The organism is Arenibacter palladensis (assembly GCF_900129275.1).
Lineage (GTDB): Bacteria > Bacteroidota > Bacteroidia > Flavobacteriales > Flavobacteriaceae > Arenibacter > Arenibacter palladensis.
On the sequence record NZ_FQUX01000007.1, the window covers coordinates 57,672 to 173,014 of the forward strand.

The following is a 115,343-nucleotide window of genomic DNA, read 5'->3' on the forward strand; positions in this document are numbered from 1 at the left end:
GTTTCTTTGGACTTGTTGGGTTTATTTACAAAATGCGAACTATATTGTGTTCATTGATTTGAAAAATAAGTATTGGAATATTTTAGAACAGAAAAATAAAAGAAAAATATATGGAAATCAGGGGGGTAATAAAGGTGTTGTTCATAGGTTTATTGTTCAGTTGTAATGTTTTTGCGCAGGACAGAATAACCGAACTCAATGCCTATTGGAATGTAGTTAAGGAAAAAGTGGAAGCAGGTGATGTTGCCGGATATGGGGCAACATTCCATGAGGATGGGATTTTGGTCTCGGATAGGGGCAAGGTCTGTTATCCTCTAAAAGAGGCTTTGGAAAAATGGAAGGATGGACTTGAAAAAACAAACAAAGGTTTAATCAAGGTAAATTTGGATTTTCGATTTTCAGAACGGACCGGGGACAATACCACTGCTTTTGAAAGGGGCATTTTTAGGCATGATTTACTGGATGAAAATGGTGAACGTGCGGAAAGGTTTATCCATTTCGATGCACTTTTGATAAAAAAGGACGGAAAATGGCTGATAATGCTCGAGCACCAAAAATTACCTGCAACCAAGGAAGAATGGCAGGGCATGGCCAAAATGTGATAATGGATTGATTTCAAAGAATAATATTCCTATCGAAGAAACAATTAACAAGAAATGTAATTTTGCTTTAGGGACCAGAGACTTCATTTTCACAATTTATTAGTGAAATTCAATTTTGAGAAGTCAGTAAGACGCACTGAAAATTGCAAGTTGAACTAATCCCGCCTTTTTCGGCGGGATCTAGGTTCAATACCTCGACCCTAGGGTCGATTCCTAAGATTGGGTTCAGGGCCTGCCTTTGTCGGTAGACAGGCTTGCCCTGAGGTGTAATACCTTTTATTGTCAATGTAAAGGCATTGGGATGTAGTGGTTACCTTGCTGGGGACAACCGATTTTAAGCACTTTAATTATCAATTTCTTCTTTTGCCGTCCAAATTTTATTTCAGTCAACTTTTTAATATATATATTATAAGTTTGTTGCATTAATGAAAATATCCACACATTAGGTTATTTAGGGGTTAAATTAAATTTAACTAGCGCGTATATTGTTTTTACTATTTAAAATCGATATAATCTTTAAAAAATCATAATTGAAAAACCAATTATGAAAGGTATTTTAATATCTTTGGTTTAGATAATCTTCAATGGAATGAAAAAAGAATATGCAAAAATGGATGCAGCCTCTTTGCATCTTGCCAACAAAAAAGTCGTTTTAAAGCTTATTAAACACAATAGTCAGATAAGTCGCTCTGCCCTAGCCAAGGAGTCTGGGCTAACCCCTCCGTCCATAACCCGTATAGTAGATGAGTTGATAAACGTGGACGGCTTGGTTGAAAGTCTGGGAGTGGGTAATTCCAGTGGAGGTAGGCCTCCCATGATTGTCAAGTTTAAGAATGAAAACAATTATATAATAGGTATAGATTTGGGTGCCACCTATATCAGGGGGTGCATGGTTGATCTTAATGCAAATTTTATTTCCGAGATACAGGTTCCTACCGAATTGGAAAAGGGATTTACCAGTATTGTTGATAAGGTGATCAAGATGATCCATAAGCTTCAAAGCAGGAAAGAAGCCTCTGCCAAAATATGGGGAGTTGGGATTGGAGTTGCTGGATTGGTGAACAGTAAAACTGGAATAATTGAATCTTCTCCAGATTTCGGTTGGACAAACATTGATTTAAGGAAAGAGTTGGAAAATCATTTGGATTTGCCATTTTTCTATGATAATTCCACGCGTTTAATGGCTTTGGGCGAGTTGAAAATGGGGGCAAAGGAAAATCAGAAGAATTTTGCGGTGATAAATATTGGATATGGAATTGCTTCCGGGCTTGTTGTTGAAGGGAATCTTTTAAAAGGTTTTTCCGGATTCGCCGGTGAGTTTGGACACATTCCCGTAGATACGGATAGTGATGTTCAGTGTAAATGTGGTATGTATGGTTGTCTTGAGGCGTTGGCTTCAGGTCATAGGATAGCTTCGTTGGGTAAACAGGCCCTTGCCGAAAATAGGTCGGAAATATTGAAGGAACTTTGCATGGGGAATGCAGAGCTTATTACGGCAGAGTTGGTAGCGAGGGCGGCTAAAAAAGGAGATCCTGCATCCATGAAGATATATGATGATGTGGCCGAGTATCTATGTAAGGGTATAGGCACTATTGCAAATTTATTAAATCCGGAAACAGTTTATATCGGAGGAGGTATTTCCTTAAACGGGGATTTGCTCTTTGATTTGATTGATCAAAAAAGGGATAAGTATTTGTTGGCAGGTAATGCAAGGGTAAATATTCAACCTTCAACCTTTGGGGATCAGGCTACATCCATTGGTGCGGTTTCGGTGGTCTTAAATAAAATTTTGAACTTGGAGCTGTCTGGCAATATGGTTGAAATTTAACACAGAACTTATACTTGTGCAACTTCTTGTTTTATTGTGCTGCAGGCACATAAACGATTAAAATGTAAATGACGAAATTCAAATATATTCTTACAGTTCTGGCATTTGGCCAGGTTCTAATTGGTTGTAAGGAGGAAGCTAAAACTGACGTCCCCAAAACCGAAGCTAAGAAACCCAATGTAATACTAATTATGACCGATGACCAGGGGTATGGTGACTTGGGGTCTCTGGGCAGTCCTTATGTGAAGACTCCTAACCTGGATAAATTCCATAATGAAAGTGTGCGATTTACCGATTTTCATGTAGACCCTTCCTGTTCTCCTACCAGATCGGCCCTGTTGACTGGCAATTATTCTGCTAGGGCAGGGGTATGGCATACAATAGGAGGTAGGTCTTTGTTAAAAGAAGGTATGGTCACCATGGCCGATGTATTCAGTGATAATGGGTATAAGACAGCTGTCTTCGGAAAATGGCATCTGGGCGAGAATTATCCCTTTAGGCCAAATGATCGCGGCTTTCAGGAAGCTGTGGTGCACGGAGGTGGTGGTATCGGTCAATCTCCGGATTTTTGGGGCAATGACTATTATGACGATACCTACAAACACAACGGTAAATTTCAGAAATATGATGGCTATTGTAACACGGTATGGTTTACAGAGGCTATTGATTATATAGAGAAAAATAAAGACGAGCCATTTTTTTGCTACATACCTACCAATTTGCCACATGCCCCTTTAAATGTTGATGAAAAATATGTAGAGCCGTTTAAGGGCAAAGTTTCGGAGCGTTTGGCAAAATACTACGGGATGGTAGAGAAAATAGATGAAGATGTTGCTACTTTATTTCGCAAGGTTGCCGAGCTGGGACTGGATGAGAATACCATAATCATTTTTATGACAGATAATGGTCCATGCCCATGGTTTGGAGGGGTTGAGATGGATTTTGAAACCGGTTTTGTGGAGGAAGGATATACTGCAGGAATGCGAGGGGCTAAAATATGGGGTTACGAGAATGCGCATCGGGTTCCGTTTTTTATTCGTTGGCCCAGTGCAGGGATTCAGGGCGGAAAGGACATAGATGCACTTTCGGCACATATAGACGTATTGCCTACACTGATAGAGTTATGCGGATTAAAAGGAGCGGATAGTTTAAAATTTGACGGTAGAAGTCTTAAGCCTCTTTTAAACGGTAAGATGAATCAGTGGGAAGACGATAGAACAATATTTGTCCATAATCAACGTGTGGAATATCCAGTAAAGGATAAAGAATATCAGGTGATAACCAAAGATTGGAGATTGGTAAATAGGGAGGAAAAGGAATTGTACAACATTAAACAAGATGGGGGACAAAAGGTAAATGTGGTGGAAGAAAACCCCGAAGTGGTGGAAGAACTTTACAAAAGATATGAGGATTGGTGGCAGGATGTTTCTGTAGGTTTTGATCAATATGCAACTATGTATGTAGGGTCTGAACATGAAAACCCGGTAACCCTTTATTCGCATGATGCTCATACCAGGAAGGGCGAAAAAATATGGACGGTAAACGTAGCTCGAGATGGCAGGTACGAGGTGGCCGTAAACAGGTGGCCCAATGAGTCGGGTAAAAGTATTGGGGAGAATGGCAAAGGAGATTTGGTAGATAGGATAGTAAGTGCTTCGCTAAAGGTAGGTAACATTGAACAAACGGTACAGGTGGATGGAGAAATGAACTCTGCCAAGTTTGTTGTGGATCTAAAAGCAGGGGTTACCTGCTTTCAGTCGGCCTTTAGATTTAAGGGGAACGATAAGGTTAGTGGAGCAGGCTTTGTTTATGTTGATTATTTAGGTGATGGAGACGCCCAAAAAATAAATGAATATGTACCCTCGGTTCCCGATGAGGTTCTGCGGAAAGGGTATGAGCAGAAAGTAGTGCTTTTTGATTAAAATGAATGTTTAAAATGATTGGAATTTATTATAATAGAATGAAGGATTTATTAAAAGTAGTTGCCGTAGTCTTGCTATTGGTATTTGTGTCGGCCTGTAAGGATGGGGTGCAGAAACAGGAAGAAGTTGTAGGGAAAAAACCTAATATTATTTTTATACTTACCGATGATCAGCGGTGGGACGCCCTTGGATTTGCTGGAAATTCAATAATAAAGACTCCCAATATGGATGAATTGGCCCGTACTGGCCTCTATTTTAAAAATGCCTTTGTAACCACGCCTATCTGCGCCGCTAGTAGAGCTACTATTCTTACTGGTTTATATGAGAGGACCCACGATTTCAATTTCGGGAAACCAAAATTGAACAATGGGTATATGCATGATAGTTATCCCTATTTGCTCAAAAAGGCAGGTTACAGGACCGGACTTATAGGTAAGTTTGGTGTAAAGGTCAATGAGGGTATAGAGGATTCCATTTTCGACACCAGTATCAAGACCTTTTGGCCGTATCTGAAAATGGTAGATGGTAAGGAGAAACATTTGGCAGATATCAACGGGGATCACGCAATCGATTTTATTAAAAGCGATAAGGATAAACCTTTTTGCCTGTCTTTGTCCTTCTGGTCGCCACATGCCGATGACGGTGCGGAAGAACAATATTTCTGGCCAAAATATGCGGATAGTTTGTACCTGAACAATGAAATTCCTACACCTGGAACTGCAGATCCTGCTTTTTTTGAGGCCTTGCCCGAATTTATGAAACATTCCATGAATCGGAAAAGATGGTACTGGCGATATGATACCCCTGAGAAGTTTCAGCGAATGGTCAAGGGTTATTATAGGATGATCAGTACCGTAGATAGTGTTGTAGGTAGGATAAGGGCCACTCTGGAAGAGGAAGGTTTGGCAGACAATACGGTCATAGTATTTATGGGTGATAACGGTTACTATTTGGGTGAACGTGGCTTTGCTGGAAAATGGTTGATGCACGAACAGTCGCTTCGCGTACCCCTAATGATCTATGATCCAAGACAATCCGAATCTGAAAGAGGGAAAACATTTGAAGAGATGGTTTTAAATCTGGATATTGCACCTACAATATTGGATTTGGCCGGAGTGGAAATTCCTAAAACCTATCAAGGGGAAAGTCTTACTCACTTTTATGATGGTGATTCTAAAAATTGGCGATCCTCTGCCTTTTTTGAGCATCAGAGGGAAGGGGAGACCTTGCTTCCCAAGACCGAGTGTTATAGGGATGATACTTGGAAGTATATCAGGTATGAAGCTAATCCGGAATTTATAGAGCTCTACAATCTAAAAGAAGATGTAAACGAGGTCAACAATTTGGCCTATGAGGAGAAATATAAGGATTTGGTAGATCTCTATTCCAAGAAATGTGATTCTGCTGTAGGCAAATTATTGAAACAGCGTAGAATTGATTAGCAACACTATCCTATGTATTATGTAATAGGAAAATGATATGGGTTGGACTTTTATCTAAAGTCTGACCCTTTTTTGGTGCCCGCTGGACCAGGCGGGAGTAGCTTGCAAGGAACTGATTTAGTAAAATGACCTGTTCCTAATAGCTGCGGACCACTTTACGGGACTCCTTTGTGATTAAATAATTATCGAGAACACTTTTTTGGGATCTTTTTGTTTACATATTTTGGTGGCTGCTCTTTTTTATAAAAGTTTAATCCAGTAATGCTGGTCTTAAAACGGTACTTTCAGAAGTTGGAAAATCTGGATCAACATAATTATCTACCACATTCCCGCTTAACCATTGTAAAGCCCTTACCATGGATTGTTGAAATGCGGCACAACGCATATTTGGCGGCCATATTTGATTTTCCCACAAATGGCCATAGGTAGAACAATAAACCTTGCCTTTTCCAAAATTAACTGTCCATTCCATTGGGAAGTTTAACTCCGTTTTTGGGTCTTTGGCATACGATAAAACTTCTAGGTTTTCGGTAGTGCCCCTTCCATAACGGTAAATCTCCACATCGGCAGCTAACCAAGATTTTGGCATGCCAATATGAATGGGATGACCAATTATTCGCGTTACCAAAGCATCTGTTCGTGCACCATGCCCAGTGTTTTCACCTTCTCCTTTTGGAATTATCTCCAGTTCTTCTTTGTCGTTAATGGTTACGGCTTCACCAAAATCCTTATTTCGCCATCCCAAAGCCAGCATTTTATTATATGCGGGCCATTCTTTAAAGGCGTTGGTAGCGCCGTGGTACATGTAAACCCCACCTCCTTCTGCCACATATTTTTCAAAAGCTTGCTTTACATGATCGGGCCATTGCAAACTATCTTCTTTAAAAATATTATTGCAGGTCTGTATCACAACAGGATAGGAATTAAAATCAGGATTCCAGTTTTCCCAGTCCGATTCGTTTTCCTCTTGATTGGGGCATGTACTTACCGATACTGTGAATTTTCCTGTAGATTCAAGTATTTTCTGTAAATATTCAGTGTTCAACTTCCAATTATGATTGCTAAAACCATCAATAATCAATACGGGTATTTTCTTTGGTTCAGTAATATCACTAACCTTTTCAATCTTTATATCGTCATACAAAATTCCACCACCAACTTTTAATGCCGTTGAAAACAACGATAGTGTTATTTCTCCATCGGATGGGGCTATAAAATCGTGGGTTATCCTTTCCCAACGGGGTGCTTTTGCCAATTTGTCCCTGTTTAATCTTAAAACCAATTCATCATCGATAAAGATTTCACCTGTGAGGGGATCTTGTTGATCCCATGATTGATGACGGGAATATAATGCGGACAAACGATATCTATCCCCTGGTGATAGGTGGGTAATGGTTTGTGCTATACCGCCTGGCCCATGACCGCCCAAATCAATTACCCATTTTCCACTCGGGGAACCAAAGCGGTCAATGGCAATAAGATCTATGTTCTCTTGCATGATCAGCCACCCTGGAAGCTGGTCTCCATATAAATGTGGATTTCCACTTTCGCTAATCACTTTCATTTCAAAACCACCATTTGCCAAATGATCATTTACCGGGGGTGATATGGGTGGTCCCTTTTCTATTCTAAGGTTGTCGATTACCAATCCCATGTCCCCTTTTGTGGTGGAAACAAATTCAATAGTGGCCGTTCCTTTGGCTGTTGACTTAAAGCCAAAGCCAATGCCGCCAATATAATTAGGTGCGGGCGATAGGTTTCGGACTGTTGCAACTGTTATTCCGTTAATGATAACATTGGCGGTGGCCAACAGGGTTTGATCATCGCGCTGTCTCCCTTTTTGGTCGGCATATTCAAATTTTAAGGTATAATCAGCAGATTTTTCAAGCCCTTTTATGGTCTGTTCAATACTCCCGGGCTGGTTTCCATTTAAATCCAGTACTTGGTTTCCTTCTACTGCAGAAAATACTTTACCTGTTATTATTTCGACATTGCCGCTGCTGATGTTCCAACCTTTAAGTTTTTTTACTATCTCACTCGTTCCGGTAATTTGATCTTTTTCAAAAGAGGCATTTTTTATTTGGGCCTTTACTATTGATACATTACAGCATAAAATTGAAGCTATAATGACAAATTTCTTATAGATATTATTTCTCATAGTTATTATTATTGTTATCCTCTTTCAATCAAATGTAAGTATTGTGCATTGTCTCCTTAAAAATATACATTACCTATAATACCTGCACTATTTTAAATAAAGTATTAAAACTTTTTTCTCTTTGTAGGACTTCTCGTCGTCCCGATTATAGGACTCTGTTGAAGTGACCAAAAGTCCTACCCTTGCCAGCGGCAGGCTAGACTTCCGCTAAAAGACGGGACAGGACCTCCAATGGGAGAACAAATTCTGTCTTATAAATCATCACTTGCCACCAAGAAAATTTCCATTTTCAAATTGATTCATTAATCCATTGTCGCATTTCCACATCAATTAACCTATTGTCTCTATAGCCATTTCTCAATAATTGTTGGGATTCGCTCTGGAAATTGCAACATAAAGTAACTTATTAAAGATTGTATAATAATTACATGTACATTCTAATTTTTTCATAAATATCAATCAAATTATTATGTTTTTACAATAGGAGCCTATAATTGAGTTCTTTATTTTTGCACCTTATTATTGATTTTATTGACCATTATTATTGGAATTTTGTTTAAATAGTATAGATATCGGTTAATTTTGAGCTTATTAGTGCAGTTTTCAACTATTAACTTTGCAAAATCTAATTATTCACATAAGTATTAAAAATAAGTTTATTAACTTTTTTTTTAAATAAATAGAATTGTAAGAGAGTCATTCTACTATTAGCCTAGCGAATTTTTAATCTAGGATAAAGAAGGATAATTAGAGTAAAGTTCCCTGTTTATGAAAAAATGTTTAGCGTTTGTTTGTTTTTTCTTTATGCTGATTTTTCAAGGCTACTCCCAAAAAGGAGGAGCGGCCTATGAAAAGTGGACGGAAGCTCAAATAGACGGGTTTTTGGAAAAGTCGGAATTAATCCCAATTCAAATAACTGGTGATAAGGATAACAGGATCAATATCGTTATAGTAAACCAGTGGACCTCTAAGGACGAGCAACCTTATAATTCCCCTGATATGAGGGGTGAATTTGTGAAGGATATAGAGGAATCCTTGGTGGCAGCACTTACCTATGGGGATGAAAGGGCACAGACGGCATATTCCCATTATAGGGAGTTTTTTAATGTTTATGGCTTGTGGATGCCCGATACTCCCGAGTGGAAAAAGGGAATTGATTTAGAGGCCATGGATGCTATGCGTGAAAAGTTATTCTTACCATGGGCGAACGAACATAGAGGCTGGGTAACTTTTCTTATAATGCCCAATAGGGAAAATGGTGGTGGTGGAGCCGCTCGTAATTTAGAGAAACGGGTAGGCAATGCAGTTATTGCGGGGAACGGAATAGGGAAAATGTTGCATGAAATTTCCCATACGTGCATGAGTATTGGAGATGAATATACTACGGGTGCTACAGGTACCAGTGCTTTTCCTACTTATTCTGCTGACTTGGAATATGAGAGGGATAAAATCAAATGGAGAAAATGGATAGAGCCTACCACTCCCTTGCCTACGCCTTATGAGGAAGAGTATTTGGATAAAATAGGTGCCTTTGAGGGAAATCAATATCACTTGGTTGATTACTATAGGTCTACCGCCCAGGGATGTATAATGGGGGCAGGGGTATTTGATAATACCGAGGAAATGTGTCCAGTGTGCAACCAAAGGGTTTCAATGAGGGTGTACGATTTGGTAGATATTATAAAAAGCACTACCCCGGAAAATAAATCCATTGAAATAAATGGAAGTAAAAAGATTCGTTTTTCGGTAGATCACATTGTTCCGGAACCCAATACCCAAGTAGTAAGATGGTTTCTGAACGGAAAGATGATTGCATCAGGTTTAGATGAGCTGGAAGTTGAATTTGGAGACATTGCAAAATATGAATTGATCTGTTCCATTACCGATGAAACACCCAATATTGGGCCCGATCCTCCTTTTGCCCAGTTCCCCAAGGTAGAGGTGCAATGGAATGTACTGAATACGGCACCAAAATCCAATGCCAAGCCGTTAGCGGTTAAAACCAACTTTGAGAAAGTAGATAAACAATCGGGGCTTTTTAAGGTAATGCCGGTTGTTTCGGGGGGAGTGCCTCCCTATACCTATGAATGGTCCAATGGAAGCACCTCGGAAACTTTGGAAGAGGTTGGAGTGGGCATTTATGACCTTGTCGTAATGGATAGTGAATTTAGAACCCAGAAAGCACGGGCTTCTATCTATGAAAGTAGTTTGGGGAGTTTTGGTTCGGCTAAAAAATCCAGGAAAAGCAAAAAAAGCAAATCCACAATTGTTGTTGATGCAGATGTAAAAGCCTCAGAAATTAATAAGGATAACGGGGCAATAGCATTGAGTTTTACTGGTGGTCGGGCACCTTATACGGTGCAATGGAAAAATGCAGAATATGAATATGGAAATTATTTGGTCTATGAACCGGAAAATGCAACTATAGTGCTTCCGGAACATCAAATTAAAACATTTTTCAGTGCCAGTAACAATTCCTATTTGGATTGCAAAGGGCATGAAGGTTCTGTTTCTTGGGATGTAGAGGTGGCCAATAGCGGTTTTTATCCCATTGATGTAATCTATGCCGGTATCAACTTAAAAGGGTCGGATGCCCAGATTTCTATCAATGGAAAAATAGAAGCAAAGACCATGCACTTTAATCAGACAAGGCCATTATATACTGGTTGGGATGTAGCAACTATGCAGGTATACCTTAAAGAAGGTGCAGATAAGGTTGCAATTGTTTCCAGCGGACAATCCATTCCCAATATAAATCATATAAGGGTGCCTACTAGTGTCAAAGCAAGAACTGTCATACAGAACCAAAGAATCAATCTTTCTCCAGGGGATTATAGCTATGTTGTAAGTGATGGGGGCGAAAATAAAATAGAGGGGACCATATCTGTTCCAGAAGTATATCCTTTTGAAATTGACAACTTGAAGTTTGAGAATAGGGATGGGACCGTGGCAGTTGTGGATCCACTTCCGGGATACACCTATAAGTGGTACGCTCAGAATGCCAAAACTACAAAAGGTGAGTCTTATGAAACGCCTTTGGCCATTGGCAATTCCTTCGTACCAGAGGGACCTGGGAATTATTATGTGGCGGCACAGAATAATTTGTCAAGGGCGGAAAGCAGTAATAGGATTGGTTTTGGGGTAGATGACTTGGCCAATAAAAGACCTATTGCCATAGATCCTTCAGAATTAGGATATGAAAGTATAAAAATGTGGTTCGATGCCAGTGATATTGATGGCAATGGAAAGGAAGATGATTTTGTTACACCACGTGGTCCCGTGGTTAAGTGGAAGGATAAGGTACGCAGAAGTCCAAACGAGTTGTTTATGAAATATGAGCCCAATCAATTGAACGGGAAAGGTGTTGCTGCCTTCGATCATGTTTGGGTGTCCATAATGCCAAAAGAGGTAAAGGATTATCAGACGGTTATTATGGTGTACAGGGAAAGTAGTATGTCTTTTCCAGGTACAAGTCTCTTTAGAGGTTCCAATGGTTGGATGGGGAAAAGCAAGGAATCTGGGAAGGCCATTTTTGCCAGGGATAATGTTGATGCCTTAACCAAGAATGGCAAGGTTTTCTTGAACGGAACTCAAATAGATCCGTTCACTACACCAAATCCCATGGAGTTCTGTATTCTAACAGTGCAATTGGAATCCAAATCGGATTCCGGATTGGCTAGGACAGAAGGACTTTGGGAAGGTTCCTTGGCAGAGATGATACTTTTGGATAGGGAGTTGGAAGAATGGGAAAGAAAAGGTGTTGAAGAATACCTTAGAAGAAAATGGTTTTCAACGGTGGATTTGGAGTTTTAACAGTTCGCCGAAATTAAAGATACAAATTATATAACATTTAAATTTTCTACATGTCAAACAGAAAATCACCTTTTGCTTTATTTCATATTTGTTTAATCCTGATCGGTTTAATTCTGATAGTTAGTTTTTCGTCCTGTAAGGAGGAGAAGGTAGCCATACCGAACAAAAAACCGAACATTATTTACATTATGACGGATGATCATGGCTATCAGGCTATGAGTGCATATAACGGAGGGTTAAACGAAACCCCGAATATTGATAGAATTGCAAACGACGGAGTGAAGTTTACTAGGAGTTTTGTTACCAATTCTATTTGCTCCCCGAGTAGGGCCGTTATGTTGACAGGTAAATTTTCACATTTAAACGGGCAGCAGATCAATAGTCAAAAATTTGATGGTAGTCAAATGACTTTTCCCAAGTTATTGCAAAAAGAAGGTTATCAAACCGCTATGATCGGAAAATGGCATTTGGGAAGTGATCCAACGGGTTTTGATTATTGGAACATTTTGCCCGGACAGGGAGATTATTATAACCCGGATTTCAATGAAATGGGAGAAAAATCTAGGGTAGAAGGCTATGTAACCGGGCTTATTACCAAGTTTAGTTTGGATTGGCTGAAAAATAGGGATCAGGAAAAGCCCTTTGCCATGTTAATGCACCATAAGGCCCCTCACAGATGTTGGATGCCCGATACCACTTATTTGGAAAAATACAACGATGTTAAGTTTCCTCTCCCCGACAATTTTTATGATGATTACGAGAATAGGACGGCAGCAGCTAGCCAGAAGATGCACATAAAGGATTTCTGTCCGGTGAACGATCTTAAAATGTACGATAAGGAAGGGGAGATAGACGGGCCTCTTCGTAAATATTTTGAAGTACAGATCAATCGTATGAATCCAGAACAACGTGCGGCATGGGATAAGGCATATGATAAGGAAATCGAATATTTTAAGAAAGCCAACCTTAGTGGAAAGGAACTGATGGAATGGAGGTATCAAAGATATCTTGAGGATTACTTAAGATGTATTGCCTCTGTAGATGATAGCGTTGGAGAGATATTGGATTATTTGGAAGAAAATGGTTTGGCGGAAAACACCTTGGTAGTCTACACCTCCGATCAAGGATTTTATTTGGGAGAGCACGGCTGGTTCGATAAAAGATTTATGTATGAAGAATCTTTCCGTACCCCCTTGTTAATGCAATTGCCATCCAGGTTCAAAAAGGGAACCGTAGACCAATTGGTTCAAAATATAGATTACGCACCTACATTTTTGGAATTGGCAGGTGTGGAAGTGCCAGAGGAAATGCAAGGGGAATCTTTGTTGCCAATTTTGGAAGGTAAAGAGATTCCAAAATGGAGAGAGGCGTTGTATTACCATTACTACGAATACCCTGGCCCGCATTCCGTGAAAAGACATTATGGGGTAAGGACAGATAGGTATAAGTTGATTCACTTTTATAACAATATAGACCAATGGGAGCTATATGACCTAAAGGAGGATCCCACAGAGATGCATAATTTATATGGAGAAGAAGGGTATGCTGAAATAACCGAGGATCTTCATGCGAAATTGGAAGGACTAAGGGAGCAATATAAGGATACCGTTGCTCTGGAGACAAATTAATATGATGATAAGAGGGAGGGCAAGTGCCCTGATTCCCTAAGGAAATTATTTAAACATGAGTATAAAAGTTCCCCCTATACTAAAACTCTTATTTTTCCTCACTACAATGAATTGTGTGGGTCAAATAGATGCATCCAGACCGGTCAAGTTGTTTATTCTCGGAGGCCAGTCCAATATGGATGGTACCGGTAAATCCGAAGAACTGCCTGCAGATTATAGTGTGCACCCGGAAAATACTGTAACCTGGGATAACAAAAAGAAAACGTGGGTGCCGTTGGGCACGGACTCCTTCGCCGAAAGGAGAAAGTTTAAGTTCGGTCCTGAGATTGCTTTTTCCCATAAACTTGCCAAAAAATATCCCAACCATACCATAGCTGTTGTGAAGACTTCCGGAGGCGGGACCAAACTTTGGAAGCATTGGCTTCCTGGTAAGCCTATGTACGTTAGGTTTCTGCAAAATATGGAAAATGCCATTGAGGATTTAAAAGAGCAGGGAATTTCTTATGAAGTATCCGGCATGCTCTGGATGCAGGGGGAGTCTGATGCGGAATTCTTGGAATGGGCCAATGCCTATGAGGAGAACTTAAAGATCCTCTATAAGGATGTGAGGTTGCAAACGGGCAAAAAGGACCTGCCCATTGTTATGGGTCGCATTTCAATAGGGCTCTTAAGAAAAACACCTTGGAATTTTGATTTTACCGAGGTGGTCCAAGCTGCCCAGGATAGGGTGGCCAAAGCAGATAAAAACGTCCGTATCATCAATACCGATAAATTGGAAACACTAAAGGATAACACCCATTTTAATTCGGAATCCAACATATGGTTGGGCGAAAAGATGGGGAAATCAATGTTAAAACTCATGAAGTAATATATGGCCCAAACCTAAAAAAGTGGGCCCTTATTAGGCAATACTTTTTAAATCTATTTTAATAATTATTCTAAAATCGACTATAGAAAGTAAAGCTCGAAGGCAGTAGTACTAGTATTAATTTAAACAACCACTCAAATGAAAGTAAAACAGAAATTCAAAAGCAAAATTAGACTTTGCAATGCAGTGCTTTTATTCCTATTTAGTACGATGGGAATAATGGCTCAGACGGTAACTGGTACGGTAACCAGTAACGATGGACCCTTGCCTGGAGCAAGTGTTATTCAAAAAGGAACCTCAAATGGCGCAATCGCCGATTTTGACGGATTGTATGAACTTAGCTTAGTGGCCGGAGAGAAAACATTGGTGTTTTCGTACTTGGGTTATCAAACTTTGGAGGTGGCAGTAGGAAACAACACCGTAGTTGATGGCTTTTTGCAAGAAGATGCCCAAGCACTTGATGAAGCGGTAGTAGTAGGTTACGGAGTACAGAAAAAGGAAAATTTAACTGGATCCGTTTCAATTGTTGGAGAAGATACGTTCAACAATAGACCAGTGGCCAATGCCCAACAAGCTTTGCAAGGAGCTTCTCCGGGTTTGCAGATTTCTACTTCCAGTGCTACAGGTGAGCCGGGAGCTGAAATGAATATGAGCATTAGGGGGTTAACATCATTGGAAGGCGGTAACTCCCCTTTAGTTTTGGTGGATAACATCCCCATGGGAATAAATGACATTGACCCTAGTGATATTGCGTCCATTTCTGTCTTAAAGGATGTGGCCGCCTCCGCTATATATGGAGCAAGGGCAGCCTTTGGGGTTATTTTGATTACTACCAAAAGTGGAAAGAAAAGCGGTGGCGTCAATATTTCGTATTCTACGAATTATGCGGTCACTTCCCCTATGAATATGCCTCAAAATGCAGATGCATTATCTTTTGCCTATACCATGAACCAGGCTAGTGAAAATGCCGGAGGGAGTCCGTATTACAGTGATACTAGATTGGAATGGATAGCTCAGAATTTGGCCAATCCAGGTAGTGCCCCAGAAGTTGAAGAGACCGCAAATGGTTTGGCATGGGACCTTGGTGTAGATGGACTAAATGCTTCGGCAGCTACCGACTGGGAGTCTCTACTTATTAAAGAAACCAGTTCTCGAATTAAGCATAACCTGAGTTTTTCTGGAGGTACTGATAAAACATCCTATTATGTGTCCGGTGGCTATTATGATGAAGAAGGTCTTTTAAAAGTGGGGCAGGATTATTTTACGCGCTATAATATTGATGCCAAAATAAGCACCAAGGCTACCCCTTGGATGGATATTTCACTTTTAACAAAATATAAGTATGAAGAGCAGGAATATCCAGCGCATGCTACTTCTGGATCAGGTAGGTCATTTGTTACCTTGCTAATGACAAGGCTAAAACCTACCAAGCCGGCGTTTTATCCAGGGACAGATGTTTGGACCGGTAGAATTGGCGAGCAGGAATTACAAAAATCCCTTGAGACAAAAAGACAATTGATACTTTCTCCTAGGGTGACCCTTGAACCAATAAAGGATTGGGTAACCAATATTGAGTTTAACTACCGTACTAATGATAATAGTCAGCAATCTAGATTCCCAACAGTACCCAGCGCTGTACCTGATGGTAATGGAGGGTCAATAATAACTTCCTCTAACCAAGAAAGCACCCGCTACTATTCTAGTCTATGGACCAATACTTATTTGTCGCCAAACATTTACTCGGCCTATACCAAAAGTTTTGGGAATCATAATTTTCATGCAATGGCAGGGTATCAGCAGGAAAAGTACAGCTATTCCAATTTGTTCGCACAATCTGCTTATTTGTTGACCGATGCTATTCCTTCCATTAATACCTCAGTTGGAGAAAAGACCATAAGCGATGATAAAGGACATTGGTCTACTCAAGGCGTTTTTGGAAGGTTCAACTATAATTATGCCGAAAAATACTTATTTGAGATGAACGTGAGAAGAGATGGTTCATCAAGGTTCGATTCGGATAACAGGTGGGGTACCTTCCCTTCTGTTTCTGGTGGTTGGGTGCTTTCCAAAGAGAACTTCTACCCTCTAAAGGATCAAATAGAATTTTTGAAATTTAGAGGTTCTTATGGTTCTATTGGAAACCAGAATGTGGCCAATTATTTATACATTCCGTCCTTGCCAATTAGTCAATCTTCATGGTTATTTGGAGGAGAGCAATTGTGGACCGTAGGGATACCTAATCTTTCCAGTGTTAATTTAACATGGGAAAAAGTGAATACGGTCGATTTTGGGTTAGACCTTAGAACCCTGAATAATAGACTTGGTCTTACTTTCGATTGGTACCAATCAAAAATAGATAATCTAGTTGGGCCCGGAGAATCTGTTCCAGATGTTTTGGGTACTAGTGTGCCTAAAATTAACAGTGGTGAAGTAACTACAACAGGATGGGAAGTTGAACTTTCTTGGAGAAATACTTCCAACGGTTTTTCTTATGGACTTAGAGGTGTTTTATCCGATTATAAAAGTGAGATTACTAAATATAACAACCCTACGAAATTATTGAACAATTATTACGAAGGGATGCAACTCAATGAGATCTGGGGAATGGAAACAGCAGGTCTTTTTCAAACTGCTGATGATGTTGCCGGTTGGGAGAACGACCAATCCTTCATTTATTCCGGTGCCTGGTTTCCAGGAGATGTAAAATATATGGATTTGAACGGGGATAATGTTATTGATATAGGGGACAATACTAAGGATAACCCAGGAGACAGAAAGGTAATTGGTAATAGTACTCCGCGTTTTCAATTTGGTTTAAGTGCCGATGCTTCCTGGAAAGGATTTGATGCCTCTTTTGTTATACAGGGTGTAGGTAAAAGGGATTTGGATCTTAGAGGATTGGGAACCTTTAGAGGGCCAGCCAACGGACCACTACATGCCAATGTATATACAGAACATTTGGATTATTTTAGAGCCGAGGACACTACAAACCCGTTGGGACCAAATACCGATGGCTATTTTCCAAATGCATATAACCAATTTACAGGACAGAACAATAAGAACTACCTTTATCCAACTACGAGGTATCTGCAAAATGGAGCCTATATGCGCCTAAAGAATGTACAAGTTGGGTATACAATTCCAAAAGAGATAACCAGCAAGGCTAAAATGTCCAGTGTCAGAATATATGTTTCTGGAGAAAACCTGCTCACATTTACAGATTTAATGATCTATGACCCTGAAGCATTTGATGGTAGGGACGGTCGTATAGGTGACCAATATCCTATAAGTAAAATGGTTTCATTAGGACTAAACATTAACTTCTAAAATTAAAACAATGAAAAGGATAATATATATAATCACAATATTGTTTGCGGGAATGACATTTAATTCCTGTGACAGCGAGTTGTTGGAGAAAACACCGCTAGATCAGATTTCTGATGCAGATTTCTGGAAGACTGAAGGCGATTTACAATTGTACCTAAATCAGCTGTATAACACTTTGCCAGGTTGGCCTAGTGCCGGCGCATCGCCTTCCCTAGATGTTGGAACGGACATTATAGCCCAATCCAGCACTTGGTTTGGGGCATCAAATGCCGGTAGATTGGATGGAACTGTATCTGTACCTGCCTCTGGTGGTGGTTGGAGTTGGACGAATATTCGTAGAGCAAACTATTTTCTTGAAAATGCGTCCCGTGCAGAAACCGGAAATTTGATAGACCATTATGTTGGTGAGGGACATTTCTTTAGGGCTTGGTTTTATTTTGAACTGTTCAAGGATTTTGGTGACCTACCTATTATAACAGAGGTATTGGACTTGGAGGATGAGGCTATATTATATGGAGCGCGTAGTCCTAGAACTGAAGTGGCCAATTTTATCCTTGATGAACTTGATTTGGCAATAGCTAAGCTGGAATATGCATCTGAAGTAGGGCCATCTAGAATAAATAAGGATATCGCCGCACAGTTTAAAGCCAGAGTAGCCCTGTACGAAGGCACATGGGAGAAATATCATCAAGGGACCGCTTTTGCAGGCAGCACTGATGGATCTGGGTTTTTACAAATAGCTGCAGATGCCGCTAAGACCGTAATGGATGCAGGTAATTATTCAATCTCTACCGGGGATGTCGATATGGCCTACTATGATCTATTCGTTCAAACAGATTATAGTGGTAACCCAGAAGTTATGTTGTACAAACATTATGATTACTTAACCTATAATATCCAGAATTCCTTATGGAACCAACCTAATTTGTCGGGTATGACTAGGGAAATGACCAAGTATTACCTTGCATCTGATGGTGACCCAATTTCTGCAAGTGATGCATTTACAGGTGATGCCACCTTGGATGAAATTGAGGTAAATCGTGACCCGAGATTGGCTCAATCAGTAATGGCGCCTGGTGATTTGGATATTGTAGCATTAAATGGCGATGAGTCTTTCTTTACTATACCTGATATGACCCGTAACCCTACAGGTTATTCCATAGAAAAATGGAGATCCAAGGAAATAGTGGAGAACAATCAGAGAACACGCGATATTGGCTATATTTTGTTCAGATATGCGGAGGCGCTTCTAATTTATGCCGAGGCCAAGGCAGAATTGGGAACTATAACCCAAACCGATCTTGACTTATCCATCAATTTGTTGAGGGATAGAGTGGGTATGCCACATTTAATATTGAATGCTATTACAGATGACCCAGAGTGGCCTGATTATGGATACACTTTACCAGATTACGTACAAGAGGTGAGAAGGGAACGTGTAGTGGAGTTATTTGGTGAAGGGAACCGATTGGATGATTTAATGCGTTGGAGGGCACATAATTTATTTGTGGGCACTAGGCCTTTAGGGACCACTTATACCGCCGAGATTGAAGCGGCATATCCTAATTTAACTGTTGATGCGGATGGGTTTTTGGATCCTTATGTGAATTTCTTGAGCGGTGGTGCTTATGGTTTTGACCCTAACAGGGATTACCTACTGCCTTTACCTATTGATGAGTTAACCTTAAATGAGAATTTGACCCAGAATCCAAACTGGTAATAATACAGTATAGTGTTTATTTAAAAAGAGCTGGCTACATCACTGTGCCAGCTTTTTTTTAATATTGTTTATCCAAACTGTGCAAATGACATAGTTGATAAAAGAGCTTTTAAAATTGGGCGTATATGAATTGTTTAAAACATGAAAATATGACAAAGATTGGATTACTGTTAATTGCCTTAGGTTTTTTTGTTGGGCCTATGGGATGCATGGCACAAGAAAGACCAAATATCATCATTATTTATGCCGATGACATGGGGTATGGAGACCTGCATGTCCAAAATCCGGATTCAAAGATTCCAACCCCAAATCTGGATCAATTGGCCTCTGAGGGTATGCGATTTACCGATGCCCACAGCTCTTCTGGGATTTGTTCCCCTAGTAGGTACGCACTACTTACGGGTACCTATCATTGGAGGAGGCAATTCGGAATTGTAGGTGCATTTGGCGAGCCTTTTTTTGATGATAGCGATGTTACCTTGCCCCAAGTACTAAAAAATAATGGATATAAAACCGCGTGTATTGGTAAATGGCATTTGGGATGGAACTGGAAATTTAAAAATGAACCCACTGGGGAAGTAATGCAATGGGGTAGAATGCGAAAATTTTATCAACCAGAGGACGTGGACTGGAGTCAGCCTATTAGTGGTGGACCTTTGGATAGGGGGTTTGATTATTATTTTGGTGATGGGACCATTAATTTCCCTCCCTATGCATGGATGGAAAATGACCGGTTTGTACAATTACCGGAAAGTGTAATGGATGTACACAATGTTGGCTTTGATATAGAGGAAGGGGAATGGGAATTTAGACCTGGTCCCAAAGTGGAAGGATGGAACCCTTATGAGGTTTTGCCCACGCTTACCAAAAAAACAGTGGAATGGATAGGGAAGCAGGATAGCAAAGAGCCATTCTTTTTATATTTCGCCCTTCCGTCCCCTCATGCCCCCATAATTCCCAATGATGAGTTTAAAGGCAAGTCTACCGCGGGACCCTATGGAGATTTTGTTTATCAAACGGATTGGGTGGCCGGTGAAGTGCTCAAAGCATTAAAAGAAAAAGGCATGGAAGAGAATACAATAGTTATTTTCAGTGCCGATAACGGTCCGGAACATTACGCCTTTGAAAGGGCCCAAAAATTTGGACATTTCAGTATGGGAGAATTTAGGGGTCTAAAACGTGATGTCTGGGAAGGAGGGCACCATGTTCCCTTTATTGTAAAATGGCCAAATCATATTAAGGCAGGATCAGTTTCCAAGGAAGTGATATCCCAGATAGATATCATGGCAACATTGGCATCCATTACCAATACTAGCTTACCCAAAAATGCGGCACCGGACAGCTATAATTTAACACCACTTTTAAAGGGCAAGACCTATAGCTCCCCATTGCGAGAAGCTACCGTACAGAACACCAACGAAAAAATATGGGCACTGCGACAAGGAAAATGGCTTTATATAGATGGGCCTTCGGGAGAGCACTCCAAAATGCCTGAAAGTTTTAAGGAACTTAGAGGTTACAAGGATTTTGAAACGGCCGGATTACTATTTGACATGGAAATTGATGCCGAACAGAAAAATAACCTCTATAACGAAAATCCGGAAATTATCAAGGAAATGCAAAAGGTCTTGGAAAGGTATCGTCAGCAAGGCTATTCTGTTAAACGTCCATCTAAATAAATTACGATAAGAAGCACTGTATAAATGTATGATCAATTTACATACGCTTATAATTACACTAAAAATGTGAATTAACTGTTTAAGGACACCTAATTGTAACTCTACTGGCGCCTTAGGGAAGTAGGCTTGGTGCCGATTGTTAAAAATTAGGGTTGGGAAGAGGGATAGGAAGCATTGGATGTGATTTTGTCTTACGTTTTACGAGTGTATTGAACCGGAATAATTAAGGGATTGTCCCAAGCCTAAAGGTTTTCATATTCCTATAATATGAAATTTAGAAAATAGTTAGTTATAGAAATATCAGTTATGAAAGGAACAAGGAGCATAGTAATGTTTTTAATAATCTGCATTGGTGTCTTATCATCTTGCAAAAACAAGAACCCTAAAGAAACGGTTGCCACCAAGGCCAAGAAACCCAATATAGTCTTTGTGTTAGCCGATCAATGGAGGGCTCAGGCCACAGGCTATAACGGTGACCCCAACCTTATAGGCAAGACGCCAAATTTGGACCAATTGGCGGCACAGGGCGTAAACTTTAAAAATGCCATTTCGGTCACACCGGTATGTACCCCTTTTAGAGCTGCATTCCTGACTGGGCAGTATCCTACCACTACAGGTATGATCTTTAATGACCTTCATCTACCGGAGGAGTCGGTAACGCTAGCGGAACTATTTAAAGATTCAGGATATAAGACAGGTTATATAGGGAAATGGCATCTGGATGGCATGGGAAGATTTGACTATACCCCGCCTGAAAGAAGACAAGGTTTTGATTATTGGAAGGCTCTGGAATGTTCCCATGACTACAATAACCTTATTTATTATGAAGGGAACGATAGTGAAAAGAAAAAATGGGAAGGTTATGGTCCGTATGCCGAGACCCAGGATGCCATTTCCTATATCCAGAATAATGCGGGGAATGATGAACCTTTTCTGATGGTTCTCGCATGGGGTGCTCCGCACTTTCCACATGCAACTGCTCCTAAAGAGTTTCAAGAGCAGTTCAATAAAGAGGATATAATCCTCAGAGGGAATGTTGCAGACGATATGAGGGAGGTTGCCAAAAAGGAAGCTGTAGGCTATTATGCCCATATCCTTGCCTTGGATAAGTGTATTGGGGATTTGGAAAAAGCAATAGACGCTGCTGGTATAACTGAAAATACCATTATTGTTTTCACTTCCGATCATGGCGAAATGTTGGGTTCGCATAGTATTAGGCCTAAACAAAAGCAGGTGCCTTGGGCGGAATCGGTACGGATTCCTTTCCTTTTGAAGTATCCAGCACTTTTTGGAAATAAGAAGATTGAAGTGGAAGCCCCTATTAACGCTCCGGATATTTTGCCAACACTTTTGACGCTAGCCGACTTGCCAGTGCCAGAATTTGTTGATGGGGAGAGTATGGTCGATGCAATCACAAACCCCGAACTTAAAAAAGACAAGGCAACACTAGTAATGAATGTTTCCCCCTTTGCGGGCAAGTCGGACGAATACAGGGGTGTGTATACTAGTCGTTATTCCTATGTGAAAACCCTTGATGGTCCGTTGTTCCTGTTCGACAATAAAAAGGATACGCTTCAAATGGACAATCTGGTCAATAAACCTGAATATAAGCAACTGCAAGAGGAAATGGAAGAGGCACTTCAAAATGAATTAAATAAAATAGACGACGAATTTAAGCCAAGGCAGTATTATATTGATAAGTGGAATTATAAATTGAATTCTGCAGGCTATATAGATTATGGCAAAGATTCGAAACCCCAAGGTCCAAAATTGAATAAATAGAAGGGCTTTATTGGACATTAAATATGGATCTATTGAGTATCTAGAAACTAGAGTCTTGGCTCATTGTGACAAATAAATTCCCCTCTTGAGAGGGGTTAGGGGTGTGTTTCTGCCCATGCCCATTGCTCTTGTCCTGATCCTAAGCTTGGGCTTTCAATCCCTTCCGTCTTCGCTTGTGGCGAAGCCACCTTGTCCTCCCGCGGAAAACGCGGGACAGGCTTAACCAAGGGAAGGAGCCCTTGGAGGCATTATTGCGAGCCTACCCAGCCGTCAGGCGGGTGTGGTGCGGCAATCTGCTTCTTACAGTGTCCAATCAATAATTAGCCATAAATAGTTTAAAGTTCAAAGTTTAAAGTTCAAGGTTGCCGATCCAGCCATTTCGAACTAAAGAGAGAAACCGTATGTTCACGAATACCCTTAAAATAATTATGCTATGAGCTAAATCACACAGGAAGCTCCAGCCTAGTATGTGTGAATTCCCTCCCGATAGTTAACGGGAGTCTCAAAATGGGATTCTCTCGAAGAGACAGCCATAGTCGGCAGACCCAGTCGAGAGGTTTTAGATTATTGAATTCAAGTGAAAGCTCTCGGGTTCACCATTTAATCAGCATTATTAAATTTATAGATGTTTAGCTTGATTAAAGTTATTGAATAACCAGAGGTAATTATATGCTCTATTCAAAAATAGCAATGCTTTCCTATGTAAAGGGAAACCCTGCCTGGAGCTTGGAATGGCATTACCTAATCTATTTTGGTCATCACCACATAAAAAGGTTTGATATATTCGGCATTTTTACCGGTTGTGATGGGGGTCAATTTTGTTGCTCCCTTCTGTAGTTGAATATTTTTAATGTCTATTATTCCGTCGGAAAGCTCATTATAGTCTCTTTTTAATTCCAAATCACCCACATATAAATTTAAATGGACTTCCGATACACTTTTCCTGCCCAAATTAATTCTAATATCGTAATTTCCGGCCTCTGCTGCCACTATTTCCCAGCCAGCTATATCTTGGTCCGTAGCTTCATTTCTCTCAAATACGGCATCGTTTAAGTTAAGTACTGAGGGGTTTTCATGAACTGTTCCAACAATAGCTGGTTGTGCATTTACAAAATTGGGGGAACTGGTCATTTCATCAAACCAAATATCCATTTCATTTTTTAATTTTTGGGCCTCCAAAGTGTTGGTGCCAACTATATTATTTTGCTCATAAGGATCATCCAGAATGTTGAATAGTTCAAAGGCCTCTATTCCTGCTGTTTCTTCGCTATTACCAACTAGCTTATATTGCTCTTTTCTTATAGAGATATTATTATACTTTTCCGGACCGCCCCTTACCCAACTGCGTAAAATGGTACGATTGTCCAATGTAGAATTTTCATTGGATAACAACGGGACGAGGCTTTTTCCGTCAATAATTCTATCGGATGGCAATTGACCATTGCATAGATCTGCAAGGGTAGGCAGTACATCATAATGGGCAGCAGGGGTTTTAATATCCCTGTCACCTTTAAACTTGGAAGGAAGCCTCCAGAAACTTGGAACCCTAACCCCACCTTCGTAAACAAACGACTTTCTACCCCGCATGCCTGCAGCATAACGATCATGTTGATGACCATTATCCGTCATAAATATGACCAAGGTATTGTCTTCCAACTTTAAATCTTCCAATTGCTGAAATAGCTTTTTTAGGTTGTCGTCTATATTGCTTACCATGGCATACACCTTTCTGGCATTTTCTTTCATCCGTTCGTCCATTTCCGGAAACGGTCTTCCGTCATTTTCAAAACCGGAGGAAGGATCAATGTCCTTATATCTGTCATAGTACTCCTGGGGTACCTGTAAAGGGGCGTGTGGCGCGTTGTAGGACAGGTATAAGAAAAATGGTTGTTCTTTGTTAGCCTCTACAAAGTCCATGGCTGCCTCTGTAAAAACATCGGTACAATAACCTTTACTTTGGAACATTTCCCCGTTTTTCCAAAGAATGGGGTCAAAATAGCTACGCTGTCCTTTTTTGGTATTGGGCCAGTCGCCTGGCTGGCCTATTCCTCCTGATAAATGTCGCAGGGTGTAATCAAAGCCTTGGTCCTGTGGTCTGGAAGGATAGTTGTCCCCCAAGTGCCATTTGCCTACCATGCCAGTGGTATAACCAGCCTCCTTTAGCATTTCTGCTACGGTTATTTCTTCTGTGGCCATTATGGCTCCTCCTCTATAGGTGTCCCTGACCCCTGTCCTTAAAGAGTATCTACCGGTCATCAATGAGGCACGTGTAGGCGCACAAACCGGGGATACTATAAATTGGTCAAAGCGTACACTTTCTTTTGCAAAACTATCCAGGGTAGGGGTTTGTACGTGTGGATTACCATAATATCCCAAATCGCCAAAACCTTGGTCGTCCGTTACCACAATGATAACATTAGGTCTTTTTGTCTTATTGGAATCTTGTGAGCATCCTATTAAAATTAAATTAGCTAGTAGGACAAAAAGAATTTTTTTCAACTTTTTCATTTGTGTGTGATTGATAGTATTGCTATGAAAAGGTAAAAGATGTCTTTTTTGATCATTTTACGGGGCTACTTTTTATTTAAGGTTATTTTTACCTTTTCCCAAGGATTTGGATAGGCTGTTATCCATAATTCTGGATCAAAATTCAGGTTTTCATTATCGTATCCCATTACAAAAACCTCTATTTCCTTTCCTATCATACTTTCGTCCAATGGGATGTAATAGGTGTAGTTCTTGTCTCGGCGGGAGGTCATAAATTCCCAATTATTGGCAGGGTAGGATGAAGCCCTATCCGGGGAGCCAATATATTTATCACCCATTTTGGCTGCTGCGTAGGCACCTTCTATACCATGTTGACCATTTAAAGCGACGGAGAGATAACTGCCCTCGGTTATTTCATCCAATACTATTTTGGACTTCCATACTTTTTGCGCTTTTTTCGTACTAGGATAGGCAAATAGGTTGGAGGCCTTCCATAAACTTCTATCCAATTTTTGTCCTTTGGCCCAACCTTCTATCTCTACGATTTGCTGGGGGAAAGTTTTAAATCTGAGATAACGTACTTTTTTTCCTATGTTCACTTCGGATTGTTTGGCAGCCAAATATGTTAGTTCTTCCCAGTGTACTAAGTCGGTAGAGATTTCCACAAAATTACCTTCCCCAACAAGTAAGGGCTGTAAGGCAAATTCATTGGGAACAGTGATTACGAGTTTGTCCAAATAGGTGATTTCTCCTAAATCCAATCTTAAAGTACCTCCTTCGATACGTGTATCCAATCGATATTTTTTTTGTGGCCAAAATCCGGTTTCCAAATTGCCATCAAATAAATTTTTGTCCCAAACTCCTCTATTCACAAAAGCCTCTTGATTAAAAAATGCATCGCGGGCAGCTTTCACCTCGGGAATGTTGGTTTCTCCCGATCGCAGCAGGGAGCGTACTTCCAAAGCATTGTTGTCGGCGGCAAATACAGTAGCTTCGTATAGGGTTTCCACATCTTCCGGAATAGCTATTTCTGAGAACGGATTTAGTTTACGATGAAAGTTTTGTTTTAATTCCTTTCCGGGAAATTTCAGTTTTAATTTTTTTCCTTTCAGTAATTGCTGCACACTTTTACCATTGATTTCCGCTGAGGCATATTGTTCCCCATTTAGGAGCTGTATGTTGGCTGTAGTTCCCGGCATTCCTAAAACTTCCATTTCAGTTGGGGCACCGGAAACATTTTTTATGGTTTGAAAGTTTGCCCCAGCTATAAGGGGAGCTTCGTATTCTTCTGTGGTGGCCAAAAACAGTCCAGATCTGAAGGGGAGGACATCTACAAGAATTGATTCGCCTTTGGAAAAAGTACCTATCAATTTTTCGGTAGGATGTAATTGAATCAGGGTTATATTCCCATCAGTATTAAGACCTATCTCTTCATTTAATTTTATGGAATATGTGGCCTTTTCCCAATTTAAATTTCTAAGACTTAATATTTGGGTTTTACCATCCCCCCTTGAAACGGCATTGGGACCATAAGATTCACTTAGTACTTTTCCATCGACCAATATATCCCTGTATTTTTTATGAAGGTTGTAGATATGGGCCAATTTAGAAAATTCATCGTCATTCAATAGCCAAGGATTTCCGTAAATTTCTGGAGAGAGAATTAAACTCCTGTTGAAGGATTGTAATATTAAATCATCTTCCCAATAATCCAAACAGGAGGAGATACAAACACCATGGTCTTCCGTTAGGCGCTGTAAGTCGGGAACAAGCCCTCTGGACATTGCCTGTGCTCTATGGTGTGGCGCTGTCATAGTATTTGCCATATGCACGTCTATATAGGTCTCATTGCCTCCCCATAAAAAAGTAGTGGCATAGGGTTTGGCTTTATCAAGACCCAGACGGTGGTTTAATAAAATTAAATCAGGACTATGCTCACGGGCTTCTTCCATCATAGTAATGAAGGCATCTTCTTTTTCCGGGCGCAAAGGCCCGCAAACTGCATCAAATTTGAACAGGGCAAAATCATAATCCCTACATAGTTTTACCATTTGATCTATTCGAGCCTTTTCTTCCTGCGGTGTATCCCCAAATCCGTCAGGTCCTCCCCAAACCCCTAATCGTATGTCCAAGTTTTTAGCTTGTGCGTAAATAGGGTCAAATCCATCAGGAAATTGCTTTTTAAATCGATCCGAATAAATACTACCATAAAAGTTCTTGCCATCTATGGCCCCTGCATCCAAGGCATAAATGTCCAATTGCATCCCATATTCCTTTTTAAGCCAACCAAAAAATTCAAGATTGATCTTGGTATGTTCCGCCGTGGCACCTTCGTTGGTATTGTTGATCCAACTAAAATATTGTGCCTTTGATGGGGTTCGCTCATCGGCACCCGCAGAGATATTGTTTTGGGCCATTAAGGTAAAAAATGGGAGAAACAATAAGCTGTATACAATGTACTTTTTAATGGAAGTATTATGTAATTTCATGGTAATCATTGGTGTCTTAACTAATGTTAAAATACACTTCTTGGTTTTAAGAATTGTATTAAGGTAATAGCGTATTATGGTTATTATTTTGTTGATACAACTATGGAATAAACCCCTTCATTAAGTTCGAACTTTCCTGTTTCCAGATTTTGTATGCTGTTGTTTTTAAGTGGTTCTCCATTTTTAGTGATACTTATTTCTTTGGATGCAACCTCCCTTAAATTAACCATCCCGATGCTGTTTTTGGGAATAGTCATCTCATAACGGTAGGTGCCCAGGGATTCTTTCATCCAATTGGATACAATGGTTCCGTAGGGCGACTCATATTTTGTATTCACAAACTCTAGGCCGGCAGGGGTAGAGGGGGATAGCACAAATTTTTTGAATCCTGGATTTTCAGGATCCGGTTGTATGCCCCCTAGCCAGCGGTAAAACCATTCGGAAACAGATCCGAACATAGGGTGGCTGTTGGAAAAAACACCATCACTTTCCTTCCAGGTCTCCCAAATGGTGGTAGCTCCATTGTCTACCATAAAGCCCCAACCAGGATATATCTTACTATTCACCACCTTGTACACCTCCTCTGGCGATATGTTTTTGGAAATGGCCTCTAGGGCGTATTTGGTTCCGAAAATTCCAGTATTAAGATGACCATTGGGACCGCTGTACAAAGCTTTTTGTAGGGAGTCCTTGGCTGCTACAAGTTCATTTTTAGGTACAATGTTGTGATATAGCAAGGTGGAAAACAGGGTCTGGCGATTTATCTTCCCGTTTACCGGCTTATCCCAGAATTCATTTTTGATAAGCGTTCTTAAGTGATCTGCAAGTTGGCCATATTTGGATTTGTTTTCTTTATCGTCCATCACTTCGGCAAAGGTTTCCATTATTTCCGCACATTGTAGATAATGCGCAGTACCCGTTAGTTGTACTGGCACGGGTTCTAAGGATTCATGGTCGCTTAGGCCTTTGTTTACCATTCCTTCTGGATGTATTTTGGATACTTTTTCCATCCATTTAATATTCGTATTATAAAGTTCCTTTACAAAATCGGTGTCATTATAATAGAGATATAGATAATATTGTGTGGTAAGATATGCAGACTCCCAGCTAATACCGCAATATTGTACTCCCGCAAATGGGGCAGTATCCACAAAAGAGGAATCTTTCATGGCGTCTAACCAGTCGTATACGGTTTTACGGTAGATTCCTTTCATATCATAATTGTTGATATAGGATTCGCTAGTGGCATTTAAATCTCCCCCATAGCCGAATTTTTCCCTGGCAGCGCAATCGGATTGGACACTAACCAGGTTCGCCAAAAAGGTTCTTTCGGTAATCTCTTGAATTTTATTTAATAGTTCGGAAGAACTTGTAAAATCTCCAGCGTTTTCAACGTTGGTATGTATTGCGAGGCCTTGAATATCTGAAATTTCAGGAGCTTTGTTAAGACCTTTGATTTCCATATATCTATATACATGATAGGTAAATTCAGGTTCGAACCAGGCAGGGCTATCTTTTCCAATTACATATGTGTCCGTTTGCCACGCTATTTCCGGTGCTCCAGGTCCGCCAACGCCTTTTCTTTTTATTTGACCGATTACCGTGGTCATTGGGTTTAGGGTGCCATTCTCATAAATACGCTCCCCAAACCTGAACTTAATGGTGTCTCCTATTTTGCCTGATAGTTTAATTTTATAAGTCCCTGTAAAATTTACTCCCATGTCCACTATATGAACTCCATTTTCTGGAGAAGTAACGGCTACAGGGGTTATGGTCTTGGTAACTTGTACAGGTGGAAAAAATGCCTTTTGTAAGTCACCGCCAGGGCTATTGCCTATAATTGCGGAACTCCAGGAAGTATCTGTAAAACCAGGGAGTTGCCAGCCTTTTATTTCCTGTCTTGCATCATAGACCGTACCCAAATAAACGCTGTTCCTAATTATTGGCCCGTAAGAATATTTCCATGAACTGTCTGTGATAATACTTTGGCTGTCGCCATTTTGGTATTGCAATACAAGATTGGCGATAAACGTTGGCTTGCCTACACTAAGATCTTTCCTTAAATTTCTTCTGCCCCATTTCCTCAAAGGAAGTGGGTTGTAAAATCCGTTTCCTAAACTAACCCCTAGACTGTTGTTGCCTTTCTTGATCTGGGAGGTGATATCGTATTCCGCGTAGTAGGTTCTTTTGCTGTAGTCCGTCCAAGCTGGATCCAGTACGTTTTTACCTATGGGGGCACCATTGATGCTGCCTTTGTAGTAGCCAGCTGAGGTAATATAAAGAGTTGCCTTTTTAATTTTGCCTTGGGCTTTAAATTCCTTTCTAAAAATAGGAGCAGGGTGGTCAAGGTAGAAAAGGGAATCCTTTTTCGGCAGACTACGATTATCCGTAATCCAAAGGGCATTGTCAAAATCCTTCGTGTTTAGTGATAAAAACTCATTTTCCTTAAGTTGGGGGCTGTTTTCGATTTCCTTATAATCCGTTGCAGCCAGCTCTCCACTATGTTCACTGTTTTGGTCGGAGGAATTGTAAAGGCCGAATAAGGCAATATGACAGCCTACCAAGATGGTTATCATTAGGATCAGGTTGTATCTAAGATCCTTGATTTTTGATTTTAGGTTGTTTTTGGTCATAATATATTCAATAATAATTTTAGCTTATAAATTTCTATCTGGAAGGTTTACCATCTAGGTGTACATGTGTTTCTAGTTGTTTATTCGGATATCACCTTGGCATCTCCCCAATTGCCAAATACCTTTTTTCCGGAAAAGTCCAGAAGAATAAAGTCGAGGCCACTTACGTCTATATCAATGTTAACTTTGCCTTTTTTAATATTGCCACTATCAAAAATGACACGGCCTCCAAATTTTTCCTCCACCATAATTTGAAACCTGCCAGAGGCACCTTTTGGCGAGTTTTTGTCTAAGGAGACTACTGCCTGAAAACGTTGTGCTTTTCCGTTAAGCCTGTACATTACTTCCGAATTGCTTTTTACTCCTAGTCCCTTTTCGTATTTCTTGCCACCAACTTTTAAGGGCTTTCCATGAAAATTTTTGTCCTCTACAGGAGCATTTCCTTTTTTTAGCATATAATAAATATCACTCAGGTAAGTAGTCCCTTCTTGGGTTACGGTGTATTTTTCTTCCGCTACGGGTGTTGGGCCGGCAACAGGGGTACTTCCAATAGTTCCTATTTTAAGCAAAAGATGTTCGTGTTTTCCAAGATTCTTTGCGGTAAATGAACCATTAAATTTACCGAGGTCCTTTCCGAGCCAAAGGTCCCTTACATTTTGTGGGCCAGATACCCCAATTTGATCCCACAGCACAGTGATATCCGATCTTTTTTCACCTTTATTGAGCATTAATACGGCAGTAGTTCCATCGGATAATGGCTTGTTGTATATTTCAAGGCTATCCTTGTCATACACTTTAAACCCTTGGTGAGCCCTTGAATCTTGATTCACGGCGATTACTTCAGATGCCAAAAGGATGTTTTTAACCTCATCCGACATGGAGCGTAGATCGTTTCCTGCCATAATGGGAGCGGCCAAAATACTCCATAGACTAAAATGGGCCTTGTCTTCAATAGTGCTTTTTAAATTGCCCACCTGAAGCATGTCCGGGTCGTTCCAACTATCTGGACCTGCAAATTGCCATAAACCTTTAAATGCTGGGTGAATCGCCCCGTTGCCACCAGAGGTTTCCGCACAGCGGTAAACAGATTGTATTCTGGGATAGATATCCATGGAGGTGCGCCAAAGTTGCCCATAATTTTTACCTCCCCAGGCCCAGGCTCCACTACCAAAATCTGAAATACTTAAAACCATAGGTCTTCCTGTTTTAAGGATGGCCTTATGATAAACATCCAAATCTTCCGTTGATAATCTTCCATTTTTTCTAGCGAAACATGCATCCAATTTAATGTAATCTACGCCCCATTCTGCAAAGGAATCCATGTCCGTTTGTTCATGTTCAAAACTTCCTGGTAGGTTCTGACAGGTTAGATCTCCCCTACATTCATAAATACCGTACTTAAGACCTTTGCTGTGTATATAGTCTCCAATAGCCTTCATGCCTCCGGGAAACTTTATGGAATCGGCAACCAATTGTCCCTTTTCGTTTCTTTCCGAAGCCATCCAGGCATCGTCCAAAACCAAATATTTATAACCAGCATCACGCATTCCGGAACTTACCATGATGTCTGCAATTTCCTTTATTTTGTTTTCATCGATCTCCTTTTCAAAGGCATTCCAGCTGTTCCAGCCCATAGGAGGGGTAGGGGTTAAATATTTACTATCATAGCTGGGGACATTTCTTATTTCCTGATGAATATTGGTGGCAGCTTGTTTTTTCTTTAGATCTATCATGGCCTGGCCCAAAGCCTCTCCTATAAGAAGGTAGGATTTTGCATTTCTATTCCAGTGATAAAATTGTTTTGATGGGGAATCTTCGGTCTCAATATAAAAATCCCTTGTATCAACAACCGATACATTATCCTTAAATTCCGGATAGTTCGTCATTGCCATTTGTGCATTCATTAGGGATATTGCCCTTGGGTCCTTGTCTGCCCATCCCTTCATGCCTGTGGTGGCAATTACAAAGGGTAAAGTAGGGGTTCCCAAATCTTTCCTTATGTCCTTTATGAAGTGTACTAAATTCTCTTCATAGTATTTGTTTGCCGTTTTGGTAACCCGATCGTTCCAGCCTTGATGCCAACCAAAGCCTGCAAGTTCATAACCTTCTCCCTGATAATCGGGAACATATTGCTGCAAATTGTCCAATACTTTGTGGACGGTAGATAGCATTTGCACATAATAGTATCCGGTGTCCTTGGGTTGGGAGGGGATACGGCTATATCCCGATTCACCGACTGCAGAGGGTGGACGAAAATCCACGGCCAGACTCTTGCCGCCCCAAGACGTTTTTATAAGGAGTACTTTGTTTTCATAATGGTTTCCTGTAACATGGCCAAAGCCGAGTTCAGGCCCAATAGTGGTATCAAAACCACCATAACCTGCACTTAATTTTCCTGTTTTAATAGTATCGAATTTATCCCATGTAAAGATAAACACGTCATCCCTTTCTGACCATTCCCCATGTTCGTCCACCAAGTGTTGGTATATATCTTCCTTGTCATTGTTGATCAACCACCTCAGGTTGCCTTTAACACCTTTTTCCATCTCTCCGTGACCTTGCATATTGGATTGTCCGGCCAGTATAAAGACCTTAATTGGCTGATGGGCGTTAGATTTTAGGCCTAGGCATAGTGCCAGTATTAGTAGTAGCGGAAGTTTATTGATATAGTTGTTTTTTGATTGATTGATCATTAGGTAATCTTAATATTAAGGGGTTTATTTGTTGATGTAGAAATACCGTATCCTACAAGTGTTGCCAATTCGTTTTGGGTCTTCTTTTTCCGCTATTTTAATCTGTAAAGTGTGTTTTTTGTTTTCCAGCCCACTGGCAAGGGTAAAGAACCAAGGCAGGTGTAGGCTTCTGCTCCAATTGGTCAATAGGTCCAATTTTTGCCATTCTCCTTTGTCTATTCGGTATTCGATTAGTCCAGCATCGGGGCCGGCTGCTACAGCTATTCCTACGGTGTTGCCAACAAATGTAAGGCTTGCTTTTCCCTTATTGGTCCTCTCGCCGATCAGCATGGGTACATTGGTGTAGTTGTTTCTAGTGCCTTTGCCATCTTGGGGTTCCCAGTTAGGCACCAATTTCCAATCTCCGCTTATTTTGGCGTTAGTTATATCAACTAGCGTCCCATTATCATAGTTTAGTTCGTCCAAGGGCTCGGGCAAATTGTAACTTTTTATTTTATCGTCTTCGGCAGCAGGTCCTACCCAAGAATTCTCTAGCAATGCTATCATGGAACGTGCATAAACACCTTGCCCAAAAGGGGATGGGTGTAAGTTTTTAAAATCGTCCTCCCAGGTAAATTCCCCGGCGTCGATGCGTTCCGTTACTTCTTTGGCCAGATTGATAGTGGGAATGCCGTAATGCTGGGCCACTTTTTCATGATTTATAATAACTTTTGGGGTTTGTCCCTGACGGTATAATTTCATTTTACCGGGGTCCACAAAATGCATGAAGACTATATCCGTTGCCGGATTTTGGTATCTAGCATGGCGCACGATACCTTCCATGGCCCTTATTTGTTCTTCATCCGTTCTGCCATTGGTTGCGTCGTTTACGGCGGCTTCTTCAAATAATAGGTCTACTGGCCCATTGCTGAAAAGATCGCGCTCCATACGGAAAGCTCCTGGGGTTGAACCTGTAGAGGGGATACCTGCGGCAATGAACTCGAACTGGGTTTCCGGAAATCTATCTTTTAAATAATTCGTGATACTATCGCGCCATCCACCGTTATAGGTAATGGATCCACCCAAAAAGGCTACCCTACCTTTTTTTTCATGTTCAAATTTAATCTGGCTGTTTTGGAGTCCATTTCTCAGGTTATGGTAGGCCGATGGGTCAAGAGGTGTAGCTTCCGGTTTGCTGTAGTACTTAATGAAATCGGCACCCAATCTCGGCGTCTCAATAGGAAAATGGTGCCCATGAAGGGTTTGTTTTCCCTCGGTACAAGTTACCACTGTGGCGATTCCCCCAAGCTCCAAATATTTGTTTATTAAAGGAAAGGTGTTTTCCTTGGGAGGAACTACAGAATCCGTAAGACTAATCATGTGTAATATTGGAACTTTGGCCTTGGCTAGATCCTCAAGCTTGTCTATGGGGTTGTTGTCGTACTTTTTGGCTTCGGCATCCGATTGAAACCCATATTCTTCCTTTAAGGTTTTCCAGTCCTTTTCCGAGCCTATCCCACTACCAAATCCGCCGGGCCAACTTTTAAAGTCGCATACCGGGGCTTCCGTATAGATGCAACTAACCAATTCAGGATGCATTTTTGCCCAGTTATAGACAAATAAACCTCCTCTACTAACACCTTCTAAAGCTACTTTTTTACTAAAATCATGGGACCTGATAAGGTACTTGTAGAATCTATCCCAAGATTTCATGGCTTTAGGGCTTCCAAATTGGTTGTTGGTGTTCAAATAGGCAAGGTGAAAACCTTCTGAAATTAAAATGCTGTCCATTTCGGTATGCCAACCAGGGAAACGTGCCCTCCATACCCAGGGCTTGCCCGGTATGGCTTTTGTTGGTTCTATAACAAATGCCTTTTTTCCGTCAAATTCGAAGTCGTATTTCGTGAATCCTTTCCATTCGGATTTTTTGCCAGGAAAACGCTGATCTACCAAAACAGCTTTTTTACCACTAAGGTTCTCGTAGATAATTTTTGCAATTTCTCCCGCCCCTTCACCATTGGGATGTATGGCGTCTGGAAACAGTTTACCTTTTCCGAGCATAGGGGTATAGAGGTCAATTAATTTTAGACCCTGCTCTTTGGCAATTTCCCTTATTTTAGGGTTTACCTCATTGGTCACGATTTCGGCACTTATCTTTCTGCCTTTTTCGTAAACGGGAACGGCCAAACATGGATAAATGGTTGGTTTGGATGCTATATTTTGAAAGGATTCAAGGAGCCGAAGATAATCGGCTTTAAACTCATCTTTGTAGACCCAGTTAAAATCCTTGCTGTCATTGGTGCCCAATTTTATGATAACGATGTCAGGATTATAGGCCAGGGCGTCTTTATAGGCTTGGGTTACAATATAGGGGGAGTTGCCTTTGGATAATAGGGTTTTACCACTAATCCCAAAGTTTTTTACTTCATATCCTTCCCCAAGCATACGTGCCAATTGTTCGGGATAGGCGTCCTTGATTCGGTCCTTTATTCCGTAACCAAAGGTGATACTGTTTCCAATACAGGCTACTTTGATCTTTGTGCCTTCTTGCGCATTGGCATTGACAAATGGAAGTAAGAAGAGGAATAGAAGTATAATTTTGAATTGCTTCATTTGAGCTTGAATTTTTCTAAAATTTTAGTGATTTAATTCGTCGGTGCTTTTTTTGAAAATTCCATAGGAAATTTGGCATCTACCTCGTCCCACCAGATATATAATTTCTTGTATAGATGATCCCTTAATTCCGGTAATTCGGAAGCTAAATCGTTCCTTTCCCCTATATCATTTTTAATATTATAAAGTTCCATCCTGTAATCATTGAGGAATACGATCAATTTGTAATCCCCATCCCTTATGGCACTACTGGGACTACCTTTTTGGTTGGATTGGTGGGGATAGTGGAAATAGGTGGCTTCATGAATATTCTGAGTATCTCCTTTTAGTAAGGGGACTAAACTTTTTCCATCCATATGCAAATCCGGTCTTAATGGTTGCCGGGTCATTTCTAAAATGGTAGGGTAAAAGTCGCTACTGGTTATAATGGCATCGGAAACGGTTCCCGGTGCTATAATTCCGGGCCATTTAATTATGGCCGGTTCCCTGATACCCCCTTCATACAACCAACCTTTTCCTGCCCTTAGAGGAGTGTTGGCCGTGGGAATGCCTTCTGAAGTGGAAAGGCCACCGTTGTCCGCAAAGAAAACTACTACAGTATTATCCGCTATGCCTTGATCCTTTATTTTGTCGAGTATTTTTCCTACTGCCATATCCATGGATTCTACCATGGCCGCATAAGTGGGATGATCTTGGGCCTTTCTATAGGTAAATGTTAGGTCTCCTTGGGTTTCTTCCGCAAATCTGTCTGCATCGGTCAGGCCCAATTTTTCTTTCTTTTTATTATATTTCTCAACCCTATCTGCAGGCGCATCAAAAGGAGCGTGTACTGAATACAGAGAAAAGTATAGCAAAAATGGGTCGTCTCCGTTTTGGTCTATGAAATTCACTGCTTCTTTCGCCAAGCGGTCCGTCATATATTCCCCTTTAGGACCATTTTCCAAATTGGGAATGTCCCATGGAGAAAAATATTTGTTCTTAATATATAGGCCGCCCCTAAAATGCCCAGCAACATTAACATCAAATCCTTGTTTATTAGGCCAAAACGTTTCTTCGCCTTCTACATTGTTAAGGTGCCATTTTCCCATAAAGGCGGTTTTATAGCCAGCCTCTTGGAGCAATTCTGGAAACAACACCTCCTCTAAAGGAAGGTTTCTTTTATATTCGGGATTTCCCGGACCTCCTATCCATTGGGTCAAGTCTATTCTTGCTGGATTTTTTCCCGTTAGAATTGAAGCCCTGGTGGGGGAGCAGATGGGCGATGCGGCGTAGGCCTGTGTAAAACGTATTCCTTCTTTGGCCAGTTGGTCTATATTGGGTGTTTCGTAAAAAGAACTGCCATTGGCAGAAATATCCATCCATCCCAGATCATCGACTAGGATAAACACAATATTGGGTTTTTTGTCTTGGGCTTGAATATTCAAGGAGATAAAAATTGCAAACAACAATAATAATCTTCTTATTGATTGGCGTGATATCATGGTTAATGGTGTTGATTTTTTTATAAGTAAGAGGGCTACTTTAATAAATTAGACGAATTTGGAAAGGTCTTACCCTATGTTATTGTTAGGGAAAGTTAAATTTAATGTGAATAAGGCTTTTTTCATTTTAAAGTCATATTATTTTTTTGTCAGTTCAGAGTTTCATACTTAAGAACCTAATTTATGGTTTTAGTAAATTGCCCTAAACTTTCGATAAAGGCAAACAATCTTGTTTATATTTTCCAAGTTCTAATTTGAGCAGCTTCATAATTAAGAGAGGTATAAGAGGCTTTTATTTGAATTGATTTTGTAATTGTTCAGTTAGAATAGCAACTTGCTCCTGAAGATCACCCTCGTCCGCTATATTGACGTTTTCCTGTGGGTCGCTAAAATGGTCGAATAGTTCATGGTCCAAAAATTCACCCTTCTTTTTTGAGGTTTTGTCCCAACTATACCATCTTATGTACCTATACTGATCTGTCCTTATGGAATAGCCCATGCGTTCTTGGTCCCTGGTTTCCTTAGGACCAAATCTTCCGAGTAGAAACTGACTAAAAGCAGCTGTTTTCCACTCTGTTTCTGGTTTGTCCAATAATGGGGTTAGGCTCTTACCTTGTAAATGGGCGGGAATGGGCAGTCCGGCCAATTCGCATAATGTGGGATAAATATCAACCAGTTCTGTAAGTGCCTTGCTTTTTTCGCCCTTGGCTTTAATTTTGGCACCGCCTATAATCATAGGTACATGGGCATCAATATCATAGTTGGACATTTTTCCCCAACCATTGTGTTCCCCCAGTTTCCATCCGTGGTCGCCCCAAAGTACTACAATGGTATTCTTTAAAAGGTCCAATCTCTTTAATTCATCCATAATTCTACCAATTTGCGCATCGGTATAAGATACACTGGCATAGTACCCATGTTTCACTTCCCGTTGCCTATCTATATCCCATGATTGTTCCGAAGGTTTGGGTAGATTGTGGTTATCGTCATAATATCTTAATTCCTGATCTCCATGTACGGTATAATATGGACTTCCCTTGGGTGGGTATTGGTTGTCGGCCAATGGTATGGAATCCCTTTGGTACAGGTCCCAATATTTCTTAGGGGCATTAAACGGCAGATGCGGTTTGTAATAGCCTACCGACATGAAAAACGGTTTTTTTTCTATGGCCAATTCCTGTAACCTATGAATGGCATAGGTAGTTTGTGCTCCGTCATAATAAGCGTCGTCATCTACATCGGCACTCTCAACGGAATTTGCTTTAAGGTACCAATGGCCCAATGGATCCAATCTATTTTTTCCTGCGGCGATCAACTTTTGTTTTTTCGCTTCTTGTATGTCCAAATTTAATTTGGAGGCGTATACCGCATCCGGATCAAAAGGGAACCCCTTTAAATGAGGTCTTTCTGTCCAGCTTATAGAATCTGGTATGTCATTATGGAAGGTCTTTCCCAAGCCGATGGTAGTATAGCCATTTTGTTTAAAATATTGTGGAAGAGTAACCACGTCTGGGAGTATATCCCTAAATTTAGTAGCCAGATCCCAAACTTGTATGGAGTCTGGGCGTAAGCCTGTTAACAAACTGGCTCTGGAAGGATTGCAGACCGCTTGTTGGCAATAGGTCCTAGTGAATACCACTCCTTCTTCCGCCAATCTATCAATATTAGGGGTTTTGATATAAGGGTTGCCATAACATCCCAGTTCCGGCCTTAAGTCGTCTACGGGTATAAAAAGAATATTGGGCGCAGCGTTCCCTGTCGTTACTATTTTTTCTTCACATGCATAAAAGATAGAGCAGAGCGCGGCTAGTCCTATAAGTGTTAAGTGAGTAATATGTTTCATTTCTATGTTGGGTAATTATGAATATTTCTTTTTGAAGAAGCTATAATTGTCCAATTGGCTTAAACGATTCACTTCTTTTTTTGACGATATATAAAATTGGTCTAATGGGCTTTTTAAATACTGTACCATCTTTTTGCCATACTTTATAAAATATGTTTTAAAAGTAGGCTAATATGGTGATTTGACAAATAAAATATGAAATTTTATATAAAATTTTAGAGTTGACCTATAATTAATTTAATTGACAATTAGTTTTAAAATACTGTTAATCAGATATTTATAAATATTGTTTAATTTAGCTTACATTTTAATTTTAGTGTGTTGTATATATTTTTCTATCTTTATAAAATTATTCCATCAAGATGAACTTTTGTATATTTTGATAATATTAATTTAGCATTAATAAGTGTTAAAAATGAGTATTTCGGAATTTACGGTAAGTTTTATTTGATAGTTGTTAAGCTATTGCAAGGTGGAATAGTGGAATATATGTTTCATTTATTGTGTAATTAATTTTAGAGTGAAAATATGGGTTTTAGGAACTCGATTGGTTTATTAACGGCAATGTTGGTCATTGTAGGTTGTTCGGAAGCGAAAAAGGAAATGGGCGATGTTAGTGTCAAACCCAATGTTATACTTATATATGCCGATGATTTGGGAAGGGGTCTACTTTCTGTTGAGGGGCAGCGCATTATTAAGACTCCTAATATAGATGGCTTGGCCAGTGAGGGTATGCGTTTTGAAAATGCTTATGGTGCCATGTTCTGTGCTCCGGCAAGGGCCAGTCTTATTACAGGCTATCACGATGCCCAAAAGGATAAGTGGAAAATAACTGCCGGGGGGTTGTACCTAAATATTTCCCGAGGCACCATGGATCAAGCGGAAATTGCACAGAAGCTGAACGATCAGTTGGGTGAAATTCCGGAAAATGAAGTGTTTTTGGCAGAAGTATTTAAGTCCTCAGGATATGTTACTGGTGAAGTTGGTAAACTGGAATATGGTTTTTCAACTACGGACAAGCAGATGAAAAGACATGGTTGGGATTACTATTACGGATTTTTGGACCATGTGCGTTGTCATGGGTTTTATCCACCTTTCTTGTTTGAGAACGGAAATTTGATCAATATTGAAGGCAATACCTTGGCGAACTGTGGCAAGACTATGGAAAAGGAAACGGAAAAAGCCTATGAAGAAAGATGGAATATGGAAGGAAAAACCACCTATTCCCAAGACCTTTTCTTGGAAAAAATATTGACTTTTATTAGAGGTAATAAGGATAAACCATTTTTTCTTTATCACCCCACCCAGTTGCCCCACGGTCCTGTGGCTATTCCCAAGGTCCACGAAGACTTTGTCAATGATGACAGGTTGACCCAAATAGAAAAGGAGTACGCATCCATGGTGAAAATGTTGGATGATCATGTGGGTATCATTATGAATGAGTTGAAGACTCTTGGGATTGATGATAATACCATGGTAGTCTTTACCTCTGATAATGGACATGAAATATATTATTCAGAGGAAGGCAGAATATTGAAACCGGTAAGGAATATGAAAACCGGGGAGTTTTTTGACGATGTAAATACCAAATATTACAGTGAATTGGCAGGAGATGTGTTTGATGGCAATGATGGTATGGCAGGAATTAAAAGAAGTAATTGGGAAGGTGGGGTTAGAGTGCCCTTAATTGCCAGATGGCCAGGTAAAATAAAACCAGGAACAACTTCGAATGCCTTGGTTTCCAATTATGACTTTATGGCTACTATGGCCGATTTGGTGGATTTTGAAATCCCCGAGAGCAAGGACGGGGTATCTTACCTTCCGGAGTTACTGGGGGAAAAAGGTCAGGAACACGATTATGTGGTGTATTCTTCTTTTTTAGGGCCGGCCATTGTATCCAAAGAAGGTTGGAAGCTACGGTATTTTGCAGCTGATGATATTTTTCAATTATACTATCTACCAGATGATTATAGGGAGGAGAAAAACCTTTATGAGGGTAATATGGAAATGGCTGAAAAGTTGAAAAAAATATTGATAGAAGAATGTGACGGCGATTTGAACAATGGATGGTTTAAAGTAAAAAGTAGTATTTTGCCGTATATAAGGTCTTGATCGTAGCGGTTAGTTTACATGAAGACCGATATAGTTGCTATAGGTTTTGTGCTTGAGGCGTATGGGATGAAGAAATAATTTTTTGTAATGAGATTTAAGGAACAAACCCCCGACGAATTCTTAATATCTGAATTAAAAAATAACAGAGAGGAGGCTTTTGATTGTATTTTTCGAAGGTACTACAAAGGTCTTTGTGCCTATGCCACCAATTATGTTTATGACCTGGACCAGGCACAAAGCCTTGTGCAGGATTGCTTCGTGAAGCTGTGGGCCAACCGCGATAGGGCGGATAGTATAGAAAGTTTACCGGCATATCTTTCACGCATGGTAAGGAATAGATGTATAGATCATATTAGACAGGTTAAGTCGTTGGAGAAGCTGCACGAAAAATTGGAAATGGAGGAGTTCGTAATCAATGCAGAGAATTCTTTGTTGTCCCGTGAGTTCGAGGAACTTCTTGTCAAGGCAATTTCCGCCCTGCCCAAAAAGAGTAAAATGGCCTTCGAGTACAGTAGGTTCGAGAATCTTACCTATAAGGAAATTGGGGTTAAAATGAACATTTCAAGTAAAGCTGTGGAAGCCCTTCTTAGTCGGGCCCTAAAACTGTTACGCAAAGATTTGCAACCTTATATTACTGCAGTTGTACTTGCTATTGTGGTTTGGATGTCAAAATTGTAACCAGATCAACTTACTTGGTTAAAAGTTTAAGATATGGCAGAGTATTGAATTTGTATCCATTTAGTGTTGGTAAATGGCAAAGCTTGTCTCATCTTCTTCCCTTCATAACGGCATTTTCTATCCTTTTTTTTAAATCTTTTCTATCTGTTTTCCTAGTACAATATTTATGTAATTTGAAAAAAAAAGTAGGGTTGGCAACATTTTTTTTTCATTGAGTAATGATGATGTAAATTTCTTGGAAATACGTCTTAAGCCTTGTTTTTATTGGGGTGGAATGGTTGGTGTGTCATTCCTTTCTTGATATTATCACTTCATACACAACATTAATTTAACTTTTTTTTTACATAAACGTAGGGTGTGCTGTGTTATGGCTCGTCATTTAATTGAACCATATCTGTAAAGCAATTGGAAAAGAAAGAAAAAAAGATTGAACGTATCATAGCCAAGTCTTTTAAAGGTGAGCTGGATTCTAAAGAACAGATTTTCTTGGATCAGTGGATTTCCTTGTCGCAAGAGAACAAAAAGAAATTTGGGATTTACGAAAAATTGTGGAAAAGATCTGGAGAGTTGTTGTTGTCCAATACAATAGATGTAGAGGCATCACTCCTAAAAACCAAAAAACGCATACCGGATTTTCGATTTAAAAGAAGAACCAGTTTTGGCAATCTTCGGGTTGCTGCAGCTATGATTCTTGCCATGGGTCTTGGATTCCTGTTCAATTACCTTCTTGGGGCAAACGATTTAATTGATGGTACATCCGGAACAGTTTACCAAGAGGTAAGGGCGTCCTATGGTACCCGTACCAAGATACTTTTGGCGGACGGAACCAATGTTTGGCTTAATTCAGGGAGTACACTTAAGTTCCCTGTTAGTTTTGATGATGCTGAGGAAAGGGTAGTGGAATTGAATGGCGAGGGGTATTTTGATGTGACCAAGAATGAATCAAAGCCATTTATTGTAAATACGTCCGGATTGGATGTAAAAGTGTACGGTACCTCCTTTAATGTTTCCGCTTATGAGGAATACGATTCCATGGAAGTTGCTCTAGTGGAAGGAAAAGTAAGTTTGGTGCAAGGTGCAAAGGGGAGCAGAAAGGAGTATATGGTTTTGAATCCCAATGATGTGGTGGAATGCAGTATAAGCGAGAAAAGATTATCCCGGATCAGTGATTCCAAGATGAGCAAATATACCGCATGGAAAGAAGGAAAAATAGTTTTTTATGGGGATCCAATAGATAAGGTTGTCAGTAGATTGGAAAAATGGTACAACGTGGATATTGAAATAAGTGACAAAGCTTTAGAGAATTACAGGTTTACAGCAACTTTTAATGATGAGTCCTTAGAGCAGGTCCTTAAACTTTTAAGTCTGTCCTCGCCAATGGAATATAAAATTGTTGCATCAGAAAAAATGAAAGATGATAGCTTCAGTAGGAGGCGGGTAATATTGTCGATTAAAAAATAAAAGCATTAACAACAACAACTCTAACAAAAACAACTTAAACTTTCTTGCCTATGATGAGATGATTGAAAAAAAACAGGAAAGTGTTGACGCACTTCCCTGTCTAAAATTTCCCTGAACTGAGAATTCAGGTAGTTAAATAGTATCAATTTAATACCAATCCAAAATTATGAAAAAAAAGTTAATGGTAGGGAAAGCCTTTAAGGTGTTTCCGCCTTCCAAAATGTTCCTCATTATGAAATTATTTGTACTAATTATTTGTTTGTCGTCATTCGCAGCAATTCCTGCCTCCAGTTATTCGCAGGATACAAAGCTTTCACTTAGTGTAGCGAATACTTCCATTAAACAAGTGTTGACGGAAATAGAAGAAAACAGTGAGTTTTACTTCGTGTACAACAATAACTTGGTCAATGTTGAAAGAAAAGTAAGTCTTGACGTAAATAAATGGAAGATTTCTAAAATCCTGGATGCGATTTTTGAAAATGATGAAGTTGTATTTTCCCTTATGGATAGGCAGATCATAATTTCTCCGAAGAGCATGGCAGGTGTAAAGAATGCTGATCAGAATATCGTAGAAGGTGTTGTTGTGGATGAATTTGATGTTCCTTTGCCAGGGGTTTCTGTAGTCGTAAAAGGTACAAGTACAGGAGTGGTCACTGATTTTGATGGAAACTATTCTATTTCTGCTGCTACCAATGACGTCTTGGTTTTCTCATACTTAGGAATGAAAACCCTAGAAGTTACGGTGACAGGAGGCTCTTTGAATGTTAGCATGGAATCGGATATTATTGGTTTGGAAGAATTTGTGGCCATTGGGTATGGTGTTGCCAAGAAAAGTGATCTAACCGGAGCTGTTACTAGTGTTGATGTGGAAAGAATGGCGGAAGTTCCCAATGTTTCTATTTTGTCTGCCATGCAAGGTTCTGTTGCAGGATTGAATATCGGCGCCACAGATGCAGCCGGTGAAGATCCAACTATCTCTATTAGGGGTCAGAATTCGCTTTCTAGCGGTGCCGCAGCAAATCAGCCTCTAATTGTAGTGGATGGAATAATATATAGGGGGAATCTTGTTGATTTGAACAAGGCCGATATTGAATCGGTAGATGTTTTAAAGGATGCCAGTTCTGCTGCCATCTATGGTTCACAGGCGGCCAACGGTGTTATTATTATTACCACTAAAAAAGGTAAGGTTATTAGTAAGCCCAAGATTAATTATTCTGCTAGTTACACGGTTCAAACGCCTACCAATACGGCTTTGGAGCCAATGGGTGCGGCCGAGTTGAAAGAATTTTTACCTGATGCTTATTGGGAAAATGGTTCTAGAACGGCTGAGTCAGGGTATTTGGATTCAGATCCTACATTTGATATTACCAAATTCTTTCCTACAAATGATATGATAGAGGGCTATAATAATGGTACGGATAATAGTATATACGATATACTTACTGGCGATGGCTATATCAATAATCATAATCTTAGTGTTACCGGTAGGTCTGAGAATTTTGGATATTTCTTTTCAGGAGGTTTAACGGATGTTCAGGGTTTTGTAATAAACGATACCTATAAGAAGGTAAATTATCGTATGAACTTGGATGCTACTATCAATGATTGGTTAAAGGTAGGTACTGAAACATTTGTTACCACTAGTGACTATGATGGTGAAACCCCGCGTATAGCTACTGCGTCTTTGGTAATGCCATGGACACCATTGTATGAAGATGATGGGGTTACCCCTAGGCAAATACTTCAGGCTACATGGACCAATCCTTTGTTGGATCTTGAAGCTGATGATGAGGAAAAGCATTTAAACCTTTTTGCCAATATACATGCGGACGTTAAATTGCCGATAGATGGTTTAAACTATAGAATAAACTTTTCGCAAAATTATAGAACGGTTAATCATAACAATTTTGACCCAACAGACGCAAATTTCACGGGTTATGGTTATAAAAATGCGGCAACTTATTATGATTGGACAGTGGATAATATTTTAAGTTACAACAAGACTTTTAATAGGGTGCACAGTATAAGCGCTACTCTTCTTTATGGTGTGGAAGAGCGCAATTACTCTTTTACCAATGTGAATGCACAAAATTTTACCAACGATATATTAGGGTATAATTCCTTAGAGGCCGGTGATGCAAGTTTGTACGGAGTTAATACAGGTGCGGAAAAGGAAACGAGTTTATATACCATGGGACGTTTGCAGTATAACTACGACAGCAAATATTTGTTGACGGGTACCATTAGAAGAGATGGCTTCTCTGGTTTTGGTACTGAGGATAAAATTGGTGTCTTTCCATCCATGGCTTTTGGCTGGGTGGTTAGCGAGGAGAACTTTTTCAATAAAGATTCCAAACTGTTGAATTATTTGAAGCTTAGGGGTTCCTATGGTACTACAGGCCGTAGGGGTGTAGGTAGGTATGATACCCAGGCAGTTGTAAATGCAACGGTAGATGGTAATTATGGTTATGTTTTTGGAGACGGAGGATCAACTACCATTACACAGACAATCTCGTCTTTGGCCAATAATGAATTGGGTTGGGAAACCACGACAGGATTAAATCTTGGTGCCGATTTTGCCTTTTTTAATTCAAGGCTTACCGGTAATGTGGAATATTATAAGAACTCCACAAAGGATATCCTTTATGCCATTGATTTGCCTACTACTTCTGGTTTTAGCAGTATCAATACCAATATTGGTGAAGTTAAAAACTATGGACTTGAATTTTCTTTGACCAGTAAATGGATCAACAATAAGGATTTGAAATGGGAAACTACATTTAATTATTCCAGAAACAGAAATGAAATTGTATCAGTTTTGGGGATAGATAATGATGGTGATGGGATAGAAGATGATCTTACTTCAGATCAGTTGTTCATAGGGGAGCCTACGAATGTTATTTATGATTATGAGATTATGGGAATGTGGCAATTGGCCGATGAAGAGGCTGGGGATATTCCCAATGGTTTCTTTCCTGGTACCTATAAGATTGCCGATTTAAATGATGATGGAGCTTATTCGTCCCTTGATGACAGAAAGATTTTGGGATATAGTGATCCTGGTTACCGTTTTGGTATCGCCAATACGGTTCGTTACAAGAATTTTAGTTTATACGCCTTTATCAATTCCATTCAAGGAGGAAAGGATTACTATTATGGAACCGATGCCTTGATTTTTGGTTCGGCAAACACGGTTCTAGAACGATTCGACTCCCAGAATTTTCCAACAGGAGCTTGGGATTATTGGATGCCAGAGAATCCGGATGCCAGGTTTAGAAGGTTGGATGTTGCCGCATCCTACGAGCCTAACAGATATATGCAGAGAAATTTTGTGCGTATCCAGGATGTTTCCCTATCATATGATGTTGACAAGAAGGTTCTTGAAAAACTTGGGTTTAGTAGCTTAAGACTATTCGTAAGTGGAAAAAACTTGCATACGTTTACAAAATGGCGCGGTTGGGATCCAGAGGTAGGGTCAACCTATACTTGGGGATATAGTCCTGTAATGGCAAATTATTCACTAGGTCTAAATGTTGAATTTTAAAAGAGATAATCATGAAAAAAAATAGATATACAATAGTTTTTATTTTCCTATTCCTTAGTTTCTTTTCTTGTAAGGAAGAAGAATGGTTGGAAGAAGATGTTTTGGACTTTTACAGTGCGGATAATTCTTATCAGACTTTTGATCAGTTCAATCAAGCGGTGGCAAGTTTGTATAATCTGACCGATTTGTATAATGTCTGGGCGGCGTTGTACGGTCCATTTGTTTGGAATTTTTCAACGGATATGGCATATGCGGCCACTGCGGCTACAGCAGGCCTTAACTCGTACTCAGCTTCCCTTACCCCGGAAAACACGTATGTAATAAACATTTGGACGCGTTATTATTCAATCATTTTTAATGCCAATGTTGTTTTGGGAAGAATTGATGGAGAGAACACTCAGTTCGATACAGAAGAGCAACGTACCATACTAAAGGCAGAAGCAAGTTTTCTTAGAGCCTTTTCCTATAGGAATTTGGCTAATTTATATGGAGGTGTGCCCCTTGTATTGGAAGAGACTACCGAAGCTAAAAGAGATTATGTTAGGGCTAGCCTCGATGAGGTGTATGCCCAAATTATAAGTGATTTGGAATATGCCGCTGCAAACTTACCTGATGTTGGTGATTTGTGGGAGGAAGGTAGATTGACCAATGCTGCTGCATACCACCTCTTAACGGAATTATATATCAATACGGGTGAGTATGATAAGGCCATTGCCAGTGCTACTGCGGTTATAGATAACCCGGACTATGCCTTGATGACTTCCCGATTCGGAAGCAAAATAAGTTGGGAAGGTGACGTATATGGTGACCTTTTTAGAAGAGGTAACCAAAACCGTAATTCAGGAAACACCGAAGGTATTTGGGTGGCGCAGTACGAATACAATGTTACCGGTGGTGGCCGTGGTAGTATTTTGACCCAATATCTTTGTCCTGGATATTATAACTTGACTGGATTAGATGGAAAGCCGCTATTTTTTGCTCCTACAAACCAGAATGGGGGTAGGGGAATAGGATGGTTTGTCCCATCAGATTATGTGTTAGAGGAAATATGGGAGAGTGATCCCAATGATATGCGTAATTCTGAATACAATATTATTCGGGACCTGGTGGCCGATAATCCCGAGTCTGCATATTACGGGAAAAATATAGTTGCTGACAATGCATTTGATCAGAGCGGAAATACAATATACAATAGGTATTGGAATGCCATTTTTGCCAAAGCAACCCCTATCAACGATTTTCCAGATGAGGTATTCGTTGATTTCGAAACAGGTGAGGTAACAAGAAATGCATCCCAAACCTTTAGGGATCATTATAACATCCGTTTGGCAGAAACCTATCTTTTAAGGGCGGAAGCCTACCTAAACAAAGGGGACCTGGCCAATGCTGCCTCGGATATTAATGTAATTAGAGCAAGAGCTAATGCCACGCCAGTTGAAGAAGGTGATGTTGATATTGACTATATTCTCGACGAAAGGGCTAGGGAATTAACTTGGGAAGAATCTAGAGTAATGACCTTGAATAGATTGGGATTAATAGATGAAAGAAGAACTTTACATCATCCCTTTAACAATGGTAAGTACGAAAGTTACCCTATCGAGGATTACCATAACCTATGGCCAATACCTAACCGTGAAATCGAAAGAAATACGGGAGCAGTATTGGAGCAGAATCCAGGTTATTAATTTTAGTATAATAAGCTGATAATATTAGTAAATTATTAATAAAAAGGGGTGAGTTCGTTAGAATTTCACCCCTTTTTAAATAAAGGTTACAAATTCTTTTGTTACTAAATAAAGTAGGGATAATTTAGAGCCTTGATCTTTAAGGAGTCAATTAAGAAGTAATATCAAAACGTAGCAAATCTAACGATGAAACAATTTAAACAGAGGAATTTTTTTAAGGACATTTTATTTACTTTAGGTCTGTCCCTATTGGCACTTAATTTTTACAGTTGTAATAGTGCGGATGCCCAGACAAAAGCACCAAGGGAAAAAATTAAGTTCGATTTTGATTGGAAATTTACTAAGGGCGATTTTCCAGAAGCGGCAGAATTAACTTTCAACGATAGTCAATGGGAGTCCGTAGATGTGCCTCATGATTGGAGTATAGCAGGGCCTTTTTTAAAGGAAAATCCAGCAGGGAATGTAGGGGCATATGCTCCTGGAGGCATTGGATGGTATAGAAAAAATTTCACTTTGGACAAATCCGATAAGGATTCCAAGGTCACTATTGAGTTTGGAGGTGTATACATGAACAGTGAGGTATGGATAAATGGAAATTATTTGGGAAAGAGACCTTATGGTTATATTAGTTTTAATTACGACTTGACTCCCTATCTAAATTTCGGGGGAGAAAATGTACTATCCGTAAGGGTGGACAATTCCAAGGAACCCAGTGCAAGATGGTTTACCGGTTCCGGTATCTACAGACATGTTTGGCTGGTGAAAACCAATAAGCTTCATATTGATAGATATGGGGTGTATGTAACAACTTCTTCCATTACCGAGGACAACGCCGCGGTAGAGATAAATACGCAGGTTCTAAATGGATTGGAAGATTCCAAGGAATTTACCTTGGTCAATAAAGTATACGATGCCAATAATCAACTGGTAGCCGAGCACCAATCCCAAGCTAAGGTCTTAGGGAACGAGGAACAGAAAATCCTTCAGAAATTAACGGTAAGCAATCCCAATTTATGGTCCCCGGAGAATCCATATCTATACACTCTAAAAACTGAGGTTAGGCTCAATGATGAGGTAGTGGACGAGGTGTCTACCAATATGGGGATACGCAGTATTAAGTTTACAGCGGATAATGGTTTTTTCCTAAACGGAGAAAATATTAAATTAAAAGGAGTTAACAACCATAGTGATTTGGGGGCCTTAGGTGCCGCAATGAACGATAAGGTTTTGGAAAGAAGACTTAAAATATTAAAGGAAATGGGGTGCAACGCCATCCGCACCGCGCATAACCCTCCTAGTACAGTGTTGTTGGATTTATGTGATAAAATGGGTTTTATGGTTATGGACGAGGCCTTTGATGAATGGATAGAATCCTGGCCGTTCGGAAATAAAAAGAAAGAAGGTAAGGCTGAGTTTGGATATCACCTATATTTTGATGAATGGGCAGAAAAGGACCTTACAGAATTAATTAGAAGGGATCGTAACCACCCGTCCATTGTACTATGGAGTGTGGGGAACGAAATACCCGATGCCTGCTTTGAAGAAGGAACGGAACGTTTGAAGGTACTTATGGATGTGGTTAGGCGTGAAGATGCTACAAGGCCCATCACTTGCGGTATTACACACATGCATTTGGCCAACGAGAGTGGATTTGCCAGTCTTTTGGATGTTACAGGTTACAATGGAGGCGGGGGTTCAGCTTTTATGTATGAAAAAGACAAGGAAACCTACCCTGAAAGAAAATTTGTAGCCACCGAGGTACCACATACTTTCCAGACACGTGGTGTTTACCAAAGTAAATCATGGGTCCGTGGAAAAAATCCATTGGGTGGTATCATGGAAGTTCCAGACCTAACAGAGGAGGAAGTATTTGGTGAAATCAGTAAATATTACAGTTCTTCCTACGATAATTCCATGGTGCGTATTTCTGCTAGGGATTCATGGAGACGTACTAGGGATTTTCCATATATGGCCGGGGAATTTAGATGGACAGGTTTCGATTATTTAGGGGAGTCCATGTTTGGATGGCCTGCGAAACTTTGGAATTTTGGTATAATAGATATGTGTGGATTTCCTAAGGATACCTATTATTTCTATCAAAGTCAATGGACCGAGGAGCCCATGGTACACATTCTTCCCCATTGGAATTGGGAGGGTAAGGAAGGTGTAGAAATTCCTGTTGTGGCCTACTCCAATTGCGATAGTGTTGAATTGATTCTTAATGGCAAGTCGCTTGGCAAAAAGGAAATGGGAGGTCTTATGGATTTAATGTGGAAAGTTCCCTATGAAGCGGGAACCATAATAGCTAAGGGTTTTAAAGATGGTAAGATGGTTTGTGAGAAAGTAATCACTACCGCTGGTGCCCCTGCTAGAATAGAATTGTTGGCAGATACCAAAGTCATTGATGCCAACGGACAGGATGTGGTACATGTAGAGGTGAATATTTTGGACGCCAACAATAATTTTGTTCCGGACGCTTCCAATCAGATCAAATTCACGGTAGAAGGAGAGGCAACCATTTTAGCCGTGGATAACGGAGATCCAAAAAGTGAGGAAAGTTTTGTGGGCGATACTAGAAAGGCCTTTAACGGAAAATGTATCATCATTGTAAAGGCCACAAAAAAGGGTGGACCAATTACCATAACGGCCGAAGGAGAAGGCTTGGAAGGAGCCAAAGTAGTGGCGAAATCAATTTAGTTGCATGTTCACAAAAAAAAGGTTAGATGAAAGAAGCTTTTCAATTTCAAAGTAGAATGAAAAACAGATCAGGTATAAAGAGGAAAAGTACCGCTAATATCAAGGCAATGGCCGTATGCTTTAGTTTAATTTTCTTTTTCCAGTACAACGCTATGGCCCAGACGTCCAATCCGGGAACCGGGAGTGGCGTGGAGGATAACAATAAATTATGGTATCTAGAGCCGGCCTCCGATTGGATGGAAGCACTTCCTATTGGCAACGGCAAAATTGGAGCCATGGTTTTTGGGGGTGTTGAACAGGAAAAACTTCAACTCAATGAGGAGTCGGTTTGGGCCGGTCCACCAATACCCGAAAATAGGGTAGGGGCATATAAGTCCATTGAAAAGGCCAGGGAATTAATTTTTCAGGGCGATTATGCCGAATCGGATAAACTGGTTCAGGACGATGTTATGGGGCCGCGAATAGCCCCTAGAAGCTATCAGCCATTGGGTGATTTGATCCTTGATTTTAAATTGCAAGGTGTTCCTTCAAATTATAGGAGGGAATTGGATATCAATAATGCCATTGCAAAAACAAGTTTTGCGGTAAACGGTGTAAATTATACGAGGGAATATTTTAGTAGTGCCATAGATGATGCCATAGTGGTGGTGTTGACCGCGGACAAGCGTAATTCCATTTCTTTGGAATTGAAAATGCAGCGCGAGGCAGATTTTGAAGTGGCCAACGTAGGTAAGAACAGATTAAAAATGTGGGGACAGGCCAGTCAGAAAGGCAAGCATTTGGGAGTGAAGTATGAAACCCAAATGATGGCTATGCCTAAAGGGGGCGACATAAAATCCGGGAATGGTACTATTTCTATCAGTAATGCCAACTCTGTAGTGCTCTTTATTGCGGCTGCAACGGATTATAATGCAGCAGCGCCTTTTTCCCCATTGACCCAAAATTTAAGTACTGTATGCGCTACTAAATTGAAGAAGGCGGCAAAAAGGTCCCTCAATAAATTGAAAGAAGATCATATTGCCGATTATCAAAAATATTTCAACAGGGTTGCCTTGGATCTAGGGGGCTTGAAGGAATCTGCTAGACCTACCAACGAACGCCTGGAAGCCATTGCCAAAGGGGAAGATGATCCTGCTTTAATGGCCTTGTATTTTCAATATGGCCGTTATTTGCTGATTTCCTCCTCCAGGCCTGGAAGTTTGCCTGCTAATTTGCAAGGTATTTGGAACGATCATTTGGCTGCACCTTGGAATAGTGACTACCACACCAATATAAATATGCAGATGAATTATTGGCCTGCCGAGGTGACCAATCTTTCGGAGTGCCATGAGCCTTTTTTCGATTTTATAGAAAGCTTGGTTCCCGCGGGACAGAAGACAGCCAAGGAGGTATATAACAGTGATGGCTTTGTGGTACATCATACCACAGATGTATGGCATTGGACCTCGCCCATTGGAAAGGTGCAATACGGAATGTGGCCAATGGGCGGTGCCTGGTGTACGCGTCACTTTATGGAGCACTATAATTTTAACGGGGATAGGGCATTTCTAAAAGGTCATGCGTACCCCATTATGAAAGAGTCGGCTAAGTTTCTTTTGGATTGGTTAATTAAGGACCCACGCTCTGGTAAGCTGGTATCAGGTCCTTCCACGTCTCCGGAGAATAAATTCTATACTCCAAAGGAACCAGAAGTATTTGCCAATTTGGACATGGGCAATGCCATGGATCAGGAAATAATCTGGGACAATTTCACCAATGTGCTGGAAGCGGCTGAGATTCTTAAAATAGAGGATGAATTTGTGGCAAGGGTTAAGGAGGCGCTAGCCAATCTTTCCCTGCCAAAAATTGGATCGGACGGTCGTTTAATGGAATGGTCCCAAGAGTTTGAAGAAGTGGACAAGGGACATCGTCATTTGAGTCATTTGTACGGTCTTTATCCGGGAAATCAATTTACAGAGAACAAGACTCCATATTATATAGATGCCATAAACAGGAGTATAGAATACCGTCTTTCCAATGGCGGAGGGCATACTGGATGGAGTAGGGCATGGATCATCAATTTTTATGCACGCCTGGGCAATTCCGAAAAGGCCTATGAAAATATCAAGGCGCTTCTGGCTAAATCTACAGCCAAGAATTTGTTCGATTACCACCCTCCATTTCAGATAGATGGAAATTTTGGCGGAACCGCTGGTATAGCGGAGACTTTGATGCAGAGTCATGAAACCGATGAAAGTGGTGTCACGATCATTAGTCTTTTGCCTGCTTTGCCATCGGAATGGCCAACAGGGAGTGTTTCCGGATTAAAGGCCAGGGGAGGTTTTGAAGTGGATGTGGTATGGAGAAACGGGGCATTGGAGTCCGTATCTATAATGTCCAAAGAAGACAAAAAGTGTAAGTTGCAAATTGCGGATGTTACCATGAGCGTTGAGGTGTCCGCTGGAAGTAAGCAAACAATAACAGAATTTAGATGATATATACTAAAATGAAAGACCAAAAAATTGGTGCGCTCATTGCTGTTTTTCTACTTTTTAGTTTGGTGGGATGCAAGGTGAAGGAAAAAGTGGCTGAAAACAATAAAATGGTTTTGTGGTATCAGTCACCAGCTAAAAAGTGGACAGATGCCTTTCCTTTGGGTAATGGCAAGTTGGGAGCCATGTGTTTTGGAGGTGCCGATGTGGAACGTTTTCAGCTTAACGAAAAAACGCTGTGGGCAGGAATACCCAGCAATCCTTATGCCCAAGATTACAACGCCAAGCTGAAAAAAGTCCAGAGTTTGATTTTGGAAGGAAAGATCAAGGAGGCCAATAAATATGGAGTTGAAAACATGACTGCTGCACCTGCCTCCTTTAGATCCTATGAACCTTTGGCCGATTTATTGATATCCTTTGATAATAGGGATTCTGTACAAAATTATAAGCGGGAATTGGATTTGTCGCAGGGCATACATAGGGTAACCTATAGTGTCATGGGCTCCAAAATAATTAGTGAATCCTTTATTTCTGCGGTGGATAATGCCTTGTACGCACGGATAGCTACTAAGGGTACGGACAAGATTAACTGTAGTATCGGATTGGAACGTGCAAAAGACGCCATCATTAAGGCGCTTCCCAATGGCTTGTTACAGATGGATGGCCAGATAGTGGACATTGAAGCACCAATGGCCAGGGATGAAAATGCTGGTGGATCAGGAGCAGGAGGAGAGCATATGCGTTTTGCTGCACGACTGAAAACTGAAGTCACAGGAGGGAGCATTACAGCCTTGGAAGACAGGTTGGTTGTGAAAGAAGCGGACGAGCTTATAATTAAGTTAACTGCCGCTACTGATTATAATTTGTCCAAATTAAATTTTGACAGCACTATAGACCCAGCGGTTTTGGCCAATGAAAATCTAAATAAGGTTATAGCTACCTCATGGTCGGCATCCAAACAGGCTCATGTGGAAGACCATAGAAATTTGTTTGAGCGGGTGGAACTTGATTTTGGGAATTCTCCAAAAGATTCCCTACCTACAGATCAGCGATTATTGGCGTACAAGCAGGAAGGGCAAGATCCGGGCTTGGAGGCACAATTGTTTCAATTTGGAAGATATCTTTTGATGGGCAGTTCACGTGCCGATGCCGTTCTTCCAGCAAACCTACAAGGGATATGGAGTGAAAGAATGTGGGCACCTTGGGAAGCAGATTACCATTTAAATGTGAATTTACAGATGAATTATTGGCCAGCGGATGTTACCAATATTCCGGAGACATTGGATCCCCTGGTAAATTGGTTTGAGCTGATAGCCGAAACCAGTAAGCCCTTGGCAAAAGAAATGTATGGTTCGGACGGATGGTTTTCACATCATGCCTCAAATCCGTTCGGGCGGGTAACTCCATCTGCTTCTTCCTTCGATTCCCAATTTAACAATGGAGTTTTGGATGCACTTCCCGGGGCTTGGATGACAATGAATTTATGGGATCACTACGAGTTTAGTCAGGACAAGGTGTTTCTAAAGGAAAGGCTTTACCCATTGTTATCTGGAGCTAGCGAATTTATACTGGATGTATTGGTAGCCGATTCCGAAGGGGTGCTACATTTTATGCCGTCCTCCTCTCCGGAAAATCAATATAGGGACATTGCGACTGGGGAAATGATGCGAATTACTTCCACATCTACCTATCACTTGACCATCATCAAAGCGGTTTTTAAAGCGACTTTGGAGGCCGGTTCCATCTTGGGTGTGGGTAACGAACAGCGGGAACGTATTCTTGCAGCTGAAGCTGCCTTGCCGAAAATACCTATTGATTCCAATAACGGTAGGATAATGGAATGGCGTCAGCCATTGGAAGAAAAGGAACCTGGACACAGACATCTTTCCCATTTATTAGGCCTACATCCTTTTACACTGATAACCAATGAAACCCCGGAACTTTACGAGGCGGCCAGTGAGAGTTTGGCATGGAGGGAGAAAAACGGTCATGGAGGAATGGGATGGGCCTATGCCCATGCATTGCTGATGCATGCAAGATTATTGGAAGCGGAGAAAGCACATAAGAGTGTTGTAACCTTGCTTTCCAAGGGCAATAAGTCCAGTTTGATGAATACGATAGGGCCTTTTCAAATAGATGGTAATTTGGGAGCTGTTGCCGGTATTGCCGAAATGTTGATTCAAAGCCATACGAAAGATGAAAATGGCAACTATGTAATTCACCTATTGCCCGCGATTCCCGAAGCTTGGTCCAATGGAAAGGTTTCCGGCTTAAAAGCTAGAGGGAATTTTGAGGTAGATATGGAGTGGAGCAATGGTACATTGACCTCTGTATTGTTGTATTCAAAGAATGGAGGCTCTTGCAGTGTAAAAGCGGGGGATGATTTGATGAAGGTAACATTGAAAGCGGGAGAGAAAAAGGAATTGACCTTCGAAACCATAAGTAATTAGTGGGATGTGTGTTTTAAAAGTCTTGGAAAGGGCTTTCTTAAAAGTGTTTAAACAAAAAAGGGACTGTCCGTAGTGACAGTCCCTTTTTTTATTTTGCTTCTTTTACCTCTAGGTTCAGGGTATTTCCTTCCTCGTCAATGGTCTCGAAGGTAATCTGTGCCATTTTTCCGTTTTCCGGTGGAGCAACCTTCACAAAGATAAAGCCACCTGTAGGCTCTTCCTGAATATAAGGTTGTTTTATTAATCCTAAGGGGTCTGTAGAATTGGGGTCACCAGGTTTTCTTCCAGGTCTGGAGTTCTGTCCATTTATGGAACCCGTGCCAAATTCTTCAAAACCAGCCGGGTGTATGGTATGATATTGCCAATGACGATCACCAGTTATGATATAAAAATTCTTATCTAGATTATTTTTCTTCAGCCAATAGAAAAAGGCATCACGTTCGTTTTGAAAACCACCATAACTAACATGGTTATCGTGTTTGGAGGCATCATCCGGCCCAACAAGTGGGGAGGCCACAATAAACAGCTTAAAGGTAGCCTCGCTAGCCAATAACGACTGCTTTATCCACTCTAGTTGTTCCTTGCCCCAGATAGATTTGTGGGGGCCATCGGGTTTGTCATTGGCATCTCTGTAATCCCTCCCTTCGGGCATCCAGATCTGGAGGTGTTTGTTAACTTGTCGGGTACGGAAAGTAACTGGGTTTTCATCTGCAGGATCAGCAATTGGCGCTTGTTCCAAAAAAGTGGCCCTGGCGGTCTGTGGGGAAGGCGCTATGCCATTCTCTACATTATCGCTATCATTATATCTGTATTCGTGGTCATCCTTCATTAAATAGACGGGTACCTGGCGCAAAAAATGCTCCATACGGGGCATACCCATTTGTCGGTGCCATTTGGATCTCAATTCAGGAAGTGTTTTGGCGATTCCTTTATTAGGGTAATCATAATAGACTGTATCACCTGTTTGTACCCAGAAGGCCGGTTTAAGGCTTTTCATGACCTCCAAGGCAGGATATCCAAGTTTTCTGTCTTCGCCCTCAGCGGCCCTACTCTTACTACCGGCTCTTTGCAAACCTCCTCCCAAGAAGAATTTGCCCAGATTTAGGCATGAAGTAACTACAAAGGAGGTCGGTTTTTCCGAATCCAAGGGCTGGAGGGTACTAAATTCACTTACAGGTCCTTTTTTGGTACGGGAGGTAGTGGGGCCGTAATGTACACGAACATAATATTGGGTATCTGCCTTAAGTCCGTTGATCCGATACTTAATTATAAAATCCCGATCCGGAGTAGCTTGTAGCCATGGTGATACTTCCGAATTCTTGAACTTGGGATTATCGGCTATTTCAAATTTGGCCGTTCCCTCTACACCGGCAATATCGAAGGCCAAAAGCGCCTCTGCAGTATCAAATCCATTTTCGGGCATCTCATTGGTAGTGGTTAATCTAGTCTGCAAAATGGCAGAGGTTTGGGTAACTTCCCCTATCATTTGTGGAAAACTGTAGATTGTGGTTTTGGAATCCATAAATTCCCAGGAGGGCTTAAACGACAAGGCGGTGACTCCAGCCCCTGATAATTTTATAAAATTTCGACGTTGCATTCGTTTTTATTTAATTGGGTGGATGGTATTCCACCAGTAATTTTCTTTTGATTAAAAGGTTGGCCAAGAAGGGGAAACATTTTGGAGCAATGATAAAGGCAACTTAATTCATATTCTCCCAAATGGGACCTTCATCCCTTATTTCAATCCATTGTTTCAACATTAAAGGCCTTATCATATCTACTAATTGCGGTTTTATTGAAGCTAGGTCGTTTCTTTGTTCCGGATCGTTGGACAGGTCGTAAAGTTCAAATTTTACGGGAACGGAAGACTTCATCCAGTCCATTAAAGTCTCATTTTCCAATTTTTCGGGAAACCAACCCAGCAGGGTGTAATCGTTATAACGCATTGCCATATGTGGCATTCTAAAATAGGTGTCCTCGTGGGTGGGAAATACCCATAAATAGGGTTTGTTCCTAGCTGTTTTTTTACCTAAAAACGCCGGTAAGGCATCAGTACCGTCCAAGATATTGTTTTTTGGTGTTTCAAGCTCGGCCAAGGTGGCTATGGTAATCATGAAATCCGTGGCCACGACCAATTCATCACTTGTGGTTCCGGCTGAAATTTTACCAGGAAAACGTACTATACCGGGAACCCTATGGCCTCCTTCATAAGGATATCTTTTCATACCTCTGAAGTTACCCGGGGTTCCAAAACAAAAGTCCCTAGTGGGCGCCTCCCATTCCCCTTTAGACTCCTCAAGGTTTACCGGATGTTCCGGACCGTTGTCACTGGTGAAAATAACCATAGTGTTGTCCTTCAGGTTTTCCTGATCTACCGTTTTCATTAAATTGGCAAAGGCATTATCCAATTGTGAAATGGTACCGTAATACTCCTTTTTGTTTTGACTTATATCGTACTCTGTTCTAGCTATACCTCCGTAATTAATTGCGTGTTCCAAAGAATCAACGGTACTATTGTTATATTTTTCACTGTATTCTTCCGGAGGCGACAAGGGCGCATGTGGCTCGTGTGTAGAGACAATGAGAAGGAAAGGTTTGTTCTTGTCCCTTTTATTGGTGAGCCAGTCTGTAGCCTCCTTGGTTAGTACGTCACAATACCATCCATCAACCTCACCTACCGCGTCTCCGTTTCTAATGAACTTTGTAAAATTTTTAGGTCCCTCATAAGCGTTATGGGTTGAGGCAAACCAATAATCAAAGCCTTGGTCCCCGGGATGGGGTTCTTTGATCTTTTCTGATTTTTCCAATTTTGATAAATGCCATTTTCCCATAAAGGCTGTCTCATATCCTCCGGATTTTAGCATTTCTGCAATGGTGGTTTCGCTATCCCTTAGATGGGCGCCCCTGTAACCCTGTAAGTAATAAATTCCACTTCTATATGGGTGTCTACCTGTTAAAAGCCCTGCTCTGGATGGGGAGCAAACAGTTCCGGCAGAATGGCAATCGGTAAGCAAAACCCCTTCCGAGGCAAACTTATCTATTGCAGGGGTCTGGATTATGGGATTGCCATAGCATCCCAAATCCCCATAACCCATATCATCGGTCAAATAAATAATGATATTGGGTTTTGAAGCTTTTTCTGTAGAAGTATGTTCATTTTTAGATTTGCAACCCATAAGTACGGTTGCACATAGAAATATGCCGCTAATTAATTTTATCCTTTTCATCATCAATTTGTGGGGGTTCTGCATAACGGTTATTCTGTAAACTTTACTTGGACTTTCCCCAATCAGGACCTTCATCCCTTATGTCTTTCCATTGTTCCAATAACAAAGGTTTTAACTGGTTTATTATTTCAGGCTTTGATTCGGCCAAATTGTTTTTTTGTTCGGGATCGGTTGATAGATCATAGAGTGCAAATTTTTCCGGGACGGAGGACTTCATCCATTCAATGAGGTTGCTTCCGTTCTTGTTTTCAGGGAACCATCCTAAAAAGGAATAATCGTTATAGCGCATGGCCATATGCGGCATTCTAAAGTAGGTGTCCTCATGGGTTGGAAAAAGAAACAGGTATGGTTTGTTACGCTCCGTTTTTTTGCCAAGGAATGCAGGAAAGGCATCAATGGCATCCATAGTGATATTACTAGGAGTGTCTACATTGGCAAGTTTGGTAGCGGTAGTGATAAAATCTGTTCCTACAACAAATTCATTACTGCTGGTTCCTGCCGGTATTTTGCCTGGGAATCGTACTATTCCGGGAACCCTGTGCCCACCTTCATAAGGATATCTTTTCATACCCTTAAATATGCCAGGAGTTCCAAAAGACATATCGCGAATGGGGTCTTCCCATTCCCCTTTTGATTCTTCCAAGTTTACGGGATGTTCAGGACCGTTATCACTTGTAAAAATAACCATGGTATTGTTGGCCAAATTTTCTTTATCAACCGTTTTCATTAAATTACCGAACGCCTCATCCAACTGGGACACGGTGCCGTAATACTCCTTTTTGTTTTGGGTAATATCATATTCAGGTCTTGCAACGCCTCCGTAACGAATAGATTTTTCCAGGCTATCCACTTTGGCATTATCGTACATTTTGCTGTATTTTTCCGGAGGAGCAATAGGCGTGTGGGGTTCGTGGGTAGAGACAACAAGTAGAAACGGTTTGGATTTGTCCCTGATGTTGGTAAGCCAGTTTGTGGCTTCTTCGGTTAGTACATCGCAATACCATCCATCCACTTCTCCAACAGCTTCACCGTTCCTTATGAATTTATCAAAATTTTTAGGTCCACCAAAGGCATTGTGGGTAGAGGCAAACCAATAATCAAAGCCTTGGTCTCCAGGGCCGGGTTCATCATGTTTTTCACTTTTTTCCAATCTGGACAAGTGCCATTTTCCCATAAAGGCAGTCTCATATCCTCCAGATTTTAGAAGTTCGGCAATGGTGACTTCATCTTTCTTTAAATAGGCTCCATAGGCCCCCTGAATATAATAAAAACCACTCCTATAAGGGTTTCTCCCCGTTAGCAAACCAGCCCTTGATGGGGAGCATACCGTTCCTGCCGAATGGCAGTCGGTCAATAATACCCCTTCCGAAGCAAATTTATCTATAAAAGGGGTTTTAATAATAGGGCTTCCATAACAACCCAAGTCCCCATACCCAAGATCATCCGTTAGGTAAATAATGATGTTGGGTTTCTTTTCTTCTTCTTTTTGCGGTGCCTTCTCTTTACAGGATGAAAAAAGAACAATCAATGCAAGGGTGAAAACTTGTAATATCTGTAAACTTGATTTTCTCATTAGGGGAACTATTTTAGAAGTATATTTTTGGAACATCAACGTTTTTTTAGAGCTATGGTTTTAGGAACTGTATTTATTAAAAGTGATTATTGAAATATGGTATAAAGGATGATAAGGGTTAATAGTAATGCACCGGCATACAGTCGGACATCCTTTATGCCTTGAAATTCGTTATTGGTTATGAATTGCCAGGGATTGTCCCAGGTATACTGAAGCTGGTCCGTACTTGGTCTAGGTGTTAGATAGCTAATTATAAAGTAAACCACGGAACAAATACAGAAGAGCCACCATGCCTGCATCATAAAGGGTATTCCCCATGTATCCGTAATAATACTTGGTTTTCCATATAGTGTAGGGATAAAATCGGCAGCAAACGCACCAATACCGAGAATAAAACCAAAGATCAACGTAAGCAGGGAGGCTTCCTTGGTGCCCCTTTTACTGAATACTCCAAATAGAAATACCGTGGCGATAGGAGGAGCCAAGGCAGCGGCAATCTTATTGATGGCCTCAAATATACTATTGAATTTGCCTCCTTGGGTCGACCAGGCCATGGCTAATATCATGACTGCCACTGCCACATATTTTCCTATTTGTACTTGTTTTTTATCGGACAGGGATGGTTTCAGCCTTTTGGCTATATCGATGGCTACCAAAGTTGAACAGCTATTAAGGGCAGCTGCAATAGTGCTCATAAGTGCAGAGAGTAGCGCGGCCGCAAAAATACCCTTTATCCCAATGGGCAACAATTCGTTGATTAGTACTGGCAAGGTTTCATTACTGCTGGTTATTTTGTCCTTAAACAAAACGTAGCCAATAACTCCTGGCAATACCATAATAAATACGGGAAGTATTTTTAAAAATCCAGCAAAAATGGGCCCTTTTTGGGCATCGTCCTCACTTTTTGCCGCCAATACACGTTGCACAATGGTTTGGTCCGAACACCAATACCATAGTCCTAAAATTGGATAGCCTAGGAATATAGCGTACCATGAAAGTCCAGAATTTCCGGCGTTCTCACCAGATCTTAGCATGCTCAATTGATCGGGCTTTATTCTATCCTTAAATTCGGCTAGGGTGTGTACTCCAATGTCAGGCAGTGCGTTAATGGCAAATATGGTCAGTATTACAGCACCAATTATCAATACGACCGTTTGGACGGTTTCAGTAATTACCACTGCTTTTAACCCACCTAGGATGGTATAGGTAGCGGTAATGACCGATATTATTATGATGGAAACATATACATCGATCCCAAAAAATGATTTAAATACTATCGCCCCTGCGTAAAGGCTCATTCCAATGTGTACAAATAATGCCCCCAATATGGCCATAAAGGCCAAGAATGATCTAGAAGGGGAGCTGTATCTTCTTTCCAAAAATTCCGGCAATGTGGAAATTTGACTCTTGAAGTAAAAGGGGGCAAAAATAAGCCCAAGGAAAATAAGTACCACAGAGGCCATCCATTCAAAATTACCCCAGACCAATCCGTCCTCAAAGCCCGAAGCTGCCAAACCTACCAAATGTATGGTGGAAATATTACTGGCAAACAGAGCGGCACCGATTATAACCCAATTTAAACTACGTCCGGCCAGGAAATAATTATCAGACGTCATTTTAGTCTTTCCTGTGGACATTATACCAAGAACTAAGATACCCACTAGGTATAACAAGATTATAATTAGATCAATTGTACTCATATAGGTTTAGTCGTTATAGGCCCCAAAATCGAAATCCTTGTTCCTAAGGGGTTCAAGATATTGTCTTACACTATCAATCATATCTTGCGCTACAGGTTCCTCGATCCAATCAATATTTTTGTTTAAAATACTTCTTTCGTTACAACTAAAAAGGGTAGTTGGAATTTCTGGGTTGCTTAAAGCGTATTGAATGGCTAGTTTTTCAATTGGGACATTGTTTTCCGCACAAAAATTAAGTGTTTTGTTTATCACACACAAATCTTTATTGTTAATTGGATACCAATCAGGAGGACCTTGGTGGGTTAGCAATCCACTTGCAAATGGAGAAGCACTGACAAGGCCCATTCCCTTGGACTTAATTTTAGGCATTAAACCTAGAAGCTCGTCATTGATAAGTGTGTGGTGATTATGCACCAATACGGTGTCCAGTACATAATTGGGAATAACTTTATTGAGCACATCCATAGAATAACAGGAGATTCCAACGGCCCTAATTTTCCCTGCCTTTTTCAGATCATTTAGTGCTTCAAGGCCTTCGGTTAAAGCCATTTCCAAATGGGTTCCTTTATTATATTCAATGTCATGTAAAAAAAGCAAGTCTATGTAATCGGTCTGTAGCCGTTTTAAGCTGCCCTCTACCGATTTCAATATGGCATGGTAGCTAAAATTTAATTCGGGAGGTAAGGATGATATTTTTCCAGCCTTGGTGGAAAGGATTATTTCCGAACGCTGTAAATCTTTTAAAGCCTTGCCCAATAAAGTTTCCGAAGTAACCGGGCCATAGGCTGAGGTGCTTCTGCCATACGCCGGGGAAGTGTCAAAATAGTTGATGCCCCTGTCAAATGCAGCATGCACGGTCTTTATGGCCTCATCTTTTTCCACCCCATTGAACATACCGCCAATTGCCGAAGCTCCAAAGCCCAATTCGCTTAATTTTATGTTGGTTTCACCTAAGGTATTGTACTTCATACTTAGTTAATTTTGTACTACGATTTTTATGTCTTCATTGGAATTGGAAGCCTTTTTCATGGCTTCAGGTATTTCGTCAAAAGGAAATCGTTTTGTAATTATTTTTGTTAAGTCTATTTTTTGTTCTTCCAAAAGTTTCAGGGCCAAGGTGTATTCTTGGTTAAAGCGAAATGAGGGTTGAAAAGTAAGTTCATTTTTCATGAAAGCGGCAAAAGGAAATTGCGCATTGTCATGATGCATGCCCAATTGAACTATCTTCCCTCCCTTTTTTACAAACTTCACGGTATTCGTCAAAATAGTACTGGCACCGGATGCCTCCAACAAAATGTCAAATCCGTTGGGGGCCAAGGAAAACAATCCTTCCTCAAAATTGGGCTCCAAAGGATTTAGAGCAGCAGTTACCCCTATTTCGGATGCTTTTTCCAAAGCAGCTGCTCTTAAGTCCGTTATTACTACGGGTTTGGAAGTGTATAGGGATGTTGCCATATGGCATAGTTGTCCAATGGTACCTGCACCGGTAATAAGCACAGATTTTCCCTCTAGGTCCCCAGCTATGGTGAGAGCATGTAGTACTACCGAGAGGGGCTCCAATAAAGCCGCCATTTCATAACTTATAAAATCCTTTAAGGGGACACAGTTTTCGGCCGGAATTTTAACGTATTCTGAAAAGCCTCCATTGAGATGGGGAAAAACACTGGCCGATCCCAAGTACTTCATGGAAGGGCAAAGGTTTTGTTTTCCAGCTTTACAATGGACACAGGTTTTACAGGGCCTGGAAGGATTAATACTTACCCTGGTCCCTTTTTTCAATTCAGGATATAAGGAAGATTCTTTTTCTATTTCTCCTGAGAGTTCATGTCCGAGGGCAAAGGGTGCTTTGGGAATGAAATCCCCAATCTTGCCATCCTTATAATAATGGATATCCGAACCACAAATGCCCACCGATCTTACCTTTACGATAACTTCATTTTCGTCAGTATTTTCAGGGTAGGGGATATCACAAAACCGTATATCGGTTTTTCCGTACAATAAATATGATTTCATATTTCTGTGATGGTGTATGTTTTACCCTTTACGGTGTTGAATTCGATAATTTTGTTTGCACGTTTTTTAACACTGACTGGTTTACCATCCAGGAATACCTTTACCTTTTTGTTGGTTTTTAATCTAAACCTTTCACCTACTTTTGAAAGTACTTCGGTGGAGATAAGTTCCTTGTTTTTCCAACTGAAGTCGAGCTCAAATCCTCCCCTGGCGCAAACACCTTTGAATTCGCCTTCGGACCATTCGGTAGGAAGAGCGGGTAATAATTCTATGTATCCTTCATTGGATTGTATGAGCATTTCCGTGATCCCGGCAGTAACTCCTAGGGAGCCATCTACCTGCAAAGGTTTTCCGCATTTTGCAAAAAGTGAGGCGTAGCATTGCTCTTTTAAATATCCCTTGAATATTGAGTTGGCTCTATCCCCATCGTTTAAACGGGCCCAAAGGGCCATTTTCCAACCTCTGGAGAAACCAGTGCCACCGTCACCACGTTGTTCCAGCACCTTTTTAACCGGTCCTATAAATTCTGGGGTACGGTTGGGAGAAATAACATTACCGGGATAGAGGCCGTATAAATGTGAGAAGTGACGGTGTTTGTCCTCCATTTGTTCGTAATCCTCCGTCCACTCCTGAAGCATACCATCCCTGCCTACTTGGGAGGGAGGAAAGCGATCTCTAGCCGCAAGTACCGTTTTGGCATAATCACGGTCTAAATCCAGTATTTCCGAGGCCTCTCCATAATAGGCAAATAGATCCTTTAGTATTTGCATATCCATTGTGGCACCGGCTACAATAGTGGTGAAATAATACATTCCGGTAACCTCGTCATAAAAGTATTCGTAACCCTCACCTTTAGGTGGATTTTCGGGCGAATTGGAGGGATTGGTAACCAACCAGTCCTTTCCGGGGTATTCCACAAGGAAATCCATGAAAAAATCTATCGACCCCTTGATGATTGGGTATACTTCTTTAAGATATTCTTTGTCCCTAGTAAACAGATAATGTTCCCATAAATGCGTGGTCAACCATGCGCCCCCTACGGTGTAGGTTCCCCAGGTTGGTCCGTCCATTGGGGCAGCGACCCTCCATAGATCCGTGTTCTGATGAAATACCCATCCGCCGGCACCGTAATGTTCCTTGGCTACCTCTGCACCCTGATCGGTAAGTTCCTTTACCATGGTAATTAATGGTTCCGAAAGTTCGGATAGGTTGGCCGTTTCAACTGGCCAATAATTCATTTCGGTATTTATATTGGTAGTGTATTTTGAATCCCAGGCGGGGTTCATGTCATTGTTCCAAATTCCTTGAAGGTTGGCGGGCTGTGTACCAGGTCTTGAGGAAGCTATTAGAAGGTATCTTCCAAAATTATAGCAGAGGGTGGCCAATTGTGGATCTGGCTCTGTTTGAATTTTGGACATACGTTCGTCCGTTGTCAGATATGAATTATTAGTGGTTGGAAGCGTCAGTGAAACCCTATCGTAATATTTTTTGTGGTCCTCAACGGCGCTTTGTTTCACCTTTGTAAAGGAGCTGCCTTCCAAATGGGCCATCATTTCCTCTACTCTGGCATGTTCGTCTGCACTAACGTCCTTATAATTGATAAAGTTGGTTGCGGCTACAAAATAAATAGTAACTGCATTGGCATTTTCAATCTTTAGTCTGCTTCCTTTTAGGGTCATACTGCCTCCTTCAGGAATGGCTTTGATCCTAGCCTCGTATTTTAATTGACCATCAACACCTAGGTAATCGGCCGACTTGCCGGTTAGTTTTAATTGGTCGTTGCCCAAGCCGTCCATTCGAAAGTAATCTGTGGCATAGTTGGAATGGGAGTTGTTTCTTACCCCCCTTAATTCGGCATCCAAGGAAATGCTCCCGGCTTTGTCTGCGGATATGCGCACGGCAATGGTTTGGTCTACTGCCGAAGCTATTATTTCCCGTGTATAATTAATACCGTTGGCTTTGTATTTCACGGTAGCGATTCCCGTTTTTAGATCAAGGGTCCTACTGTAATCTGTGACGCTATCTTTCCCGAAAAAAAGATGTAAGTTGGCCATGGACTGATACTTCTGTTGTTCTACGGGGTATCCCATAAGAGCGCGACCAAATAATTTATGGGCTTCTATAGGTTTACCTTCAAAAATGAATTTCTGTATTTTGGGAAGTTCTTTGTAGCCTCCTTTTACTACTGTGGAATAAGGGCCTCCCGTCCAATAGGTCTCCTCATTGAACTGAATTTTTTCCTCTCCATGTTTTCCATAAACCATTGCGCCCAGCCGACCATTGCCAACAGGAAGGGCTTCTTCCCATATAGAGGCAGGTTCATCGAACCATAACATATTTGCGGGGTCAATTTTTTGGTCGTTTGCTTGTAGGCTTGTAGTTGAAATCCCGGGAGATTGGCCAAAAAGCTGAACTCCCACAAAAAGAATTGAAAGGAATAGTTTCGATTTTAATTTCATATGGATAGAATTATTAGTAGTGTTTTTTTTGAATTTTTCGAAATGTTATTAGTGGATACTTTATTGGGCGATTATGCCGGATTCCATTTTCTTTAAATTATTTGTAGTAAGAGGATTATCAAAAAAAAAGGAGTAGCAGCGTATGATGTTCTGCTACTCCATGACTAACTCAAACTAACTCAATAAACAATGTATTTTAAATGTTCCAATTGTAATTAGTATTCCTGGGGATAACTAATACGATCAATTTTTTTTAAACCTCAATAATCCAATAATATTCAAGTTGGACCTTGAAAGTTAATGTTTTGATTATTATTAAAATAAGTTTAATAATGCTGTAAATTTAAGAATTTTTAAATAATTAATTGCAAATAATGTTAGCTCTACACTATACTATTTTAACAATATTGAAGATTTTTACAGGTTAATAGGATAACAAAATAATTAATATTATTTTGTAACACACTGTAAATGAAATAATTAAAAAATTGATAGTTTATAATTCTTATATTGACTTATTTTGATATCGGCCTTATTAATATAATATAAATAAGTTTTTATGATTGGGTCAACGGATAAAACTGAAGTTAATTTTATGTTCTTTATAAAGTAGTTGATTTATGTGTTGTATTGGGAGGAATAGAGATTTGTGATAATGTGCAGTGATTTTTATTGGTCTTGTTTGGGGTTATAGATGCTTTTATATGGGTCCAAGGATGGAGTAAAAATAAGGGCAGCATAAATATTCTTATGCTGCCCTTTATGTAGGTCAATGCTTAAATCTTATGTTTTTATGGATTATTGAACGCCTGGACGCTTGTCCCACCACATTTGGGTGCCATAAAAAATATCTTTCTCTACTATGTCGAACGGAAAATTTGTGTTCAATGATTTTTCCGAATCGGGATAGGCCAGCCTAAGGGGATGTCTGTTATGGGAACCTGTATAGTCCTTGGAAACCTCTAGGATTAATGGTACATCTGTTCTTCTGACTTCTGCCCATCCCTCAACACTTTGCTTAAAAAGTGAAATCCATTTTTGTAAGCGTATTTTGTAAAGGTTGGAGGTGGTGCCGCTATCCCATGCAACTTCCGTTTCTGCTAAGAAGGTTGCAATATCGCCAGGCTCAATTCCATTTTCTTCCAAAGACATGGTAACACCGGTCTCGTAGGCCGATTGGGCTGAGCCACCTGATATTAAGTTGCGCTCATAGGCCTCTGCAAGTATAAAGTATACCTCGGAGGTATTCATAAAAGGGGAAAAACCTGCAGGGTTATTGCCAAACCTGTCCCCAATATGGGAAACATTATTACCGTTATTAAGGGTGTCATTTAATTGGTTGGGGCCAAATTCATAACCTCTGTAATTCCCATATTTGTTTCTATCGGCATAGACGGGCATTCTTGGATCATCATTTTCCAGCAATGCTGTAACCAATGCATTGCTTACACGGTAACCGTCTGTTTTGTTACCGTCTGCAGCCCCCATCCTGGCATACCAAGGCTCTACATCGGGTAGAACCCCTGGCCACCAGAAATATGCATTGTCGTCATTGGATTGCATAATAGGGTAGCTATTAGGGTTCTCTACTACGCTCGCTATTTCTAATTTTGCGGCCGATTCATCTGCAGAGGACATTCTAATGGCTACCCTTAATCTTAATGAATTACAGAATTTACGCCATTTTGATATATTTCCCTTAAAGAGAAAATCCCCTTCGCCAAGTTCCTCTCCGTTTGTGTCAAAAAGGTCGGCGGCAATTTTGAGCTCGCTAAGGATTTGTTGGTATATCTCTTCTTCGGTATCATATTTAGGATAGATGATTTGGTTCTCTTCTAAAGAGAAAGCTTCTGAGTATGGAATTGATCCCCATAAATCAGTTGTTTTGTGGCCCATGTAGCTTTTGAGGGTTAGGGCTGCGGCATATAAATTGTCGTTGCCTTCTTCTTTTGCTAGTTTCATGGCTTCAACGGCATAGGTCATTGAGGCGTACATGGCATCCCATTGACTGTTGTTGATACCAACTCTGTATTCATAATCGCCAGCACCAATTGCGGCGTTGTAACCTGAGAAAGTCCCCGCATAGTAGACGTCAAGTCTTTCTCCAAAAAGTATTTGTGATGAGTTTAGTAATGATTTTCCCAAAACATTTGACGCAGGAACTTTAGTCGCGCTATTGGGACTTATGTTCATGGTTTCAAACTCCTCTGTACAGGATCCCAGTAATAGCGTAAATAATAGCAATACCAGAAATGAATTTTTTGTGTTTATTTTCATAATAATATTTTTTTAGAAATTAGAAACTAGCTGTTAATTTAAACCCATAGCTTCTTGCGGTTGGGATTTGGAAATTTTCATAACCAATACCAGCTTCTCCACCGCCAAAACCTACTTCAGGGTCGATTCCGTAATCTTTGGTGTCCTTATCTCTGTAGAGAATGGCTAAGTTTCTTCCTACTAGTGAAAGGTTTAATTTGGAAATGGAATTGATTTTAGAAACATTAAAATTATATCCAATTGCCAACTCCCTTAGTTTTACATAAGTAGCATCCAGAATGGAATATTCGTGATTGTTCCAAACCCAGGAACCATTAAAATAATCTTGGGCCGAGACACGAATATTATTGGGTGTACCATCTTCGAATACTCCGTCAACAATTAATCCTGTTTCCCTAACATTGTTCTTTACGGTGTTTTCGTAGGCTCCAGTTGGGTATGAATGCCATGCTGTTGTGCTGAACATATCACCCCCAATTTGGGCATCTACCAAAAAGCTAAGGCTAACACCCTTATAGGAAAAGGTGTTGGTAACTCCTCCGGTCCAGTCAGGTGTTACATTACCAAGCTTTACGGCTGCGTTTGTGGTTGTGGGGATGCCGTTGGCGTTTACTACAATTTTTCCGTTATCGTCCCTGACAAATGGTAGTCCCCATAGAACACCCCATTCTTCGCCAGGTATACCTAATGTTTTTACTCCACCAAAACCACCTGAAATTTGGTAGGATTCCAAATTGCCATATAGTGAATTGACCATACTTTTGTTCTTTGCCCAGTTAACTACAATATCCCAGTTAAGACCTGATGGATTTTGAAGTATATCTGCTGATAACATTAGTTCTACTCCTTTGTTTTCAATTTCACCGGCATTTAACAACATTCCATTGTATCCTGTGGTAGTGGAAGTGGTTACAGAAAGGATTTGATTAACAGTTGTTTGTGCGTAGTAGGTAAAGTCCAAAGCTATGCGGTTTTTCCAAAAACGTATGTCAGCACCTACTTCGTAGGAAGTGGTTTCTTCAGGTTTTAATGCTGTTGGTGGTAGAGTTCTGGAAGGGGTGAAAACGGATACACCGTTAAATGTTCCTGCCGAGTAGGTGGTATTTATTTGATAAGGGTCCGTGTCGCCACCTACTTTGGCCCAGCCTCCTCTTAGTTTGGCATAAGATAGTACGTCCGATTTTAGGGACAAGGCCTGGGTTACATCAAAACCAGCACTAACTGATGGATAAAAGTAGGACCAGCTCTCTTGGGGCAGGGTGGAACTCCAGTCGTTACGGCCAGTTATACCTAGATAAAGTACCTTCTTGTATGATCCATTCAAAGCAAAGTAAGCACTGTTTGTTTCATATTTACTTTCGTACATTCCAGTGCCAGGGGTGCCCTTAACGTTGGATATAGTATATAGATCTGGTACGGTAAGGTCCGAGGCACTTAGGCTTATGGAGTTGTATAAATTGGTTCTTTTGTTAGCTCCAATCAATCCGTCCACTCGAAAATCACTGAAAGTCTTGTCAAAATTTAAGGTAACATCTGTGTTGACTTCCTTCTTGTTGATGTGTGTTTCACTAAATTGTCCTCCAAGACCTAATCTTTTATTTCTGGTTGTTCCAGCTTGGGTTATGCTTTTTCTTATTTCATTGTAAAAATCAATTCCCACTTGGCCGTTAGCTGTTAGCCAATCATTTATTTTATAGGTCAAAGCAACGTTACCATAAATTCTTTCCCTATCAAAAGCATTGGTATTTCTTAGGCCGTAGAATGGATTGTCTGCATTGAACATATAATCATCATTGCCCTTTTCATAAAATAGGTCTTTTGCGTACTGTGTTGGGAAATCTCGCTGTAACCAGGCAAATATATCTGCCCAACGATAACCGTTCGCTGGGAGGTTGTCGCTTTCTTTTTTAACGTAGGTGAAATTCACCGAAGCGGTTAACTTATCGGATGGTGTTAGGTTGACATTGGTCGAAAGAACATTTTCTTTTTGTCCTGTATTATCTATCATACCATCCGTGTCTATGTTTGTATAAGAAATTCTTCCGGAGGATTTTTCGCCGTTTGCGGTTACGGATACATTGTTTTGAATGGTAACACCTGTGTCAAACCATTCTTTAATATTATTGGGTCTGGATATCCAAGGACTGTTTGGGCCGGTAGACCATTGGTCCAATAGTAGTCCTGCATCCAATCTTGGTCCCCAGTTTGTTGGGTAAGAGTCGTTTATGCCGGCTCCATTTCCATTCACATAATTGTATGCAAATTGTTTGGCGTATTCGTTATAGCTCAAATTTGTATTGTTGGTGGTGTTGTATCTATTATAAATAAATTCACTTCCATCCCTTCCCCCTCCGTATTCATTTTGTAGGTTGGGGAAGTATGAGGCTTTGTCTAAAACGACGGAGGAACTAAAGTTGACTCCAAGTGATTTGCCGTCTTTACCTCCTTTTTTTGTGGTGATTATGATTACCCCATTTGCGGCACGACTTCCGTAAAGTGCAGATGCATTGGCTCCTTTTAATACCGAAACGGATTCGATGTTGTTAGGGTCTATATCCGATGCGGTGTTCCCCCAGTCTACACCACCTGCACCAGCTAGGTTAGGTGATGAATTGTCTATAGGGGTGCCATCAACAATAAAGAGTGGTTGATTTCCTGAAAATGATGAATTTCCACGAATTACTATCCTGGATGATGACCCAACTGTACTGCCTCCGTTGGTTACCTGTATTCCCGCAATTTTCCCGGAAAGGGAATTTATTACATTGGCTTCGGGTGTAGTAGTCAGTTTATCGCCGCCCAATTCTTGTACGGCATAGCCAAGAGTTTGCTTGTCCCTACTAATACCGAGAGCGGTTACCACTACCTCGTCCAGGGCTTGGGTGTCTGGTTCCAAGCTTAAGTTTATACTTGTTTTTGAGCCTACGGGAATCTCTTGGGTAATGTAACCCAAATAACTAAAACTTAATACATCGTTCGGGGAGGCTTTAATTGTGTATTGACCGTCAAAATCTGTGGTGGTGCCTGTAGAGGTGTCCTTTATCAATACTGTTACGCCTGGTAACGGGCTATTGTTTTCGTCACTTACAGTTCCGGTGATGTCCAGGTCTTGGGCGTTTGCGCTGCCTGGAGTGAAAAGTACGATTCCCAGTAGCAGTAACCAGGACATCGCGTTGAGTTTAAATTTGTTTTTCATAGGTTATTAAAGTTATCTTAATAATTCTATAAAATTAGTTAAATACCTAGGAATGAAAATCCTTATAATTAGCAAAAGACTGTACTATTTTAATTTCAGCTTTAAATTGAAGATTTAGCTTAAATGATTAAATTAATTTCTATTTATTTGTAAAATAGTATTTTATGTGTTCAATAATTGTTTTTGGAGATTTTAGGTTATTAAATTTTGTACATAGATATAGTAAGACCATGATGATTATAGTAAATCCCTATTAATATGGCTATTGTAATATCTTATGATATTATATTTAATAAGTGTTGGGCAAACAGGTCATTGATTTGGAAGCGATTTGGTCAAAGAGGTGTGTTTGGAGTAGCAAGGACTACTCCATTATCCTTATTTATTTTAAATTGTGAATCGTGTTTTGCACTTCTCCCTTGAGCTCATTACCGTGTAAGTCGGTGACTTTATAGGTGATTTTCATGATATCTACAGGGGCAATGTCGGGTAGAAGAAGTTTTACTTTTTTACCATCCTCGGTTACCTTTATCTCTGAAATATGCAGGGTTTTAGTATTGTATCGCTTGGAGCCATATTTATGACTTCGGAGTAATTCCCAAGTTTGTACTTCAAAATTAGAACTGTTTTCAGTTTTGAAGGTATCTAATTCGGCAGCAAAGGTTAGTACCATGCCATCCTTTTCTGCGCTTAGGGCAATGGGTACTGATAATGGTTTTCCGGTATAACGAAGTCTATAAAATTCCCCGCCCTTCATATTTTGGGAAGTGCCCCAGGCAGACATTCCACACGCGTATAAATCCCCATCTTGAGGATTGAACCTGCCTCGCATAACCCCGGTAAGAAACTTTACGCCTGGAAGATCCACGACCCCTGCTTGCCTTTGATCCTTAACTTTTTCGTGAAGAACAAGTTGGATCTTGCCGTAACCATAGGAAAAGCTGAGCAGGCTATTATTTAAGGGCCCCCATTTTTTGCTGTTTACCCACAACAGTTCTGAAGGAGATCTGTCAAACTCCATGTCTACCCAAGCCATAGGTTGTTCCATCCCCAATCTTGTGGTGTCCTTGGGTGGATTGTAGCCCCAGATATTGCCATAGAACTTTCCTTTGCCTTCAACCCAGTTTATACGGTTCATGGGATTCCAGAAACCTTGTTGGTCTGTGACGATAAAACTACCATCCGGATTAATGCATACACCGTTTGCCGCCCTAAAGCCAGTGGCGATAATGTCCGTCCTAGTGCCATCTTTACTGACCTTAAGCAAAGTACCGTGTTGGGGAACCAGGGCTTCTCTGGCATGTCGACCGCTTTTGGCGTAATAGAAATTGCCCTCTGGGTCTGTCTGTAAGCCCATGGCGAACTCATGAAAATGATCGGTTACTTGATGATCGTTATTAAAATTCTCGTAAAAATCTGTTTCCCCATCGCCGTTCAGGTCGTTCAGCTTCACAAGTTGATCCCTGCAAATTACATAGATTTCATCTTTTACCACCTTGATGCCCAGAGGTTGAAAAAGGCCAGAGGCAATTCGTTTCCAACGCAGTTTGTCGGTATGGTCCGTAAGTCCTTTTACGGACCATATGTCGCCATCCGTGGTGCATAAAACTCCAATATTGGCATCATCCAGAAAATCAATTCCACTTAATTTTAATCGGCTATCCCAAGGGTTTTCGTATGGAGGTGTTAGTTGGTCCATAGCTATTGGCCCATCTTCTTTTCCCTTGATTATTGTAGTAACAACTTCTTTGTTGTATTGTGGTTCTCCACCTTGGAGGTATTTTTCCAAATTTTCAGGGCCTGTGGCGTTGTGAACTACTTTGGCAAAATCACCTACATCTTCTCCTGCTATGAACAATTTAATATTGGCCGCTTTGCCTTTTTTTATTTCTAGGACTACGAAATCATTTGAATTGATGAGAGTAGCACCTTCTCCTTTAATATCAACCTTTACGCCTTTTGGGGCTACCCTCATTCGCAATGTCTTATCCGAAGCTTCAATGTTCAATGTTCTGGTGAAGATTATCTGTTTATCATATTTATCCATGCCCAGACGTTCTAGTACTTTGGCTTTCCCTACGTTGTAGGAAATAATGATGTTTTTACCACTGTGGTAAATCCCTTTAAAATGGGCCCATTTTTTAGGCAATGGGCCAAATCTTCGACCATCACGAGCTTTGAACCGCGTGTCTTGAAAGGATCCGGTCTCCGGATCTGCCCATGCAGGCCCTACAGGGGTTTCGAAATGCAGTTTCCCAATAGTTCTTGGATAGGTTTCATGGTGATCGTTCAGTAGAATACCTTCCCAGTCTATAAATCCTTCTCCGGTCCAGCCACCTGCCACGCGCATCAAGTCATGGTCGAATATCATCCAGGCATTTCCTTTGGAAACTCCACCCGGCCCCTCGTTCAGTCGAACCGTTATTCCTTTATAAGCAAAGTTGTTCTTCAAATAATTCTCATCAGGGTAGGGGCGTGGTCCAGGCGAATGAAAGCGTTCTATTCCCGTCTCCGAGTCTACCAATTCATAGGTATTGATCAAAAAATTTCCGTAATCCATATCGGACCAGGGATGATATGGTTTGGACTCAGGACCTTTTGAGGATCCTGAGGGCAGGTTTGACAGATACTCGGAATCGACATTGAAATAAGCAGTCTTGTTTTGATCCTTGATATAATTTTCCCTGATGTATGTTATTACATCATACTTCTCTTGAGGAGTCAGTGCCATTTGTGGCGGCATTAAACCGGCACCCTTGGTTATTGTTTGGTACATTGAATAGGGATCGGCACCATATTTGAATGGTTGTGCCCAAAATTTAAGGGAGTTGGGAATGGATCCCTCCACCTCTGGCACACCGTGACAATTTATACAGTTGGAGTTGTAAATAAGACTTCCACGCTTAAAGGCATTTCTATCGACGGCTTCGATCATTCCTTGATGATCAATGTCTTTTTCATAGTCGTTCAAATCGGAATCGTCTAAAACGTAAGTTACCTCGCGTTCATTAATAGGGACTTCTTGGTCCGTGGTCCTTGATGCCGTTAGTATAACTTTTTCCCCATTATATAAACCTGTACCAGAAAACAAGTCCCCCTTAAATTCACCGCTTATTCTAATGAGTTCATTTTTAAACGGAATGTCCATAGACATGGAGTTCCCTTCTATGGTTAAATTTTGGATAATGGATTCGCCTGAATCCTCAGAAACCATATTTCCGGTATAGCCACTGCCATTTTTTTTAAGGTTAAGTGTCCCAGAGTGCAGACCTTGTTGTTTTAATTGAATTTCGTATTCCCAATTACCATGGTAATCCTTTTTGGAGGAGCAGTTATAACATGTACCGAACACAATGAACAACAAAACAAAGGGTAGAATTCTACTTTTCATAAACAAATTAGTGAGAGTTGTTATACCTATTACTTCTACTTCAATTAATCTTTATAACAAAACCAAGGGGGGAGCTAAGGGTTTTGGATCATAAATAGCTGTCAAAATTGCTTCCAATTTTGAAAATTATGTATAGATGTTTGGTAGCCAGGTCAAATTATTAAATTTTAATCGAGTTTTAGCTATGTAAATTAGCTTTATACTATACTATTTTTACAATTTGTAAAAAAACTACATTAAAAAAAATACAATTTCCATCTAAAAAATTGATTGTCAATTGCTTGTAAGTGTTCAGGTTGGCTAAGTAAATGTAATGTTATATTGTAATGGCATGTGAACGTGAAGTATAGTAGAATTGGTTTTTGTTGTAGCTACCAATATATGGATGTGTATATGCTTTGCAAAGTTCTCAATACCATATTATTCTACGCACTAGGGCTGTTACCGAAATTTTGCCTCCTAATTTGTTTTTGTATGCTTACACATGTTCCCGTCCAAGTTTATTTATAAAAATTAAAATGGTCCTATGGAGTTAATTTCCCCAAGGACCATTTTTTCTAGATTAGGACTATTAATTTAAACCAAACTAGTGTAGACTATCTATAGTCCGGCTACAGTATAGGTTTTTCCTTTCGTAGTTTTAAATTCTACAATTCCGTTCTTAAGTTTTTTTACCTGGATTTGCTGGCCATCAGAAAAAACTTTTATTTTTTTGTTGGTTTTTAGATTGCATGGCAACCCTGCTTTAGACAAAATTTCCAAGGATGTTAGTGCTTTGTTCTTCCAGCTAAAATCAAGTTCAAAACCGCCTCTGGCACAAACGCCATCAAAATGTCCGTCGGCCCATTCCGAGGGAAGAGCCGGCAACAAATCTATATACCCCTCATGCGATTGAAGCAACATCTCCGTAATTCCTGCAGCTACGCCCAGAGAACCGTCCACTTGAAACTGCCTTGCACATATGGCAAATAATGAAGGGAAACACTGTTCCTTTAGATAACCTTTGAAGACCTTGTTGGCTCTGTCACCATCTCCCAATCGTGCCCATAGGTTGGTTTTCCATGCTCTGGACCAACCAGAGGCGCCATCACCCCTCAATTCCAGCACTTTTTTTACAGGTTCTATTAATTCCGGGGTCTTGTTCACCGAAATTACCTTTCCGGGGTATAGACCATATAAGTGGGAGGCATGCCTATGATTTTTTTCCATTTGGCCATAATCTTCCGTCCATTCTTGAAGGGTTCCGTCCTTGCCAATTTGTGAGGGTACCAATCGTTTTCTGGCTTCAAGAACTTTTTTTGCAAAATCAACATCCTTGTTCAGGATTTCTGAGGCGGAGCCATAATAGCTGAACAAATCCTTTAGGACTTGCATATCTATGGTAGATCCTGCGGCAATGGTAGTGAAGTAGTACATTCCCGTAACTTCATCGTAGAAGTATTTATATCCTTTTCCCTCTGGCGGGTTTTCCGGAGAATTGGAGGGATTGGTTACCAACCAATCCTTACCTGGGTATTGAACAAGGAAATCCATGAAAAATTCAACAGAGCCTTTCATCACTGGATAAATTTCTTTTAGATATTCCTGGTCCTGGGTAAAGAGGTAGTGTTCCCACATATGGGTGGTAAGCCAAGCTCCCCCCACAGTAAAAGTACCCCAAGTTGGTCCGTCCATGGGGGCAGCAACCCTCCAAAGATCGGTGTTCTGGTGAAATACCCAGCCGCTGGCACCGTAATGTTCTTTGGCAACCTGGGAGCCTTGGTCCGTTAATTCTTTTATCATGGTGGTCAAAGGCTCTGAAAGTTCGGAGAGGTTCCCTGATTCAACGGCCCAATAGTTCATTTGGATGTTGATGTTGGTGGTGTACTTGGAATCCCAGGCAGGATTCATATCATTGTTCCATATACCCTGTAAATTGGCCGGTTGTGTCCCGGGCCTGGATGAGGATATTAAGAGGTACCTTCCAAAATTATAACAAAGGGAGGCTAACTGTGGGTCCGGGTTATTTTGGGCATTGGTCAAACGTTCATCCGTTGGCAATAGAGAGCTTGGGGTAGTAGGCAGTGTTAATGAAACCCTGTCAAAAAAACCCTTATAATCGGTTAAGGCATCTTCTTTGATTTTGTTGTATGTATTTTGATCCAATTTGGTCAGCATTTCTGCAACTCGTGCCTGTTGGTCGGCACTTACGTCTTTGTAATTCACAAAATTTGTGGCGGCCACGAAATACAGGGTTACGGCATCTGCATTTTTTATACTGAGAATAGTGTCGTCCATTTCCATGCTGCCACCATCGGGATAGGCCTTGATCTGTGCCTCGTATTTTAGTTTTCCCTCAATACCAAGATAATCGGATGATTTTCCTGTGAGTCTTAATTGTCCGTTTCCAATACCGTCCATTTGAAAGTAGTCTGTGGCATAGTTGGAGTGGGCGGAATTTCTGACTCCGCGAAGTTCGGCATCAAATGAAATACTAGCAGGTTTGTCGGCTGTAATGCGGATGGCTATAGTTTGATCAATGGCAGATGCAAATACCTCCTTGGTGTAGTTTACATTGTTTACCGTGTATGTGTCCTTAACAATACCGGTTTTTAGATCCAATGACCTTCTGTAGTTTTCAACACTGTCATTTCCGAAAAACAAATGTAAATTGGCCATGGACTGGTATTTCATTTGTTCCACGGGATACCCCATCATGGTACGTCCAAAGAGCTTATGGGCTTTGATGGGTTCACCGTTAAATATTAGTTGCTGAATCTCAGGCAGATGCTTGTAGCCACCTTTTACAACACTATTGTAGGGGCCTCCTGTATAATAGGTGTCCTCATTGAACTGTATAATTTCTTCCCCATATTTACCATATACCATAGCGCCCAGGCGTCCATTTCCCACAGGCAGGGCCTCTTCCCATTTGCTTGCAGGTTGATTGTACCAAAGTGCCGTTGCAGGGTCTAAAGAAGCCTGTTCGATTGTAGGCTGGGGGGCTAGATCTGTATTGGATTGGGCAATCATAAAATTCCCGGTAAGGATGAATGCGCAGAGTATTAATTTTTTTAAATCCATAGTATGTACTTGTTAATTAACGCTGTTAGATTTTGTTCAACCACTAGTTTTTTTAATGTGATATATGTTCCAGGCCCTTGCCGGCCAATCAATTTGTAGGCTACATTCCGATAGTAGAAAGCAAGGGCCGGTACGACCCTTGTTTTATACTGTTCTATAGGTTGTTTCCTTGTTTAAAATAGAATTTTACATCACTGATATTGTTCCAGTCATCGGTTTCATTTCCACGTCCAATAATCTTAACATAACGGGCTTTTCTAGAAATGGAATAGGTGTCATATGTAGTTCTAGTTTTGGTACTGGACAAGCCTTGTTTTACAACCATAAAGGTTTGATTGTCCCAGGAAACCTCTAAGTCAAAATAATTTAATTTTGTCTGCCCATTTTTAAAGTTGATCTCAAAATCACATAGATCATAAACTTCTCCTAAATCGTAAAGTAGGTATTCTCCATCACCTTTGGGCGCCCATGTAGTAGCAGGGTTATCATCTAAAGTGTTTTCTGGGCCTGTTGTGGAACTGGATTTCACTGAGAGCGGGGTGACTTCAGAACAGGAGGTATTGTCTACTTCCGGTCTTCCATCAGGGAAGTATAGATCCAAAATATTTTGTATTTGATTTACGGCTGCCTGTCCTTCTGCTGCATCGTAATCATTCCACCATTTCTTTAGGAAGCCCGGGTAATAACTTTGCGAAACATGATCGTAATAGGAGCTTTTTTGAATTTTAGATTCAGAAAAGTCTTCCAATCCAAAATTCCTAAAGGTGGTGTTGTCCATAGGAACGATGGTTTTGTAATATGATAACTGATCGTAAATTGCAGTGGATTTTTTTAATTTATTGTTTTGTATTTCGGCTTCCAAGTTTTTGGAATCAATTGGATGAATACCCCAAAAATGAATAAGCGGTCGCAAATCATAGCCAGCAGCTTGGGACATTCTTAAGATCCTGTCATCTGTAGGAATCTCGTTAACGCGGTTGGGGAAGGAATAATTTATTTCTCCCCTGTCCCACATTTTACTTGTATTTGCATAAAAATCCTCAATAGCTTCCCAGTTAAAAAGTCGCACTAAATCTGCATATTTTGCGTGCCCTCTTGGTTGGTATGAGAACTCTTGACGGTATTCACGAGTTTGGGAACTCATGGGGTTGCCTGTCCTGAAATTTTCAGTTATCATCCAACTAATGGCTGCTTCTTCAATTGAATGCGATATTCCGTAGCCATTAAATGATTCTTCAAAAGCCTTGTTCAATTCTACTCCAAATTTTTTGTTGTGAACTGCTACCCAAAGGAAATTGATCATAGATTCAATTTCACCCTTAAATTTATAGATTTTTTCTGCGTGACCTTGTTCGTGGAACAATACATTGGTTAGATATCTTCTTTCATTTCTAGGGCCATCTGTTAAATAACTACTATGATACCCTTTATAATCGGTGTAAGGATCATAATCAACATTTGATTGTGGATATCCGGGGAAGTTGGCTTTTCCTCTTTTTATGACGTCCACTTGCATGTAGATGACTGTCTTGGATCTTAGAAGTGGCCGACCTAGAAGTGTTGAAATAGCATCCATAGCCATATCCCAATCATCCATAGTTGTTTCAATGCCATCAAAAGCATAAATCCATGATGTTGGCACCTGCATCATCACTTTGTCAGTTTCAATATCTGTCCATGGAGCAGCACGTAATCGCTCAACATTTAGCCAATCGCTCAAACTGGTCTTATTGGCTACAGTTCTAGCATAATATGGAGAACGAACCACATTTTGTAAGGTAATATTAAGGATGCCCAAATCGTTTTGATACGGTACATTAATATATACACCACCTCCCAACGGATTGGCAATGGTGGTTGTATTGCTGTTTATTTCGTATTTTGTTGTTACCCGATCCATTCTTTTAATGGTAGGTTTTTTTGTAAGATCCCAAGTATGGGCACCTACCAATATGGTGGCCCCAATACCAACCAAAGACGATGGAACGGTTACTTTTGCAATACTTCCCGGTGCCAAATAACAACCCGTGGGTCTCCTTGCATCTTCGGTTTCATAATTGGCCGGTGTACCAGGTTTACGTACATGGGTTCCATTAATTTTAATGGTGAAACTTTGAGAGGCATCAGCCGGTTGTACAACCGATCCCGGAAAATAAGAGGAAGTTTTAAATAACCTATTGTTAAATAATTTTGGATATGCGGCAAGGTTAGCTTCGGTGTACGAGTAATCAATAACAGATTGCATAATTACGAGCATTAAATTCTCTAATTCGTAACCCGATGCCTTTCTGTCAAAGCCTCCTTTAGTTCTATTTTCTGTGGTAAATAAACCTCCAAATTTGGATTCATACTGGGCAATTGCTTCCAGCCCCAATTTGATGACCTTAAAATTATCGGCAAATAAACTACTGTCCTTGGCAATAGCACTGCTTAACGCCTCCAAATCTGCTGCCGATAATGTAGTTTTACCTAAAAGATGTTTTTTAACTTTTTTAAGTTCACCCAATAAATGAACACCTTTAGAGGTGTCGTCATTAAATCCTGCCAATTTCCAATTTTCGTGATAATCCACTTCGTTTTTAGGTCCGAATGTGTTTAAAGAACCGCTTGGCAATTCGGAAAATGAGCTGTGCGCAAAAATTGATGTTGTTACTACAAATAATGGTATCGTTAAAAACTGTTTGAGCCTTAGGCTGTTTTGCATAATAAAGATTTATTTAAACTGTGATTTAAGAAGTTTACGATTGTTTTTTAAGGAGCTTCCCTTCTAAAAAAATCTTGATGTATTTTAAGCACAATATTATAATTATAAGACAAAAAACAAGCATAACTTCTTGGCACAACACTATACTATTTCAATAAAATATAATATTGGAAGGTTGCCATTTTCATTTAATAAGTATATCTACAACGATTTCAGTGAAATTCCATATTATCTTTTTGATTTTTGTGTTTAAACCAAAGTAGGAAATGTATCCTTAGTTATTTGGGCTTTTAAATTATCAATTCTTACGGGTAAAATCCCATTGGGCCAATAATTTTGTTTCGGGATCCAATAGTATATTACTCGGTTCGGATTCGCAGGGAATGGACACTTTTATCTTGCGCTTGCTTAATTGTATGATTTCCTTGTTTATAGTGTTGTTATCCTGAGTTAGTATAGCCAATTCCAATGGCATATCAAAGGTGAATTTTTCGGGCTGGGTTTGGGTCAATTCAATATCGATGAGTTTATTTTTTGAATCATAACTCCATGTGCCTTTTAGGTGAATGTTGCCTCCTTGGAAAAGCCATTGGTTAAATAATGGGTTAAGATCCTTGCCCGATGCACTTTCCAAAGCCATCCGAAGGTCCATTGTTGTTGCATTTCCGTTATAGTATCTTTGATAGTAATCCCTTATTCCTTGTTGAAAGGCTTCTTCCCCAACATAATTGCAGATCATATGGGTAATCCATGCGCCCTTTTGATAGGTAAGTCCTGAAGAAACGTTTTTCATATCCGATAAGTTATCATGCACTATGCGGTAATCTTCATTGTTATGGGATAATTTGAAGACGGTAGCCCTAGCTTTTTTTAGTTCCTCTTTAAAAGCATCCTCACCATAGGCATGTTTGATGAACCGCATGGTGAAATAGGTGGTAAGCCCTTCGCTCAACCATACATCGTCCCAATCGTATTCGGTAACGGCATTGCCGAACCATTGATGGGCTATTTCATGGATCACGACATTTCTCCATCTAATACTTCTATTTCCATCAACCGATTTATCCCCATAAAATATTGCGGATGCAGCTTCCATTCCTCCACCAACGCTATTGGATTGAATATTGGCCAATTTCTCATAGGCAAAAGGCCCTACATAACTACTAAAAAATTCGAGCGCTTGTTTTGTAGGTATGGCAAAATCATAGAAACCATTCACTCGATCTTGTTTGTATACCCAGGTTTGAATGGATTTTCCGTTAAAGGTGTCCACGTATTGAACGGCAAATTCGGCAACACCCAGGGCGTATAGCCAGCAGGCAATGGGGACAGATTGCTTCCAATGGGTCAATCGCTGCCCATTGGCTAAAATACTTTCTTCCACTTTTAGGCCGTTGGAAACTACTTGGTACTTTAAAGGGGCTGTAACGATAAATTCACAGCTGGCCTTGTCATAGGGATGGTCTACCGTAGGCAGCCAGTTTCTAGCCTTGTTGGGCCAGTTGTCACTAAAAAATGTTCGGTCCCCATATTTGTTGGGACCTATCTTTAAACCTTCATTTGGGATGCCTTCATATTCTATGGTGATACTGAGCTCTTCATTTGCCATGATATTTGGCAAGTCTATTAAAAGTACATCTGAATCATGGCTATACAGCAGGGCTTTGCCCTGTGATAAGATCTGTTTCACCAACATGCCCTTGTTGGCCAATTTATCACTCTTATTGATCAGGTCCAGACGCAAAGTTTTAATGCCGTTCGTTTTAAATTTGACCAGCAGGGTCGCGGTTGCCTTTATTAAATCGGTCTCATCGGTTAAGGTGATGTCAAAGGTGTAGTGAACTATATCTATATTGGGGTTTTTGGGATAATTATCTGCAAAGGAGACACATGTTGCTGCCAGAAAGCTAATAAGCATTAGGTTTCTTAGAATATTTCTTTTCCTATATTTCATTTTTGTCATTGTTTTTTTAGGCCCAGGAACAACTAGAGTTTTGGAGCTCTCATATTCACTTATCAAATTGTATATTTTCCCTAGGAGGTTCTTTAAATTGATCATATTTTCAAATTCTGGTTTATGCTTTTATAATCTACATCATTCTCCTCCCAAGTCTATTGGTTTTGCCCATATATTCTTAAAAATTTCCAATCGCCCATTCTTATACCTTTGCTAAAAGGAGTGTCCCTGCCAGTAAACTGGCTTTCAGGAAAAAGTTCATTTCTCCATTCCTTTTCTTCGCCATTTGCAATCAATATGATTGGTTCAATAGAAAACAGTATAGGTATAAATTTATTAAACTTCATTATTAGGGATTTTGTAATCTGATATATTTTTTAAGCACCGTAAAGGATTATCCGTTAAATTAAAAAGAGTAGCACAGAAATAAATCTGTTGCTACTCTTTGTCAACTCAATTCTTTGAAAAACTCAATTCAATTCAACTTGTATAATTCATTTTTATATGGTTGCAATGTTAACTCAACATTGTTTATCCGGGGTTATGTTTAATCAACATCCCACCAAACTCCGGCGCCAAATTTTTCATCTATGATTCCTGGTTGTGCACTAATGGCTGCATTGAATCCGTCTGGATTGGATATGGCTTCACTATGTGGATAGGGTTTTCTAACAATAGTACCATTTCCTGGATACAAGGTTTCCACAGGTTCTGTAGTGGCTACATAAACCGGGTAGCCTGTACGGCGTACTTCTGCCCAACCTTGGTTACCGTCAGGATACAAAGCGCACCATTTTTGTTCCCCTATCAATTCCCGCTGATCTACACCTCCGTTGAAATCAACCAATGGCTCTGAAAGATAGCTTCCTAAGTCCAAGCCATACTCTTCGAAACTGGCGGCAATAGCGGCTTCATAGGCTTCCTCTGCTGTCATTCCAACATTCCAGCCATTTAAGGCGGCTTCAGCGAGTATAAAAAGTACTTCCGAATATCTCATAATTCTAGTTGGCGAATCGGCAGAACGAAATTCTTCAACTCCCATGATGGAGAGATCTGGAGTATTCTGCCCAAGAGTACCAAGTGGAAGTCCTATATATTCTCCGCTAGTGGCAGCTGGCTCAGCATAAACGGCAAGTCTGCCTAAATCGTTTCTTGTTTTTAGAAAATCTACCATATAGGCCGAGGTTACATTCTCTTGTTTGGCAGCTTGGGTTGGATCCATATAGTAAGGACTACGGTAGGTGGCATCCTCAGGTAACCAATATTTGAAGGCAGCACTGTCGTTGGAATCTATAATAGGGTAAGTGCTGGGGTTGGCCATAATTTCCTCGATACCACTTTTGGCAGTGGAAGGATCTATCAAGGACATTCGCATATATACACGTAATAATAGGGAGTTGGTGAATTTCTTCCACATGGTCATGTCTCCATCAAAAATTACATCTGCGGTACCCATACTTTCAGAGGTATCTATCATGGCGTTGGAAGCCTTTAATTGTGCAATAATATCCATATATATGCTCTGTTGGGAATCATATTTAGGGTATATATTAGGACTTTCGCTATCATCTGCCATAAGGGCTTCGGAATAGGGTATATCACCATACCAATCTGTCATATTCTGAAAAGCATAGGCTTTCAGTACTTGTGCTACGGCAACCGCATTGTCATCCCCGGCCTCTTGAGCCAAATTAAGGGCTACCTGTAAATTTTTAAGATGACCACTATAAACGTTAAAATTGGTACCGGCACCGGTTTGCTCATAACGGTCGTTTTGGACGTATACATCGCGAACATTATATCTGGCCCAACTTACCTCAAAGTTCAGTATTGGATTGTACGCTTTTACGATGCTGATTTCGGCATCGGTAATCAAGGTTTTATAAGGAACCGATGTCAAATCATTTGGGCTGGTGTTCATTTCTTCAAAATCCTCTGTACAGCCATAGATCAAGGCACTTAGAATAATTGCTGATAATAATTTTATATGTATGTTCATCTCATTTTCAGTTTAAGATTACAATTAATTTATTTAATTTTTTAGAAGGTAATTTTTGCCCTGAATCCGATATTTCTTGCCGATGGATTGGAAGCAAATTCCGATCCTTGGGAGGATAAACTGGCATCTTTATTGGATACCTCTGGGTCAAAATTTTCATTCTTTTTGTAAAGTAGCGCAAGGTTTCTTCCAAAAATTGAAAGATCCATACCCTTAAGGCCAATCTTGCTGATCAATGTTTTGGGTAATGAATAAGATAAGGTGATTTGTCTTAGTTTTACATAAGAGGCATCATATAACCATCTTTCCGCCCTGGCAAAGGAATTCCATCTAAAACTGTCTAGATCTTTATATACGTTATTTGGAGTGCCGTCTTCGAATACCCCATCAAAAAGATATCCACCGCCATCTGCTATCGGGTCCCTCACGTCCACTCCGTTGGGGTTTAGTCCTACCGTGCTTGTCAAGGCTCCTGTAGCCCAACCATCTTGATTGGTTCTTGAATATACGTCACCACCTATTTTAGCGTCTATGAGTACACTTAAATTGATGCTCTTGTAAGTGAAGGAATTGTTAAGTCCACCAATCCAGTCTGGCATAAGGTTTCCCAATTTTTTTATTTCACTGGTAAGGGGTACACCATTGGCATCCACAATGGGTTTTCCATTTTCATGGTATACAAAACCTTTTCCATACATATCACCATATGAACCACCAACATCTGCAACTACATTAATCTGATTACCTTCAGTTTTAAACAGTTCCAATCGTTTTATATCACCATTTAAAGCTATAATTTCACTTGTGTTCGTTCCGTAATTGGCCGTTAAGTCCCATGAGAAATCTTTGGTCTGTATCGGAGTTCCATTTAAAACTACTTCAACACCTTTGTTGTCTACTTGTCCGGCATTGATAATCTGTGTGTTATAACCAGATGTAGGGGATACCGGAGCGCTCAAAATTTGATTTTTTGCAACCGAGTTATAAAGGGTTACATCAATTCCCAATCTATTGTTGAAGAACTTTAGATCTAATCCAAGTTCTTTGGAGGTAATAAGCTCATTTACCAAATCGGCTGGGGGCATTGCCGTACTAAGACTAAAGGAAGGGTTTTCTCCATAAGGTGTAGCTGCGCTATATGTGGCATTTAATCTATACGGGTCCGTATCGTTTCCAACCTGTGCTACGCTTAATCTAACTTTACCAAAACTAAGTATGTTCCTATCTGTTTTAAAGGTTTCCGAGAAAATCCAACTTGTGGTAGCGGAAGGATAAAAGTAGGAGTTGTTACTACTTGGCAAAGTAGAGGACCAGTCATTTCTACCGGTCAAATCCAAATATACCTGACTCTTATAACCTAATGAAACGGATGCGAAGGCACTTTGAATTTCCTTTTCCCTCTGGTAGAAAGTAGTAGTCGGTGTTTCCTTGGCATTGGACAGGGAATATATATCGGGTACAACCAATCTATCAACGGATGAAGTTTGTAGCCTGTATTGGTTGTTCATGATGTTGGCACCCAAGTTGGCGTTCAATGACAGGTCCTCTGTGATATTCTTAACGGCAGAAAGTAACACATCTGCATTTATTTCCTGTCTAAAGTAATTGCTTACAGCGTATCTACCCTCTGGGTCATTGTTTCCGTAATAAGCCCTAATAAGTTCCACTTGTTCATTGGAATAATCAATACCCGCCCTTGTAGACAAGCTTAACCAGTCGTTAAATTGATATTTAAGGGAACTGGAGCCAATAAGTCTGTTTTTGGTCTGTGGGTTTAAGTTTTTATACTGTATCCAATAAGGGTTATTATGCCATCTGTTGATCCAGCTAATTTGGGTTCCATCGGGATTTTCTATGTTGTTTTTCATATAGTCCCAATCCACTTGCCTTGCTGTCCAGATGGTCTGCATACCAATGTTGTTGAAAGTATAACCTGCTCCGTTCAAGTTGCCATTGGAATTGATATAGGAACCTTTGGCTTCAAATGAAAGCTTATCCGTTAAATTGGTATTACCGGAAAAATTAATGGTATTCTTAACTTGGTTGGTGTTTGGTACCATACCTGTTTGATCGGAATTGGTTATGGAAAGACGCATATTTCCCCAAGTACCGCCATTGGTCAGGGCCACATTGGTAATTCTTGTAATTCCGGTTTCATAAAAATTCTTTATGTTATCGGGGTGCGAAATCCAAGGTGTTGGTATACGTTCCCCAGTTACCGGGTCTATTGGAGAATCAAATTGGGGTAGTGTAAGGATTTCCCCTGGGGTTTGTGGAAAACCGGCCTCTACTGCCCAGTATAATTTCCCGCCTGGAGCAATATCTTCTGCCTGTACGGTATAATCCAAACGGGGACCAAAACTTTCATCCACACCGTCATTGCTTCCTCCATTCAGTCCGTCTTTATACCAAAATTGTTGTCCACCACCTTGTCCGTATTCATTTTGGTAATCCGGAAGTAAAAATGGGTTGCTTAGAGTAACGGTATTCTCTACTGCTACAGAAAAGCCTTTGCCTTTTCCAGTTTTAGTGGTAATCAATACCACCCCATTGGCTCCTCTGGAACCGTAAAGTGCAGCGGCATTTCCGCCTTTTAGGATGGTCATTTCGGCAATATCTGAGGGGTTGATGTCCGCCGCACCGTTACCCATATCCGTAAAGTCGTAACCTCCTCGAGTACTGGATACAATAGTGTTGTCGATTGGTATTCCATCTACCACAAAAAGTGGTTGGTTGTTACCAGTAAGTGACTGATTGCCTCGAATGGTTATTCTCGAAGAAGCTCCAACGTTACCATTGGAATTGTTAATTAAAACCCCGGCCGACTTTCCGGCCAATGCGTTAATAACATTAGTCTCGGAGGTGTTTTTAATGTCGTCCCCTGAAAGCTCCTGTACTGCATATCCAAGAGCTTTTTTCTCCCTTGTAATACCCAATGCCGTAACTACTACTTCTTCCAATTGGGAGGCATCCTCCTCCAAGGTTACGGAAATATTGGATTGTCCCGAAACATTTATTTCCTTGCTAACGAATCCTAAATAGGAAACGACCAATACTGCGTTCGGATCGGAAACTGAAATTGAAAACTCCCCATCAAAATCAGTTTGTGTTCCATTGGCAGTTCCTTTTTCCAAAATGTTGGCTCCGGGTAAAGGAAGTCCGTTGTTGTCCAATACCACCCCGGTAATTTGTTCTTGCGGTTTTGTCGGTTCGCTGTTGTAAGTCGAGGTCTCGGAATTTGTTAAAGTACTGTGCATTTTTGTTTCCGAGGCATAATTAATGCTACTTGGTAAAGTTACCATTGCACTTAGAAGAAGTGTCAAGGATGGCTTCAACACCATGTCAAATTTAAACTTCCGTGGCAATTCCTGCCTAAGTTTGGTTTTTTTTGTCATTACGTAGAATGTTTAATGTTAGATAATGTTCTGTTGTTGTCAGTTAGATTCGCTGCATTGCAGTATTCTTTGGTTTAACAGGTTTACAGTTTAATACTTAGGCCAATGTTTAAGAGGTATGGCATAACAGACCCTTCAGGCTGGAAGGTCGTGTTACCTTATTAGTTAGGAACAAAATAAACCGGTATTGCTCCTAAATGCAGTTTGGTATAAATAAAAATTAAAACCTTATTAAACCTTTATTAATAATAGGATAAAATTAATTTTTTAATTCCGATGAAATGGGCGGTATCTTAGCGTAATGATGTACTATATTAACAAAAGGTTAAGAAGGGTGTTGTTGAGAGTAAAACTCTAAGGATTAGCGTGTTTGCTGGAAAGACAATAGGAGCCATCCAATTTTTGGATATTGCAAAAATAATAGGGGCATAACCTTGAATATTACAAAAGTTAAGCCCCTATTATATAATTATAAAGAAAAAAAATGTTTGGGCCATCAACGACTTCCAATGATGGTGCCTAAGTTGGATTAACAGGACTTGTAGGATACTGTTCCTGCGGTCGCTTTGTTGCCCTGAAGTGCGGCTTCTATTTTTTTGGCAGTCTTTGTTATGGCCAGCCCTCCAAGACCCGTACATCTTAAGGTGTGCGGAATGGCATCTCCGACCCTTTTCATTGTTTCTATTACTTCATCCAACGGAATTACCTGGTCATAATCGGATAGAGCCATGTTTGCACAGGAGATGGCTGTAGAGGAAGCCATTACGTTTCTGTTTAAACAAGGCGCTTCCACCCTGTCGGCTACGGTATCACATATTAAACCTAAAGAGCTTTGTAGTGCCATGGAGGCTGCCGCAAGTGACTGCGAAAGGCTTCCGTTCTGCAATACAACTACTCCCGCAGCTGCCATACCTGAGGCTGATCCACATTCCCCCATGCAACCTCCAACCTCTGCCGAAAAGGTGGCGTGGGCCGTTATGAATACTCCGATCAATCCTGCGGCCAACATGGCTTGTACCATTTGGTCCCTGGAAAACCCTAAAGTAGTAGCGGTGCCAATAATAGTTCCTGGCAATGCTCCGCAGGAGCCAGCAGTAGGAGCGGCCACTATAACACCCATGGAGCTTTTTATTTCCATCATGGAAGAGGTAAACATAATTGAGTTGTTTAGAACATCACCGGGAATAAGTTTTTTTTGTTCCTTATTTTTTTTAAAGTTGAGGGATTGGCTTCCTAAAATGCGGTCTTGGTAATGTGTACCTTTTAGTCCAAGGTGTATGGAGTTTTCCATTATGTCCACTATGCGTCCCATTTTGTCCATAACCTCCTCTTTGGAGATGTTGCCCCTTTGGCTTTCATAGTCGGCAGCCAGTTCCCAAAGATTTAGGTTTTTGTCTTTGTTGTATTCCAGTAGTTCCTCTACTGTAATAAATGGAACGGTAAGGTTTTTTCTTGATTTTATGGGGAGTACGGGATCTAAGGTCCGTATTTTTAATTGCATTTCCATGGCAGCTATTTGCTCCAGGAGTTGCCTTTGTTCCTTTTCGTTGGATTGAACCAATAGGAAATTGGCGGCACCTGAATGAAGCGATACTTCTCCAAGGTTCATTTTTGAAATGGACTCCAAAAGGTCTGCAGCCGAATCACTGTAAATTAGCGTTAGGTTAAAATCGCCCATCAAAGATACCGGGCTTTGGTCTATTTCTATTATTTCGATCATGCCACCCCCTGTAGAGAGGCCAATAACTTGATGGGTCTCTTTCTTGTTTTTTAAGGTAATTTTATAGGTGTTGGGATGGCTGGCACCTATGGGGTGAATGTCTATATCTATTTTAATGCCCGCGTTCTTAATGTGCATTTCATAATCCTTTAGCCGCTCATCATCGGCATTCCAGCCCAATAGTCCACCAAAAAGCCCCATGTCCGAACCTTGTCCGGAGTGGGTCGTGGCCAGGGAGCCATTAGGGTCAAATTCTATGTAGACCTCCTCAATACTGTTGTTCATTAAATCGCGACAAATTCGTCCTATCCGCAGTGCTGCTGCACAATGGGAACTGGATGGGCCCCTCATTACCGGGCCTATTACGTCATTAAAAATACTAGGATACGTTTTCATAGATGTAATTTATAAGAGCTTAATCTGAATGGTAGTTTTGTGCTTTTTTATATTCTTAGTTTAGAAATCTGAAATCTATAATTTGCTAAACCGGGTCATAGTTATTTATCTATTGTTCAAATCTATTAATTCACTGACATATTTTCATGTATTATTATAGCTGAAGTTAAGACATTTTTTGTAAATTAACTTTTTAATTTAATATTAGAAAGTGATTTTATGTCAAATGTAATTGCTTTTAAGGTGCCAATGCAGAAAAATATGTCGATTCGCGTTGAAGAATGCGATGTCGATCATGATTACGATTTGGTCCATTTTCATGAGGAATGTCAACTCACCTGTATAATGGAAGGTAGTGGTTGTCTTCTGGCCGGTGCCGAAACCTATAGTTTTAAACCAGGTGAGGTGTATTTGTTTGGCAGTAATTTACCTCATGGATTTAAAACTGAGGGTAGAATGGAAGCGGACGACATGGTACCCGGTACTAGAAGAATCAGTGTTTTTTTTAATCGGAATGTTTTTGAGTCCCTGTTTGAGCAGAACCCCGAAACAAGCTCTATAAAGAATTTACTGGATAATGCTTCCCTGGGTTATAAATTGAGTGTTGGAAATTCCCAGGAAATTCTTTCTAAAATCCGACGGTTGCGGAATAAGGACGATTTTGATAAAGTACTTGAACTACTGGATATTTTGGATTCCATTTCCCAGGACGATCAAGGCGATTATCTTTCGGCCTATGGGGAAGTCGGAACAGATTTGATCGATGAGGATATTCATATGATCAATGAGGTATTTGCTTATACCGAAGCCAATTTTCAGGAAAGGATTTCGTTGGCCGATGTGGCCGGTCATTTTAAAATGACACCGCCCACATTTAGTAGATTTTTTAAGTCCAGAACACAAAAAACATATATACAATTTCTTATTGAATTGCGGATAACCAAAGCTTGTGAATTTATAAGGGCCGGAACCCATAATACAACTGAGAGTTGTTTTAATTCCGGATTCACCAATATTTCCAGTTTTCATCGACATTTTAAATCTATTAAAGGGATGACGCCTACAGAATATAAAACGAGGGTATCATCCAATTTCAACTAGAAGAGAATTCTTATAATCCATACTATACTATTATGAACGCACAGCCTTATAATGTCCTGTTACCGGAAAGCGGTACGCCAGTGGTGGAAAAATGGAATGTAAACAAGTTTTATCAACAGATCCATTTTCACAAGGAATTTCAAATTACCATGATTCAGGAGGGAAGTGGATTTCTATTCGTCTCGGACAAGGTGGTTCCCTACGAAAAGGGTGATGTGTATTTTTTTGGCAGGAATTTACCCCATGCCTTAAAGACTACCAATGATGCTACGGAGAATTCCGATAACGGTTCCAAGGCAATTTCGCTGTTTTTTGATCAAGATAAAATCAAGGAATCCTTCAGAAATGTACCCGAAGCCTATAGGATTAATAAACTGATTGAATCTTCACACTATGGAATTAAGGTGAACCGGGATAGTGCAAGGTATTTAACGGATTATATTGAAGAGCTTACCACGAGTACCGGTCTAAATAAGTTCTTATTGTTTTTAAAGTTGCTCAATGTGGCTTCTAGGGATAATAATGTGATGATATTGTCACCTAAGGCCGCTCCCAGTAAAATTGGGGTTGAAAACGACCCTAAAATTGCCAAAATCTGTGCTTTCGTAAAGGAAAACTACAGGGATTTGATTACGCTTTCTGAAATAGCAGATTTGGCCCATATGTCCCCTACAGGCTTCTGTAGGTTTTTTAAATCCAAGACGAAGAAGACGTTTTCTCAATATTTGGCCGAGGTAAGAATTGGTAGTGCCTGTGAACTGCTACATAATGACAATTACAGTATTTCGGACTGTGGATATGGCAGTGGATTTAACAACCTATCCAACTTTCATAAGCATTTTAAAAAATACACTGGGATGTCTCCAATGGAATATCGGTCAAATATCAATAATGATTAAACGCCTTAGTTAAAATCTGCAGCCTCATATTTTGTTTGTTCCTTTAAGAACAGGCCCGTTCAATAATTTCATAAAATACACCGCTAAAATAGTATCACTATTTGCTAATTTGGGCAATATGTGCTGCCAAGGGACTTTGTAATATTGTTGTTCCCGATCATTTAAGATTTTTATGGGAAGTGTTACTTTTGGTTCGGGTTACTGAATAATAGTATTTAGAATATAATTAGAGTTATGAAAAAAGGGATTTTGGGAAGCATACTGTGCTTTTTGTTTTTTATTGGTAGCGGTCTGGCACAAACTGGATCTAATTTACAGTTAAATGACATTTACAAGAATAGTATTTACGGCCAAAAGGGGTTTGGTCCAGTGCGCTGGATGAAGGACAACAAGGGATACTCTACCCTGGAGGCCAATAATGAGATAGGGGGCAGGGATATTGTTAAATATGATGCAAAAAGTGGAGCAAGGTCGGTTTTGGTTTCCGCAGCTCAATTAATACCCCAGGACAAAAAAGAGCCTATTACCATTTCGGATTACCAATGGTCTCTGGATAACAATAAACTTCTCCTTTTTACCAATACCCGCAAAGTATGGAGGTATCACACACGTGGCGATTATTGGGTGTTGGATCTAAAGACCAACAAATTGGCAAGGCTCGGAAGATCTTTGGCTTCGGCGACCTTAATGTTTGCGAAATTTTCTCCGGACGCTTCCAAAGTAGCTTATGTAAGTGAATTGAATATATATTCGGAAAATCTGGAAGATCATAAAATAGATCAGCTCACCAAAGATGGGGGTGACAATATTGTAAATGGTACATTCGATTGGGTCTATGAAGAGGAGTTAAATTGTAGGGACGGCTTTAGGTGGAGCCCGGATGGTAAAAATATAGCCTATTGGCAATCGGATACCAAGGATGTGGGTACTTTTTATATGATCAACAATGTAGATTCCATTTATTCCAAACCAATCCCTATGCCTTATCCAAAGGTAGGTACCGAACTTTCAACGGTAAAGGTAGGTGTGGTATCCTTGGAAAACGGCACTTCAAAATGGTTTAAGGTTCCAGGTGATCCTAAGAACAATTATTTGGCGCGTATGGATTTTATTCCCAATTCCAATGAGGTAATGATCCAGCAATTAAACCGTAGACAAAACACCAATAAGGTCTATATTGGGGATATTCAGACCATGGAACTTGTTAATATCTTAACGGAAAAAGATGATGCCTTTTTGGATATTCATGACGACGTAAGATGGTTGGAAAATGAAAAGTACTTTACCTGGTCCAGTGAAAGGGATGGATGGTTGCACCTTTATAAGGTGTCTAGGGATGGCAGTGTGGTACAGCCTATTACAAAAGGGGATTTTGACGTGGTGGAGATCAACTGCATAGATCCAAAGGGTGGCTATGTATATTATATTGCTTCCCCGGATGATTACACCCAAAGATATTTGTACAGGAGCCGTATAGATGGAAAAGGGGAGGCCGAAAGGATAACCCCGAGCTCAAATTCAGGACAGAGTTCCTATCAAATATCCAATGATGCCAAATGGGGTATCCAGGTATTTCAGAATGCGGTTACCCCGCCTATATATTCCTTGATCAGTCTTCCCAATCACAAACAAAAAAGAATTTTGGAGGATAACAAGGAGTTAAAGGCCAAATATGATGCCTTGAAATTGAATCCTAAAGAGTTTGTAAAAGTAGATATCGGTGATGAGGTTTTAGATGCCTGGATGATTAAGCCCAAGGATTTTGATGCTACTAAAAAATATCCCTTATTGTTCTATGTCTATGGAGAGCCTGCAGGTGCTACCGTTCAGGACAATTGGGGTGGCGGTAGTCTTTGGGATCAGTATATGGCTCAACAGGGTTACATTGTGATGAGTGTGGACAATCGCGGAACTAAAACACCTAGAGGCAATAAATGGCGTAAATCCATTTATGGGCAAATAGGGATTCTAGCTTCAGAGGACCAGAGCAAGGCCGCTAAAAAAATATTGGAAACCTATGATTTCTTGGATCCATCCAGAGTAGGGATTTGGGGATGGAGTGGCGGTGGCCAAATGACATTGAATTGTATGTTTAGGTATCCAGAGATCTATTCTTCGGGATTGGCAGTTTCCTTCGTGTCCGATCAAAGACTTTATGATGCTACCTATCAGGAAAGATATATGGGGTTGTTGGAGGATAATGCCAAGGGATATCATGATGGATCTCCAATTAATTTCGCGCAGCATTTAGAGGGGAACTTAATGATTATTCACGGTACCGCTGACGATAACGTACATTATCAGAGTTTTGAGATGTTGGTCAACAAACTGATAGAACATAATAAGATGTTTAATATGATGTCCTATCCAATGAGGGCGCATTCAATATATGAAAGGGAAAATACCTCTTATCATCTTAGGCAAACTATGGAAGGCTTTTGGAAAAAGAACCTACCTGCCGGGGGTAAATAAACTTACGAGTTTGTTATTAATTTAACAGGATAATATCGTTAATATTATTTAGGATAATCTTTATAGATATAAATCATCAAATCTATGTTTGCAAAGGAGGAATATTGTACAAGAAGGGAAAAATTAAGGGAATTGCTGGGCGATGGATTGATCCTATTCCTAGGAAATGAAGAAAGTGGAATAAACTTTGAACATAACACCTATCCCTATAGGCAGGATAGTTCCTTTATTTATTTTTTTGGGCTTCAAGTGCCTGGATTGCACGCGGTAATTGATTTGGATGAGGGCAAGGAGGTTATTTTTGGGAATAATTTATCCATTGATGATATTGTATTTACAGGACCTATAGAATCCTTGGAAGAGCAGGCCCATAAGGTAGGGGTAGCCAGTGTAAATCCTATTGATAGTCTTGATGCTTATATAGGTGAAGCTATATCCAAGGGGAGGAAGATCCACTATTTGCCGCCTTATCGTCCGGAACATATTTTGAAATTATCCCAGTTGTTGAATTTATCGGCTAAGGAGGTTTCAAAAAAAGTATCTACCGATTTGATAAAGGCCGTAGTAAAACTAAGGTCCATAAAGTCCAACGCGGAGATCTTGGAGATTGAAAAAGCCGTGAACACAACTGTGGAAATGCAGTATAAGGCTATGGAGATCGCTGAAGCGGGAATGACCGAGGCGGATTTGTTCGGTGCGGTTCAAAATATAGCCATGGCCAACGGAAATAACACCTCATTTCCTTCCATAGTAACGATAAACGGCCAAATACTTCATAATCATTATAGGGGGAATCTCTTAAAAGAGGGAGATATGGTCCTATGCGACTGTGGTGCGGAAAACTTCTCAGGATATGCCGGGGACCTTACTCGCACCTTTCCTGTAAACAAGACCTTTAGCGTTAAACAGAAAGAAATTTATGATATAGTTTATAGTTCTTATAAAACTGCTGTTGGAATGCTCAAGCCCAAACAGTTATTTAGGGATGTGCATCTTGCTGCATGTAAAGAAATAGTGCTGGGCCTAATTGATTTGGGGTTAATGAAGGGCGACGCGGATAAGGCCGTGGAGGCGGGCGCCCATACCTTGTTTTTTCAATGTGGATTGGGGCATATGATGGGGCTGGATGTCCATGACATGGAGAACTTGGGAGAGCAATATGTTGGGTACACCGATGACCTACATCAGAGTAAGGAATTTGGGTTTAAATCCCTTCGTATGGGCAGGGCTTTGGAAGAAGGAATGGTCTTAACCGTAGAACCGGGAATTTACTTCATTCCAGAACTTATAGAGCTTAGAAAGAGCGAGAATAAATACTTTGAATTTGTCAATTATGATAAATTGGAAGAATACAAAAGCTTTGGCGGAATCCGCGTGGAGGACGATTTCCTAATAACAGAAAATGGTAGCCGTTTGTTGGGGGCCAAGCTCCCTACTACCTCTATGGAAATAGAAGATTTTAGAATTTCCAAAACCCGGCTTTAGGAATTTTATTTTGTGAGGCCGGTATTTCAGAAACCGTTGGCTCAGTGAAATGTCAATATAGTAGGAACCCCGCATTTTTGGCGGGGTTTTATCGTTATTACCCCTCTGCACTTTGGTTCAACTTCTGATGGGAGATCATTACTCGCGCTAGGTCGGTATTATATTTAAAAAACTCGGAGAAGTCAAAAAAAACAGAAAATTGAAATTTGTTTATTTTGAATCATAGGGAATAAACGGCTTATTCCCTAGGCGAAATATGATAATCCCCTGATGATTTGGTGCGTAAAATAGTATGATGACTTGCTAATTTTTGCGATAGTTACTTTCGTGTTATCATCTATTTTTGTTTTTTAAAACAATATTTATCATGATAAAATGGGAAGGCGTAATGCCAGCAGTAACAACCAAGTTCACTGAGGATGATCAGCTAGATCTTGCGATGTTTGAAAAAAATATAAGAGCTCAAATGGAAGCTGGCGTTAACGGGATTATCCTAGGAGGAACCCTAGGGGAGGCCAGCACTCTAAAACCCGAAGAAAAGGAAACTCTTATTAAGACTACCTTGTCTATTACGGAACAAAAAATTCCGGTAATTATCAATATTGCCGAGCAGACTACCGAGGGTGCCATTGCCGTGGCCCAACATGCAGAATCTATTGGGGCCAATGGATTAATGCTTTTGCCTCCAATGAGATATAAGGCCACGGATTTTGAGACCGTAACTTATTTTACGGCGATTGCCAATAGTACTTCCTTGCCGATAATGATTTACAACAACCCTGTGGATTATAAAATAGAAGTAACTCTGGATATGTTCGAGGAGCTAATAAAATGTGATAATATTCAGGCGGTAAAGGAATCCACAAGGGATATAACCAATGTAATCCGAATTAAGAACCGTTTTGGCGATCGCTTAAAAGTTCTGACCGGTGTGGATACCCTTGCTTTGGAAAGTTTGGTAACAGGTGCAGACGGATGGGTAGCCGGATTGGTTTGTGCCTATCCCGCAGAAACAGTTGCTATTTATAATTTGGTAAAAGCCGCTAAGGTTGATGAAGCTATGAAGATCTATCGCTGGTTTATGCCTCTATTGGAGTTGGATATTAGTCCACAATTGGTACAAAACATTAAATTGGCGGAAGTAGCGACGGGTATTGGAACCGAAAATGTAAGAGCCCCAAGATTGCCCTTGCAAGGAGCAGAAAGGGAACGTGTTTTAAAAATAATAGATACCGCCATGAAGAACAGGCCTATTTTGCCAGCCTAAAAAGATTGGTAGGTAAGGTTTGTTTGGTATAACAAGAATAAAAAGGTTTCCAATCTCTTGGAAGCCTTTTTTACTTTTCCAAAGTTTGGTAAAAGTTGAATGGCATCCTGATTAATTGTTCTTTTTTTCGGTGGCCTCATAAGACTCGTGACCCGTGGAGCCGCTTCCCAAAATATCATGCCTTTTCTTAGGGACTTGGTTTCTGTGCTTCCCGATAATTTCTGCATATTCCGGTTTGTCAATGGCGTTATACCATTCATGCGGGTCTACTTTATGGTCGTAAAACTCTTCAGTCCTATCGTTGTACTGTATAAAACGATACTGCTCCGATATAATGGCATAGTTGCCAGGCCCAAAACAGGTTCTGGCATAATGCGGCCATTCTGCGTCTAAATCTTTTAATAGTGGTACTAAGGAATTGCCTTCGTGCTTTGGATCGGGTTTTAGATGGCATAATTCGAGCAAAGTAGGGTAGATGTCCATTAATTGTACTGGCTTGGTAACAACTTTCCCTTCAGGAATATCGGGTCCCATAATGATCATAGGTACTCTTGCCCCGTCTTCCCATAGGCTGCGTTTGGCAAAGCGTTCTTTTTCGCCCAAATGAAATCCGTGATCGCTGAACAAAACAACATAAGTATTGTCTCCATAATCGCCATTATCCAATGCGTCGAGCACCCGGCCTACCTGCTCATCCACAAAACTTACACAGGCCAAATAAGACTGTACAAGAGGTTTCCACTCTTCATTTTCAACGACCCACTCAAAAGCTGGTGAAACATGTTTCAGACGAGTTATATCGATGCCATACGGAGAGATATCATCTAGGTCGCCAGTGATTGTTTTGGGTAGTTGCAAAGATTCCAAAGGATACATATCGAACCACTTTTGGGGAGCAAATTGAGGCACATGTGGTCGGTAGAATCCAACGCCCATCCAGAATGGCTGGTCCTGCTTTTCTGTCAATTTTTTCTCCGCCCAACTGGCAATTTCATAATCGGGCATCTGATCATCACGTTCCGGGTAAACGCCCCAATCCCATAATGGATGTCCGGGATATGTGCTTATCTTTTGTTCGGGCATGGGGCCAAAGCCTCCAAATTGCCCTGCATAATTTGGAATATGGGTTTCATTGATTCCTTTCCCGTTATGGAAGATCTTTCCTGCAGCAAAGACATTGTAACCTTCCTGTTGAAACCGTTTGGGCATAACTCTATTTTCATTCGCTACGGTGGATTCTACGATATCTGGATTTAAAAAGTAAATACCAGAGGTACTTGGGTAAAGGGAGGTCATAACACTGGCCCTACTGGGATTGCATACCGGAGCCTGACAATGTGCATTGCTAAAGAGAACGCCACGTTGCGCCATCCGGTCCATATCGGGCGTTTTGGCCTGTGGATGCCCACCTAAAACACCGATCCAATCGTTTAGGTCATCTATGGCAATAAAAAGAACGTTGGGCTTATCCTGTTTTTTAGGTTCAATTTTTGACTTTTTATATCCAAATGAGGCTGTTAGGATAATACCAAGTATTAAAATGATATAGTTGCTTTTTTTCATGTTTAATAAACTTCATTAAAGAAGGTTGAGGTTATTATGTCTAAACCTAAGACAATTTACGATACTATTTTTCCAATTACATTTTTCTAAAACGCTTGTTTTTGTCTTAAAGTTATTCTTGTGTTTAATTCTAAATGGTTTTTCCTAAAATTGCATCCGGGCATTGTATTCCATAATATTATTGGGCATGTTGTAAAATTGCAAAACAAGTTTAAAAAATATTGTTTCCGTTTGCATCCTGTACTGTACTGTGTATACATTTTTAGGGTTGATAAAGTGCTTAACGAAAGTCAAGGCAGTACTGTGCAGGATACATATATTTCCCTCAAGGCTTAATTTTGACAGGAATGGTTCCGGTATTGGTTCTAATTTGATAGCGCTAACCCTTTAAAAGAAAATAAAAATGATAAGAAAAGCATTTAAAATGAAGGTCTATCCTAGCAGTATAGAGAAGTATACCCAAAGACACAATCCAATATGGAAGGAATTGGAAGCGGTGTTAATAGCACATGGGGTTCACAATTACAGCATTTTTTACGATGGTGAAACCCATATCTTGTTTGGATATGCAGAATTGGAATCTGAGGAAAAATGGAATTCCATTGCCGATACCCAAATTTGTAAGGATTGGTGGGTGCATATGGCAGATCTTATGGAGACCAATGCCGATAACAGTCCGGTTTCTACAGATTTAAAAGAGGTCTTTCACTTGGGGTGAAATTTAAAAAATAATCGATCAAGCAAGGAATAATTTGATGGCGTTAAAAAAGTCACTACCTTAATGTTCAACAAGAATCAACTTAAAATGTTGTTGAAGAAATAGAGGGAGTATGGAATCATAACCAATATTGAAAGTTAAGCCTTCCTGCTCAGTGAAAAAAAAGGAATGTTGCCCGCAACTCCATTAAATTAATAAATTCAAGATCCATAAATATTATCTTATGACCAACACAAATCAAAAAAGAACACTAGGCGAGTTTATTTTTGACAATCAATCCTCCTTTCCATATTCCACAGGAGAATTGTCAAAATTAATAAATGCCATAAGGCTTGCGGCAAAAATTACCAATCATGAAGTAAACAAGGCGGGCCTGGTGGATATCTTAGGTGATGCCGGAAATACCAATGTACAGGGTGAGGACCAGCAAAAGCTGGACGTCTATGCCAATGAAAAATTTATTCAGACCCTTATACAAAGAGGTATAGTATGCGGTATTGCCTCGGAAGAGGAGGAAGATTTTATTGCCGTGAACAGTATTGACGGTAATAATAGCAATAAGTACGTTGTACTCATCGACCCCTTGGACGGTTCTTCCAATATTGATGTAAATGCTTCGGTAGGTACCATATTTTCTATTTACAGACGGATATCGCCATTGGGCAGTCCTGTAGAGCTAAGGGACTTTTTGCAACCAGGAAAAAACCAAGTGGCGGCGGGTTATGTCATGTACGGTACTTCTACCATGTTGGTGTTTACGACCGGTAATGGGGTAAATGGGTTTACCTTAAACCCTGCTCTGGGTACCTTTTATCATTCCCATCCAAATATGCAGTTCCCGGAAACCGGCAGGATCTATTCCGTTAACGAGGGAAACTACGTTCATTTTTCCAAAGGGGTAAAGGCTTATATAAAATATTGCCAAAAGGAGGAAGGGGATAGGCCTTACACTTCAAGGTATATAGGTGCAATGGTTGCGGATTTCCATAGAAATTTAATAAAGGGAGGTATCTATATGTATCCGAGGATTGGACCCAAACAAAATGGTAAATTACGGTTGACATACGAATGTAACCCTATAGCTTTTCTAACGGAGCAGGCCAAGGGGAAGGCTACCACCGGGACTAAAAGAATTCTGGATATTGAACCTACAGAATTGCACCAACGGGAGGCAATATTTTGCGGAAGTGTAAAAATGGTCGAGAAACTGGAAGAGTTTATTTTGAGCGAGGACTAAGGGTTGAATCAATAATGTTTTGGGATAATTTTACTTTAGGCACGCCTAATTTATAAGCCAAGAAAAGTGATTGGTGACCCTGCTTATATAAAGTTATGGTGGCCATACCTTGTATACCTTTGTTTTAGCTTGAATTTTATTCTACTCAAAAAAATACCTTAGCCTGGCTTAATGCGCATATGTTTCACAAGCTCTTTCTAAACTTAAAAGTTTTCCTAACTTAGGGGTTTGTTCAAATTAATTAGATAATAAAAGTAAAAATGAAAATAAACGACTCTTTCGATCCCGGCCATTATCAGGCCAATGATAAACGATATGATACTATGCAATACCGTCGCTGTGGCAACAGTGGTATTCTTTTACCATTAATTTCATTGGGGCTTTGGCATAATTTTGGTCATACTGATAACCTCGAGATGGGACGCAATCTCTTGCGAGCCGCTTTCGATAACGGGATTACCCATTTTGACCTTGCCAATAATTATGGCCCTCCATATGGAGCAGCGGAAGAAAATTTCGGACGTATTTTTAAAACGGATTTTCAGCCATATCGTGATGAACTTATTATTTCCAGCAAGGCTGGGTGGGATATGTGGCCTGGACCTTATGGAAATTATGGTTCCCGTAAGTATTTGATTGCCTCGGCAAATCAAAGCCTTAAGAGGATGGGACTGGATTATGTAGATATATTTTACCATCACAGACCCGATCCGGAAACTCCGCTCGAAGAAACCATGGGAGCTTTGCATCATTTGGTTCAAAGTGGCAAGGCACTATATGCTGGGGTTTCCCAATATCCGGCAGAGCTTACTGCAAAGGCTTCAAAGATCATGAAAGACTTGGGTACGCCCTTATTGATCCATCAACCTAGATATAATATGTTCGATCGTTGGGTAGAAGATGGACTGTTGGATGTGTTGAAAGAAGAGGGGATAGGCTCCATTGCTTTCTCCCCATTGGCACAAGGCGTATTGACCAAGAAATATTTAAAAGGTATTCCTGAAGATAGTAGGGCAAGCAAGGATGGCCGCTATTTGAAGGAAGACCAAATTACACCAGAAGTTTTGGACAAGGTGGGTCGACTAAATAAGCTGGCAGAAAATCGTGGCCAAAGTTTGGCCCAAATGGCCATTGCGTGGTTGCTGAAGGATCAACGCATTTCTACGGTACTGGTTGGGGTGAGTCGAACCGAACAATTACTGGATAACTTGGAGGCACTCAAGAATTTAAATTTTAGTGAGGCTGAACTAAAGGAGATAGAAAGTATTTTAGGGTAGTGGACAATTCTTAATTTATAGGTCCTATATAAATTGGATTAGTTTGAACAACAATTAATTTATTACCTTGATATTTCATAATTAAGTAAAATTATGTCGAAAGCAAATAAGCAATATATTGTTAAGATATTGGAAACCCACTATATTACCCATGATGTAAAGCGATTTGTAGTGGAAAGGCCTCCGGATTATGATTTTATTCCGGGGCAGGCGACCGAGGTAGCTATTAATTTACCGGAATGGAAGGACCAATTAAGGCCCTTTACCTTTACTTCCATTAGGGAACATGGATTCCTTGAATTTATGATCAAGATTTATAATGATCATGAAGGGGTGACCAATATGTTGGGACGAACCCACGCCGGGGCGGAACTTATTCTACATGAAGTTTTTGGAGCCATTCAGTATAAGGGGCCAGGCGTTTTTCTCGCCGGTGGAGCTGGTATTACTCCCTTTATATCCATATTTAGGCATCTATACACTCATAAGAACCTTCACGGTAATAAATTGATCTATTCCAATAAAACATCGGAAGACGTTATTATGGAAGACGAATTGCAAAAGATGCTCAATGGTAATTTTGTAAAAATATTTACCCGCGAGAATGTGGTGGGATTTAGGGGAAACAGAATAGATCGAAAATTCCTTATCGAAAATATAGCCGACTTTGGACAGAACTTCTATTTATGCGGGCCAAAAAAGTTTGTTCAGAATATAACCGAACTGCTATTTGATCTTGGTGCAACCGCTGAGACGGTCATTATTGAAAAATGATATTTTTTTCACTGCTTTGGGATTTCTAATTAAAATCCAAACGTTTTATTTATTACTGTGATACATCCCTTATGCTATTTTTTTGCATAACTGTATTGCACTCCTTTTTCGGGAATATCAAATTACATCAGGAAAACTTTTATGTAAAATGGTAAAAAGGCTATTTTTAAATGCACTTTTATTTACCAATACTTAAACCAAGATTATATTATGGATACCAGAAGGGATTTTTTAAAAAAGGCAAGTATGTTGGCCGGAGGAATGGGTTTAACGGCAAGTCTGCCACCCTCCATTCAACGGGCCTTGGAAATTGACCCTGAAAATGGAACTACCTTCTACGACGCAGAACATGTGGTCTTTCTTATGCAGGAAAACCGCTCCTTCGATCATTGTTTTGGAACATTGCAAGGAGTTAGGGGCTATAATGATCCCAGGGCCATTTCCTTGCCGAACAAAATACCCGTATGGCTTCAAAGTAATAAGGATGGGGAAACCTATGTGCCTTTCCGATTGAACATGAAGGAGACCCAGGCCACATGGATGGGAGATTTGCCCCATCATTGGGAAAGTCAGGTAGATGCCCGGAACAATGGAAAGTACGACCAATGGCTTGTGGCCAAGAAGGCCGATGAGGAATATGGAAATATGCCGCTTACCCTAGGCCATTATACGCGCGAAGACCTGCCGTATTATTATGCCTTGGCAGATGCCTTTACTGTGTTTGATCAGCATTTTTGCTCGGCCCTGACAGGAACCACTACCAATAGAAATTATTTTTGGACCGGAAAATCTTTTGATACCGAAGGCAATAGACCTTGCGTTAGAAATTCTGAGGTAAGCTATAATAGCGAGGCCAGTTGGAAAACCTTTCCGGAAAGACTGGAAGAAAATGATATATCTTGGCGGGTTTATCAGAACGAGATCAGTTTGCCTACAGATGTTGAAGATGCATCCTTGTTGGCAAATTTTACAGATAATAACCTAGAGTGGTTTTCCCAATACAATGTTCGCTATAGCTCTGGTTTTCAAAAATATATAAAAGGAAGACTCAAGGTATTGCCTTCAGAAATAGAGGACTTGGAAAAGGGGTTGGACAAACAGCCCGAAGAAAAGAAAGGAGAACATTTAAAAGTACTTCAAAAGAAAAAGCAACAGCTGGAACAGATTAAGGAGGTTCTTCAGACTTGGAATTCCGAGAATTTTGAAAAACTTTCGGAGTTTCAAAAAAACCTACATGAAAAGGCCTTTGCTACCAATGTCGGAGACCCAGATTATCATAGGGTAGAGGAGTTTAGCTACAATGATAACGGTGTTCAGCGTTCCATAAAAGTGCCAAAAGGTGATATATTGCACCAATTTAGGCAAGACGTGGACCAAGGGAAATTACCTACTGTTTCCTGGCTGGCAGCACCCCAGAAATTTTCGGATCACCCAAGCGCACCTTGGTATGGGGCATGGTTTGTCTCAGAGGTTCTGGATATCCTTACCAAAAATCCTGAGGTATGGAAGAAAACGATTTTTGTGATTACCTATGACGAGAACGACGGGTATTTTGATCATATTCCTCCTTTTGTCGCTCCCAACCCCAAGGATACCAACAATTTCACCAAAGGCTTGGACACCTCGGAGGAATATGCCACCTTGGAACAGGAGAAAGCAAAAAAAGGTATGGATCCGGAGGATCCTAGGGAAAGTCCAATGGGTCTAGGGTTTAGAGTGCCAATGGTTGTAGCTTCGCCATGGAGCAAGGGCGGATGGATTAATTCTGAAGTCTGCGATATTACCTCCACCCTAATGTTTTTGGAAGAGTTAATTAAGAAAAGAACGGGCAAAGTTGTTAAGGAAACCAATATAAGTAGTTGGCGTAGGGCCATTAGTGGCAATCTAACCTCTGCTTTTAGGCCATATAACGGGGAGCCCTACACTATTCCCAAAGCCATAGAGCGCAACCATTTTATGAAGGAGGTCTACAATGCCAGCTTTAAGGAATTGCCCAAGGATTTTAAACCTCTAAGCAGTGGTGATATAGCCGATGCAAAAAAAGACCTCTATAAGACCTCGTTTATGCCACATCAAGAACCAGGAATTAGGGATTCTTGTGCTTTGCCGTACGAGTTATATGTAGACGGTGAATTAAATGGGGATAAGAACTCATTTCGAATTCAGTTTACAGCGGCCGATACAGTTTTTAGAGAATCGGCTAAGGGAGCCCCATTTAATGTTTATGCCCCTGGCCACTATTTACAGGAAATGCCTGGAGGGGGGTCCAATTTTTCAGCTGTTAAAACATGGCCATTTGCCGTTGGGAAAGGTGAAAGTTTGGACTATGAATGGCCTTTGGATCATTTTGAGGAAGAAGGATACCATTTGCGGGTATATGGACCAAACGGTTTTTATAGGGAATTTAAGGGTGCTGTGTCCGATCCCGAACTGCAAATAAGTTGTGCATATCAAAAAAAGAGGGGATTTATAAAAAAATTATCGGGGAATATAGAGGTCCAAATTTCCAATACCTCCAAGAAAAAGGATATTGATATTTTGGTGGTAGACCATGCCTATGGTAATCCTGAACAAAAAGTTCGGGTCAAAAAAGGTTCGGTCGAGAGCATTATCGTCAATAGTGCCAAAAGTTATGGTTGGTATGATTTTTCATTGCAGCTCCAGGGGAATACTAGTTTTGCAAGGCGATATGCAGGAAGGGTGGAAACAGGGAAAGCATCCAAGAGCGATCCTTTTATGGGAAGGGTCGTTTCTTAGGTTTGCCATGATTGGTACTTAATAGCTCAAAAGAAAAATCCCATCCTGAATTTCAAGATGGGATTTTCTAATTAATAACACAGTTTACATATATCTCCTCGAAGTGCTACTTTGGAAATATTCCGTTTGATGCAGGTCTTATTTTACCAAGTCGAACCTATCCAAATTCATCACCTTGGTCCAGGCAGCTACAAAATCCTTAATAAATTTATCCTCGGAATCTTCACAGGCATAAACCTCGGCCAATGCCCTAAGCTCTGAATTGGAACCAAAAATAAGATCGGCGCGGGTGCCGGTCCATTTAAGTTGGCCAGTTTTACGGCTATGTCCCTCAAAAACATTTTGGGCATCTGAAATAGACTTCCAAGTGGTGTCCATGTCCAGTAAATTTACAAAGAAATCGTTGGTCAAGGTTTCAGGCCTCTTTGTGAAAACTCCGTGCTGGGACCCGTTATAATTAGTGTTTAGCACGCGCATTCCCCCTATAAGTACGGTCATTTCCGGAGCATTTAAGGTTAATAATTGGGCCTTGTCTACAAGCAACTCCTCTTCGGTTACCTCGTAGGTATCCTTAAGGTAATTTCGGAACCCATCTGCCAGTGGTTCGAGCACCTCAAAAGATTCTACATCGGTTTGCTCTTGGCTGGCATCGGTACGTCCTGGAGAAAAAGGGACCGTTACTTTCTTCCCGGCATTTTTTGCTGCCGCTTCAATGGCGGCATTCCCTGCCAAAACAATAAGATCGGCCAAAGAAACTTTCTTATTTCCGGATTGTGCGGCATTGAATTCTTTTTGGATGGCCTCTAATTTATCCAAAATTTGGGCCAATTGCTTGGGGTTGTTTACTTTCCAATTTTTCTGAGGAGCTAGGCGTATACGTGCTCCATTGGCACCCCCTCGTTTGTCGGAACCCCTAAAAGTGGAAGCTGATGCCCAGGCGGTAGATACTAATTGGGATATAGAAAGACCGGATGCCAAAATTTTGGCCTTTAAATCGGCTATATCCTTATCATTGATCAACTCATGATCCACAGCAGGTACTGGATCTTGCCAAATTAATTGCTCCTTGGGTACTTCTGGTCCTAGATAACGCGATACCGGCCCCATATCACGATGCACCAATTTAAACCATGCACGTGAATAGGCATCCGCAAACTCTTCTGGATTTTCTAAAAAGTGCCTTGATATTTTTTCATAAGCCGGATCCATACGCAGCGAAAGGTCCGTTGTCAACATAAAAGGGGCATGCTTCACATCCGGATTGTGGGCATCTGGTACTGTTCCTGCACCGGCATTGTTTTTAGGTTTCCATTGGTGTGCTCCAGCTGGACTCTTGGTCAATTCCCATTCGTAACCAAATAGATTTTTAAAGAAAGTGTGACTCCATTTGGTTGGGGTATTGGTCCAGGCACCTTCTATACCACTGGTAATAGTGTCCGCACCCTTACCCGTCCCATAGTTGTTTTTCCATCCAAGGCCTTGGGCTTCAATGCCAGCAGCTGCCGGTTCTGCTTCTACATATTTGGTAGGGTCCGCAGCACCATGGGTCTTACCAAAGGTATGTCCCCCTGCAATTAACGCAACAGTTTCATAATCGTTCATGGCCATACGTCCAAATGTCTCACGTATATAGTGTGCAGATTCAACTGGATCAGGATTGGCATTGTGTCCTTCAGGGTTTACATAGATCAATCCCATATGGGCGGCGCCAAGCGGACTCTCCAATTCCCCTTTTTCGGAGTAGCGTTCTTTGTTTCCCATCCATTCGGTTTCCGAGCCCCAATACACATCTTGTTCAGATTCCCAAATATCCTCACGGCCTCCGGCAAAGCCGAACATTTTTAGTCCCATGGACTCGTGTGCGCAGTTCCCTGCCAATATTAATAGATCTGCCCAAGATAATTTTTTGCCGTACTTCTTTTTTATGGGCCAAAGTAATAATCGAGCCTTATCAAGATTGGCATTATCTGGCCAACTATTCAATGGAGCAAAGCGTTGAGATCCCGAGCCTGCACCTCCACGGCCATCATGTATACGATAGGTTCCGGCACTGTGCCAAGCCATCCGGATAAAGAAAGGTCCATAATGCCCATAATCTGCCGGCCACCATTCCTGGCTAGTAGTCATTAATTCATAAAGGTCTTTTTTTACGGCTGCTAGATCCAGCTTTTTAAATTCTTCAGCATAATTGAAATCGGGGTCCATAGGATCCACCAATGACGAATTTTGTCGCAGTATATTTAATTTTAATTGATTGGGCCACCATTCCCTGTTGGTAGTACCACCTCCAGCTACATGATGCAATTCGCCATTTAAGAAGGGGCATTTTGCACTTGATTCATTAACATCCCATACTTTTCCGTTTGATGATGGGTTTGAATGTGTTTTATTTTCCATTTTATACAGTTTAAATAAGTTTTAGATTAGTTCACCCCTAAATTTACGATAATATTTTCTGATGGATAAGGAATCTTCATCAGTAAAACTTATGGTACTTCAGTAAAATTTATAATCTTAAACAAACGGGCTATTTGTCAGGTAGGGGGCCTGTGCATCATTGAAAACATGATTCACTTATGATCAATATAATTTGTTTATTGAAGAAAAAGATTATTTAATTTAGGGCTAAAAAGGTTGTAACCCTTTATCCAAAGATACTTTCCAATCTAAAAAAATGTATTAACCATGTTAGGAGGGAACAATATAGAAATACATGAAACGGCATTTGTGACCTCCACCTTCCGGGCTACTGATGTAAAATTAAGTAGGGACCATTTTGCTTATTTATGGAATAATCCGAAAACTGAAAAATGGGTCGAAGAATATCTTACTAAGGTATCCTCGGAGGAATCATTTACACATTGTTTGAGGAACAGATATTTTTTGGAAAAAATAAATGAACATGTAAGCGAAAATAGAATCGAGGTTTTGATCAATTTTGGAGCGGGTTTTAGTATGTATCCGTTTTTGCTGGACCAAAATATAACCCATATTGAAATTGATAAACCTGAGATAGTGGAATACAAAAAAATGAAAATTGAACAATGGCAAAAAGAAGCTTTACTCCCCAAGCGAAATATACATTTTGTTGGGGTTGATTTTAGTAAGGAATATAAGGAAGGGTTATTGGCAACTATTAATTCTGTTAAGGGTATAAAAAAGTGCTTTATACTTATTGAAGGGGTTTTGTTCTTTTTGGACAGGGAGGAAACGGATGGTCTGTTTCAATTGTTCAATCTAGTTCAGGATACTGGAGATATAATAGGAAGTGCATCGTTTCAGGATGAAATTAAGGAATCATTGGTCTTTAAAAAATTGATGAGTTTTTTTGGAGATAATATTTCTAAGGCAAGCGCTAGTGAATATCAAACCATTCCCAATGAATATTATCGGAATATAGAGAACTATTCCCTGATAGATCATCAGGATTATTTTAGCCTCTCCAAAACATATTATCATAAAATTGAATTGGAAAAGGAGCTGATCTTAAATGAAAATTTCTATATGTTGCAGAAGGTAGGATCCTAAATTAACCCTTCTTACCGTGTGTTAATTTTAAATGGTTTAACTTAACTACTTGCCAATTATTCACCTAACCAAAGCATGAAAAAACTTAAGTTTCCAACTGCCCAGACCATTTTGATTCTCATAGCTGTTTTTGTAACCTTGCTAACCTGGTTGATACCCGCAGGTAAATATGATAGCCTGGCCTATGACGCCGGTAGTAATACATTTACCAAAATAAGCCTGGAAGAACGTATTGAATTACAGGCTACCCAGGAAACCTTGGAAGAGTTGAGTATAAAAATTCCCATTGAAAAATTTACCAGCGGGGATATTTATAAGCCCATCGGAATTCCCAATACCTATAAACCATTGGAATCAAGACCTCAGGGTTTTGCAGCCTTGGTACAATCGCCCATTAAGGGGATTATTGCGGCGGCGGATATTATATTTTTAATTCTTATCATTGGAGGCCTAATAGGCATAATGAACCTTACTGGGGCCTTTGATGCCGGAATTGCCTGGATGGCCAAAGTACTTAGGGGGAGGGAATACATTTTAATAATTGTGGTTACAACGCTAATTGCCCTTGGGGGAACCACCTTTGGATTAGCAGAGGAAACCATGGCGTTCTATCCCATTTTAATCCCGGTATTCCTAGCGGCCAAATATGATGCCATGGTGGGCTTAAGTTGTGTGTTTTTGGGTTCGGGTATTGGTAGTATGTGTTCTACGGTAAATCCGTTTGCTACCATTATAGCCTCTGACGCAGCAGGAATAAATTGGACCACAGGACTCAATAGTCGAATAATTATGCTGCTGCTTTGCACCACCATTACCATTGTTTATATCCTTTTGTATGCCAGAAGGGTAAAAGCCGATCCGTCAAAATCCCTTATTTATGAACAAAAAGAGAGCATAGAAAAGCTTTTTGGATTGGGTAAAATGGATACTAATATAAAGTTCACGAACAGATTACGCCTTATTACCCTTGTGTTTTCATTGAGTTTCATTGTTATGATCATTGGGGTTTCCTTTTTGGATTGGTGGTTTGTGGAAATGACGGCAACATTTTTGGTCGGGGCAATAATCATAGGCTTTATAGCAGGTATTAAGGAAAGCGACTTTGTGGATGCCTTTGCCAAGGGAGCTGCCGATTTGCTCAGTGTTGCTTTTATTGTGGGCATTGCCAGAGGGGTGACCATACTGATGGAGGACGGACTTATTAGCGATACTATTTTGTTTTATGCCAGTAACATCACCGAAGGCATGAATAAAGGTGTATTTGCCAACGTAATGCTTTTTATTTATGGAGGGTTATCGTTTTTTATGCCCTCTTCTTCCGGCATGGCCGTATTGACCATGCCTATTTTTTCTCCTTTGGCAGATACCGTAAATATAGGTAGGGAAATAATTGTGGATACCTACTTATACGGTATGGGCTTGTTTTATTTGATCAATCCCACGGGTTTAATTTTGGCAGCTTTGGCCATTGTGAAAATTGGGTTTAATAAGTGGATGAGGTTTGTAATGCCTTTATTGATATTATTGATCCTCACTACAATGATTTTTTTGACTATTTCAGTGCATACCAATTAATTGTACCCCATGGATTTTTATGAATAACCTTTACTTTCTTATAATAATTAAGTGCGATTAACTAACTTTAGATAATGATAAATCTGTGGCTGAGCCTGCTGTTTTCAATGGCCCTTCATGACACGTGAGACTATTATTTTCATAAATGAGGGTACTGGAAGTAATACCAAGGCCGGCATTTTTGTAATAATTACATTAATCGAAATAAAACGAAGATGGAAAAGACAAAAATAATGGTCCAAGCGACTATTTCTGAAGGAGTGGGTAAGGTTTGGGATTACTATACCAATCCTGAACACATAATAAAATGGAATTTTGCTTCGGACGATTGGCACTGTCCATATGCATCCAATGAAATGGAGGTCGGCGGAAAATACTCGGCGCGAATGGAAGCCAAGGACGGTAGTTTTGGTTTCGATTTTGAGGCCGTTTATGATGAGGTGGATCCCTTCAAACAGTTTAGCTATACTATGCCAGATGGGAGGCAGGTAAAGGTCACTTTCTTCGAGCTAAATCATAAGACAACTGTGAAGGTAAACTTTGATGCTGAAACCGAGAACTCCATTGAAAAGCAAAGAGCAGGGTGGCAGGCCATCCTTGATAACTTTAAAAATTATACGGAGTCAAATTAACTAAGGTCAAAATTACTTCTAACGCGTACTTTGCTTAAATACCGAACCCAATTTAAACTGGGCCTAATGGATATTGGCCCAGAAATGAGCAATTAATAAGATAATTAAGTAATTTTGTCTTTGTAAATTATGAACAACAGAACCCACATATTATCAATACTTCTTTTTTTGCTGTTTCTTTCGACCAGCAATGTATGGGCTTGTGGGACTTCTAAGGAGAAAGCCAAATCTGAAAATATAGATTCTTGTAGCATGGACGGTCATACTGAAGACAAGTCTTGTTGCGACTCCGAATCGGACAAAGAGAATGAGGGCTGTAATGGAACTTGTAGCCATAATTTGTGCCACTGTCCGGTTGTAGTAAATACACCCGTTTATTTAAACGGAGTTGAAGTGAAATTCTCAAATATCAATACTGAATTGGAAAATGATTGGGCTTATATCCAACAAATTCCAAAATTGGTTTATCTCCCCATCTGGCAACGACCCAAAATAGGTTAACTCTTTTGTAATAGCCATAGGTCTGTCGTATTATTTCCGGTCAGGATCTATGTAATAACCTAGATTAATTAATTTTTATAATTCGAAAAGGGATTCATGAATTCCTTTTTACAAAATATTAGTACGATGAAAAATTCAATAAATATATTGATGGCAATTTCCGTATTGTTATCCTTTGCAGCGGGCAATGCCCAGACAAAAAACTTTAAGACAGAATCTGTAAAAATCTATGGAAACTGCGCCATGTGCGAGAAAACCATTGAAAAGGCGGGTAATTTAAACAAGGAAGCCACCGTAGATTGGGACAAGGACACTAAAATGGCAATCATTTCCTATGATAGTTCGGTCACATCAAAAGGAGAAATTCTAAAGAGAATTGCATTGGCAGGTTATGATAGTGATCTCTTTTTTGCTCCGGACGATACCTATGCCAATTTGCCAGAATGTTGCCAATATGAACGAGCTAAAAAAGATGCCCATAATATGGAGTCGCACGACATGCAAATGGCCAAAGACCATTCACATCATAGTGCAATGACTCAGGATAAAAATGCGCTTTCAAGTATTTTTGAAAACTATTTTTCCGTTAAGGATGCCCTGGTAAGCACAGATGGTTCCTTGGCTTCCGAAAAGGCTGAAATTCTTTTGAAATCAGTTTCTGAAGTGGAAATGGATAAGCTTCCAATGGAGGTGCATATGGCTTGGATGAAGGTGCTGAAAGATCTTAAGCAAGATATAGGAAATATCATGGCAACTAAGGACGCGGATAAACAACGGGTTTATTTTAAGTCTTTATCAAAAAATATGTTTGAGGTAATTAAGGTTTCAAAATCAGAATCACCGGTTTATTATCAATTTTGCCCTATGGCCGACGGAGGTAAAGGTGCTAGTTGGCTTAGTTTGGAGGAAGTCATCAAAAACCCATATTATGGCTCTCAAATGTTGAGCTGTGGGAAAACCGTGGAAACTATAAAATAACTTGGACATGACCAATTACACATATTGTTGGGCAGTATTTATACTAATAATGTCCATCCGTTTTGGTTATGGCCAAAATGTAGTTAGATATGACTTGACCGTGACGGACACCATTGTTAATTTTTCCGGCAAGGACAAAAGAGCTATCGCCGTTAACGGGCAGATCCCTATGCCCACCCTAACCTTTACTGAGGGGGATATTGCCGAAATTGTGGTCCATAACAAGCTACAGGAAGGGACCTCTTTACATTGGCATGGGGTATATCTGCCCAATAAGGAAGATGGGGTTCCTTTTTTAACCCAAATGCCCATTGCACCAAATAGTACCCATACCTATCGTTTTCCTATTATTCAAAATGGAACACATTGGTACCATAGTCATAGTGGATTGCAGGAGCAAATAGGAATGTATGGATCCCTGATCTTGAAGAAAAGGAAAACGGATCCAACCTTTAGAGAGGGAATTGATGATTTACCAACTGTGCCTGTAATTTTGAGCGAATGGACCGATATTAAACCTGAAAATGTGCATAGAATGTTGCACAATGCCAATGATTGGGGTGGAATTAAAAAAGGTACCGTTCAGAGTTATTCCGAGGCAATAAAAGCAGGGCATTTTAAAACTAAACTGGAAAATGAATGGAAACGTATGCTGGCCATGGACGTTAGTGATGTGTATTACGATAAATTTCTTGTCAATGGTAAGAAAGAAAGCCAACTTTTCCAATTTAAAGCTGGGGACAAGGTACGACTGCGCATAGCGAATGGTGGGGCATCGTCCTATTTTTGGCTCTCTTATGCCGGAGGCAAAATGACTGTTGTTGCCAATGATGGAAATGACGTAGAACCTGTAGAAGTTGACCGCTTAATTATTGGCGTTTCGGAGACATATGACGTGGTAGTTAATATTCCTCAGGAGGATACGGCCTATGAATTTTTGGCCACCCCTGAAGACCGAACCAAATCGGCCTCATTATATTTGGGAAATGGTACTATTCAATTGAAAAGTAGAATGCCAAAACTCAAGTATTTTGAGGGAATGAAAATGATGAACGGGATGATGAATATGGACGGTTCCATGGATGATATGGGTATGGATATGTCCTTTCAGAAGATGGATATGAACACGGTGATGTATCCGGAAGTTACTGGTAGTGGTGACATGGAAATGGACAACCAAACCGACCATGCAAATCATTCCATGAAAGGCAATGCAGAATTGGTTACACTAAATTACGGCATGTTGAAAGCGCCACATCCCACCACCTTGCCCAAAGATGCCCCGGTAAGGGAATTACGCTTTGAACTTACCGGCAATATGAACCGCTATGTTTGGAGCATGGACAATAAAGTGCTTTCGGAATCGGATAAAATCCTGATAAGAAAAGGCGAAAATGTAAGGATAACCCTTTACAATGGATCCA

62 protein-coding genes (1 of these 62 only partly in view) are annotated in these 115,343 nt (G+C 40.4%); 35 read left to right on the forward strand and 27 right to left on the reverse strand.

Annotated elements, in window-relative coordinates:
• Positions 1–110 precede the first annotated feature (110 nt).
• From BUA60_RS17110 to BUA60_RS17125, 4 genes are all read left to right on the forward strand, one after another.
• Positions 111–602: a YybH family protein gene (locus BUA60_RS17110; RefSeq protein WP_072863815.1), complete on the forward strand. Its 492-nt coding sequence runs from the start codon at positions 111–113 to the stop codon at positions 600–602.
• 589 nt (positions 603–1,191) lie between these two features.
• Complete coding sequence (locus BUA60_RS17115) at positions 1,192–2,430, forward strand: ROK family transcriptional regulator (protein ID WP_072863816.1); 1,239 nt, start codon at positions 1,192–1,194, stop codon at positions 2,428–2,430.
• Positions 2,431–2,498: 68 nt separating this feature from the next.
• Entirely contained in the window at positions 2,499–4,352 is a 1,854-nt protein-coding gene (locus BUA60_RS17120; RefSeq protein WP_072863818.1) for an arylsulfatase, read from the forward strand.
• A gap of 38 nt (positions 4,353–4,390) precedes the next feature.
• Positions 4,391–5,794: a sulfatase family protein gene (locus tag BUA60_RS17125; RefSeq protein ID WP_072864088.1), complete on the forward strand. Its 1,404-nt coding sequence runs from the start codon at positions 4,391–4,393 to the stop codon at positions 5,792–5,794.
• Positions 5,795–6,044: 250 nt separating this feature from the next.
• On the opposite strand, the gene BUA60_RS17130 is transcribed toward BUA60_RS17125, so the two are convergent.
• Positions 6,045–7,952 carry a ThuA domain-containing protein gene (locus BUA60_RS17130; protein ID WP_072863820.1) on the reverse strand — a complete coding sequence of 636 codons (1,908 nt, stop codon included), beginning with the start codon at positions 7,950–7,952 and terminating at the stop codon, positions 6,045–6,047.
• 768 nt (positions 7,953–8,720) lie between these two features.
• Here BUA60_RS17130 and BUA60_RS17135 point away from each other — a divergent pair.
• The 7 genes from BUA60_RS17135 (at position 8,721) to BUA60_RS17165 (ending at position 22,769) form a co-directional block, all read left to right on the forward strand.
• Positions 8,721–11,765: a M64 family metallopeptidase gene (locus tag BUA60_RS17135; protein ID WP_084532647.1), complete on the forward strand. Its 3,045-nt coding sequence runs from the start codon at positions 8,721–8,723 to the stop codon at positions 11,763–11,765.
• A gap of 50 nt (positions 11,766–11,815) precedes the next feature.
• Positions 11,816–13,393 carry a sulfatase family protein gene (locus BUA60_RS17140; protein WP_072863824.1) on the forward strand — a complete coding sequence of 526 codons (1,578 nt, stop codon included), beginning with the start codon at positions 11,816–11,818 and terminating at the stop codon, positions 13,391–13,393.
• A 55-nt stretch (positions 13,394–13,448) separates the two neighbouring features.
• On the forward strand, positions 13,449–14,261 hold the full coding sequence (locus BUA60_RS17145; RefSeq protein WP_084532648.1) for a sialate O-acetylesterase: 813 nt from the start codon (positions 13,449–13,451) through the stop codon (positions 14,259–14,261).
• 138 nt (positions 14,262–14,399) lie between these two features.
• Positions 14,400–17,588 carry a SusC/RagA family TonB-linked outer membrane protein gene (locus tag BUA60_RS17150; RefSeq protein ID WP_084532649.1) on the forward strand — a complete coding sequence of 1,063 codons (3,189 nt, stop codon included), beginning with the start codon at positions 14,400–14,402 and terminating at the stop codon, positions 17,586–17,588.
• A 10-nt stretch (positions 17,589–17,598) separates the two neighbouring features.
• Positions 17,599–19,308: a RagB/SusD family nutrient uptake outer membrane protein gene (locus BUA60_RS17155; RefSeq protein ID WP_072863829.1), complete on the forward strand. Its 1,710-nt coding sequence runs from the start codon at positions 17,599–17,601 to the stop codon at positions 19,306–19,308.
• A gap of 149 nt (positions 19,309–19,457) precedes the next feature.
• Positions 19,458–20,987, forward strand: coding sequence for a sulfatase family protein (locus BUA60_RS17160; RefSeq protein WP_072864090.1), 1,530 nt, complete (start codon positions 19,458–19,460; stop codon positions 20,985–20,987).
• A 306-nt stretch (positions 20,988–21,293) separates the two neighbouring features.
• Positions 21,294–22,769 (forward strand): sulfatase family protein, encoded by a 1,476-nt coding sequence (locus tag BUA60_RS17165; protein WP_084532650.1) that lies wholly within the window; start codon positions 21,294–21,296, stop codon positions 22,767–22,769.
• Positions 22,770–23,510: 741 nt separating this feature from the next.
• Here BUA60_RS17165 and BUA60_RS17170 read toward each other — a convergent pair.
• The 7 genes from BUA60_RS17170 to BUA60_RS17200 form a co-directional block, all read right to left on the reverse strand.
• The gene (locus BUA60_RS17170; protein ID WP_072863831.1) at positions 23,511–25,277 is read right to left on the reverse strand and encodes an arylsulfatase; all 1,767 of its coding nucleotides are present in this window, start codon (positions 25,275–25,277) and stop codon (positions 23,511–23,513) included.
• Positions 25,278–25,342: 65 nt separating this feature from the next.
• Positions 25,343–27,745 carry a hypothetical protein gene (locus BUA60_RS17175; RefSeq protein ID WP_143153221.1) on the reverse strand — a complete coding sequence of 801 codons (2,403 nt, stop codon included), beginning with the start codon at positions 27,743–27,745 and terminating at the stop codon, positions 25,343–25,345.
• Positions 27,746–27,828: 83 nt separating this feature from the next.
• Positions 27,829–30,378, reverse strand: a complete 2,550-nt coding sequence (locus BUA60_RS17180; protein ID WP_072863834.1) for a family 78 glycoside hydrolase catalytic domain — start codon at positions 30,376–30,378, stop codon at positions 27,829–27,831.
• A gap of 80 nt (positions 30,379–30,458) precedes the next feature.
• Positions 30,459–33,071, reverse strand: a complete 2,613-nt coding sequence (locus tag BUA60_RS17185; protein ID WP_072863836.1) for a sialate O-acetylesterase — start codon at positions 33,069–33,071, stop codon at positions 30,459–30,461.
• Between the two features lie 24 nt (positions 33,072–33,095).
• Positions 33,096–35,663 carry an SGNH/GDSL hydrolase family protein gene (locus tag BUA60_RS17190; RefSeq protein WP_072863838.1) on the reverse strand — a complete coding sequence of 856 codons (2,568 nt, stop codon included), beginning with the start codon at positions 35,661–35,663 and terminating at the stop codon, positions 33,096–33,098.
• 32 nt (positions 35,664–35,695) lie between these two features.
• Entirely contained in the window at positions 35,696–37,144 is a 1,449-nt protein-coding gene (locus BUA60_RS17195) for a sulfatase (protein ID WP_072863839.1), read from the reverse strand.
• Between the two features lie 292 nt (positions 37,145–37,436).
• Positions 37,437–38,987 carry a sulfatase gene (locus BUA60_RS17200; RefSeq protein WP_072863841.1) on the reverse strand — a complete coding sequence of 517 codons (1,551 nt, stop codon included), beginning with the start codon at positions 38,985–38,987 and terminating at the stop codon, positions 37,437–37,439.
• A 528-nt stretch (positions 38,988–39,515) separates the two neighbouring features.
• On the opposite strand from BUA60_RS17200, the gene BUA60_RS17205 reads away from it, so the two are divergent.
• The 8 genes from BUA60_RS17205 (at position 39,516) to BUA60_RS17240 (ending at position 56,085) form a co-directional block, all read left to right on the forward strand.
• Entirely contained in the window at positions 39,516–41,099 is a 1,584-nt protein-coding gene (locus BUA60_RS17205) for an arylsulfatase (RefSeq protein WP_072863843.1), read from the forward strand.
• A gap of 87 nt (positions 41,100–41,186) precedes the next feature.
• Positions 41,187–41,777: an RNA polymerase sigma-70 factor gene (locus BUA60_RS17210; protein WP_072863845.1), complete on the forward strand. Its 591-nt coding sequence runs from the start codon at positions 41,187–41,189 to the stop codon at positions 41,775–41,777.
• Between the two features lie 405 nt (positions 41,778–42,182).
• The gene (locus BUA60_RS17215) at positions 42,183–43,238 is read left to right on the forward strand and encodes a FecR family protein (protein WP_072863847.1); all 1,056 of its coding nucleotides are present in this window, start codon (positions 42,183–42,185) and stop codon (positions 43,236–43,238) included.
• 166 nt (positions 43,239–43,404) lie between these two features.
• A complete protein-coding gene (locus tag BUA60_RS17220) occupies positions 43,405–46,782 on the forward strand; it encodes a TonB-dependent receptor (protein WP_072863849.1) in 3,378 nt (1,125 codons plus the stop codon).
• Between the two features lie 11 nt (positions 46,783–46,793).
• Positions 46,794–48,467 (forward strand): RagB/SusD family nutrient uptake outer membrane protein, encoded by a 1,674-nt coding sequence (locus tag BUA60_RS17225; RefSeq protein WP_072863851.1) that lies wholly within the window; start codon positions 46,794–46,796, stop codon positions 48,465–48,467.
• 186 nt (positions 48,468–48,653) lie between these two features.
• A complete protein-coding gene (locus BUA60_RS17230; protein WP_072863853.1) occupies positions 48,654–51,164 on the forward strand; it encodes a glycoside hydrolase family 2 TIM barrel-domain containing protein in 2,511 nt (836 codons plus the stop codon).
• Between the two features lie 26 nt (positions 51,165–51,190).
• Positions 51,191–53,638, forward strand: a complete 2,448-nt coding sequence (locus BUA60_RS17235) for a glycoside hydrolase family 95 protein (RefSeq protein WP_084532651.1) — start codon at positions 51,191–51,193, stop codon at positions 53,636–53,638.
• 11 nt (positions 53,639–53,649) lie between these two features.
• Positions 53,650–56,085, forward strand: a complete 2,436-nt coding sequence (locus BUA60_RS17240) for a glycoside hydrolase family 95 protein (protein ID WP_072863854.1) — start codon at positions 53,650–53,652, stop codon at positions 56,083–56,085.
• Between the two features lie 88 nt (positions 56,086–56,173).
• Here BUA60_RS17240 and BUA60_RS17245 read toward each other — a convergent pair whose 3' ends face one another.
• From BUA60_RS17245 to BUA60_RS17325, 17 genes are all read right to left on the reverse strand, one after another.
• Entirely contained in the window at positions 56,174–57,682 is a 1,509-nt protein-coding gene (locus BUA60_RS17245) for an alkaline phosphatase D family protein (RefSeq protein ID WP_072863856.1), read from the reverse strand.
• 103 nt (positions 57,683–57,785) lie between these two features.
• The gene (locus BUA60_RS17250) at positions 57,786–59,315 is read right to left on the reverse strand and encodes a sulfatase family protein (RefSeq protein ID WP_084532669.1); all 1,530 of its coding nucleotides are present in this window, start codon (positions 59,313–59,315) and stop codon (positions 57,786–57,788) included.
• A 40-nt stretch (positions 59,316–59,355) separates the two neighbouring features.
• Positions 59,356–60,885, reverse strand: coding sequence for a sulfatase family protein (locus BUA60_RS17255; RefSeq protein ID WP_084532653.1), 1,530 nt, complete (start codon positions 60,883–60,885; stop codon positions 59,356–59,358).
• An 86-nt stretch (positions 60,886–60,971) separates the two neighbouring features.
• Positions 60,972–62,522: a sodium:solute symporter gene (locus BUA60_RS17260; protein WP_218587942.1), complete on the reverse strand. Its 1,551-nt coding sequence runs from the start codon at positions 62,520–62,522 to the stop codon at positions 60,972–60,974.
• Between the two features lie 69 nt (positions 62,523–62,591).
• Entirely contained in the window at positions 62,592–63,554 is a 963-nt protein-coding gene (locus BUA60_RS17265; RefSeq protein ID WP_072863860.1) for an aldo/keto reductase, read from the reverse strand.
• A gap of 6 nt (positions 63,555–63,560) precedes the next feature.
• The gene (locus BUA60_RS17270; protein ID WP_072863862.1) at positions 63,561–64,598 is read right to left on the reverse strand and encodes an alcohol dehydrogenase catalytic domain-containing protein; all 1,038 of its coding nucleotides are present in this window, start codon (positions 64,596–64,598) and stop codon (positions 63,561–63,563) included.
• Positions 64,595–67,057, reverse strand: coding sequence for a glycoside hydrolase family 95 protein (locus tag BUA60_RS17275; protein ID WP_084532654.1), 2,463 nt, complete (start codon positions 67,055–67,057; stop codon positions 64,595–64,597). The genes BUA60_RS17270 and BUA60_RS17275 overlap by 4 nt, the downstream gene beginning before the upstream one ends.
• A gap of 798 nt (positions 67,058–67,855) precedes the next feature.
• Positions 67,856–69,334, reverse strand: a complete 1,479-nt coding sequence (locus tag BUA60_RS17280; protein WP_072863864.1) for a SusD/RagB family nutrient-binding outer membrane lipoprotein — start codon at positions 69,332–69,334, stop codon at positions 67,856–67,858.
• Between the two features lie 19 nt (positions 69,335–69,353).
• Positions 69,354–72,530, reverse strand: a complete 3,177-nt coding sequence (locus BUA60_RS17285) for a SusC/RagA family TonB-linked outer membrane protein (RefSeq protein WP_072863866.1) — start codon at positions 72,528–72,530, stop codon at positions 69,354–69,356.
• 382 nt (positions 72,531–72,912) lie between these two features.
• Positions 72,913–75,921, reverse strand: a complete 3,009-nt coding sequence (locus BUA60_RS17290) for a DUF6797 domain-containing protein (protein WP_072863868.1) — start codon at positions 75,919–75,921, stop codon at positions 72,913–72,915.
• 600 nt (positions 75,922–76,521) lie between these two features.
• Positions 76,522–78,984, reverse strand: coding sequence for a glycoside hydrolase family 95 protein (locus tag BUA60_RS17295; protein WP_084532655.1), 2,463 nt, complete (start codon positions 78,982–78,984; stop codon positions 76,522–76,524).
• A 154-nt stretch (positions 78,985–79,138) separates the two neighbouring features.
• A complete protein-coding gene (locus BUA60_RS17300) occupies positions 79,139–81,688 on the reverse strand; it encodes a M60 family peptidase N-terminal accessory domain-containing protein (RefSeq protein ID WP_084532656.1) in 2,550 nt (849 codons plus the stop codon).
• A gap of 298 nt (positions 81,689–81,986) precedes the next feature.
• Entirely contained in the window at positions 81,987–83,642 is a 1,656-nt protein-coding gene (locus tag BUA60_RS17305; RefSeq protein ID WP_178347022.1) for a M1 family metallopeptidase, read from the reverse strand.
• A 158-nt stretch (positions 83,643–83,800) separates the two neighbouring features.
• Positions 83,801–83,992, reverse strand: coding sequence for a hypothetical protein (locus tag BUA60_RS17310; protein ID WP_072863874.1), 192 nt, complete (start codon positions 83,990–83,992; stop codon positions 83,801–83,803).
• A 200-nt stretch (positions 83,993–84,192) separates the two neighbouring features.
• A complete protein-coding gene (locus tag BUA60_RS17315; RefSeq protein ID WP_072863876.1) occupies positions 84,193–85,644 on the reverse strand; it encodes a SusD/RagB family nutrient-binding outer membrane lipoprotein in 1,452 nt (483 codons plus the stop codon).
• Positions 85,645–85,685: 41 nt separating this feature from the next.
• Complete coding sequence (locus BUA60_RS17320) at positions 85,686–89,039, reverse strand: SusC/RagA family TonB-linked outer membrane protein (protein ID WP_084532657.1); 3,354 nt, start codon at positions 89,037–89,039, stop codon at positions 85,686–85,688.
• Between the two features lie 529 nt (positions 89,040–89,568).
• Entirely contained in the window at positions 89,569–91,155 is a 1,587-nt protein-coding gene (locus BUA60_RS17325; protein ID WP_072863877.1) for an L-serine ammonia-lyase, iron-sulfur-dependent, subunit alpha, read from the reverse strand.
• Between the two features lie 219 nt (positions 91,156–91,374).
• On the opposite strand from BUA60_RS17325, the gene BUA60_RS17330 reads away from it, so the two are divergent.
• From BUA60_RS17330 to BUA60_RS17350, 5 genes are all read left to right on the forward strand, one after another.
• Positions 91,375–92,256: an AraC family transcriptional regulator gene (locus BUA60_RS17330; protein ID WP_072863879.1), complete on the forward strand. Its 882-nt coding sequence runs from the start codon at positions 91,375–91,377 to the stop codon at positions 92,254–92,256.
• A 32-nt stretch (positions 92,257–92,288) separates the two neighbouring features.
• A complete protein-coding gene (locus tag BUA60_RS17335; protein ID WP_072863881.1) occupies positions 92,289–93,155 on the forward strand; it encodes an AraC family transcriptional regulator in 867 nt (288 codons plus the stop codon).
• 234 nt (positions 93,156–93,389) lie between these two features.
• On the forward strand, positions 93,390–95,627 hold the full coding sequence (locus tag BUA60_RS17340; RefSeq protein ID WP_072863883.1) for a S9 family peptidase: 2,238 nt from the start codon (positions 93,390–93,392) through the stop codon (positions 95,625–95,627).
• A gap of 84 nt (positions 95,628–95,711) precedes the next feature.
• Positions 95,712–97,112 (forward strand): aminopeptidase P family protein, encoded by a 1,401-nt coding sequence (locus BUA60_RS17345; RefSeq protein ID WP_072863885.1) that lies wholly within the window; start codon positions 95,712–95,714, stop codon positions 97,110–97,112.
• A 367-nt stretch (positions 97,113–97,479) separates the two neighbouring features.
• Entirely contained in the window at positions 97,480–98,379 is a 900-nt protein-coding gene (locus BUA60_RS17350; protein ID WP_072863887.1) for a dihydrodipicolinate synthase family protein, read from the forward strand.
• 111 nt (positions 98,380–98,490) lie between these two features.
• Here the strand turns inward: BUA60_RS17350 and BUA60_RS17355 are convergent, their stop codons facing one another.
• A complete protein-coding gene (locus BUA60_RS17355; protein ID WP_072863889.1) occupies positions 98,491–99,942 on the reverse strand; it encodes a sulfatase in 1,452 nt (483 codons plus the stop codon).
• Positions 99,943–100,345: 403 nt separating this feature from the next.
• On the opposite strand from BUA60_RS17355, the gene rhaM reads away from it, so the two are divergent.
• The 5 genes from rhaM to BUA60_RS17380 all read left to right on the forward strand — a co-directional run bounded on the left by rhaM (position 100,346) and on the right by BUA60_RS17380 (position 106,705).
• Positions 100,346–100,660: an L-rhamnose mutarotase gene (rhaM, locus tag BUA60_RS17360; RefSeq protein ID WP_072863892.1), complete on the forward strand. Its 315-nt coding sequence runs from the start codon at positions 100,346–100,348 to the stop codon at positions 100,658–100,660.
• 223 nt (positions 100,661–100,883) lie between these two features.
• A complete protein-coding gene (gene fbp / locus BUA60_RS17365) occupies positions 100,884–101,897 on the forward strand; it encodes a class 1 fructose-bisphosphatase (protein WP_072863894.1) in 1,014 nt (337 codons plus the stop codon).
• 260 nt (positions 101,898–102,157) lie between these two features.
• Complete coding sequence (gene mgrA / locus BUA60_RS17370; protein ID WP_072863896.1) at positions 102,158–103,174, forward strand: L-glyceraldehyde 3-phosphate reductase; 1,017 nt, start codon at positions 102,158–102,160, stop codon at positions 103,172–103,174.
• A gap of 93 nt (positions 103,175–103,267) precedes the next feature.
• Positions 103,268–103,948, forward strand: a complete 681-nt coding sequence (locus tag BUA60_RS17375; protein WP_072863898.1) for an FAD-binding oxidoreductase — start codon at positions 103,268–103,270, stop codon at positions 103,946–103,948.
• A gap of 210 nt (positions 103,949–104,158) precedes the next feature.
• Complete coding sequence (locus BUA60_RS17380) at positions 104,159–106,705, forward strand: phosphocholine-specific phospholipase C (protein ID WP_072863900.1); 2,547 nt, start codon at positions 104,159–104,161, stop codon at positions 106,703–106,705.
• Positions 106,706–106,843: 138 nt separating this feature from the next.
• On the opposite strand, the gene katG is transcribed toward BUA60_RS17380, so the two are convergent.
• Positions 106,844–109,102, reverse strand: coding sequence for a catalase/peroxidase HPI (katG, locus tag BUA60_RS17385; RefSeq protein ID WP_072863902.1), 2,259 nt, complete (start codon positions 109,100–109,102; stop codon positions 106,844–106,846).
• A gap of 288 nt (positions 109,103–109,390) precedes the next feature.
• Here katG and BUA60_RS17390 point away from each other — a divergent pair, with 288 nt between their 5' ends.
• The 6 genes from BUA60_RS17390 to BUA60_RS17415 form a co-directional block, all read left to right on the forward strand.
• Positions 109,391–110,233, forward strand: a complete 843-nt coding sequence (locus tag BUA60_RS17390) for a class I SAM-dependent methyltransferase (RefSeq protein WP_072863904.1) — start codon at positions 109,391–109,393, stop codon at positions 110,231–110,233.
• Between the two features lie 75 nt (positions 110,234–110,308).
• Positions 110,309–111,808, forward strand: a complete 1,500-nt coding sequence (locus BUA60_RS17395; RefSeq protein WP_072863905.1) for a YfcC family protein — start codon at positions 110,309–110,311, stop codon at positions 111,806–111,808.
• Between the two features lie 215 nt (positions 111,809–112,023).
• Positions 112,024–112,440: an SRPBCC family protein gene (locus tag BUA60_RS17400; RefSeq protein WP_072863907.1), complete on the forward strand. Its 417-nt coding sequence runs from the start codon at positions 112,024–112,026 to the stop codon at positions 112,438–112,440.
• Between the two features lie 129 nt (positions 112,441–112,569).
• A complete protein-coding gene (locus BUA60_RS17405) occupies positions 112,570–112,941 on the forward strand; it encodes a hypothetical protein (protein WP_072863909.1) in 372 nt (123 codons plus the stop codon).
• A 126-nt stretch (positions 112,942–113,067) separates the two neighbouring features.
• On the forward strand, positions 113,068–113,919 hold the full coding sequence (locus BUA60_RS17410) for a DUF3347 domain-containing protein (RefSeq protein ID WP_178347023.1): 852 nt from the start codon (positions 113,068–113,070) through the stop codon (positions 113,917–113,919).
• A gap of 49 nt (positions 113,920–113,968) precedes the next feature.
• Positions 113,969–115,343, forward strand: the 5' portion of a protein-coding gene (locus tag BUA60_RS17415) for a multicopper oxidase family protein (protein ID WP_245802577.1). The gene runs 806 nt beyond the window's last position; 1,375 of the gene's 2,181 nt are visible here — the first part of the coding sequence; the start codon lies at positions 113,969–113,971; the stop codon falls past the right edge of the window.

Bases quoted from the DNA above. Each gene is read 5' to 3' on its own strand.
- BUA60_RS17195 (WP_072863839.1), bottom strand. From the start codon at position 37,144: ATGATATCACGCCAATCAATAAGAAGATTATTATTGTTGTTTGCAATT.
- BUA60_RS17190 (WP_072863838.1), bottom strand. From the start codon at position 35,663: ATGAAGCAATTCAAAATTATACTTCTATTCCTCTTCTTACTTCCATTT.
- BUA60_RS17125 (WP_072864088.1), top strand. From the start codon at position 4,391: ATGAAGGATTTATTAAAAGTAGTTGCCGTAGTCTTGCTATTGGTATTT.
- BUA60_RS17285 (WP_072863866.1), bottom strand. From the start codon at position 72,530: ATGAAAAACAAATTTAAACTCAACGCGATGTCCTGGTTACTGCTACTG.
- BUA60_RS17205 (WP_072863843.1), top strand. From the start codon at position 39,516: ATGGGTTTTAGGAACTCGATTGGTTTATTAACGGCAATGTTGGTCATT.
- BUA60_RS17315 (WP_072863876.1), bottom strand. From the start codon at position 85,644: ATGAACATACATATAAAATTATTATCAGCAATTATTCTAAGTGCCTTG.
- BUA60_RS17400 (WP_072863907.1), top strand. From the start codon at position 112,024: ATGGAAAAGACAAAAATAATGGTCCAAGCGACTATTTCTGAAGGAGTG.
- BUA60_RS17240 (WP_072863854.1), top strand. From the start codon at position 53,650: ATGAAAGACCAAAAAATTGGTGCGCTCATTGCTGTTTTTCTACTTTTT.
- BUA60_RS17335 (WP_072863881.1), top strand. From the start codon at position 92,289: ATGAACGCACAGCCTTATAATGTCCTGTTACCGGAAAGCGGTACGCCA.
- BUA60_RS17350 (WP_072863887.1), top strand. From the start codon at position 97,480: ATGATAAAATGGGAAGGCGTAATGCCAGCAGTAACAACCAAGTTCACT.
- fbp (WP_072863894.1), top strand. From the start codon at position 100,884: ATGACCAACACAAATCAAAAAAGAACACTAGGCGAGTTTATTTTTGAC.
- BUA60_RS17375 (WP_072863898.1), top strand. From the start codon at position 103,268: ATGTCGAAAGCAAATAAGCAATATATTGTTAAGATATTGGAAACCCAC.
- BUA60_RS17330 (WP_072863879.1), top strand. From the start codon at position 91,375: ATGTCAAATGTAATTGCTTTTAAGGTGCCAATGCAGAAAAATATGTCG.
- BUA60_RS17325 (WP_072863877.1), bottom strand. From the start codon at position 91,155: ATGAAAACGTATCCTAGTATTTTTAATGACGTAATAGGCCCGGTAATG.
- BUA60_RS17150 (WP_084532649.1), top strand. From the start codon at position 14,400: ATGAAAGTAAAACAGAAATTCAAAAGCAAAATTAGACTTTGCAATGCA.
- BUA60_RS17235 (WP_084532651.1), top strand. From the start codon at position 51,191: ATGAAAGAAGCTTTTCAATTTCAAAGTAGAATGAAAAACAGATCAGGT.
- BUA60_RS17390 (WP_072863904.1), top strand. From the start codon at position 109,391: ATGTTAGGAGGGAACAATATAGAAATACATGAAACGGCATTTGTGACC.
- BUA60_RS17185 (WP_072863836.1), bottom strand. From the start codon at position 33,071: ATGATCAATCAATCAAAAAACAACTATATCAATAAACTTCCGCTACTA.
- BUA60_RS17275 (WP_084532654.1), bottom strand. From the start codon at position 67,057: ATGAAATTAAAATCGAAACTATTCCTTTCAATTCTTTTTGTGGGAGTT.
- BUA60_RS17310 (WP_072863874.1), bottom strand. From the start codon at position 83,992: ATGAAGTTTAATAAATTTATACCTATACTGTTTTCTATTGAACCAATC.
- BUA60_RS17355 (WP_072863889.1), bottom strand. From the start codon at position 99,942: ATGAAAAAAAGCAACTATATCATTTTAATACTTGGTATTATCCTAACA.
- BUA60_RS17220 (WP_072863849.1), top strand. From the start codon at position 43,405: ATGAAAAAAAAGTTAATGGTAGGGAAAGCCTTTAAGGTGTTTCCGCCT.
- BUA60_RS17410 (WP_178347023.1), top strand. From the start codon at position 113,068: ATGAAAAATTCAATAAATATATTGATGGCAATTTCCGTATTGTTATCC.
- BUA60_RS17300 (WP_084532656.1), bottom strand. From the start codon at position 81,688: ATGCAAAACAGCCTAAGGCTCAAACAGTTTTTAACGATACCATTATTT.
- BUA60_RS17200 (WP_072863841.1), bottom strand. From the start codon at position 38,987: ATGAAACATATTACTCACTTAACACTTATAGGACTAGCCGCGCTCTGC.
- BUA60_RS17260 (WP_218587942.1), bottom strand. From the start codon at position 62,522: ATGTCCACAGGAAAGACTAAAATGACGTCTGATAATTATTTCCTGGCC.
- BUA60_RS17210 (WP_072863845.1), top strand. From the start codon at position 41,187: ATGAGATTTAAGGAACAAACCCCCGACGAATTCTTAATATCTGAATTA.
- BUA60_RS17120 (WP_072863818.1), top strand. From the start codon at position 2,499: ATGACGAAATTCAAATATATTCTTACAGTTCTGGCATTTGGCCAGGTT.
- BUA60_RS17395 (WP_072863905.1), top strand. From the start codon at position 110,309: ATGAAAAAACTTAAGTTTCCAACTGCCCAGACCATTTTGATTCTCATA.
- BUA60_RS17270 (WP_072863862.1), bottom strand. From the start codon at position 64,598: ATGAAATCATATTTATTGTACGGAAAAACCGATATACGGTTTTGTGAT.
- BUA60_RS17280 (WP_072863864.1), bottom strand. From the start codon at position 69,334: ATGAAAATAAACACAAAAAATTCATTTCTGGTATTGCTATTATTTACG.
- BUA60_RS17165 (WP_084532650.1), top strand. From the start codon at position 21,294: ATGAAAGGAACAAGGAGCATAGTAATGTTTTTAATAATCTGCATTGGT.
- BUA60_RS17345 (WP_072863885.1), top strand. From the start codon at position 95,712: ATGTTTGCAAAGGAGGAATATTGTACAAGAAGGGAAAAATTAAGGGAA.
- BUA60_RS17380 (WP_072863900.1), top strand. From the start codon at position 104,159: ATGGATACCAGAAGGGATTTTTTAAAAAAGGCAAGTATGTTGGCCGGA.
- BUA60_RS17230 (WP_072863853.1), top strand. From the start codon at position 48,654: ATGAAACAATTTAAACAGAGGAATTTTTTTAAGGACATTTTATTTACT.
- BUA60_RS17305 (WP_178347022.1), bottom strand. From the start codon at position 83,642: ATGAAATATAGGAAAAGAAATATTCTAAGAAACCTAATGCTTATTAGC.
- BUA60_RS17250 (WP_084532669.1), bottom strand. From the start codon at position 59,315: ATGATGAAAAGGATAAAATTAATTAGCGGCATATTTCTATGTGCAACC.
- BUA60_RS17175 (WP_143153221.1), bottom strand. From the start codon at position 27,745: ATGAAATTACATAATACTTCCATTAAAAAGTACATTGTATACAGCTTA.
- mgrA (WP_072863896.1), top strand. From the start codon at position 102,158: ATGAAAATAAACGACTCTTTCGATCCCGGCCATTATCAGGCCAATGAT.
- BUA60_RS17255 (WP_084532653.1), bottom strand. From the start codon at position 60,885: ATGAGAAAATCAAGTTTACAGATATTACAAGTTTTCACCCTTGCATTG.
- BUA60_RS17135 (WP_084532647.1), top strand. From the start codon at position 8,721: ATGAAAAAATGTTTAGCGTTTGTTTGTTTTTTCTTTATGCTGATTTTT.
- BUA60_RS17110 (WP_072863815.1), top strand. From the start codon at position 111: ATGGAAATCAGGGGGGTAATAAAGGTGTTGTTCATAGGTTTATTGTTC.
- BUA60_RS17140 (WP_072863824.1), top strand. From the start codon at position 11,816: ATGTCAAACAGAAAATCACCTTTTGCTTTATTTCATATTTGTTTAATC.
- BUA60_RS17265 (WP_072863860.1), bottom strand. From the start codon at position 63,554: ATGAAGTACAATACCTTAGGTGAAACCAACATAAAATTAAGCGAATTG.
- BUA60_RS17180 (WP_072863834.1), bottom strand. From the start codon at position 30,378: ATGACCAAAAACAACCTAAAATCAAAAATCAAGGATCTTAGATACAAC.
- BUA60_RS17405 (WP_072863909.1), top strand. From the start codon at position 112,570: ATGAACAACAGAACCCACATATTATCAATACTTCTTTTTTTGCTGTTT.
- BUA60_RS17290 (WP_072863868.1), bottom strand. From the start codon at position 75,921: ATGAAAAGTAGAATTCTACCCTTTGTTTTGTTGTTCATTGTGTTCGGT.
- BUA60_RS17340 (WP_072863883.1), top strand. From the start codon at position 93,390: ATGAAAAAAGGGATTTTGGGAAGCATACTGTGCTTTTTGTTTTTTATT.
- rhaM (WP_072863892.1), top strand. From the start codon at position 100,346: ATGATAAGAAAAGCATTTAAAATGAAGGTCTATCCTAGCAGTATAGAG.
- BUA60_RS17245 (WP_072863856.1), bottom strand. From the start codon at position 57,682: ATGCAACGTCGAAATTTTATAAAATTATCAGGGGCTGGAGTCACCGCC.
- BUA60_RS17155 (WP_072863829.1), top strand. From the start codon at position 17,599: ATGAAAAGGATAATATATATAATCACAATATTGTTTGCGGGAATGACA.
- BUA60_RS17225 (WP_072863851.1), top strand. From the start codon at position 46,794: ATGAAAAAAAATAGATATACAATAGTTTTTATTTTCCTATTCCTTAGT.
- katG (WP_072863902.1), bottom strand. From the start codon at position 109,102: ATGGAAAATAAAACACATTCAAACCCATCATCAAACGGAAAAGTATGG.
- BUA60_RS17130 (WP_072863820.1), bottom strand. From the start codon at position 7,952: ATGAGAAATAATATCTATAAGAAATTTGTCATTATAGCTTCAATTTTA.
- BUA60_RS17320 (WP_084532657.1), bottom strand. From the start codon at position 89,039: ATGACAAAAAAAACCAAACTTAGGCAGGAATTGCCACGGAAGTTTAAA.
- BUA60_RS17145 (WP_084532648.1), top strand. From the start codon at position 13,449: ATGAGTATAAAAGTTCCCCCTATACTAAAACTCTTATTTTTCCTCACT.
- BUA60_RS17295 (WP_084532655.1), bottom strand. From the start codon at position 78,984: ATGGATTTAAAAAAATTAATACTCTGCGCATTCATCCTTACCGGGAAT.
- BUA60_RS17160 (WP_072864090.1), top strand. From the start codon at position 19,458: ATGACAAAGATTGGATTACTGTTAATTGCCTTAGGTTTTTTTGTTGGG.
- BUA60_RS17170 (WP_072863831.1), bottom strand. From the start codon at position 25,277: ATGAAAAAGTTGAAAAAAATTCTTTTTGTCCTACTAGCTAATTTAATT.
- BUA60_RS17115 (WP_072863816.1), top strand. From the start codon at position 1,192: ATGAAAAAAGAATATGCAAAAATGGATGCAGCCTCTTTGCATCTTGCC.